Here is a 115,343-nt window from a genome sequence, read left to right as displayed (position 1 = left end):
CCATGCATAGCCGAGGTAATGCGCGAGATAGCTCAGTGGTTTAACGAACTCACTGCGGTTATTGACTAGCGCATACTGAATATCAAGCTCAGTGCCTTCAGGAATGCTCTTAGCAGCATAATTGGGGATCTCACCTTCATCATTTTCTGGATAACACCAGGTATCCGCTGGCGCCCCCGACTGCTGTTTGATTTCGCCATTGTACCCACTGCCCATGATGACCCAGTTATCTTCGAGTCCGGAGATCTGCCACTGTCCCATGCGATCGGTCAAATAGTCTCGATGGGTACTAGCTTCATTGGCAGTAAGGGGGCGATAGTTCGCTCGACATTGGTCATCAACTAAGTTATCAAGCACAATTTGATCAGGGTAAATATTGGCCTGCGCAAGCCCAGCATGAACCAGTAATGATACGCTGGACACCGTGAGCGCGGTTAAACGTGTTCTATTAGCCATTTGACGTATTCCTTATTGAGTCTTAAATAAGAGCCATTGCGCGACTGTCATGGTCGTCGCAGCTCTTACCCTTTCATAACGAATCAATAAAAAATAATGAAAAGCATTGAATTTAATTACCCTTAAACTTCATGAGCTTAGGAGGATGTATTCAAAAGCACACGGGATGTTCAATGTGATATTTATTCAATAAACGGAGGGATTTACAGCGAATGAAAATAGAGTATAGACTCTATCTTCAGGGTAATTAAAAGGCGTAAAGCCAAACATAAAATTTAATTTAGCTATCACTCATGCAAATAGGTTCGCTATTTTTCCTCTTTAAGAAATTCATTGATTTGTTGTGTTGCATGAACAATATTAAGTGGCGAGTAACGAATGAAAGTACTTCGATGTGTCTTCTTTGAAACAAAGATCAGAGTGGAATACTTATGTTCTTTTTCAATGTAAACAAGGCAGTTACACTGGCTATGGGTCAACAATTGTTCGATAGAAAAGCTAAGCTCAGCGTCAGGACGATAAAACACGTTAAGCGCGCCCACACGTTTTTGGCTTAACCCACCTCGTTGAACCAAATCGCTCCACCGCCATCCGTTTATTTTGCCAACCACAAACACACTCGTTGCGACACACAATAGTAGTGTCATCGCAATCAACAAACATTGGCGGTAAAACGGCACCTTAAGCTGTCTTTGACTAACAGCGTCAGTTTGGGCGGGTTGGGCTTCTTGGGGAGACTCCGAATGTTGCACTGGCTCATCATCTCTTTCCTCACTACACACCAGGTCAGCAGGAGGTTGAAAGATCATGCCCTCAGTTAATCGATAACCATACTTTGGAACTGTGATCACCAATGAGGCATCCGCACCGACTGCAAGTAATGCACGCCGCAATGCACTGATCGATTTTGCCAACGACGTCTGGCCGATGTACTCACTGCCCCAACCATAACAAATCAGCGTCTTCTTACTCACCGCCTGAGGGGCATGCTTTAGAAGGCATTCAAGCACAAGCGTCTCCCGGAACCCTATCCGCGTTGACTTATTATTGTGATGGAGTTTTCTAGCAACATTATCGAAATAAATCATAGATTTTTCTTTAAAAATAAAACAATCAATTATTTAGTGCGATAAACATCGTTTTATTTAGAAACAAGATCACATTTCAAGCAATGATGTGATTAACCCGTTTATTCATAAAAATATTAACCCCTAACAATGCATGGTTAACACTTGACCCAGCCGATGCCTTCTCACACAAAATACGGTCATTTACTAGACAAAACAAGGGTATGGATAGGCTGCTTTCTTCTTTTTTTCGTTTAAATTTTCTTTTGCTGACCCATTTATTACTATGGCAATGAGTTTATAATCAGCTATAAATACTGAGTGTTTACTCAAAACAAGTTGGCAACAATAATGAAATATATTTATAAAACACTCTTCATCCTCTCTGCATTGTTCTCTGCTGCAAGTTTTGCAGCCATAGGACCCTACAAAGTGGTTTTAATCCATGGCTTTCAGCCCGATCAGTTACAAAGCCGTCCAGACCGTGATCAAGTAGCCGTAGATGGTTCAGACTACTGGCAAAACTACTGGTTACAGCATGCTGATGCCCGTATCGATTGGCCCGCCCACGAGCGGATCGAAGGCAAGATTGCGTCAGACTATCTATGGCCTGCATTAAAAACGCTTTCCGAGCAAGAAACCTGTCTGTCCGGTTGCATTTTAGTGACCCACTCTACCGGCGACTTGGTGACACGCTACCTGTTAGATAACCAAGCAAACTGGCTGATCAATTCAGGGCTCGAGCCCCTCAATATTGTCGGCACCTTTGACTTTGCAGGCGCAGGCGGTGGCGTTGAGCTGGCCAACATCGCGGTGAATGTTGCTGAAGGTGGCGGTTGGCTAAATCATGCCATGAAAAAAGCCGTGTCACTGTGGATGGGGCAACTCCCCAATAAAGACAATATCGGCGTGCTGAATGACTTAAAAGTGGCCAATGCACGTCAATTGGCGATGTGGCCAGATAACCGTGTGCCGCGTATTCGCTTTGTGGGCAATGGTTCGGACTTTTTGGGTACTACGTCTCCCTTTATTCCGGGTAGTGATGATGGCGTGGTTGCCGCCCACTCGGCCTGCGGCGCCGCCGATGCCGATGCGTTTGATAGCTGCTCCACCACGATTGAGTTTGACGGTAAATTGGATTATGTCCACAAAGGGGTTCGACGCTTTATGCCCTCACACTACCCGCTATTGATGGGCGATAAGTATAGCCACCTGACTATCTTTAATCCTTGGCATAAAGGCAAAGTAACAGCCACCGATCCTGAGCTTAAACTCGGCGATCAGTCTCGTATCGCTGTCGAGACCATTGACGAAGATGGCTGGTTTGGTAAGAAATATCGTTTTGTGAGAGATTCAGACCGTGACACCTTGTCAGAGCTTGTCCATGCGCTCCCACAATAATTTCGAGTAAGCTGTGACTCAACTAACAAAGCTGCCCTTTCATCGGTATAAGGGCAGCTGGTTGAATGTATTCGCTTTTCTTTCCTGTGCTACCGTGGCTGTACCACATTAATTAGGGATTACTATGACTAGACTGCTGCTCGCAGTAACCTTGGTCGTATCAATTGGAACCACGGCTTATTTATGGTTCGATGTCGATGAGACACCAATGCCTCAACCCACCTCTGAGCGCGAACGTTTATCGTCGTTGCCTCGTACCAATGAAGAAAGCCTGTCACCGGAGGTTAACCTCACAAGCAACGAGACACAGCATCAACCCGTAGAGCCAGATGTTGAGCAAGTCTCAGTCGCACCAGCACTCAGCTATATAGCGGCCGACTATGCGGAGCAAATCCAGCACCCCTCCTATTCGATCCCTATTCCATCGAAGCAAAGCCCTTATCTACACTGGAATCGGTATGTTTCGACACCAATGCCGATTCTCGATGGCTCAGTGAAAGCGGCATTAAAGCTCAACCAATACCGCTACTTTTATCCGGAAAACATCCAAGCCTCATTGGTCACCCCAGCCTCTTTTAATCACGCGACCTTATCGGTCATTGATGTCGAGTCTAATCGGGAATTGACCCGGCTCGATGTCACAGATACACAGTGGAACATTGAGCCCGAAGCCGATTGGCCTATTGAACTTCGTCTCAAAGCGGCACTCAGTTTTGATGGTGGCGACGATGTACTCACCGCCGACTTCCGCCTCTACCAACCCATTGCGGAAGTGAAAGGGGTGAAGCCAGTTTTCGGCCGCGGGCCGGATATGGTCATTCCACTCGTTTTGGATATCGATAAAGGCGGTATTTATCGAGTGCGTGCCAATTTATTTACTGCTGACGATCAACCCGTTGCGGTGTTAACCACTAAGACACGCCTCAGTGAGGGAGAACAATCTCTGGAGCTGCGTGCGTTTAGAGCCTCAATGAGCGGCTATGGCAATGAGTGGCAACTGAAAGATGTGGTCATTGAGCGCATGTCTGGCTATCCCGGTGAGCGAGCACAATTTGGCATTAGCCCACAAGATCATTACTCGCTAGGCACGTTCGATGCTGGGCAATTATCGGACGAGCCCTATCAAATGAGCGAGCAAGAGCGGATGCAATTGGAGTTTCTGCAACGTGCAGCTCAGCAATCTTAGTCGCCCGCGAAGGCCTCTGATGCTAACCGTTCACTTTGTTCACGTGCGGTATGAATACACCGACGCACGCCCTGAGCGGTATTGGTGCGCTGCCACGCTAATACCACATGACTCACTAAGGGCATGTCTTCAACCGCGACGACAGCGACATGGTCGCTCAGTTGCGTAGTCAATGATTCAGGCACTAGAGCAATCCCAAACCCCGCTGACACCATCGCCGTTGCCGAATGCAATTGTGGCGCTAGCGAGGCATTCGATGGCGCCAGTCCTGCCCCTTTTAAGGCATCTACTAAAGCATCATGCAACCCTGGGCCAATATCACGCGGAAAAAGAATAATCGGGTCATCGCCTAGTTGTGACAACGTCACACTTTGCTGTTTAGCAAAAGCATGATTAGCAGGCACCACCAACTTAAACGGATCAGGAAACAACGGCGTGTGCGCCACGTGTTCACTGGCGTAACATGGTAAGCGAAGAAAAGCGAGATCGACATCCTGTTGGCGCAAGGTTTCCACCAACGCTGGCATGGGTAACTCTATGGGTTGAAAATCAATCTCTGGATGGGCTTGCTGTAACCGTCGAACAAGTTCTAACACGGCTTGGCTCACCACCGTCGAGCTGGCAAATCCAAGCCGCAGTTGATTCCGCTCTCCTCGCGCCACTTGTTTGACCCGCTGTACCGCATGATCTAACTGCGCCAAGATTTTCACCGCATCATCATAAAGCACTTGACCGGCGGGTGTTAACGCCACCCCGCGAGATAAGCGTTCAAATAAAGGCACCCCCACCTCTTGCTCTAGCTTTTTAATTTGCTGGCTCAGTGGTGGTTGCGCAATGCCCAACTTTTCGGCTGCGCGGGTGAAGTGTCGGCACTCTGCCACCGTCACAAAATACCGTAAATACCTTAGCTCCATGACTCTACCTCTGAGAAGTCGCTGATATTCAGTATTTTACCACGTTTTTTATGTGCCATATCTTTTCGATATCAAAGCCAACCTTTTTTGTATTGGATGCTATCCACGTCAGCTCGCATCATATCTATAGATTTCATACAACAAACCGTTTGGTTATCAGAACGGTTGTTAAACACGGTTAACGAGGACGCTTTATGAGCACCCAAACCTGCCACTGTGCCGAGCACATTGCGGCCGCCTACGTTGAGCATCACCAACACACTGGAGAGGGTGAAATCTATCAAACCTCCCTGATGAGTGCCTTGATTGATGGCGTCTACGAAGGCGACACCACCATGGCCGATCTCCTCAAACATGGCGACTTCGGCCTCGGCACATTTAACCAACTAGACGGTGAACTCATCGCCTTTGATAAAACCATATTTCAGCTGCGCGGTGATGGCTCGGCGCGTCATGCCGACCCGGACCAAAAGACCCCCTTTGCGGTCATGACCTTCTTCAAGCCAGAGATCAGCCAATCTTTTGATCACCCCATGTCGCGCCAAGAGCTGCATGATGTCATCGATAGCTTGGTGCCAAGCGACAACATTTTTTGTGCGGTTCGTATCGATGGTGCCTTTGAGCATGTACGCACTCGCACTGTGCCCAAACAAACCCCACCGTACAAACCCATGCTTGAGGCCATCGCTGCACAACCTGAGTTTCGCTTTGACCATGTTAATGGCGTGATTGCTGGCTTCCGCAGCCCACAATATACCCAAGGGATCAATGTCGCTGGCTATCACGAGCACTTTATCACTGACACACGCCAAGGCGGTGGCCATGTCCAAGACTACGAATTGGCGTGTGGCACCTTGCAAATTGGACGGGTTTCTAAACTGGTGATTGATCTTCCGACCAATGCCAGCTTCCTCGGCGCGAACTTAACGCCGGAAAACATACACGCCGCTATCGAACAAGCAGAAAAATAATATCACCTCCCATTGGGAGGCAACCTCACGAGGAGCCCAACATGACTAAAAAAACACAGTGGGACAATGGCGCACAACTGATCGCAAATCACCTAGAACGCCAAGGCGTGGAATACATTTTTGGTATTCCTGGCGCCAAAATTGACCGTCTCTTTGACGCGGTTGAAGACACCAACATTAAGATGATCCCCGTTCGTCACGAGGCGAATGGTGCCTTTATGGCAGGCGTCGTCGGCCGTCTAACCGGCAAGGCGGGTGTGACCATGGTGACCTCTGGCCCTGGCTGTGCCAACTTGGTTACCGGTCTGGCAACCGCAACCTCAGAAGGCGATCCCTTGGTCGCATTAGGGGGTGCAGTGAAACGGGCCGATCAACAAAAACAAACCCACCAAAGCCTTGATACCGTGAGCGTATTCCGCTCCGTCACCAAATACAGCGCCGAGGTTCAAGCCAGCACTGCTGCGTCTGAGATCCTTGCCAATGCCTTCCGCTCAGCAGAAAGCGGCCGCCCCGGCGCTGCCTTTGTCAGTCTGCCCATGGACATTCTCAACGAACCTGTGGAAAGCGATATTCTCGCGCCAACCTTCCCCGCCCAGCCCGGCATGGCAGATACGCGAGCCATCAGCGAGGCAGCCAGTAAAATCAAAGCGGCGAAAAATCCGGTGTTCCTCCTAGGCTTACAAGCCAGTCGCCCCGAGAATGCCGCCGCTATTCGTACTCTGCTTAATCGCACCCAATTACCCGTTCTCGGCACCTATCAGGCGGCAGGTACCGTTGATATTAGCTACTACCAGCGCTTTGCGGGTCGCGTGGGTTTGTTCAACAACCAGCCTGGTGATCTGTTGCTTGCAGATGCAGATCTTATCATCACCATTGGCTTTAGCCCGATTGAATACGACCCTGAACTTTGGAATACCCAGCACACAGACATCGTTCATATTGATGTCGAGCCTGCGGAAATCGAGCACTACTATCGCCCCAGCGTTGAGCTCGTGGGCCAAATTGAGCCTACCCTGAACGCTCTCACCGAGCAGCTCGATCACCACTGGCTGATGCCGTCTACCACCGTCGATGTGCTCGAAGAAGTCGCCCACCAACGTCAAGCGATTCGGGCTTATAGCCAGTCACACCAAGAGTTTGCTTTGCATCCGTTACACCTAATCAAAGTGATGCAGGATGTGATCACCCCAGACACAACCTTGTGCTTGGACATGGGCAGTTTCCACATTTGGATTGCCCGTTACCTCAACTGCTTCCGTTCCCGTCAATTGTTGGTCTCGAACGGCCAACAAACCATGGGCGTTGCGCTTCCTTGGGGGATCGGTGCTAGCCTGCTCAATCCTGATCGTAAAGTGGTGTCCGTTTCCGGTGACGGTGGGTTTATGCAATCGAGCATGGAGCTTGAGACCGCCGTGCGCCTCAAATGCAACTTGCTACACATTATTTGGGTAGACAACGCCTACAACATGGTTGAGATGCAAGAAGTCAAAAAATATCAGCGCTTTTCCGGTGTGAAATTCGGCCCGATTGACTTTAAGGCCTACGCCGAAGCGTTTGGCGCTAAAGGCTTTGCGGTCACTCGCCAAGAAGAGCTCGCTAGCCAATTGAAACAAGCCATGGACACCGAAGGACCCGCAGTGATCGCGATTCCTGTTGATTACAGTGACAACTACAAGCTGATGGCCCCTCGTGAGGCCGGCAGTATGGATCCGGTATTTGCTTAATTGAAACACTAAACGATGGAGAAAACGATGAAAGGTATTAATCAAAAAGTGGCATTGATTACTGGCGCAGCTAACGGTATTGGCGCAGCCATTACCGACCGCCTCTATCAAGAAGGCGCCAAAGTGGCCATTGCGGACTGGAACCAAGCGGCATTAAATGACACAGCCGCAAAATACGATGCTGACCGGGTGTTAAAGCTCTCTGTCGACGTATCAGACCCAAAAGCGGTAGAAGCGATGATTCAAGAAGTGGTATCCCACTTTGGGCGGCTAGATATGCTGATCAATAACGCAGGGGTGCATACGCCTGGTTCGGTCATTGACGGCACTCTGGCGGACTGGGAGAAAGTATCAGGAGTAGATATTGATGGTGTGGTTTTTTGCGCCAAATACGCCATGCCTGAGTTAATTAAAACCAAGGGCTCAATGGTAAACACGGCATCAGTATCAGGCCTAGGTGGTGATTGGGGCGCAGCTTTTTACTGTGCCGCAAAAGGGGCGGTTGCGAACCTAACGCGTGCCATGGCACTCGATCACGGCCTTCAAGGCGTGCGCATCAATGCCGTTTGTCCGAGCTTAGTGAAAACCAACATGACCAATGGCTGGCCTGAATCGGTGCGAGAAAAATTTAATGAACGTATCGCGCTTGGCCGTCCGGCAGAGCCTGAAGAAGTGGCTTCTGCGGTAGCATTTCTTGTCAGTGACGATGCGTCATTTATCTCCGGTGTTAACCTCCCCGTTGATGGCGGCGCCACCGCCTCAGATGGCCAACCTAAAATCGTCTGATAACCCACCAAACGTCACCAAGCGTCCGTTTTTCCCGGGCGCTTTTTTAGTGGCGCACTGCAATGAGACACGATATAAGCAAGCACACGCTGCGAACGTGCGAGCTGTTAAGCCAGATGAAAATTAATCACAAACAACGGCGGGCGTTCTGGGTAGATTTGCAAAATCAGCGCTTTCAGCTCAGTCAGCGACATTCCTTCTTGTTCAGCATGGCGGGCATTAATGTCCTCGATCGCTAACGGCGCAACGCTGTCGATCACAATGTCACACACATAATCATCGGTTTCTAGCTGATGCACCGCGACGCGCGAACCAGGTTGATAGTGACTTTCGGATTCATCGCGAATAGTGATGGTTTTAACACCGGCGGCCACCATGGGCGTTAAGGTGGAGAAAAAGGTGATTTTGGTCGGGGCAGTCATGTTGTTCTCTTCCAAAACTGTGTTGGCCTATAGTGCGATACGATTAAAAAAGCCCGCGAGCACTTGCACGCGGGCTTTCCATGCCTTGTGACGTTACGCCATCATCGGCACCAATACAAGCGTGCCAATAATCACGGTGATTAACCCACAGAGAACTGGCACCGAGGTGCGTTTAACCACCTCAAACGGGCTGAGTTTTGCCATCCCAGATGTCGCTACGATCACTCCCGATACAGGCGAAACCGTGCGGCCTAAATTAGACGCTTGCAACATGGGGATAATCAAAAAGGCTGGGTTAAGCCCCATCTTCGCGGCTAACGAGGGCGCGAGTTCAACAAACGCATAGAAAGGCGCATTGCCCGACCCGGTCGCAATCGCTGCCGCTACAGTTAGCAGGGTTAGCAACATCATCAGCGCGATACCGCCTGCGCCCGCACTTTCCGCCAAGCCCAATAAGTTGTCTATCGCACCAATCGACATTAAGCCTTGGGCAAATACGCCAGCAGCCACCAACAGCATCACGACGCCTTTAAAGGCGTCTGCCATGCCTTCATAGCAAGCATCGAGGTCTTCTAGCGTTCTTCTACCATCAAATTTCTTGGTCGCAAAGTCCACCAATGCCCCCAAAAAGATCGACAAGACTACGATGGTATAAATATCAAGATACAGCCCCTCGATGGTTTTCCCATTGAAGAGGAACACCCCGATAATGGGTAAAAACGGCAACACTGCGTAATAAGCAGGCGCGTGTGTTTCTATTTCAGAGACATCCACACGCTCCATCGGCGTGTTTTCTTTGTTATCCAGATATTTATTCCAAAAGTAAGCCGCGGCGGCCATCACGATGATCGCACAAATAGAGACCGGCAATACGGTTTCAACCGCGAACACATGGAGAGGCAACCCGGATTTTTCCGCCGCAATTACCACATCGCCCGACGTGGGTGACAAAATAATGGCAGCAGGTGACGCACACACCGCGGTGGCAGCAGGACGAGAAATGCCCATCGCGGTCATCATTGGGAACAAGGTCGCCATCAGAAGGACACCCAACCCAGTTGCAGAGCTGACTGCCAGCGACATTAAGCATGCCACGATATAAGCCGCTACGAGCAGCACATAGGGTGACTTGATCACCGATAGCGGCCTAGAGAACTGCTTCACCACGACGTTGTTGGCACCAATGTGCGACATATAGGCCGCAAAGCCACACAACAACATAATTTGCATCCCGAGGCCGCCACCGCGGTATTGCAGCATGTATTTCACGTATTCCAGCGAGTCGGTAAACAGGTTCCCCGTTGACGTCAATTTAGCCGGCAGCACACTGTGCCCGATTAACCCGGTGATAATCAGTAATAAAATCCCTGCGGTTAGCAAGGTGCTTGCAGCACGATAACCTTTGACAATGAAGTAGCCCACAGCCACGGTTACCACTAGCCCAATGAGAAGTTCTAGCATAATTCACTCCGCCAGATGGTAAAGGTAAAAGAATTGGATGGAATTTACTCAGCTCACTGTACTAAAACCCTGTCTGTAGCACGACAAAAACCAAGCCCTGACTTGATTTAAGACAAATAAAAAGCCGCCTCTCAATAAAAGGCGGCTTGGTGATCACAGTTTGTAGTGATTAAGTGCTTAATCAGTTATTTAGGTCAAAGCGGTCAGCATTCATCACTTTCACCCACGCCGCCACGAAATCGTGTACGAACTTGGCTTGGTTGTCATCTTGCGCGTAAAACTCAGCATAAGCGCGCAAAATTGAATTAGAGCCGAACACTAAATCAACGCGACTTGCCGTCCACTTCACCGCGCCAGAATCGCGTGCAATGATTTCATAGCGGTTGCGGCCGACGGGTTTCCATTGATACGCCATGTCTGTCAGGTTGACAAAAAAGTCATGACTTAGCTGCCCCACTCGGTCAGTCAGCACACCTTCCGGCGCACCGCCATAATTGGTACCCAGTACGCGCATACCTCCCAGTAGCACTGTCATTTCAGGGGCCGTGAGTCCCATCAATTGGGCACGGTCGAGCAGTAACTCTTCAGGCTGGACGGTGTAGTCTTTTTTCAGCCAGTTGCGGAATCCATCTGCAACCGGTTCTAACACCTCAAACGACGCCACATCAGTCTGCTCAAGCGTGGCATCACCACGTCCGGGTGCAAAGGGAACGTCGACGGGGAAGTCAGCCGCTTTTGCCGCTTCTTCAATGCCTTGATTGCCTGCCAGCACGATGGTGTCGGCCAAACTAATCTGATGCTTCTGGGCTATATTGCTCAGCACGTTGACTACCTTCGCCAAACGCTCCGGCTCGTTCCCTTGCCAATCTTTTTGCGGCGCAAGGCGGATCCGCGCGCCGTTCGCCCCACCTCGTTTATCGGATTGTCGATAAGTCCGCGCACTATCCCATGCGGTCGTCACTTTCTCAGCCAGTGTCAGGTCACTGTTGGCAATATCCGCTTTTACCGCCGCGACGTCATAATCAGTACGTCCTGCCGGTACAGGGTCTTGCCAAATCAAGTCTTCACTTGGCACATCTGGGCCGATGTAGCGCGATTTAGGCCCCATGTCGCGGTGCGTAAGTTTGAACCAGGCTTTAGCAAAGGCATCCGCTAACTGGTCGGGGTGTTGATAGAAACGCTCAGCAATGTTGCGATAGGTTGGGTCCATTTTGAGTGCCATGTCGGCATCCGTCATGATGGGATTACGACGAATGGAAGGGTCTTCCACATCAACAGGTTTATCTTCTTCTTTGATGTCGATGGGCTCCCACTGCCACGCACCTGCTGGGCTTTTCTTCAATTCCCACTCGTAGTTAAACAGCAGATAGAAGTAGCCGTTATCCCATTGCGTAGGATAGGTGGTCCACGCCCCTTCAATGCCACTGGTGACCGTATCGCGACCAATGCCACGCGCTTGATGGTTGTTCCAACCTAAGCCTTGCTCTTCAATCGCTGCGCCTTCCGGCTCGGGGCCGAGCTGTTCCGCATCGCCATTGCCGTGACACTTACCGACAGTATGGCCACCGGCGGTGAGTGCGACCGTTTCTTCATCGTTCATCGCCATACGTTCGAAGGTGACACGCATATCTTGTGCGGTTTTAAGCGGATCCGGATGGCCATCCACCCCTTCTGGGTTGACATAAATCAGCCCCATCATCACTGCCGCCAATGGGTTTTCCAGATCGCGTTCACCAGAGTAGCGGCTGTTTTCTGCATCACTTGGCGCCAGCCATTCTTTCTCGGCGCCCCAATAGGTATCTTTCTCAGGGTGCCAAATATCCTCGCGGCCAAATGCAAACCCATAGGGTTTTAAGCCCATCGATTCATACGCCATCGTCCCCGCCAGCAAGATCAAATCTGCCCAGCTTATTTTGTTGCCATATTTTTTCTTAATCGGCCACAACAGGCGGCGGGCCTTATCGAGGTTGGCGTTATCTGGCCATGAGTTTAAAGGCGCAAAACGTTGATTACCGGTGGCACCGCCACCGCGACCGTCAGCAATGCGATAGCTACCCGCGGAGTGCCATGCCATGCGGATCATCAAGCCGCCATAATGACCCCAATCGGCGGGCCACCAAGACTGACTCTCGGTCAGTAACGCTTTCACATCCTTTTTTAATGCATCGATATCGAGGGTTTTAAGCGCGGCGTGATAATCGAAATCATCATCAAAGGGGGAGGTTTTACTGTCATGTTGATGAAGAATGTCGAGGTTTAGCGCGTTTGGCCACCAGGTTTTGTGTGCCATCGCTTCCGAGGTTTTGCTGCCGTGCATGACAGGGCACTGGCCACCTGACGTTGAGCGTTGTTGAGACATTGCTTTCTCCTTGCTCTTATTGTTTGACAAGCTTTCTTCACAGCGAATCAGCTTGCGCATTGCGTTAATAGGCAATCAGGCGAAGTGCATGATTGTCCCGACTAATACAACGTTAATAGGCATGAGACATCCGCGCTAATCTGTTTTGCCAATGACTGTGATTGCTGACACTTACCTCCACGCCTGAACCAATTCGTCGCTTTGCTTTACCATGCCCACTTACGGTTTTGTAGTACCACTCGATAACCGTCTAGATCTTCAAAGGTACGCCCGTCTTTATCCCAGTAGCTATTGTAACTCGGTACAGGTTTAAACCCAGCGCCTTCAATTTGTTGACACGCAGTCTGCCACGCAGCGTGACCCGGCAAGTAAAAGACCAACAGGTTTTCCTGTGACGGTGCTGGACCGACATGGGTGCCGCGATGATGGGTGAATTCAAGGTGATAGTTATGATGTGGGTGACCAATAATGGCACCATCAAAATCATTATGCCCAGAAAACGTCGCCAATAGCTCAAACCCCAGCCCATCACAATACATGTTAGTAATGTCGGCTAAATTGTCAGTGGGTCGTGCCACCCGCATCACGGTGTCTTTATCAATCATTGTGCTGGCTCCTCCGGCTCGCAATTCAATGTTTGCATCATGGTGATAGAGTCTGGGGTAAACCCCAGCGCATGGTAAAACGCCTGCGCATCCTGATTAAACGTCATCACTTCTAGTTTAATCACAGTGGCATGATTGTCTTTCGCCCATTGGGTACACGCAGCCATTAACGCTTTGCCCGCGCCAGTTCCGCGCGCATCACGGTCAACCACAATGGTATTCACATGACACATGGGATCGTCGACCAGATGAGGAATGTGTACAAACGACTCCAGCCTTGCCGACAAAAAGCCAATCACTTTGTTTTGATGCTCTGCCACCCAAAAGTACTTATCCTCTTCTTGCAGCGCTTGCTGCAAAAACGCCCGACCGCTTGGGCCAGGCGTTGCAAACAGATGCGGCGCATGTTGATGGTGCATGTCACCAATTTGTACATTTAGAGCGAAGATGGCATCCAAGTCCTCAACCGAGGCACGTCTCACTTGCATCCTTGTGTCCTTTAAATCCTTTTGTGTATTAGGCGATAAAAATCTGCCCTAATACATAACCGAGCGCACAAGCGCTCACCACGCCAATTAAGCCGACCGCCATAAATGAATGGTTGAAATACCATTTACCAATTTTGGTGGTGCCGGATGCATCAAAATTCACGGTCGCAATATCTGAAGGATAGTTGGGAATAAAGAAGTACCCATACACGGCCGGCATAATACCGATAAGCAGCGCAGGTTCGAGCCCTAACCCAAGACCCACCGGCAACATCATCCGTGCGGTCGCGGCTTGCGAGTTAACAACTACTGACACGATAAACAAGGCAAGTGCAAAAGACCACGGATATTGAGTGACCATCTCCACAATTCCCGACTTAAATTGCGGCATCGCGTATTGGAAGTAAGTGTCTGACATCCAAGCAATCCCGAAGATAGCAATGGCCGCCACCATCCCAGATTTAAACACCACGCCATTCGGCACATTACGCGGATCCGTTTTAGTCGCCAGTAAGATGATCCCGCCAAAGCAGAGCATCATCATTTGAATGACCACCGACATGCTGATGGCCTTACTCGCCCCTGCTACCGTGCGAATTTCTGGCCACATCGCGATAATCACAATGGTAACGATGGCACTGATGAACAATAACACCGCATTGCGCGCGGAACGGGGTAATACCTCATCTAACGAGGTCGCGGTGGTATTTTCGATACGCTCGCGCCATTCTGGGTCTTGTAAGCGCGCTTGGTAATCCGGATCGTCATCCAGCTCTTTTCCGCGTCGCAAGCTGTACAGAGACATCAGCAAGGTACCAAACAAGGTGGCAGGGACAGTCACCAACAAAATCGAGACTAACGTAATGTCATGTTGAATATCGGCAAGCTGTGCAAGGTAATACACCACCGCAGCAGAAATCGGCGAGGCCGTAATCGCGATTTGAGAGGCAACCGACGCCGCCGCCATTGGGCGTTCCGGACGAATACCATTTTTCAGCGCGACATCACCGATAATCGGCATAATGGAATACACCGCGTGACCGGTACCAAGCATAAAGGTCATGGCATAAGTGACAAACGGTGCTATCAAGGTGACGCGTTTTGGATTTTTACGCAATAATCGCTCGGCCACTTGCAGCATATACTTGAGGCCACCAGCCGCTTCCAAGATAGAGGCGCAGGTGACGACCGCAAGAATAATCAGCATTACGGTCACGGGCGGTGACGTTGGCGGCATCTGGAAGATAAACACTTCGATGACCAAGCCAATCCCTGAAACCACGCCCAGACCAATACCCCCGTATCGGGAGCCGATGTACAGCATTAGCAGTAAGAACAAGAACTCTAAATACAACATACCCTCACCTCTCTACCCGACTACGCAGGCTGTTTTTGTTATGCGTTTAGCCTAGAACTTGTGTCATGCCTGCCAAGTGGTGCCAATAGCCGTTGCAATCGTGGTTGAGCGGTTGCGGGTTATTGCCTGCTTGGTTAGCACGGAATTTGTCTACCCAGTGCAAGGTGTCAAGCGACAGTGGACTTAACCGCACCACATCCACCAGCCCTTGCATCGACGGTAAATCGTTAATGAGATTCGTGCACTGCCCAGACTGGGTTTGAATGCCGTTCAGCACAAATACCGCTTGACCCTCTTGTGATTCCGTTAACCGTCCATTGGGGTAGTTGAGGCAGCACAGCTCGCAGTCATCTTTGGCACGATTTTCTGAGCGCGCAGTAAAACAGCGTGCCGAATAAGCCAGTGGTAAGTAACCATAGCCAGTTACCTCCACCTCAAACTGATCGCGAATACCCAGTGCATCGCAGCCGTTCAACATATTCACCAACCAATCGCGCGAAAGCTCCACCGGCATCACCCAGCGTGTCATACCCAGGTCGACAAATTGCTTTAATGTTTGTGGGTTATAGCAGTTGATAGCGGCCCCCACCACAAAGGGCTGCCGACGCTCACTTAAAAACTGCACCGCACTCACGTCATTCGCTTCAATGCGAATATCATCATTATCACAGTAGCGTTTTAGCATGCTCAGCTCTGAGGGCGCTTCAATCAGCGCCATGGTCGAGAGCACCACTTGTTTACCAGACTCAGCCAGCTCACGCGCGAGCCCGATCCAGTCTTTGGTCTTCAGCTCTCGTCGCTTGGCACAGACGGTTTCACCGAGATAAATCACATCGGCTTGGCTGTCTGCTGCCGCTTGATAAAAGGCTTCAACCTCAGCCTTGGGCCAGTAATACAAGATCGGCCCGAGAGAAAATTGCATCATAATTCCTTATTGCCACTTGCGATGGTAAGCACCCAAACTGGTTTGCACCCCTTCAGAAAGACTATCGAGCGAATACGCCCAATCCGGTGCAATATCAAACGCATCAGGGTTTGCAACACAGCGATCAATCGCTTGACGCCATACCCGTGCAACTTGCTCCACATACGCAGGACTGCGCTGACGACCTTCGATTTTGACCGATTTGATCCCGGCGCGATAAAGCTCAGGCAGGACACTTAAGGTGTTCAAACTGGTGGGCTCTTCCAGTGCGTGATAGCGGTTGCCATCGACACAGAAACGACCTTTGCACAGGGTGGGATATCCCGCTTTTTCATCGGCTTGGTACCGATCAATCAAGACACCGTTTAAGCGCGACTCCAGCCCTTGCTCAGTATCTTGCCAGCGCACGAATGCCGCCGGTGAGCAAGCGCCCACGGTATTGGGCGATTGGCCAGTAAGATAAGACGATAAATAGCAGCGCCCTTCAGCCATAATGCACAGACTGCCGAAGGCGAATACCTCTAAATCGACATCGGTATCGCGTGCCAGTTGTTTAACCTGATGAATAGACAGCACCCGCGGCAATACCACTCGCTTAACGCCATATTGCTGCTGATAGAAACGGATCGCCCCAGCGTTAGTGGCGGATGCTTGAACAGAAAGGTGTATATCCAAATCGGGATAGGTGTTGGCAGCATAGTCTAAACAGGCCATGTCAGCGAGGATCAGCGCATCTGCGCCATTTCCGGCGGCGCTATCAATCGCATATTGCCAACGGCGCCAACCATCAGGATGGGCAAAGGTATTAATGGCAACGTGCAAGTATTTGCCGTGGTCATGTACATACTGACTGGCACGCTGCAATTTGCTATCGGTGAAGTTCAGCCCCGCAAAATGACGCGCATTGGTATCGTCTTTTAAGCCGACATACACCGCATCGGCGCCATGTTCGATCGCTTTTTTAACCGCCGGAATATTGCCCGCCGGACAAAGGAGCTCCATAACATTGCATTCCATTTTATGATTGTCCGGCTAAGATAAGGGCGTTGCCAATGTGGGGGGTTGATGTGTATCAAGCTCACTTCTCCATGATGACAAAAATCGCGATAAATGACGCTGTTGGCACAAAAACTCCTCTCATTTTTGACTCGGATCCAATGGCGTAGCATTCAACCTCGCTACTCTAGTGGCATTCAACCATTGGCATCAAAGGAAAGCCAAATGCTCGTTAACCCAATCACCCAACAACCCCTTGCCCTGCCACTGCCTCAGCCAGCTCTGATTACACCAGGGCTAAAAGCCATCACTCAGTTACCACATGGGCTGCAAGCTCAGGTGCTGACCAAAGTCATGAATACCGCTTTTGCGGTGCCGCTGGCAGAGGACGAGTTCGACTTTCTTGCTGGCCGTACCATTCGCATTGGATTGCGCGATCTCAACGCGAATTGGTTCGTGTCGCTGAACGAAGACAACCAATTATTGGTCCGCTTGTCTGGGGAAGAAGACGCCAGTATCGAGGGAGATTGGTTAGCGTTTTTAAAAATGGCGACTCACTATTGCGATCCAGATACGCTGTTTTTCCAGCGTCAACTCAGCATCAGTGGTGATACCGAACTTGGGCTGCATGTGAAAAACCTGCTCGATAGCCTCGAAATCGACACCCTGCCCAAGCCGCTGGCACGCTCACTGACGTTAAGCCATCACTACCTCACTAAACTCGCGTTGTAGTGCACGAGCGGCTACAGGGCACGTAGCATTCATTAATTTATAATTCAAAGAAGATTCGTGCCCTACGTCGTACTTGTGTCAGAAGATCTGATATTACCTTTTTAGACTTGGATGTACAGAAGAAAGATTACGTCAAATTAACCTTGGTCTGTTTTGCCATTGTGAATGGAATAAGCTCTTTTGAGTCAACCATTGATTTGAATTGGCGACAGATATCAGCCGGAATACTTCCTCCTTCAATATTGATGCCCATTTCTATATTTCTATCAAGTGCAGCTTCGGTCAAGTTGGCACTAGTTATAAATGCCCTTTGCCTATCAGCAACAGCGCACTTTGCGTGTACTCGAGCAAATCCACTTTGATACTTTTCTCTGTTCTCACGTGGCCAAATATAAAACTGAATGTTTGGGATGTTTGTATAGAGCCTCTCAAGTGTCTTTGAAAAAGCGCTTGATGACTCCTTATCCTCAGACTCCAAAAGCATTCTTACTTGTACACCCCTAGCAACTACCTGCTTAAGTGCTTGCTCAACATTGGGGATGTTCACCAATACAAACGAAACAATAAATAACGTCTCTTTAGCAGAATTGATAATGTCTAATAGAACTTGTTCGGACCTTCGAACCGGAAATAAGTTTGAGTCAGGGCCTGTCCATACAAGCTCTGTCGACTCATGCTCTCTTTGTCTTGATGACGCATAAGAGGCGCCGAGTATCAGCGCCGCTAACTCTTCACTTGTAAAGGTGCTGTTCTTCCAAGCGTTTAAAAGTGAATCAAGTGCCTCATTGGACGCTTCCGCATTAAAAAAGCCCTTTAATACAGAAGAATCCATTGATTTAGTCACTTTAATCTTCTTTGAAAGAGACTTTATTTTATCAAAGTGCTGATCTTTGACAACATCATAGATACACCGAAGTAAGTCATCCATTAACAAACAGCCCCAAAAAATGCTGCTCCATCATTATCAAGCGTTGGTACTACCAATGCTCTGTCTAGATAACGGTTGTTTTTTTCACATGAAGTTTCTGCAGTAAAAGTACAAGCGTGGCAAGCCGCAGCATGTAAAGTTCGGTCTTTTTCTGGATTATGCTCTGAGCAAAGTGGATCCGATGAACAAACTCTCGCGCGATTTAATGCTTGATGGAGTAGCCTTTCCAGATTTTCAGCTTTACCTAACTCTACTAGCCCTCCAAGGGTACCATCAGAGTCAGCTACAGCAGTATAAATTAAGATACCAGCTTGGTTATTTTCACCACTTGTATCGCCATAAATTCTTTCACGAATACTCGCCGCGTTGTAACCACACTCAAGAGCGAGCTCTCTAATTAGCATATGAGCAATTGTATGTAACAGGACGTAACGAACCCCGGGGTACCCGCTATCTGGAGATACCCCCCTCGCTCGCCTCCAACCTTTATGCCCATTAAATAACATTTCATTGATGGCCTGAACAGCTGGAATCTTCTCCCATTGATTCAATTCGTCCTCATCGAAGCGAATAAAAATACCTTCACCATGTACTTGGCTAGCAGGTACCCAAGTCGGCTCATCATTACATAACGAAGCCATTGGTGGCTGCTCATCAGGATTATTACTTTCCTCTGGAGCTTCTACTCGAGTAAAACCAATTAAAGCGTTAACTTCCCTCAATCGTTTCAGTAATAAAACATTAGATATTTGCTTTTTGTATTTCGTCGGTACACTTGTCGCTTCACTCAGAAAATGCGGCCAGTCAGTTGGAGGGCTAGGCTCAATGAATACATCCCACTCGGGAACTTTAATATCTTCCTGAGTTACCGTACAACCCACTTCATCATTATTGATAGCTTCTATAACTGACCAAATCTCCTCAGCAGAATATTGGCCGATTCCAGGTAATATTGCATTTTTCACTAATACTTTAAGAATCGCTTTGACTTCAAAAACAGACTCAACATCTGAAAAGTTATCCCAGCCATCCTTAACCAGCTGAATAATAGGATCACGAGTTAGTGGGATAGCTAGGGCAGATAAAGTTATTGGGAACCAGCTATTCGTTGCCCCGAGCAGTACGCCTTTAGCATCTTCATCACAACTAGAATCAAATTTGTCTAAATGAGGGTGTCGTCCCCTACAAGCAGGGAGATTGTCCTTACCTGCTTTTCCAAAAGCCTGCGCTAAATTCCGTTTAGCGTCACATTCATCGCACTTAACCCACAGGTTTTCTGTCTGCAACGAAGCACCGCTTTCGAAGAAACGCAAACCTCCAGTACAAGTAGAATGCCCACCGTGCACATAGTAGCGCCATGGAAAGTCATCTAAATGGCCTTTTCTACATGCCAGAAGAAATCGAGCAGGTACTGCATCTGCATCTTTTGCTGGCTTGTCACCTTTAGAGCCCTGACACATCTTGTGGACAAATCGGGTATTTTCCGGTCTAAACCTACTTTCTTTGACTTCAAATAGATCAGCATCATATTCAGACAACATCCCACACTTCACGCAGCGCAACCATCTAGGAAAGGGTCTAACTGGAACTCCAACTCGTGCTTCCGCCGAAAATGGATCACTAGACTCTTTAATCGCAAAAGGAGGCATTCTCATGCTTTCAACTTGCTGCCCGAGCACTTTTTTTACAGCTGCCAATAACCTTGCTTCAGTGACAGGAGGGCACCTGTCTTTATCCCAACGGTCGATTCCCTGAGTAACAACCGATAGGCTTGGCATATCTATTAACGCTCCTGGTCCATAGGTCCAAAGAAGCTGACTCGGCCTTACATCACCAACAGGAGTAATGTTTGAAATCGTCTTTTTACCACCGCTCATTATGAATCACCTTCTGTTGCACTTTTCTTCTTCACTGGAGGCTTCCAAGAAGGACCATCCGGGAGCTTTTGAGTATTCATTTGTAATTTAACTCCAGGCTCAACTTCACGCATAGACATAGGAACAGTAAATCGCCCCCACTCACCTATACCTGGTTTATTAATCAAAGCGATCTTCGAGTCGACGTTTTCACCTTTTTTCTCATAGGCTACTGTTCGACCAGGAACCTGTGTTTCTTTTACCCACTCATCAACTCTCTGTTTAATAGCAGCGCTTGCTAATTTCCTTGACTCGGAGTTCTCTTCAACCAAGTGCACCCTGTCCGTAATTGAGCTAATCGTTGTTTGAACAATACTTGAGCTTGGCGATTTTAGTTTTGTTGCCCCATCATTAGGGTTCAACTCATCATCGCTTAAACGCATTAAACTCAGCATTGAGCCAGTTAGGCCTCTATCCATCGCTCGAGGTGAAAACGGAGTCACTGATTGAGCTTCAACATGTTTGTAGAATGTCGAATGATAGTGCTCAAAAGTTTCATAGTGGGATAAATCTCTCGGCCTTGACCATGTCAATACGGTACAAACCAGCCCCGGGAAACTACGCCCAACGCGACTTGTAGCCTGGATATATTCGGCAGTACTCTTTGGCTGACCATTGACTGCCATCACTCCAAGTCTGTTAACGTCAACCCCAACTGATAACATGTTGGTTGCTAGTACTACATCAATAGCGCGACTTTCTCCCTCATCCCACCTAGTAACATACTTACCTTCTACAGGATCGAAATCTGCCTTAAATTTAACCTCTAGCTGATCAAGATATTTAGGGATGTCTTGGCTTGATACACGAGAAGTCAACTCTCGTATATTGTTGACACTTCTCTGCTGCAATCCAGGTCGGTCAACCAAACTCATCTGCACTCGGTATGAACGGGTTTGAACATCATCCTCCGCCAGTCGTTTCATACCACCTAACTCACGCAATGAGTTAAAGTAGCCAACACTTGTCATGTACGGATCAGCTACTTCGCCAAAGCGTTCAAACAATGCTTGAGATGCTGTCAAAAATGCTGTGTATACTCGTATCAATACTGCAGGTCTTGCGCTACCTGGGGAACACACTCCGATATAACGGCGACCATAGTGATCTTTGATTGGTCGCTGGACAGAAAAGAAGTTGTCTTCAATATCTAAGCCATGCGGTGGAAACACCGCAACTTGACGATTAAAAACTCCACTAACTTGTTGTTTTGCTTTCCTCACCGTTGCTGTTGAAGCAATAACTTTTGGTCGAATAGACTTACCGCCAAGTGTCCATGAACACAACTCATCGATTGCCGTTTCATATAAGCCCACCATCGTCCCTAGTGGACCACTAATTAGGTGGAACTCATCTTGAATGATTAGATCCGGCGGGCGGATTTCAGAAATAGCTTTAACTTTTACTGTTGGGCCTGCTTTAGATTTTGGATGGTTACCATTACACGAATTCGAATCAAACCAGATCAAACCATGACGTTCACACTCAAGGCTTGCTTTACCAAACAAGTTTTTTATTTCACCTCGCCACGCCATCATCGCAAACTTATCTACCGTGGCAATCATCATTGAAGGTGGACGGTGGTATATCTCTTCATCAACGACTAGAGCTGGAATACCCGGATGTGCTGATTTGGCTGACTTACCTTTAGAAAATTCACAGCGTGCTTTTTTATCACCACAGTAGATTGCTGTTTGTAACTTATCCTTGTTAACCTCAATATGCTTACCAGAGTCTATCTCTTCACCACACCAAGGACAACTCGTTAACTGCGCTGGTGATGAACCTCCTGCATTATATTTATCAGGGTCTCGAATATCTTTTATCGCTTTTGCGCTATCATCAGTGCTACCGGGCGCCACCTTATTGCCAACCCATAAGCCGATAGTAAATGGTGTTTCGCCAAGACGCATATCACCATTTTTCACAGACTCTTGACGAATGACTTCCATTGCACAAATCAATGTAGTCGCACGTTGAAACTGCTGGAGCGTGAGCAGTCTTAGAGTATAACGCATTATTACCGCTAGACCTCGGCTGGCATCATACCCTCCCAAGTTGCCCTGAAAACGACGAATCGACATAGTGAATGCAGCCACACCAAGGTAAGCTTCTGTTTTACCACCACCAGTTGGGAACCATAACAAGTCGGCGAAAGACTCAGCCGACTCCGTTCTATCTTGGTGATCTGGCTGCGCTAGAGCAGGAATAGACAAAAGAAGAAATGCTAGCTGGAATGAACGCCAAGAGTAATTTTTTGGATCTTTATAAAGATCATCAACTTTTATGGTTTTGTCTGTTCTACGTTTATGAGCATAAATGCTCTGTACACGTTGCTTAGCCATGGCACGATTTGCAAAACGAAATGCTTCTAATGCGTTATCATTTTCGGCATTAGCTAACACGCTGATGCCTTCTTTAAGACGTTGATTGATCTCAAAACAACTAGCTATGGCTCGAAATGCAGCGTCGTCATGATTAACAACATCATCACCTATTCGGTGTTTCTGTTCATCTATCCATGCAGTATAGTCATCCGTCATTTGAGTTAACGCAACAACAAGCTCTTCTCTTGTCATTTCAGCTAACTTCAGCATATTCAAATAGCCTTCGGACACCATTGCCTTTAGCGCAGGCCTGTCCCCATCACGGAGGCCTGGAACTTCCGTTACTGGCACTTCATATTGTGGCATGACAACGGTTTTGACTTTCGACGCCCTCTCTACGTCCTTTGATGACACATCTGCATGAACGGCTATACCGTGACCAGAGGCAAATTCCACTTGGTTACGATAAACCATTTCCAATGATTCACGCTCCAAGTCCTCACCATCAGGCTTTAGTACCGGGCGCTTGCGGAAAACGTCTTTGTTTGAAGACTCACTAACCGCTGAAGCTGAAATCTCAGGTTGAAAAACCCAAGCAGTATCTCTGTTTGACTCTGGCTCTTCTTGTGTATTGACCAAGAACACTGAAACAAGTCGATCGCCATTTTCATTAGGCTTTCTCACCGTTCCCTGAATAACGACCGCAGGGTTTTCTTTGTCGATAGCAACAGGCTTGATCGACCCTGTTTCTAACGGTAAGTTTATGGAACCTCCACAAGGTATACGTTGCCAAACTTTAACTTTAGTACCTTGCGATTCTTCACCTGTTTCTGGATCGGTATAAGTCTTGTACATGTCATGCTCATAGAAACGTTCATAACGCCCCCAAGAAGCTTGCAGCTCAATACCTTTCTCCTCACCAGACACGCAGAATGTGAAGCCCATACTTGAAGGAATTAATGATTGGTTCCTCGCGGCATCAACCTCTTCGCTAGAGTCTGGTTCAGGCTTAACGCTGCTGAACGGTGAATCTGATTTAGTCGATGTAGCTTTGACGATTAAATTCTCTGGTTCTTCATCCTCATCTCCAGAACCATCAATACCAAAATCACCACCTTTTTCAGCAGCATCTAATGGCGCCAAACGACCAACTAAATAGCGGTCACGCACGCTCATATCAAGGATTTGCTCATGAGGTCCATTTGCAGGACCTAACAAATCATCCATCACTGCATATTGAAGCAATTCCCGAACGTAAACATCATCTTGAATAAGTGGAACTTCCGCTAGCGTTTTGCCGAAGAGTTTAGGGATCTCTTCAGCAAATACTGTCCATTCAATACGAGATATTTGGCCTGAACGTATAAACGGAACTATTACAGGTGAGTCAGATTTTAGATATTTATCAAAGAATAGCGTTGTTGAATTCAAGTCACTACGCTGACGATAAACTCGACCAACTCCCAGTAGTACATTAGAGCTATCTACAATTAGTAACCAACACCCAGCAATTAAACCTGAGAACACTTCTTTCTTTCCATTGAGTTTAAGACAGTATTCTTGGTGACAAATTGAGTCCTGCACATCCGCCCTATATACTACATAAGCACTATTAACATTTTTATTTACCATTTCAAATCTATTCATGGAAGTCGCCCTGTAAATTTTGATTTATTTTTACCAGTTTATTTATGGCGCTTTTTCTTGCCACATCTGACAATGTATATCTAATATTGTCATTATCTGGAAGGCCGGGTATAACATGAAAGTCAAAACCTAATTCAACATCGTCAAGCTCTAAGTACTTAAACACCATGCTATCTATATTTTTGGTCATCTCTCTTAGCTTAACTATCAACGAATAATCACATTCTGGGGAATGATAAAGGTTATAACATTTAGTAAGACCTATACTATATTCTTTACATGCGTTTCTTTTACACTCATCAAGTTCTTTTCCTATACTTGACAAACTATTTAAAAAGTCCTCTTCTGGTATAGGCAGTGTTTCAATACAGTCGATAGGCGTTACTCTCAGAGTTTGGCCAATGTAAGTACCATGCTTCATAACCCAGTACTGCACAACATTTGAGTTAATAAAGGAGTAAAAACCAAAATCATCATTTGTAAAAACAATCAAAGCTTCAGAATAAATATTATTATTCGGAACAAAAATAGGGTTAAAGTATTTTGTATGCCTTCCAACCACTATGACATTGTCTTTCATATCTCCACAAACTTTAGTTTTTTTCTTAGTAAAGTGATTTCCTCTACCAACTTTTTCATAAAGTTCCTGTCTAGATCGCCAATATAACCACCACATATCCATTATTTTTGAATAGGACTTATGCGAGGACTTTGCTAGCCGATCCGGATATACATTCTCTTTAATATATTCGTAAGGTTCTGAATAATTCTTTGAAGATTCCAAAGACCAATCCCAAAAACAAACAATCCATCGACTCGCTTCTTGTATTGTAGATGTATTTATGTCGTCAGAAGTCAAATAAGGAAAAACAACTTTTTTATTTTTAGGATCCTCCAGCATTTTAATTGCATCATTTTTCTTTAGAGTAAAACCATCGCCTAGCACTAAACTTCCTTGGTATGCTAACCCCTTATTTTCCTTCAGCCGATTCAAGCTATAGTCACTTTCATCACCTAGACTTGATGAAATGAAATCAACAATGTTTGATTTAATTAATTTAATCCCTTTCCAAGAGCCATTTGTGATAAATATCTTTGATACAAATACAGTCGCTTTACCAGGCCAAACTATGGATGGAGAAGCAGAGTAAATAGTACCGCCTTGATTCAAAATACTTTCTAGCCCTAGTTTTCTTGTTTCCCCTTCTGCGATAGTTTTTGAGGCTATTAGCCCCATACTGGAACCTTTCGATAAAAGCCTAAAGCTTTGCAAAAAGAAGTATACAACGAAGTCAGCAGTCCCTTTCTTTCCTTTTGAATAGTCCGATACAAGGTAACTTCTGTAACTTTCTCCAAAATTACTCGATATTTTTTTACCTCCGATAAAAGGGGGATTACCAACAATCGCATCAAAACCACATTTTTTTGAACTAAATACTTCCGGGAACTCTAAACACCAATGAAAGGCCGTTCTTGCTTTCTTCCTGTCTGTTAGGTCAGCAGACAATCCATCTAAAGCTGCAGACTTCAAGTCATGAGTACACTCTAAATCACCAGCTATGGATTGCGGTAACAAAGCTGCAAGAACAGAAGTGTCAGCTAACTTTCCACCAGACTTTAATGTCATACCGACCAAGGCATCTGCTACTAACTTTGGAAACGCTATTGCTTCTTTAACTCGATCAGCCGTAAGTTTCATTTCCGCTATATCAGACACTCTATTTATATCATGAACTGCAATTTGTTTTCTCAGTTCTGCAGCATCTGTTACCCGCTTTTTTACTTGCTCTGCAATAGGTAGCTCTACCAACTGTGATTTTTTAGTTTGTGACAGATTTAAGCTTAAGAAACATAGCTGATCTAGATTATGTATACCAAGCAAACTGTCCCCTGACTTTAGATTATGATCTAAATAGCCAAATGGACGATCCTTCGATAAAGTGACAAGCCAAATTGATAGCTTTGCTAGCTCAACGGCTAGCGGATTAATATCAACACCATACAAGCAACGTTCTGAGATTAATCGCTTTGCAACAATCAAACGCTCCTCAGCATCAATAGGCAACAACTCCATAGTTTCATCGTGAGTCGTTGCTCCCTTCACTGTGACAAAAACACCTGTTTGCTCGGCTAATAACCATGATTCACACACTCGTTCAGCCAGCCATCGACACACTTGAACAAGAAATGCACCAGAGCCCATTGCTGGGTCACAAATTTTTAGTTCAAATAGTTCTTCTGGTGACTTAAGCTGCCACTCTTCGCGAGATTTACCTTCAGCAGGCCCAGTGTATACAACGGGCTCAAGTGTTTCGGTCACTATGGATTCGGTTAGCGATTTAGGCGTATAGTGAGAACCTGTTTCTCGCCTATCAGTACCGGTTGTGAGCATGAAAGCGTTTTTAGGGTAGAGCAAAGGGTTGCCCCAAGCATCAAACCTTAGAAAATGGTAATAAGGCTTAATGCGCTGACAAAGTTCCATGTCGTTATAGCAAGCGACCAGAAGCTTATCGACATCTGCGTCGGTTACTTCTTTATTCAAATCATTCGTGATTCGAGATGGAGAACTTCCCGTACGTTCTTTAAGAAGTTTCTTCAGTGCAGGCAAACCATCAAGAGATGCAGAAGCCAACTCTCCTAACTGGGCCCAAGGCTTTTTGCAGCTTTTGCTACCAGATAACTCCAAAGTAACATCAGGAGCTCGTTTTACTGTCTGCTCTAATAGACCTTCATAGACATAACCAATTTGTTCTACGTCTAGCGCTCGATAAGACAGTGTTCTACCTTGATACAGTTGAATAGCATCAAGGAACAATAAGACAGTTCGATTATCAATCGGCAGAGGTTTTGCTTCATCCTCTAGCCAGCTACTACCTTTTTTCCTGCCTTCTAAGAAAGGGAACCTATCGGGATCAAAAAGCGAGCCGCCCAATGCGGGCATTCGCATATTTTCATGTTCAACACCAGAATAAACAGATCGGAAAATAGCGAGTAAACGCGCCCATGCATTTTTACGATAAGAGAGCACTTCATCACCATGTAGACTCGCATCTTCTCTTAACTTAGCTCGCAGTGTCGATATTGCATAATTAGCTTCATAAGCTTGATCACCTAAGAGCAACAGGCCACGTTCTTCCGCACAAAGTAAAAATACCAAGCGCATCATTAATGTTAATCCAGCCTCGTATAACTCTTCAGGCTCAACGCCTTCCAATAGCTCTCCATTGTGATCATGATTAATACGGTCAATCGACTGAATAAGCACTTCAACCGCTCGACTTACTTGAACACCAAGTGTTTGAGTGACATCATCTTGATGCTGCAATGATTCATCAATTAACTCTGGGAGAGTTTTAGCTTCATCAAAGCCGTTAAATACAACCCCTATGTTAAACAGGCTATAGAATGCTTTTAACGTTATAGGTTCAAGTCCCCATAGACGAGCATACCAGCTGGCATAGGTTGTTATTCCCCCAGCAGGAGCATCAATGAACATCCATTGTTCTCCATTTGTGATCAGCCCTAGTCGAGTTCCAACACCTCTACAGAGGTGCGCCATTCGTTCCGCTAGCGTTGTAGACCAACTATCCCCAGTTAATACTTCACTTAAAGCTGTACCTGCCGGATAGGTTTGTATCAACATATAAGGCTTAGTTTCATCACTGGCAACAACTGCATATTCAGGCTTTATCGTTACTTGATGTTCCGGAATAGTAACTTCAATGGAGGCATGCATCTTAGATTGATCTTTTAGTACATCCCCATCTTCATCCTCGTCTAGCTCCAATCCAAATTTTAAAACCCAGTTGGTCCATTGCTGATGAATCTTGTCTTTGATTTTTAGATCTTCTGGTGCATCACTATCAATGACTTCTCGCCATTCATCGTAGGTTTGACGAAACTGTCTCCTCTTTACTGAGTCTAGTTTTTCAAGTCCCTGTGGAAATGCTTGGTTTAGAATAGGCTCAGCCAGAAACGGGCCTGATACTTCAATGAGTGACAGCCAGTCAGCATGTTGATTTGTGGAAAATGCCATCAGTTCGCCTCACATAGGTTATCTGGTACCAGGAAAATTACTGCTACGGGGAATGTACGGTCGGTGTAGTTTGCGTAGCGTTTCTCGATTGCTTCGGTCTCTGCTTTTTTGTCCGACTCGATTCGCTGCTGCCTTGCTTCAATTGCAGCTCTGTCTTTTCTCACTTCAGTCCTCTCATCTTCTCCAAATAAGCTCAACTGTTCGTGAAGAACACCTTCGAGTGATAACTGTTCACCAATTGAGTGATCTAACTCATCAAGCACGGTAGTAATATCGTCTATCTCTTTCTGTTTGAGGCGATCTAGAGTACTTTTCAAATTGGTAAGGCGCTCTTTTGATCTTGCTTCTAAAGACTGATGAATCGATTGGGCTTGATTCGTAAACCTGGTTTTTAACGCATCTTTCGTTTGCTGAGAGACATATGCTGGTGTTGATAGCTCAAGCCATGTGTTTATTTGATTCACACCTCGCTCTCGACTATATCCACTGTCTTTGAGATAACCACCAGCATAGGTAATTTCTTCGTGTAGGCGGTTATGAATCCCACCAACTACAACTAACCTTGATGCAATAATCGCAACCACACTTTGCAGTTCTGTAGAAGGGACACTCCTTACTGTGACTCGATGGAGCTTATCGTCTTTCTCCCAAACTTTGCTTCGTAATAGCCGCAAACACATTTGCACTAAACGATGATTCAAGTGCACCAGCACTACATCATCTCTCCCTTTAGCTACATTATGATCAAATGTTATTGGTCTAATTTGTTTAGTAAAAGGATGGCGTAAACCTTTGTTACAAGGCGCCCAAGAGCCTGTAAACTCAGGCATTATGAACACACATCCCTCAGGTGCATTTGAGATAGTTGTTGGTTTTAGTGGCGGTTTCTGAGCAACTTCCAAGGCTGTCTGAACGGCAGCTAATACATGTTTAGGTGTTAGGTGAAAATCGTCTTGAGTCGAGATAAGTTGCTGGTGTAAACGTTTTATCTTTTCTTGTAAGTCTCGCTCGGCTCTAACCGCCTTTCTCGCTTTAGCCATTTTGGCTTCAGCTTGTAGTGTATTAAGCTCAGAGGCTCGACCTTCAATTAATCCCGCCATTTGAGGAGCGATGACCGGGTTTACACTCCCCATATCTTCACGCATCGACTCTAGCTTGATAAGCGCTCTGATGATGTCATCTTTATGACCACCAATAGTGTCACTATCGGTTGCTGATCCAGCATCAACAGGGTGCCAAATTAGAATTTCCTTTGCTTTTTGGCCGTGTCGGTCGATACGACCATTCCGCTGTTCCATTACATTTGGATTGTATGGAATTTCTAAGTGTATTAGACAATTACAATGATTCTGTAAATCAATACCTTCGGAAGCTGCATCTGTAGCTAGTAGGATTCTGACGTCAGACTGCTCTGGATGGGTTTGAAAAGCAGCCTTAACATCCTCACGCTCTTCATGATCCATACCGCCATTGATGATAGCCAAGCGTTTACCAGCCAACCCTTTCTCAGTAAGAATTTTTTCCACCCATTGTTGGGTAGTCCGATACTCCGTGAATAGAATTACGCGCTGGTTATTCCACTTTTTACCATCTTTTAAGTTCCGGTTTATCCAGCCACAAATAGCTTCAGCTTTTGAATCTGATTGGTGTTGTGCTACTTGAGCCCAACTCCTCAATTCATTTATTAAGATCCGCTCTTGCTGACTCGGTGGTACCGTTCGACGACTTGCCTCCTCGATCGCTTCTTCTTGCGCCATCTCAAAATCTTGATCATTTGCATAATCTTCGTCAGCTTTAAGCATCGCTTTGCGAAGGATACGCTCTTCAATAGCTGTCGTTTGTGTTGACTCAGATGCCTTGTTTAGAGTGTTGATATGTTTTTCTAGCGTTGATGCAAAAGACGCTGGTGAAGAGAAGAGTCTTTTCTTAAGTAAACCGTTAACAAACTTTGTTGCCATAGCATTTTTTGCATCAGCGTTTGATAACTCACGACTTTGCGCATACTGATCAAGCTTTTTATGCATGCTGCGCTCGAGCTCAGTGAAATTAACCTCCAAAGCTTGCAACTTTCTCTTCGGATAAAGAGCCTCTCCATTTTCATCGACAAGATCGGTTTTCAAACGCCTAATCATGACTTTCTGGAGTTGTTTCTCGTTCGGTAAGATATTGCGAGAGAAACGCTGGTCATCAAGGATTTCTAACAGCGATGTAAATGACTCTGTGTAGCCATTGTGGGGTGTCGCCGTTAAAAACAACTTGTGCTGAAAGTGTGGTGAGATTTCTCGAATAATTTTTGTGCGCTGACTTGCAACTGCGTAATTGGCTGAACCAGAAGGAGCGACATTATGCGCTTCATCAATGACCAACATATCAAACTTACGAGGGTACTCTGCTTTTGCAGGCATAATTTCTCGGAGTAGTCTTAAACCTTCACCACTTTTGATCCAGTCTTGCGAAGCAATAAGTCGAGGAAACGAAGTCCAAGGGTTTGCGTGAATCCCTCGCTCGCGGCGAAGTTGTTTCACATACTCGGTATTTACAACTTTGAACTCCAAACCGAACTTTTCTTGCATTTCATCTTGCCATTTCAATTGCAAAGAGGCCGGGCAAATGATGAGCACCGTTCGTGCGCGATGACGGATTAGCATCTCCTGAATGACTAAGCCGGCTTCAATGGTTTTACCTAAACCAACATCATCAGAAATAAGTAGATTAACGCGAGCCATATTGATAGCTCTCACTAGAGGATCAAGTTGGAAGTTCTCAATACTTACGCCACTACGAAATGGGGATTGTAAAAAACCTCTATCAGCATTTGTAGCAGCCCCCCAACGTACAGCATCTAGAAATGCATCCAGCTTGCTTGCGTCGTCAAAACCCGTGATTTCTGGCAAGCCTGATTTTTCGATAATGTGAGCGCCAGGCTCAATCTCCCAGATCACTTCAAGCTCTTCGCCTAAGCCATCTTCATCAATAGAGGATAACGTTACATAATTTTGCTTTTTATGAAATGAGGTTGAGAGTTGTGAGGTGTTCACGTCAGCGACAATCCATTGTCGCTTTCTGACTTCAACCAGTTGACCTGGTTCTGGAGTGACTGAGTATTCGATGGTTTGTGTCATAGCTGCTTATTGCTGATAGGAAAGACAGCCCACGACTTTAGCATTGAATACTCGGCTATGCGGAATTTCTTAAACACTGAAGTGCATCACACCAATAGGTTAGCTGTATTTTTTTCATTCTGACACATAAAACTCTACACTATCTAGCCTTAAAGTAAAAACTACTGATTGGGTTGCTGGGTGATATGATTCACTAGAGAAGTACCGACTATTTCACCAAGGCGCACAGGTACTGCGTTTCCGATCATTTTACCAAGGTTTTTCATCGCATATACACCTCCTGGCTCGACAAACTCATAATCATCAGGAAACGACTGTAAAATTGCAGCTTCCCTCAATGAAATTGCTCTATCTTGGGTTGGGTGTCCAAAACGACCATTCCCAAAGCCAAAGCACTGAGTAGTGATAGTTGGACTCGGCTCATCCCATGTCATACGACCATAAACGCTAGCATAGCTTTTTCCACTAGCTTTAGTATGGCATTTAGCTCGCAGCTCATCAGGCCAATCTCGCCACGTACCTCCCGGTTTTGAGGCTTTTATGCGCTTCAAATTCAACTCAGACAAGCCACTTGAGCGGTGCAACGGATCATGCTGGCTAACACTACCCGCCTTAATTCTAGGAAGATGACCTATAACATCTTTGACTGTTGTATATTTACTTTTATCGTGAGTTGGTTTTATTAATTCAATTTTTCCCAGACGGGAAGCCAACAAAACGAGTCTACTTCTAGTTTGTGCCATCCCATATTCCGGACAGAAAACAACTCTCTCATCAACAAAGTAGCCTTCTGATTTTAGGTCTTCTTTGAAGTCAGCGTAGACTTTATGCTTATTCAAATCAGAGACATTTTCCATTGTAATAAGGTCAGGTTGAGATTCTTTAACTAAGCGAGCGAAATGATAAAGTAAGCCCCACCTCTCATCTTGAGCGTTAAGCTTCGCCTGAGTGTACTTCGAGAAAGGTTGACAAGGTGCACAGCCAGCAAGTAACGAATACGCACTATCGTCAAATCTTGACTTAATATCTTCAGCTGTGACATCCACTACACTTTTTAGAACAAACTCAGCACTGTTGTTATACTCATACGGAAATTTACAGTTCACCTCTATATCAAACCCAGCTTTTACATCAATTCCTGCCTTTTGTAGGCCATGGGTCAGGCCACCAGCACCACAAAATAGGTCAACACCTACGATTTCCACTTTATCACCAAAACTAAATTCAACCCTACTAATAGCTTACCATTATATGGATGAAGCGCCGAATATACAGCAAATCTCTCACAGAAAAAACTAAACCTCAGGAACATAAGTCATTGTTATTGTATGTTTTATTAGCCACTGCTGATAGAAAGCCACGCCTTTTAAGCGGTGGCGAAAAGATGAAAGTGGCGATGTTAGCGGTAGCCCACCAGCACGCCCAGCCACTATTACTGTTGGATGAGCCGGACAATCATCTCGACATCTCAGCCAAACACGCACTGGTCGATGCGCTTAATCATTATCAAGGTGCCTATATATTGGTCAGCCATGACGATGCCTTTACTGATGCGCTGCATCTAACCCACCAATGGGAGCTTGGATATCATGCTGCCAACAGCTTGCCAAGTGATCGATAAAGTGGCGCACGACAGGCTGTTGATAACTACGCGATAAATAGACCGCCCACAGTGCACTGGGCGGTAAGCGATAATCGGTCAGCAAAGGTATTAATTCCCCTTGCTCCACATAGGGATTGGCTAAATCACATGGCACACGGACAATCCCTTTTCCCATTCGCGCCGCATTGACCAAGGTGCCTAAGTCGTTGGCGTGAATCGGCCCACTCACTCTTATCTCTTCTCGGCGACTGTCTTTAATAAACTGCCAATGATCACCGCTGACATGAATTAAGCACGGGTGATCAATCAGATCGCTCGGGTGATTAGGCTGCGACGCGTGGGCTATATATGCCGGTGACGCACACACGATAGAATCGATGGCCATGAGTTTGCGGGCAATTAAATGCTCATCCGGCTGAGGTGTGAAGCGTAATGCAATATCGACCCGCTCATCCACTAAGGGCGTAAATTGGTCGGAGGCAATCACTTCAATCACGACCTCTGGATGCGCATCGGTAAATTGCGTTACTGGCGCAACAAGGATCCCTTGTGCTAACCCGATTGGCGCAGCGACTCGAATACGACCGGTTAAGGCGCCGTGTAATCGTCCAGTCGTCAACGTTAACGCCGCCGCTTCGTCCAAAATACGCTGGCAATGACCATAGGCTTGCTCACCGGCATACGTTAAGCTGACTTTACGCGTTGTCCGATGCAACAGACGCTGCGAAAGCCATTGCTCGACTTCTTGCACATGCCTTGAAACCTGCAAACGCGTTAGCCCGAGTTGTTCGGCCGCCCGCGTAAAGCTTTTGCAATTGGCCACTTCTACAAAACTACGTATTGCCGTAAGCCTATCCATATTGTCTCTTTAATTGATACAAACTGTATCCATTATGATTGTTTATCCAATAAATGAAAGCTAATAAGCTACATCCATCCAAGCAATCACAGCATGAGGAAGACAATATGAAAATCGCAATTATTGGTGCAACAGGTTGGATCGGTAGCCAAATCGTCGAAGAAGCGCGTCATCGTGGGCATGAGGTTATCGCTCTTGTCCGTCAGCCAGAAAAAGTGACCCGCGACGATGTCGAGGTGCGTCAATTCGACTTGCTGAATAACCATCACTCTGTACAACAGGCCGTAGCTGACGCTGATGCAGTCATTGCCGCCGTGGGCGGGCGCGCTGCAGGCAACCATGAGATGGTGGCAAACAGCGCTAAGCGCTTAATTGACGAGTTACCCGCCGCTAACGTCAAACGTTTACTCTGGGTCGGCGGTGCTGGCTCACTAGAAGTTTCACCGGGAGTCGAGCTGGTCAGCCTGCCCGACTTCCCTGACGCTTATAAAGCAGAAGCGCTCGCTCAAGGCGACGCTTTGAAGGTATTCCGTGGGCACGCCCATACCCTAGATTGGACGTTCGTCAGCCCTGCCGCAGAGATTTTCCCGGGTGACAAAATAGGCCGCTATCGCGTTGGCGCGGATACCTTGCTTACCGATGACCATGGTGACAGCAAAATCAGCGTTGCTGACTATGCTATCGCGATGATCGACGAACTGGAAAGTGGCGCCCACCGTCGCCAACGTATCGGTGTGGCTTACTAATCCAAGCTCATTGCCCTGCGTGCTCACCCGCCAACCAAGGTTGCGTGAGTGAGACCGTCTGGGCATCAAAATCAATACAGGCTTGAGCCCCCAAAGGTATGGTTAACATCGGATGCGTATGGCAACTGTCAAAACCATCAACCACAGCGAGCGGTTTCCCATCGAGTATTTCTTCAAGAACGTCATAGGTTGAACTAATCGGTCACGTCCAGAAAATAATACTGGCTAACGTCGCAAATAAAACCAAAAGATTCAAAAAGATGATGAGCGGAGGACGAATCGCGAGCCAGCGCTATGGTTACTTTTCAGTGTAAGCGCCGTCGCGACGTTCTGCTGTCTACACCTCAACAGGCGAGCATAAAGAACAAAATGTATACCGTCACACTACGTTGAAATCGTTCACAGTATCTAGGTTGATATGAAAGCCAATCTAAAAAGTTATAGTGCATAAGGTGACATAAATAAGGCGGCTAAACGCCGCCTCAGTATCTATCGACCCCTGCACGGGTATAGGATCGTTTGGGTAGGTCCGTATTGCGTCATGTTCCGATTACGCCATTGAGCGGGTGCGATACCACTTTACTGTAACAGGCGCGAGCTCTTTTAACGCGTTACGCACCATGACAAATGGCACTTTGATGAAGTAGAACGACATCAACACCATCATCATAGGATCTGCATAAACCGCATAATCCGACCAAGGTGAATGCGCCACTAACCAAGCACCTAGAAAGCCCAAGGTGACCGCCAGACTTAATAAGGTGTCCATTTGCCACTGGCGCGATTCCGCCTCCACCAACTGGCTTTGCCCTGCTTGGTTTTTACGCGCAATCATCCACCATCCGTAACCGCAACCCACCACGTTGATAATACCAAATAGCACTGCCAATGACGGGTTAACCGCACGTCCGCCTTCGACCAAGGAGGAGACCGCTTCATACAGAGAATAACTCACCAACAACATAATCACAGCGCCTTTAATGGCGACAACAAGCGGAGTAAGCAGCGCACGTGTGATCGGCCGTGCGTAGCGCGAGTGGATATACCATGACGCTCCCAGTGACAACAAAGTTAACACTAGACTAATCAACGAGTAGATACCGTCGAACATAATCACTAAAGAGCCAGCAATCCATCCAACGGCAAGGCCGGCGATGGCAAACCCCAATGCGAGAAGGGCCGAAAACACTAATACTGACTTTTCATTGATCACGTTTTGAGGAGACATAAAACACCAAAAGTAGAAAACACGCACATATTCTTGGTGCTACTGCGCCGCTTTACAAACACGAACTTGCTGACATTTTCATCACTCTGTTAGACGTTAAATAAAAACCATATAATTTCAATTACTTACAAGCAAAAGTAACTGTCAATATTTCTGACAGTGAGTGTTCTAAACAAGTTTTAGTTATGAGATAGCGCTAAATCGCATTTTGCTTGCATATAACTTTTACGCATACTAAATCTAAATTTAGATTCTTTATGGACTAAGAAGATGAGAAAAGGCGTGTTACTCGCGGCAATTAGCTTGCAGCTTTTCCTCGCGATAACCAGCACAGGATGGTGGCAGTTTGGTGCGGCACTCAGTGCGTTTCTGTTGGTCGCGGTATTACGTTTACCTCAGGACACGCCGCATGAGTGAACCTGAGGCAACGATGGAGACTAGGCAGCGAGCAGCAGCCAAGCAAGCGATGTACAGGAGATAATCACCCACAGCGCAACACCAAACAGTAAAGGCTTAGGGCCTGCCGTGCGTAGCTGGGTGACAGAAATACTGCAGCCGATTAAGAATAAACACACCACTAATACTTGCTTTGAAATGGCGAAAATCACTTCATAGATAGGTTGCGCTTGGACAAAGACATCACTGATACCAATCGCCAGACAATAGAAAACGATAAAGTACGGAATCGTGATTTTTTTAGCGTGGCTGCGAAACATGAGTGCGCTGACAAACGCCACAGGCACAATCCATAATGCGCGCGCAAGTTTGAGGGTGGTCGCAGTCGTTAGTGCTTGCTCACCATAAGCGGACGCCGCGCCCACCACCGATGACGTATCATGAATCGCGATCGCCGCCCAGGTTCCAAACGTGTGCTGATCTAGCCCCAGCGCATGTCCTACCATAGGAAACACAAACAGCGCCAATGAATTCAACACAAACACCGTGCCTAACGCCAGACCAATTTGTTTATCATCCGCGTTGATAGCGGGCGAGACAGCTGCGATTGCACTGCCGCCACAAATCGCAGTGCCTGAGGCAATCAGGTGACCGGTCTTTTTATCCAGTCCCATAAGTTTGGCCAGTAATGTGCCAAAAACCAGCGTGCCTGCAATGGTGGCAATAATCAGCCCTACCCCATCGCCTGTCACGGCGAGCGCCTCTTGCAGTGGGATACCAAACCCTAGACCCACAATCGAATAAGCCAGCAATTTTTTGGTGATTTTGGTGAGGGGGATTGCGCTTGGTACCCAGCCCAAGGAGGTTAACAAAAAGCCCAGCACCAGAGCGATCGGCGAGCTTACCCAAGGGGTTAAACAGGCTAACACAGCCAATGAAAAAGGAAGATAACGCGTGTATGCGGTCATAATGATGCTCAGTAAAAATCAGTGACGGCATTGTAGCGCTCGGTAGGTGTTCAGAAAATCTTAAACTTTTTAACCTAGGTTAAGTTTTTCTTAACCTATATGGCAACCTATTGAAAAACCACTTATCGAGCCGTGTATTTAGAAATCAAACAAGTAGTTGGTAATGCTATCACTCAGCCATTGGATCCCCGGATGCTCGGCCATCCCTGAGGCGGTGAATAGACAATAGTCTTCTTGGGTCAAACCATAGGTATGTTTGATCACTGCTAAGCGCTGTTCTCGTAAGTATTGCCGGATCAGCGGCTCAGGCAACACGCCCCACGCTTCTTCTTGTAAGATGGTATTGAGCATATATTCAAAGCTCGAAAAGCCAATGTAGCGGCGTGAGAAAGGTTGAAGCTCGGGATTGTCTTTTTCATTGAGATAGACCATTACCGCTTGCATGGCATTACGCAATTGATCATCACTGACTCGACGCAATCGACTCAACGGGTGCTCACTGTTGCACACCGACATCATGCGAATTTTACCCAGCGGTTGATAGTTGATGCGCGGATCGTCAATCCGCTCGTAGTCTACTCCAAAGGCAAAATCGACTTGTTGCGTTTCAACCAAATTGGCCAGATCACCACTCGAGGCTAACACGAGGTTGAAGGACGTCGCGGTAAAGCGCTTGTTTAGCTGGTGCGCCCAGTCCTGCCAAAGTTGATCGGGGATCGCATCATCACGTGCGATCCACACTTCGGCATTAAAGCCCGCGTTCGCTTGCTCGCACGTACGACGAATACGTGCCGCCGTGACCGATATGCTCTCGAAATCTTTGTACACAGCTTTGCCGATTTCCGACAGGGTTAGACGGTTACCGGTGCGATAAAACAATTCGGCGTTAAGTGATTGTTCTAGCGCTTTAATCGCCATGCTCAATCGTGAACGATTCACATCCAGCTGACGTGCAGCTTCAGACACTGAGCCGGTCTCTGCGACTGCACAAAACGCATCAATTTGGGTTAGATTCATGCCGCCCTCCTCACGCTATCCTACCGGAGTGCGGCAAAGACACAAAGCGCTATTACCGCTTGTCAGCGCTCATGGACGCGCGGCGATTATATATAAATATCATCGACTTGTTGCGTAGCAGAAAGTGCCAAGCACCCTGTGCTTGAAATTCGACAAAATGAAGGGTTTTTATTCGTAATGGAGGATAGATAAGAGTAAACAGAGTGCTATGGTGCCCCGGGCCGGACTTGAACCGGCACAGCGCGAACGCCGAGGGATTTTAAATCCCTTGTGTCTACCAATTCCACCACCAGGGCAACGCAGTTATGCGTGGTAGCACCACAGTCCGCAGGCTGCGCTGCGGATGAGGGTGTACTTTAATGAAATTTAACCTGAGGTCAATAGCCTTTTATTCTTTTTGATTCAGATGGTTGAAAAGCAGACAGACTCAAAAACCTAACATCGCGTTTAACGACTCACGTCGGTTTATAGGCAAATTGGTGTTTCGCCACTTTTTTGAGGAACCCTAATTCCACCATGGTCGACATGTAGCTATGTGGTTTGCGCGTGACTTGATCTTGGATGAGCTGGATCATTCCGGCCTGACATCCTTGATCGTGATAGGCTTCAAGCACTTCGTGCAGCGTCTTTTTATGGATGTCTTCGATCCAAAGCCCCGCCACATCTGCGCCCGCACCAAAGTGTAGCAATGCAATTTCTGGGTCACATTGATGCGCCACACCCACCGAATTATGTAATGCCACCATTTCATGAATGAGATCGGCCTGTTCCGCCGACAAACCCTTCGCCATTGCAAACGCTTGTGCAGCGATGGCGCCTTCGATTTCAAAGGTGTCTTGTTGAGCAACATAATCGGTTAAGCCAATATCATGCAAGATTGCGCCAACAAAGAAGACTTCTTTATCAACGTCTTGCTTCACTTTGTGGCTCATCGCCAAGCCAAACGCGTAGCTACGTAAGGAGTGATTGACTAAAAATTCAGGGCTAAATTGTTTAACCAGCGCTAACGCCTGCTGACAGGCTTGGCTATCGGGGACTGTATAATCCGCCGGTGAAACATAAGGCACGGATGTACGTGTCATGGTCCGCTTGACTCTTTGCACTGCACGGCTCATATCACTTTTGACAAATTGGCACACCATACAAGGTTTGGAGGGTCGAGGTTTCGTCTGTGTTAGCTCACGTTGCATGACGTTTCCTGTCTCGGGTGATACTCCTGCTCGACCAACGGCACTGGGCTGAACATACTATGTTTATGATTGCCGGACACTTTTTATGGCAGCAATCACAGTGACATCCAAGTTATCACCATAATCATGTTTTTTGAAGCCAATAACGACAGGGATCTTAGCCTCACTCAATTCGTTAGCAAGACGTTCAACCATCACGGCCATTTGCTCCTCGGTTTTATTGGCACACAGCATGGTGTAAATATCTTCCCCCAATCGAGCGATATAGCCACCGTCATGTAAGGCACCATTGAGAATCGACACAAACAGGGTGATCATTGCCGTATCCTTTAAGTGCGCTGACTGATTGTGCTGAGAAACATCAATAGCCACCACATGCACGGGTGTACCCACCGAGCGGATATTGCTTTCTTCTTTTTCTAAATATAAAGACCAACCTAATCGATTAAGAAAACCCGTTTCATGGTCTTTTAATTGAGAGGGTAAAAAACTCATTTGTTTTCGCGACAAATCGATATTTTGCAGCTCAAGCTGTAATAGCGTTGAAAGTAATTTTGAGACAAGTTCGATGGTTTCTAAGCCATCAGGCGGAATACGATCGACTGGTTCTGTATCTATCGCACACAAGGTGCCAAATAAGTTACCATCCGAATAGCAAACGGGGATCCCTATGTACGACTTAATAGTCTCGGCGTGGTAAATTGGCGCATTCACATATGCGGGAACACTGTCAACGTCAGGCGCCCAACGCGGCCCTTCGCCCTGCACCATACGGCTGCACATTGAATCGCTCCACCTGAGTGTGGTCAATTCATCAATACCGTATTTGTTACCTTCTACTTGTAAGATGACCCATTGATTTTCATGCTTGCGAGTCATCATCCACGTACCGTAACCAAACTTTTTATTTAAGTATTTGAGTGTATCGCGACTCGCTTTTTCAAAGTGTTCAAAAGGAATTTGGTCTTGCGTGTTGATATGTATCACATCGCGCCTCTTACATTCATTGAATGATTTTTTCTTCCCGCAGATCGGTTTCAATTGCGGTCATCATTGCACTTATTTCGGTAAACACAGCTCTTACTTGTTCAAGGTCGTGACTGCTGTTTTCGATGACTCGGAATAGCTCGCTCAAACGCATCGCCCCACTTGATGCAGATGCACCCTTTGCTCCATGTGCAATCGCTCTTACTTTGTCATCGTCGGCCCCTACAATAGCCTGTTCAAGCGCATTGACATCCGCCGACACACCCTCCCAGAACATGGACAATATGGCGCGCTTCATTTCCTGATCTGAGCTGCCAATGACTTTCTCAAGCTGACTATCATCGATGAGCGGCTCCGTATGAGAGACATCTTCACTGGTCTCAGCCACTGCGGGTTCGCCCTTTCTCAACGCTCGCCCTCTAAGGCGTAATGCCAGTACGCGTTTAAGCGTCTGAAGCTCAACAGGTTTGGAAATATAGTCATCCATCCCCGATTGCAAGCAGTGATCCGCTTCTCCCACAAGTGCATTAGCGGTGATGGCAATAATTAACGTACGCTCGCGATTTTCTTCAGCTTCTAGTCGTCTTATCTCAGCCGCTAATTCAAAGCCATCCATTTCGGGCATATGGCAGTCCGTTAAGAGCATTGCGTACTCTCCTTGGTGCCATTTCTCAAGTGCCTCTTTGCCATCCGATGTCATTTCAAATTGGTAACCAAGCTGTTTTAGCTGCTTGGCGAGAACGAGCTGGTTGGTTGGCTGATCTTCTGCGCATAAAATAGTGCCACACATTTGTGCATCTAATTGACTGCTATAGGCCAAGACATCGCCATTTACCGCTTCATTCCAATCAACATCCGGACTCTCAAGCCCGCACATCACTGCAGCCCCCAGAACAAATTCACTGGGTTTAAGGGGATATCGGTTTAACCGATAAGGTCCTGGATATTTATAGGTGTCATGTCCAGCTAAATCATCTCCAAGCAACAGGCAACGCATGCCTTGATGTCTTTCCAAAATACTTTCATCTGTTGTAACCGCAATCATGGTATCCGGGTTCCAGTTAGCTGGCACCGTGACGTTTGCATCCAGAATCTCACGGGGGTGTAAGCTTTCAAGCAATGCTATACAGGTATTCTCAAGCGGTTCATGGTCGATAAATAAAACAAAAGAAAACGCAGAAAACGGATAACGTCGATTGGTTTCATGGGTTTTGGCGCTACTGGGCGCAGGTACTTGGACTATAAACTCACTGCCTTTACCAAACTCACTCTCGACCCGAATTTCCCCACCCATCATATCGACAAATGACTTGGAGATACTCAGTCCTAGGCCCGTCCCTCCGTATCGCCGCGTGGTGGAACTATCCGCCTGCGTAAAGGGTTTGAACAGTTTATCCATCTGTTCGTGCGTCATGCCAACGCCGGTATCTCGGATACTTAACGTGAGCATCTGACTGTCATGGCTATATGTTGTTTTGACAAAGACATGCCCTCCCTCTGTTTCTTTGCTGGTGAACTTAATGGCGTTACCCAGCAAATTAAGAAGAATTTGGCGCACTCGCACCGGGTCTACCCATATAAAGTCAGGGGTGGCGTAGTCATGTGAGAAAAAGAGTTCGACGCCTTTTTGATCAGCACTCACCCATAGTGCGTCCAAGGTTTTCTCAATTAAGTCGAGCAAATTAACGTCAGTCGGGTCCAACTCCATTTGTCCTGATTCGATTTTGGAAAAATCAAGAATATCGTTGATTATCTCAAGCAATGAGAAAGAAGAGTCTCGAATCGTCGAGACCATTTTAGATTGCTCTGGCTCCAGAGGCGTTTCTTTTAATAAATCCACCATGCCAATGACACCATTCATGGGTGTTCTAATTTCATGGCTCATGGTGGCTAAGAAGCGAGACTTTGCCTCATTGGCATTTCTCGCCATCACTGATTCCTTCTCTAGCTTGGCTTGTGTCTGTCGATCATGCGTAATGTCTAGGTTGATGCCAAATAGAACTTCCCTGCCCACTTGCTCATCTTTCACAACATTGGCTGCCGCTTTTATCCATCGGACTTTGTGAGTCTCAGGGTGAAGTATCCGAAACTCCGAGTTGAAGACATTGCTTTCATTCAATGCCGCTTCCACTTCTTCAATCGCTTTTTGGCGATCGTCGGGATGAATACACGACTTCCAGACCTCATAATTAACCGGCGATTCAGGCGACAGTCCGTAAAGACGATACATATTTTCGTCCCACTTAAGCTCCCCTGTCTTTACGTCCATAGACCAATTGCAGATACCTCCTGCATCAGAGGCTAACTGCATGCCTCTAAGCAGCTCATCTCGCGCCCTTTTTGCTGAGAGCAGCTCGCCTTCTATCGCTTTGCGCTGGCTAATATCTTCCAACGCTGCAATAAAATACCGTGGCGAGCCGTCTTCATCCATCACAGTAGACACCGATACCGTAGCCCATAAGGCTTCACCGCCCTGGGTGATATATTGCTTGTCCATAGAAAACGAGCGGCTTTCCCCTATGGTGAGTTGCGCGACTTGTGCATGACTGGCTGCAAGGTGGTCTGGGTGGGTAATGTCCTGGTAACTAAGCTGTAGCAGCGCCTCTTGGCTATAGCCCAGTATTTCACTCATTCTGTCATTGACCTCAATAAAGTTTCCCTCTAGGTCAACACGACATATCCCCACTGCTGCCTGATCAAAAGCAGTTCGATAAATCACTTCTCTTTCTTTTAACGCATCTTGAAGCCGTCGCTCTCGCTGCTTAACATCTTCTTCAACTGTGATATCTTTAATCACACCGACAAACCCCTGGGTATCCCCAAACCAGGTTTCGCCAACGGATACCTCAATGGGGAATTCACGCCCAGATTTATGCATACCCTGCAGTTTTCGTGGTGTACCAATTAGCTTTTTACTCCCTGTTAACTGATATTGACTTATAAACCCATCGTGATCGGCTTTATACTTGTCTGGCATCAAGATCGAAACATTTTCTCCCACCAGCTCTTCGCGAATGCGCCCAAAGATAAGCTCCAACGAACGGTTAACTTCGAGAATATTACCTTGCGTGTCGATCACCACCATGCCATCAAGTGCGGTGTCAAACACCGTCCTCAAACGCCCTTCGGATTCTTGTAAGTCTTGGGTTCGGCGTTGTATTTCTTGTTCGAGTTTAAATTTAGCCTCATCGTCTACCTGCTTAAACTCCGTAATATCCGACTGCATCCCGATGTAATGGGTCAACGCACCCGCATCATCAAAAATAGGATCGAGGCGTAGATTATTATAAAAAAGCGTGCCGTCTTTTTTATAATTGCGCACCACTACAGAACAAGATAAGGCGTTTTTAAGGGCATACCGGAGGCGTTCAAACTCTGGCTGATCACGATCATCGGCTTGTAAAAATCGGCAGTTTTTTCCTACCACTTCTTTCGAGCTGTAGCCTGTTAAGGTCTCAAACGCTTTATTGGCATAAATAATGGGATAGTCTGCAAGCCTAACATCAGAGACAATGATGCCTGTTGCCGTCGCTTCGATAGCACGACTTTGAATATCCAACTGGAAGCGCTGCTCTTCAGTTTCTCTGATTAAGCTTTCTCGCTCGCTCACAATATCTCGCAGTTTGAGCAGTTCACTGGCCATGATCCCAACTTCATCGCCTCGGTCTCGCTGCGGTAGGGAAAAGTTATGCTCGCCCCGCGCCAATTTTCGCACCGCGGTGCTTAGCTGCCCTAAAGGTTTGAAAACTTGCCGTGATACATAAAAAGCAAGCAGTACAATCAACGACAGCAGCGTGGCAGTCATGATAAAAGAATTTTTATACAGGGTATTGGGCGCAAGCAGCGCCTCTCCAACTTCGACGCGGATCATCGCTGACCAACCCAATCCTGGATAATCATACGCCCCTTCGGTGTGGGCAAATCCTGTGACCTGATCCACTTGTTTTCGATAGTGTGTTGAGATGTTTGATCCCGTTAATCCTGCTACGGCTAATCTCGCCCCTTCGACACCATTCGTCGCCAAGTTTAATTTACCCAGAACTTGAAAGTCCCTTTGATACGTTGCCTCATTTTGCCCTACGGGATCATAATCAACGATAATACGACCGTGGCGGTCTAATAGGGTTAATTCCGCACTGACTAGCCCGCGCTTAGCGAGTAAGTCGTAGCTTTCGGCCACAATGGACTCGACGGTAGAAAAATCGACCACATTGACCCATATACCGACAGCGCGGTTAGCGGTATTACGGATCACAGACGCAAAAATCATGTCGTAGGAGGTAGCATTGGAGCCGAAAATAAAGCGCTCTGGCCCAGTAACATACGTACTATTCGGTTGCTCAGGGTCTAGCGTTTGGCCGTTAAGGATCTCATTAAACCAAACACTGTTCATAATTTGTGCTTGGGAAAGGTCAAGAGGCGCGAGCGATTTACCATGCTTATTTTGATTATTTATCGCCAGTAATTCGCCCTCCATACTGACTATCGCAATGCGACGATAGACTTTGTAATTAGCGATTAACTCGTTAAGATTTCTTACCGTATTGTCATTTACTTGGCGGTTACTCAGACTATCTGATTCAATACTCCCTAGAGACAAAGGAAACGCGCGTGCATCGTGATACCTTTCAAAAAGATTCCTTTCAATCAATCGAATCAGTAGCGCCGCGTCACGCTCGATATTGGTCAGTATACTTTCTTGAAGAAGATCACGGCCTTTCCAAGAGACCACAGTAACAGATGCCAACATTAAACCGCCCAGCATCAGCAAAATAATAGGTAATTTCACAGAGAACTTCATTCACGATTCCCACGCTGAATACTGACTGAACGCCAATCAAATACACTCAATGGTTCTGGTTTGGCGTAGAAGTAGCCTTGCCCAATGTCACATCCCAGTGCTTTAACAAAGTCACACACCTCTTGATTCTCAATCCCCTCCGCCACCACGTTTACCCCCATTGCTTTTGCGAGTTGGATACTTTGCTCCACCACAGCCGCAGATTTAGTATTCGATAAACAATCGAGCACAAAGCGCTTGTCCACTTTCAGCTCATCAAAAGGAATCGAATGCAGCTGGGCAATAGACGAATAGCCTGTGCCAAAATCATCGATAGATAATTTAAACTTCATCATTTTTAAACGCAGCATTTGGGTATCGATGGTCGCTTGATCAGTGGTAAAAGCTGTCTCTGTTAGCTCACAGATAACCTGTTCTGGACGCAATTGATACTTGGCGGTCGTCGCTTGTAACCACTGTGGAAAATTCGGCACCTCCAAGACTTTGGCTGATATATTAAAGGCAAATGATAAAGTGGCGATATCTTGCCCATGTTGATTGATATCTTGGTACGCGCACTCAATAACACGCTTGGTCAGATCGGTTATGCTCTCGATATGCTTTTCTGCGGTGGGGATAAACAGGTCAGGAAAAACCATGCTTTCATCAGGCTTGAACAACCGTGCCAACACCTCAAACCCTTTGAGGCGGCCTGATGACAAAGAAATTTGCGGCTGGAAAAAAGCCCTTAACCCGCCTTTGTCTATGTATCCTTTTAATAACTTGGCGGTGAGCGGTGGTAGTGCATGCGGCGCATGGTTAGCCTCTATGTCTAGTACCCGTTCACTGGCGGCCAGCAGTCGTTTCACTGTTGCAAATGAAAGCGGCTTAGCCACACATTCGATAATATTCAGTTGATAAAGACGCGCCAAATTGGCGGTTGAGGCCAGCACTTCCTCTTCCTCACCACTCATTAATACGATGGCGCCTTGATAGGCTTGTGTATCTAGAAACTTAAGCACCTCAAACCCATCTTCAATGGGCATATTGAGATCGCAAAATACGCATTGAATCGAGTGAGTGTTTAGGAGTTTTTTCGCTTCGCGTCCGTTCTCAGCCTGATAAACATTTGTAAAACCAAGGTTTTGAAGACATAAAAATAGGGTATGCCGAACCACTTTCTGATCATCAACAACCAGTATTCCCTGTTGGAAGTCACTCACTCACGGACCCTCTTCGCCCTCTGGAAAAGCAAATGCCTCAAGGTTCACCACCTCGTGCCTACTTTAGTACTATAGACTAACCATAGCGTATGCACTTGAGTGACATCCCTTTATACGACTAAAGTCGAGTGACGTGTGGAAAAGGGTAAGAGAAGAACGTTGAGCGTAAATTCACTCGCCGATGTCGTTGAGAATCGCTTTCACAAACGGCGCTTTATGTTTTACGTAGCTGTCTTGCTCGTTAACGCCTGCTTTTAAAATAGTGCGCTTTTTTTCTTCGTACTCAGCGCGCACATCAGGGTTATCGAGTAGATACTGTTTGTACGCAATTTGGCGATGATGCTCATCACTATCTTTTTCAATCACGTGGGCGTGCACCAGAAAACGCTCACCTTGATAAATTACAGAGGCATCTTTACGAGGGCGGTGTGCCGGAAATGGCTGCTTGCTGTGCTGATCTTGGAAGCCTAGTGCATAGAGGTGAGTGACAGCATCATCGCGCTCGCCAGGACGATAGAGAATGGATAAATCAATAATCCCCTTGCCTCCTACTTTCGCTGACGTGGAGCCAAAATGCAGTACCTCAATATGAGGTGTGGAGATATGATCAGACAGGGCTTGGGCAACGTCTAAGTAAATGGGACGCCAAGGAGAAAAGCTGGCATCGACTAAGTGGTAGGGCTCGAGCGTGATCATGTCGCACCTTAGTTGGAAAGAGGAATGCTGGTAAATACGAGTGACTAGCCAGGCGCAGCCTATTAACCCGTCACCAAATTAGGTGTTTATCGTACCAGCAGTTCCTATCCAAACAAATCACATCACTGCGCTAAACACCTTCCGCGAATTGAGGGTTCGAGCCGTATTGGTTGCTATTTTGATCCCCTTCTAGCGCACAAAGTACCAGCAGTACAATCATTCCGATAATAGGGATAAGTGAAATCAGCAGCCACCATGCGGAACGTCCCGTATCATGCAAACGTCTTGATGTGACAGCCAAGGTTGGCAGCAGTACCGCCAACGAATAGATGATGCTCAACAAGACCAATCCCGTTGCCTCAGCCACAATATTCAATGCCACTGAAATACAAAAGTTAATCAAGAAAAACATCCAATATTCTCGACGATGGGCGCGCCCTGAAAAAGTGACATAATTGCGAAGTACTTTTAAATACCATTCCATACGTAAACCTATTTTTTGAGAGAAGTGTTCGCACATATCATAGAACGGACTATCGCGTCAGTACTATTTCAGTGATAAGACATCCGACCGCTTTATCATCAGCTTGGGAGCCTTATCACTGATTTCTTACACAATAGAGGGCAGTTAGCTTTGCAAACCCGCAGCGTGCATCAAAAGCCTAAACAACCAAGAGACACTCCCCAGTGCCGCCACACTGGCTATCCAGATAACAATTAACCAGAGCCAGCGCTGGCAAGCAGGTTTTGTGGTGCCAGCCATTAGTGGTACGCCTCATCCGGATTTACCTTGCCACTAAAGACGCGGTAGCTCCAATAGGTGTACATCAAAATAACCGGGATGATAAACACCGCGCCAATCAGCATAAATTGCATGCTTTGTTGTGGTGAGGCCGCCTGCCATATTGTGATGCTGGGCGGAATGATATGCGGCCAAATACTAATGCCGAGGCCAATAAACCCGAGTAAGGTGACACACAACGCCATGATAAATGGACGCTGGTGAGGGTGATCAGGGCGGGTACGCCAGAGGCGGAGCAAACAAAAAGCCGTCAATAAAGGAATCGGAGAGAGCATTAGCAGATTTGGCAGACTAAACCAACGGTCGGCAATCCCCGGATACGCGAATGGCGTCCAGACACTGACTATCGAAATACTTACCGCCATCAGCACAACCAGTCGACGACTCAAGTGGTACATACGCATTTGCAATGTATGCTCCGTTTTCATGATCAGCCAAGTGGCCCCCAATAAACCGTACGCAATGATCAGTCCTATGCCGCAAAAGAGAGGAAACGGTGCCAACCAATCGAGGCCGCCACCAGCAAAAGCACGTCCTTCAACTGGAAATCCTTCAATCACCGCACCCACTGTCACCCCTTGGAAAAAAGTGGCAAAAATCGACCCCGCCATAAAAGCGGTATCCCAAAAGCCATGATGCCCGGGCAACGCTTTGAACCGGAACTCAAACGCCACACCACGAAAAATAAGCGCCACCAACATCAAAGTGAGCGGGATTGTCAACGCATCAACAATCACGGCATACGCCAAGGGAAAAGCACCAAATAATGCCGCTCCACCCAGGACTAACCAGGTTTCATTGCCATCCCATACCGGCGCGACACTGTTGACCATCAAGTCGCGCTCTTCGCGCTCAGTAATAAACGGCATCAGGATTCCGATCCCCAAGTCAAACCCGTCCATCACGATGTACATTAAAGTGGCAAACACGATGATGCCAAACCAAATCATTGCTAAATCCATGTTTCCCCCTTACACACGGCCAGAGACAGTTAACGGTTCATGCAGCGTCTCATCATGCTGATCCGGACCTAGTTTAATTTGATGGATCATATAGATGTACCCCAACCCAAAGACCAAGCCGTACACCACAAAGAAACTGAGCAAGCTAATACTCATGTGCAAGTCACCGTGGGCAGACACCGCGTCTTGGGTACGTAAAAGGCCATGCACTACCCAAGGCTGGCGCCCTACCTCAGTGGTTACCCAGCCAGCTAGAATCGCGACCAACCCCGCCGGCCCCATATAGAAAGCAAAACGGAGCAGCCCTTGGTGTTCAAACAGGCGTCCTTTATAGCGCTGCCACGCCGCCACTAGTCCAAGTGTGATCATCAATAGCCCTAAGCCCACCATCAGACGAAACGCCCAGAAGACCACGGGCGAATTGGGTCTGTCTTCCGCAGGGAATTCCTTTAGCGCTGGGATTTGCTCGGTCAAACTGTGTTTTAAGATCAGACTCCCCAAATAGGGAATTTCTACTTTGTAGCGGGTGGTTTCCGCTTCCATATCCGGTAAACCAAACAAAATAAGCGGCGTGGGCTCGCCATGGCTGTTGTCCCAATGCCCTTCCATCGCTGCTATTTTGGCAGGTTGATATTCCAAGGTGTTCAGGCCATGTAAATCACCAATAAACGCTTGAATAGGCGCGGTGAATAACAGCATCCACATCGACATCGAAAACATCCGCTTCACGGCTGGGCTGCGCTGTCCTTTGAGCAGGTGCCACGCCGCCGACGCACCAACGAATAAGGCACTGGATAAAAACGCCGCGACTACCATGTGCGCTAAGCGATAAGGGAAAGAGGGATTAAACACCACCGCGAACCAATCTACAGGTACCACTTGACCATTGACCACTTCATGCCCTTGTGGCGTATGCATCCAACTGTTGGAGGCTAAAATCCAAAAGGCAGAGATCACGGTGCCCAGCGCGACCATGGACGTGGCGAAAAAGTGCAAGCGATCACCGACACGTTGCCAACCAAACAGCATCACACCAAGAAATCCGGCTTCTAAAAAGAACGCCGTAAGTACCTCATAAGTCAGCAGCGGGCCGGTAATACTGCCCGCAAACTCGGAAAAACCACTCCAGTTGGTGCCGAATTGGTATGCCATTACCAACCCAGACACCACGCCCATCCCGAAGTTGACCGCAAAAATTTTCGACCAGAAAAGGTAGAGGGTTTTGTACTCCTGCTCACGGGTTTTAAGCCATAGCCCCTCAAGCACCGCAAGATAACAGGCAAGACCAATAGTAATCGCAGGAAAAATAATGTGAAAAGAAACCGTAAACGCGAATTGAATACGGGCCAACATAAAGGCATCAAGACCGAACATACGTGAAGTCCACTTTAGTGATTAGACCAACGCGCATGGTAGAAGCCCATTATTGATGTGCCCATATACAGACGGGCGAGATTAATCTATAACAGTTTGATATTTTCAGTGTTATAGTCTGGTTCACTTAGCAGCGATTATGGTAGGAAGATGTCTAAGTATCAGCAGCTTAGCGAGCAGATCAAACAACAAATTCAAGCCGGCATTTGGCATGTGGGAGAAAAGCTTCCCTCGCTGAGAAAACAGGCCGCCTATTCAGGGTTGAGTGTCATGACGGTACTCCAAGCCTACCAACTGCTAGAAAGCCAAGGGTGGATTGTTTCTCAGTCTCGCTCAGGTTACCGCGTCGCTCCCCATGCCGAACTCGACGATAACAAGCCAGACAGTGCGATTCATCCTGCAGAATCTGTCGATATCAATGACTATATTTTCGATGTCTTGCAAGCCAGTCGCTCGCCCGGCATGGCAAGCTATGGGCATGCCTATGTCGATCCCCTGCTCGCCCCTCGCCATCAAGTAAACCGCTCGCTCACTACCGCCGTTCGCTTTATGTCAATTCATAGCGTGGTCGACAACCTTCCCCCGGGTAATGCCCAACTGCGTCACCTGATTGCCCAACGCTATGCGGCCCAAGGTATGCAGGTTTCTCCCGATGAAATCGTAATCACCGCGGGTGGTTTGGATGCGCTTAACCTGAGCTTACGCGCAGTCACGAAACCTGGCGATTGGGTCGCTGTTGAAAGCCCCGCGTTTTACGGTGCGCTACAAGCCCTTGAAAACCGGGGACTCAAAGCGATGGCGATCCGAACACATCCGACGGAAGGGATTGACCTCGATGCGCTCGAACGCGCCTTGCAAACCCATCCAGTCCGCGCTTGTTGGCTGATGAGCAATCATCAAAATCCGTTGGGATATTCGCTGTCAGACGAGAAAAAAGCACGCCTTGCCGAGTTAATTCATCGTTATCAGGTGTACTTAATCGAGGACGATGTCTATGGCGAGCTCTATGATGGCGAACACAAACCGCACCCTACTAAAGCGTTCGATAACAGCGGTCATGTTTTGCACTGCTCGTCTTTTTCAAAAACCTTGGTCGATGCCTTTCGCCTTGGTTGGGTGGCAGCCGGTGATCAAGCCCAGAAACTACAAAAGCTGCAGCTAATGAGCACAGTGACCACCAGCGTCCCCATTCAGCTTGCCGTCGCGCATTATCTTCATAACCGCAACTATGAACATCACTTAAAGCAACTGCGCCACACGCTTGCCGAGCGAAAGCGAGTGACATATCAATTCCTTGTCGATCATTTACCCCAAGGTGTGGATGTCGTTAACAGCCCAGGCGGATACTTTTTATGGATCACCTTGCCCAAGGGCTGTGATACTACTGCGCTGTACCACCTTGCGCTCAAACACCATATCAGTATCGCGCCAGGCAATATGTTTGCGACGCACGCACAGTTTGCCCATTGCTTTCGGTTGAATGCCTCTTACCCGCTCGATCATGCACATAAAAATGCACTGGCAACCTTATGTGATTTGATTGCACAGCACATTCAAAGCTTGGTAATGCGCTAGGACTGGTTTAGTAACCAAGTAAGGATGGCTTTCCGCGAGGTAGCAGTCGCCTGCTGATACCAATATCCCATCATCTGCAAAGGCTGACTCTGGGTGGTAGGCATCACTCCGCTACCGTCACGATGCGCAAACGCCCAATCCGCAAAAGCTCGTCGGTCGGCGTCACTCGCTTTCTGATACCAGTAGTCCACCATTTCTTCTGGTTTCTCTTTCGTGTCTTTCACTGGGGCTGTCTGACTAGAGGATACAGTGGACTGGCTTTGCCCCAATACTCGCGAAGCCTCATCGTTGACCGCAATAAAGTAAGCATTGGGAATCGATAATTGCACCCGGTTCCCTCCTCCGGCACTACTCAAGGTATAGGTAACTTGTGATTCCGGCCAAGTGGTGGCAGTGTCTGGCGATAGCGGGAATGATACATATTGCGTCGTCACACAGTGTTCTGTACACGTCTCCGACGTCACTTGGGTGTTTTCAAGAGGGAACGTCTCACCTTTAATGGTGACGGTTTCATATTCTTGATAATTCTTAAAATATGAGACCTCAGTCATTAGTTTGGAGGGAGCTACGTCTGGCCCTGCTGACTTATCAACCGGGTAATTCGCCACATAATTAGCATTTGCTTTAACGACATTCGCCCCAGACAAGACCTGAATGTCTGGCGTGATCGATTTCGTCACCACCTGCACATAGTGGCGACGTTCTTTCACTGAACTCGCGACATCATCAAACTGGCTCGACGAATCAAAGCTAGTACAACCGACAATGAGTAGACAACTAGATGCGGTCACAAGACGGAAAGATGCTTTCATACAGCCCCCTCACAGGAAGTTAAAAAAACCGGCCATCCTGGCCGGCAAAAAAGAATAGAAAGGCAAAGTGCTACAGTTAAAAGTTATATTCAATACCCAGACGAGCAAACGCTTTTTCGTCTTCTAGGTTACCAGCATCGTGCTGACCAATACGAAGATAAGGCAAGAAACCATTTTTCGAGTACATGATCTGACCCGCAATGACTGAATCACTATCATCGACATCGGCATTGTTATCTAAGTCAGAATCGCCATTCGCGGCATAACCTAAGCGGTAACCCCACGGACCATTCCAGTACTCACCGACCACTGATACTTGATCTTGCTCCGCCTCAGTCCCCTTGTTAACGCCCGCGGTGTTGTACACGCCATCGTTATATTTATACGCGGCAGACACCTTAAATCCACCTGGGAGAGGAATTTCAACCCCTGCTAAGTAGGCCTTGGTATCAATATCACCCTCATAATTTGAGTTATATTCGTATCCACCATGAAGAGTAAATGCGTCCGCTAACGTATAGTGCGCAGCGGCCCCAAAGTGGTTTGAGCCTTTGACATCTTTATCGCCGCGCCCCACTGACACGTCAAAACTAAAACCATTTAAATCGGGTGAGTCATAACGCGCGATATCACCTTTACGATCATAATGCGACTTCGTATCCGCCCCCCAGTCAAAAACGCGGCCTAACCCAGGGTTCGAATAGGGCCAATCCACCACTTCATACATTGGCGTCAACATACGACCAAAACGCACTTGCCCCCAATCCCCTTTCATACCAATGAAAGTATCACGATTACCTAATGTTGCGCCTGTTCCATCTTCACCGACATACCCTGACTCGATTTGCATGAAGATATAGACATCGTCATTAAACGCCTTACCGGCTCGAACCCCGACGCGAGATTCATTCTCATAGTCGTAGCCGTTACCATCTTCTTGGTTGAAGGCTGAAATAGCCGCAACACCATAAAGGTCGACATTGTAGTCAGTCAAAACACCAACCACACCTTCGTGGTCGGCGGCCATTGCGCCAGTTGATCCTAATGCAACCACTGCACTAATAAGCGAACGCTTAAAAATCTTATTCATGAAAAACTCCTGCTACCTGCAAGATACGGGTTTTGCCTCGTTGATTTATTAAGTTTTATCGAGTGCAAAACCGATTTGAAAGCTGAGAAACAGATTTCAGCTTTCCCCCGCTGCTTACACATTTCGTGTAACCACACCTTCAGACTAATTACGCAAAGAAAAATATCAATCAAGACTTAATTTTTAATACAAATAATATGAACTAGAGCATGTTTTTGACCGTTTTATGACATAGATCTTATTCATTAAAAACAAAAACTAAGTATAAACAGTATCTTATGCGAAAAACAAAAACCACAGCGGACATCGACACGTGTTTTTATGTAAAAATCATGAAATAAATATCGTAGTTATCGGGGAGAAAATCACGTCAAAAACGACAAAAATCGCCAATCTTATTTTTCTTACGAAATTAACGAGAAAGAAACGGATAAAGGAAGGTCTTTTTTTACGTCAAACAGATTTCATTATCGTCAAAAACGGCAAAAAAACGCATAATATCGAGTCAGTATGTAATTTTATTATGAAAAATAACTACGATGACTACTGGCTTTACGTCATCGGTATTCATCCGTGGCAAAGTCTCGTCTCGGTACTTAGACGTTGATGCGCCGTCGTCCAACGATCGCTGTTGCATATCAAGCCGTACTGACCCTTGTAGAAAAACTGATGCGCATCAAAAGTTGGGTTGACCTGTCATTCAATCAACAGATTCGCGTGATAGATTAGTCAATGAAGCGTTAAGCTCACCCCATAGTGCGACATACCACCACGCGATGGCGAAGAAGGATCCCAGCATCAATGAAAGGACTACGTTGGTTTTTACCTCTGATTATTCTCGGTCTTGGCTATCTTGGCTATACCGCCATTGCGGCAACGGAGCCAGCACCCCAAGAAAATGATGCGCCCCCACCACCACCGATTGTTGAAACGCGCGTGGCTCATCCTACCCAGCATCAAGTGGTTTTACGGGCTCACGGTGAGATCACCCCTTTAGAAACCACACAGCTTTCTGCCCAAGTGTCTGGTGAAGTCGTCGCTTGGCATCCAAATTTTGTTGCTGGCGGCATTGTTAAAAGTGGCGATGTGCTATTTTCGATCGAGCCTGATAACTATCAAGCAGCGGTACTGAATGCCGAAGCCGACCTTGCCAGTGCAAAAGCGGCCTTGATAGAAGAACAAGCCCAGGCAGCGGTGGCAAAACGTCAGGCAAAAAGCCTTCCGCCCTCACAAGTCACCGATCTCTACTTACGCAAGCCACAAGTACTCAGTGCAAAAGCCCGAGTAAAATCAGCGCAAGCAGCGTTAAAACGTGCACAACGCGACTTAGACAACTGCCAAGTGACTGCCCCTTATGATGCGCTCGTTGTATCGCGAGACGTCGGGGTTGGGCAGTACATCAACGCAGGGAGCCCGGTGGGCGTACTCAATAGCATCGAGGCTGCGGAAGTGCATTTACCTATTGCTGGCTTCGATACACTCTTTCTCCCCCGACCATTAGCGGGGATCGAGGTTCAGCTTACCCGTAGCGGCCGCGAGCCGATTCAACGCCAAGCGCGACTCGTACGCGATCTCGGCATCGTGGAACAAAGTACGCGAATGATGCGGGTTGTGGTGCGCCTTGATGATCCTTACGGCATCCAGTCGGCTAAACCCGCCCTACCTTTTGGCAGTTATATCGAGGCGACGTTCAAAGGGACAACATTGGAGAACGTCTTTAAGCTTCCGCAGTCCTTAATGAACAATCGCCAAGTTTGGGTAGTCAACCAAGCGGGCAAGCTCACTCCGCGTACACTTCGCGTGGTGAGAACAGAAGGACAGTATATCTACGCTGACAAAGGCTTAAGCGATGATGACCAAGTCGTCACCACGCTGCCTGAATTCCCCGAGCCTGGCATGACGGTTCGCGTCGCATCGCAGGTATCGCCGGAGGGTAAAAATGAATAATGCTGACACGCCATCGCGTGGGCTCATTGCCTATTTTGCCCACAATCCGGTTGCGGCAAATCTGATCATGGTGTTTGTACTCATCATGGGGGTTGCCAGTTATTTTTTCATTCAACGCCAGATGTTCCCTAACATCGAAATCAACTATATCCATATCACAGCAGACTATCCTGGGGCGTCGCCACAAGAGGTCGAAGAAAGTATTCTGGTTAAAGTCGAAGAGGCGATTAAAGATGTGACGGGCATTGAATCTGTGGTTTCAACCGCGCGGCGCGGATTTGGTCAAGTAGAAATAGAAGTGGATGTTGGGGAAGATCTCAATCTCGTCCTGGACCGCGTAAAGCAAGAGGTCGACGCCCTCTCTAATCTCCCCGCGTCGATGGAGCCGCTTAATGTCGCGCAAGTGGAGTTTCGCCAAACCGTCATTCAAATGGCAGTGGTAGGCAACAAGCCACTCACTGAGCTTAAACGCGTGGCACAGGACATTGAAGACGAACTCCTCCAACTCAAGGACGTCACCTTGGTGGAGCTCAGTGCCCCGACCTACGAGATTGCCATCGAAGTGGCACCCCGTATTCTGCGCAAGTATAACCTCACGCTTAACCAGGTGAGTGACGCCATTGCCCGCTATTCCGCCAACTTCTCTGCCGGTGAAGTCCGCACCGACAGCGGAATGATTGCGATTCGTGTCGAGAATCAACGCTACCGCGGTGATGAGTTTCGCCAGATCCCAATCAAAATTGGCCCTAATGGCAGTCAGCTGTTGTTACAAGATATCGCGACCATTAAAGATGGGTTTACGGAAGGCGAACGCTATTTTAAATACTCAGGACAAAACGCGATTTTTCTCTCGGTGAACGCCACCGCTAGCCAAAACATGGTCACTGTCGCTGATGCAGTCAAAGATTACATCAGTGAAAAAAACGCTTCATTACCCGCCGGGCTCGCACTCAAATCGGTGGTAGACATGACACACTACCTCAATGCCCGCCTTGATATGATGCTAAAAAACTTATTACAAGGGGCGGTATTAGTAGCGTTACTGCTGACATTGTTTTTGCGCTTTAAACTTGCACTCTGGGTGCTTATCGGCTTGCCGGTCTGTTTTCTTGGTGCCGTCATGCTAATGCCAGTAATTGGGGTTAGCATCAATATCGTCTCACTGTTTGCGTTTATTATGGTGCTAGGTATCGTCGTCGATGACGCTATCGTCATCGGTGAAAGTGTTTACACCGAAGTGGAGCACAAAGGCGGTGGCGTCAATAACGTTGTCGCAGGCGCGCAGCGTGTTGCCACCCCTGCCACTTTTGGCGTACTCACCACCATTGCCGTCTTTGCACCTTTTATTATGTCGAGCGGCCCTGAACGCGCCTTTTTCTTTGGCATCGCGTCAATCGTCATCTTGTGCCTGCTCTTTAGCTTGGTGGAGTCGAAGCTTATTTTGCCCGCTCACTTAGCGCACACCCACTTTTCTACCCCCAAATCAAATAGCTTCCGTCAGCGCTTTAATCGGCAATTTCATCGGTTTGTGAATGGCCCATACCGCCAGGCCGTCACTTTTGCGGTACATTGGCGCTGGTCGGTTTTCGCGTTATTTGTTGCCCTATTAGCCACCAGTATTTCGTTGGTGATCGCCAGCCATGTACGCATGGTCCCCACGCCCAAAGTCCCACATGATTTTCCCAATATTCGGCTGGAGATGAACAACAATGCGTCCAGTGAGCAAACCATTGCTGCACTTAAAGCCATTGAAGACATGGTTTATCGCGTCGATGCAAAGACAGAGGAAGCAACAGGGCAAGCCATGGTGCAAGACACCCTAGTGTTTAATGAAGGACGAACATCCGGACAGCTGGTGATCCCCTTGGTAGACGATACGTTGCGCCCCTTTACCACCTTCGAGCTATCTCGGCGTTGGCGCGAGGCGATGCCAGAAATACCGGGCGTTAAAAAACTCACCATTCAAGACGATGTGAATGGCGGAGAGCAAGGTGACGAGTTTGGCTTTCTCCTTTTTGGCCCCAACATCGATACACTCAACACAGCCGGACGTGCTTTAATGTCGCGCCTTAACCAGCAAGCGGGCCTTTTCGATGTGTCTTCGTCCATTGATTCAGGCAGTCAGGAAGTGCTCATTTCCCTCACGCCCGTGGCTCATGATCTGGGATTGGATCTCACCACCATTGCCCAGCAAGTGGGAGGGAGTTTCTACGGAGGCGAAGCGCAACGCCTAATCCGTGACGGTGAAGAAATAAAAGTCATGGTGCGCTACCCCAAATTAACGCGGGAGGCGTTTTCATCACTACGTTACGCGGTGATCACTACCCCAACTGGTCAACAAGTTATGTTGGGCGATGTGGTTGAACTTAAACAACAACCCGGGGTGAGTAGCCTGCGCCGCGAAGCAGGATTTAGAACGGTTTATGTCTATGGGGCGATTGATGAAGAGTTAGTCGAACCCAATCAAGTGGTTGGGACGATTCAACAATCGGTGATCCCGGAGGTATTGGCCGATTATCCGGATGTTACCAGTGAACTCAGTGGCTCAATTGAAGAGCAGCAGGCACAGCAAGATGAACAAAAGCTGTTCTTTGTCGCTGGGATGATTGTGGTCTACGCGTTGTTAGCCGTGCCCTTAAAAAGCTATACGCAACCACTGATTATCATGTCGGTGATCCCGTTTAGCTTAACGGGTGCCATTTGGGGACATTATTGGTTTGATATTGATTTAAGTATGATGTCGACCTTTGGTTTGATTGCCGCAGCGGGCGTGGTAGTCAACGATGCGCTGGTGATGACGGATTATATTAATCGAGCCCGTGGCGCGGGGATTGCGATAAAAAAAGCAGTGATCGACGCAGGCTGTGCCCGTTTTCGGGCGATCACACTGACGTCGATCACCACCTTTGCAGGCGTGTTACCCATCATGTTTGAAACCAGCCTGCAAGCGCGGTTTGTTATCCCAATGGCGGTCGCACTTGGCTTTGCGGTGATGTTTGCCACCTTGCTGACGCTGTTCTTGGTACCGTGTTTATATCTGATGTTGCAAGATATTGGACAACGGCTGCGCCGACTGACCCCCGGCGTTTCCTCATCACAGTCCGAGCCTAACGCGCAATAAAAGCAGTGCCGAGCGCAGCGCCTTGTGCTCCGTGTTTGTCCAGTTGGTTAGCAATGGCCGTCATCGCTAACCAGCGATTCTCGCACCATGAAGGGGCCAGTAACGTCGGTGGACGTGCGCTCGCAGACACTCGATGATACACCACCTCAGGCGGTGTTCGCTGGATCATCATCGTGGCGCTGTCAACGTAGGCGTCTAACGTGATGTCGCTTTGACGTCCCGCCCGCCACGCTTTCGCCATGGTACTGCCCTCAACAATATGCAAAGGGTGCAGTTTGATGCCATCGGTGCCAGCGCTCACGACACGGTCAATCGTGGTTTGATGGTCGGTGATGCCCTCACCAGGCAGGCCAACAATCAAATGCGTGCACACTTTGATGCCGAGCGCACGTGCTTGTTGGGTGATTCGCTCGTACACCGCCACATCATGGCCACGGTTGATGCGTTTCAACGTTTTATCATGGCCCGTTTGCAAACCAAGCTCTAACCAGACTTCAAACCCTTGTTGACGATAGTCCGCCAGCAGCGTTAACACCTGGTCAGGCACACAATCCGGCCTTGTACCGACACACAGCCCGACCATGTTTTCACGCGCTAATGCTTGCTCGTACAAGGCCTTTAACCGCTCTACCTCATCATAAGTACTGGTATAGGCTTGAAAATACGCCAGATAACGACGTGCTCGGTCTACCTCTTTGGCGCGCAGGCTCAATTGTTCGCTAACGGATTGGTGCTGCGCGGTTTCATCGGAAAACGACGCGACATTGCAAAAAGTACAGCCCCCTCGTCCGAGCGTGCCATCACGGTTTGGGCAGCTAAAGCCACCATGCAGGGTGAGTTTATGGACACGTTCGCCATAACGGTGTTTCAAATCTTGGCCAAGTGTATTGACGAGTTGGTGCAGCTCCATGACGCCTCAGCGATAAAAGACAAAGGCGAGATTTTAACAACTAGTGTCGAAAGGATATTGGTGCGGATCAAGCAAGGGCAAGCTTGTCCTAAAATAACAAACCCGCCTTGGTGGCGGGTTTAATCGTTGGCGGGTATACCGATTAGGCTTTGGCTTTCTTCTTGCGCTTATCAGTGACTTCCCACTGACCATCAACAAAGAAGGCTGACCAGCCTGTTGGTTTACCGTCTTCCTCGCTACGCACGTAATTCTCTTTGGTTTTACGTGCAAAACGAACCACGGTAGGACGCCCATCGGGATCTTCCTGCGGGGCATCGGCAAGGTATTTAAACTTGTCCGAAATGCGATCTTTGAAGCGATGAAGCTCTTCCACCAGCGGTGCACGGGTTTCGCGAGATTTCGGGAAATTGCTCGCGGCCATGAACAGGCCTGAAGCACCATCACGTAACACGAAGTAAGCATCCGAGTTTTCACATGGCAGTTCTGGGAAGTGCACCGGATCCTCTTTCGGTGGCGCCACGTCACCATTTTTGAGGATCTTACGCGTGTTCTTACACTCGTCATTGGTGCAACCCATGTATTTACCGAACCGGCCATTTTTCAGCACCATGTCGCTACCACATTTGTCGCACTCCACCACTGGGCCGTCATAGCCTTTCGGCTTAAATTCACCTTTTTCGACCACGTAGCCTTCACAGCTCGGGTTATTACCACACACATGCAGCTTGCGATGCTGATCAATGAGGTAAGAGTCCATTGCCGTTTCACAAATCGGACAACGCTTCATAGCCCGAAGATCAGCGGTTTCAACGTCCTCTTCGAGCACATTGACGATGCCATCTTCGTCCATCAAATTGATGGTGGTTTTGCATCGCTCTTTCGGCGGTAATGCGTAGCCCGAACACCCAAGAAACACCCCAGTCGATGCGGTGCGAATACCCATTTTACGCCCACAGGTTGGACAGTCGATATCTGTCATCACCATGTTGTTGGGCTTCATGCCACCGTCGTCTTCATCCTGCTCGGCTTGCTCTAGCTCAGCAGTAAAGTCTGCAAAGAAATCGTCAAGCACGGCTTTCCAGTCAGCTTGACCTTCAGCGATTTTATCGAGCGACGCTTCCATACGAGCGGTAAAGTCATAGTCCATCAAATCGGCAAAGCTTTGGTTGAGACGGTCTGTGACAATCTCGCCCATTTTCTCCGCATAGAAGCGACGGTTTTCGACCCGCACATAGCCACGGTCTTGAATGGTGGAAATGATAGAGGCATAGGTAGACGGACGACCAATCCCCGCTTTCTCCAACTCTTTGACCAAGGCCGCTTCGGTATAACGAGCGGGTGGCTTAGTAAAGTGCTGTTTCGGATCAAGCTTGTCGAGTGTCAGTGATTCACCCACCTCAACCGCTGGCAACGTTTGATCTTCGTTTTTCCCGGAAGGACGCTGTACCCGAGTCCAACCGTCAAAACGCAACGTGCGCCCTTTCGCTTTCAAGGTGTAATCGCTCGCATCGACCGTCAAGGTAGTCGAGTCGTATTTTGCCGGTACCATTTGGCAGGCCACAAACTGGCGCCAGATCAAGTCGTAGAGACGATGCGCGTCCGGATCCATGCCTTGCAGATCACTCGCGCTCACACCCACGTCAGAGGGACGAATCGCTTCGTGCGCTTCTTGCGCGTTGGCTTTTGCCCCATAGACATTCGCCGACTCAGGCAAATATTTCTCACCGTATTCGCTGGCAATGTGGCCACGCGCTGCCTCGACTGCCTCTTTACTGAGGTTGGTCGAGTCGGTACGCATATAGGTGATATAGCCGGCTTCATAAAGACGCTGGGCCAGCATCATGGTTTTCTTCACCCCAAAGCCCAGGCGCGTACTTGCCGCCTGCTGCAAAGTTGAGGTGATATAAGGCGCTGATGGCTTGCTGGTTGAGGGGCGATCTTCGCGATCACGCACCACAAAGCTGGCGTGCTCAAGCGCCGACACCGCCGCCATTGCCTCATCTTTGTTCTTCGGCTTAAAAGCCTTACCGTTTTGCTGCGCCACCAGCAAACGCAGTGCTTGCTCTTTTGGCGTGAGCGTATCAGCGTGCACATCCCAAAACTCTTCAGGAATAAACGCTTTTATCTGATGCTCTCGCTCAACAAGCAGCTTAACCGCGACCGACTGCACACGACCAGCCGATAGGCCTCGCGCCACTTTTTTCCACAGCAGCGGCGAGACCATAAAGCCCACCACACGGTCGAGGAAACGACGGGCTTGCTGCGCATTAACACCGTCGATATTGACGTCACCTGGCGCTTCAAACGCCTGCGTAATCGCATTTTTGGTGATCTCATTAAAGACCACGCGCTTAAAGCGATCGTTGTCACCACCGATGAGTTCGCGCAAGTGCCAAGCAATGGCCTCCCCTTCGCGGTCCAAATCCGTTGCGAGATAAACGTGATCCGCTTTTTCCGCTAGCTGCTTGAGTTCGGCGACCACTTTCTCCTTACCCGGCAGGACTTGGTATTTCGCTTGCCAGCCATTGTAAGGATCAACGCCCATCTTATTGATGAGCGCCTTCTGTTCTTTTTCTTTTTTGATTCGCGCTTTTTCTTCGGCGCTGAGCCCTTTCGTGGACACAGGTGCGGCCTTTTTACCGCCTTGCGTCGCTCCAGTTGGCAAGTCACGAACATGCCCGACACTCGACTTCACCACGAAGTCTTTGCCGAGATATTTGTTGATCGTTTTCGCCTTTGCTGGGGACTCCACGATGACGAGAGATTTGCCCATAATGACCTAATTGACGCCCTTTGCGCTAAAACTGTCGAAAATTCGTTGCGTTGCACTTCCATGCTGGAGTGCCGCTATCTGTTTACAATATTGAGCGAGTCTAGCCGAATATCAACTAAATTCGCAGCAAAACACGCTGATTGCTCGTCCCTTCCACAATTGTTAAGCAATTGTGATGGTAATGTCCCGGTTGATCTTCATGCCGGTTTCCGGAAAAAACGCGCTAATCATTACCATTGCCGCACGCAAAATAGCTAAATGGATGCGGTAATCTTTGGCTTGGCTCACATTATTATGGCTATTTCGCTCATTATCGTGCGCCTGTTACCGCTATTTTACTTCCGTTGTCTATCGCCCAACGCTAACAGGCAGCACACGGGGATGAGTTAAACCAGCGGACGCTGGCCACGACTGATCCATTTTAGCAGCACACGATCAGCGACGTCTGCCGATGCCCCCGCGAGTTTCTCAGCAATGTTTTTGCGCTGCTGGTAACACACCGACAGCACTTTTCGCTCGTTATTCGCCGCCTGGAACAAATACTCATCGCTGGTACAGACCTCATCAATCAGCCCTAAATCTAATGCTTGGTTACCAAACCAGTGCTCACCGGTGGCAACCTTATCGACATTGAGAGACGGGCGATATTCGCTGATAAACGCTTTGAACAGGCCATGGGTTTCTTCCAGTTCCGTTTTGAATTTCTCGCGTGCTTTGTCAGTGTTTTCACCAAACATGGTTAGCGTGCGCTTAAATTCACCGGCGGTCAGCTGCTCAAATTCAATATCGTTTTTCTTAAGCAACTTGTTAAAGTTGGGTAGCTGGGCAATCACTCCAATCGAGCCAATGATCGCAAACGGCGCTGCAATCAACTTATCCGCAACGCATGCCATCATGTACCCGCCGCTTGCCGCCACTTTATCGACCGCCACGGTTAAGGGCACGCCTGCTTGACGGAAGCGTGCCAACTGAGACGCTGCTAGGCCGTAGCCATGCACCATACCGCCACCACTCTCGACGTTGACCAAGACTTCGTCCTGATCGGTTGCTACCGACAAAATCGCCGTGACTTCTTCTCGCAACGCCTCCACTTCGCGAGCATCGATGCTGCCTTTAAAGTGGATCACAAACAATTGTGGATCCCGTTGACCCGTTGGCTCGTTTTGCTTTTTGGCTGCGGCTTTTTGCGCCTTTTCTTCTTTCTTCTTGGCTTTTTTCTCGTCTTTCTCTCGCGCTTTTAACGACGATTCATTGTACAAATGCTGCTCTAACGATTGACGATAATTTTTAAACCGCTCAGTTAAGTCAGTGAGCTTCAGGCTGCCCTTTTGACCCCCTTTGTCACTCACGGCGCGCACTAAAGCGACCAATACAAATGCCGCTAATAAGAAAGTGACGACTTTTGCCAGAAAAAGCCCATAATCCGCAATGAAATCCAATGTTGTATCCTCTTTTTTGTCGCTATGTTGGCAATGCCGTTAACCGTACATCACGCACTTGGTTGTCACACCTTACCCGCAACCTTACAATAATCTACGTTTAACAATAAATAAGGATTTATATCGTGGACTACCAAGTAAGCTCAAACGCGCTTGAAGGGCGTGTGATTTTGGTGACCGGTGCGGGAGCTGGCATTGGCCGCCAAGCCGCACTTAGCTATGCAGAGAAAGGCGCCACCGTCATCCTTCTCGGCCGCACCGTGAAAAAACTTGAAGCAGTATACGATGAAATTGATGCCATGGGCGCGCCACAGCCAGCCATTATCCCACTGGATATGCTGGGTGCCACGCGTCAGCATTATTTGGATATGGCAGATACGATTGAGCAGCAATTTGGACGCTTGGACGGTGTGTTGCACAACGCTGGCCTTCTCGGAGTGCTGAGCCCATTCGATCAAATTGATGAAAAGTCTCATGACGATGTGATGCAAGTGAATGTCAAAGCCACCATGCTGATGACGCAAGCGCTGCTGCCATTGTTGAAAAAGTCTGATGATGCCCGCGTGGTGTTTACCACCTCCACCGTCGGCCACCAAGGGCGTGCTTATTGGGGCAGCTATGCAATTTCTAAATTTGCGACCGAAGGCATGATGCAAGTGCTGGCGGATGAAATGTCTGATACCAAGGTACGTGTCAACGCGATCAACCCAGGCGGTACACGCACCAGTATGCGCGCGAGCGCCTTCCCGGGGGAAGATCCAGAAACACTAAAAACACCATTGGATATTATGCCGCTCTACCTGTACCTCATGGCGCCAGAGGGTATTAAAGAGCACGGCCAATGTATCGATGCACAACCTAAGCGTTAAGCACAGCGCCCCCATGACTGGGGGCGCTCGTTTTAGCTAACCGATTTAAAAATCGATGCTGAGTTTGGCTTTGATGTTGCGTTCGTCCCCATACCAACAGTTCAAGTCATCAAAACAGCTGTAAGTGGTTTTATCGAACAAGTTTGTCGCAGATAGGGACACTTTTGCTCCCGATAGCGACGATGATGCTTGCGAGAGATCGTAACTCACCGCTGTATCAAACACGGTATAGTCGGGCACTGTAAAGGTATTGGTTGCGTTACCCTGTGACTCACCCACATAGCGGGCGCCTACACTCACGCGTGTCCCCGCACTGACTTGATGATTCAACCAAGCACTGGCCGTTTGCTCTGGCACCCAAACCGGGGTTTTCCCTTCTAGGTTAGGGTCATCCGTGATCTCCATATCAATATAGCCATAAGTTAAGGCCACATCCGTCTCTAAACTAAGCGCATGATTAAATTCGACCTCTATTCCACGAGAGCGGATTTCACCGGTTTGAATTTTTGCATATGAGTCGTTGGGATCATTCACCAGCGCGTCTTGCTTTTTAAGCTCGAACAACGCCACGTTGACGCCCGTGCTACCGTCTAGTGACAGGTACTTGAGGCCGGTTTCCCATTGTTTACCAGTGGAAGGGTCAAACACATTACCCCGATTATCCATATCGGTTGGTTCAAAGCTTTCTGAGTAACTCAGATAAGGGGAAATACCGTTGTCAAACTGGTACATCGCACCGGCACGGAATGCCAGATTATAGTGACGAATGTTTTTCTCTGAGGCACTGGAGGCGCCGCCACTCAAGGTTTGCTTGTCATCGTTTAACTCGTACTCGTCGTAACGCGCCCCAGCGAGCAACACCCATTGGTTCCAGAGGATCTGATCTTGGGCATAGAGGCCGGTCTGTGTCACTTCAATATCATGGTCTTCTTGGTAAGCAAAACTGAGTGAGTCGGGGTTAAACTGGTTATTATCGGGGTCGAATATATCAATATCCGGCACCACATTCGCCAACGTATCGTCGTAGCCAACGTCGGAAGACATATTTTGATAATCAATACCGAATAAGGTGTAGTGCTGTGCCGCCCCCCAGCTCAAATCACCAGAAAGCTGTGTATCGACCACCCAAGCTGCCATAGTCTCATCGGTTAGATAAGCGTTTCGCGGATAGTGGCGATCGTCATCGCTTTTTTGGTGATACATGTTTTTTTGCAGCAAATCGGCATCTGTGTAGCGTGCCGAGTGCAACAACGACCAATTTGATGAGAGCTGGTGCTGCACTTTATAACCCAGCATTAGAAACTCACGATCATAGGTGTTCCAGTTGTTGTCCCCGGAAAAACTGTCGCTAGAAAGGCTGCCTTGGTCACTGTGCAATACCGAGCCTTTGGCCGGCAATGAGGTATAAATGCCCGCCGCCGGATCCGCTTGGTAATAAAGATTAACGTTGACCAAGGTATCTGGCGACACCCGCCAATCTAATGAAGGGGCGATGATATAGCGCTCTTCTTCTGAATCGCCCGCTTGGCCATCTTTTTGTCGTGCCAGCGCCACCATCCGGTACGCCAATGGGGTGTCAGAAATGGCACCGGTACTGTCAACAGACACTTCACGCAGCGCATCAGAGTCGGTGCTCATCGTCACACGGTGCGCCGCCTCTTGTTGCGGCGTTTTGGCGATCATATTCACCATCCCACCCGGCGGAATATTCCCGTATAACACCGACGTCGGTCCTTTAAAGACTTCCACTTGTTCAATCGCAATCGGATCGATTTGTGGCTGTAAATTCCAGGTGTTGTAAGGGACCGCGAGACCATCAAAAAAGTTTTGATAGTTAATGAAACCACGGATATTAAAGAGATCGAGTCGCGTGACGGCCCCACCCCGCAGCTCAGTATTTACACCCGGCGTATAGCGCACCACTTCACTCAATGAACTGGCTTGGCGCTGTTCGATGGCCTCTCGGTCGATGACAGTGACCGCTTGAGGCGTTTCTTCTGGCGCCAGTACTGTTTTAGTGGCGGTATTGCGGTAGGTGTCGCCTAAGACTTGTATAGTTTCCATCTTAGTGTGTTGCGACTCGGCATAAGCTGATGGCAGCATCAAGCTCCCCATGACCGCCATCGCTAACGGGGACAGTCGCCACCGAGCAACCTGCTGCACGCGTGCACAACCCATATCCATAATGATTTTCCTCTCAATGCAAATTATACGTAAAACGGAATCATTCGCATTTTAAGGGTATGCATGATGAATACTGTTCATTTTGGTGCATGATGGCGACACTCGAGCGGGATCCAATACGTCATTTCTGCATTATCACGCTGTGGTTGATAGCCCGACGGATAAACTTCAAGCTCAATCCCGTCAGTGCATCGATAGCCTGAGGCTGGCAACCAATGATAAATAAAGGTATGCAAAGTATTAGGTAGCTCAGTCACTGGCCCTAAATGCGTAATCACCGCATAGGTCGACTCTGGCACCGTCCATTGAGTAAAGGACGTCGCCGGTAAGGTATCGCCTTGTTGACCCGCTAAATACGGTAACGGCGTTTGAAGCGTATCAGCACTGGCTACATCAATCGCGCCAATACTTGGTTGGCTGGCGTCAATAAACCCAGCCTCGTGCGCGTCACGCCACAGCTTAGGCACCACGTCCATAAAATTGGGTTGAGGTGCAAACAAGCCTAATATCGGCGATGTCTGCCCCACCAGGGTAATCGATGATCGCGTTTGAATATGCACTGACAGCCACGAGGGTTTTGGGGTTGCCAGTGTGGTGATATGCAGTGGCGTTCGGATGCCATCCATCACCCCTCGGCGACGATAGGTCCGAGGGCTCACCCCAAACTGCTGACGAAATGCACGGGAAAAATTTGCCTCTGAGGTAAACCCAAACGACAGCGCGATATCAATCACTCTATCGGGGCGAGTGAGCAACTGTTTAGCGGCATAACTAAGCCTGAGTTCACGCACATAGTGCGCCACACTCACGCCAGTTTGCTCCGAGAACACGCGCTGTAACTGCCAGCGAGACCAACAGCTATGGGCGGCCAACTCACTGACAGACAAAGGTTGGTGAAGGTTAGAGTGAATAAAATCTAAAACCCGCTCTATGCGATCAAAGCGTGCGGTTTGCTCTGGTGCTAATGCCGTTGTCATCACATCCGTTTATCGACAAATCTATAAATAAGCTTAAAATAACACAAACAATAATCATTATCACTAAAAGCTTAAGCTCAGCAAACCAATTAGAAGAGTGAGATGGCTTCTATCAATAATAAATAAAGAGCGCGACAACATAGGCCGTCACACAAAAACAAAAACCCGGCACATGGCCGGGCTTTAAGCGAACATCACGCAGGTTTACTTACGCGTTCTGGGTTTGCCTTTACCACGTGGCGCGCCAGAGCGCTGGTTGCCCTTTTTAGGGCCTCCGCCTTTTGGCCCTGCTGCAGGTGCGTTACCCCGACGAGCCTGGCGTGTTTTCTTCGGCTTATCATTACTGTCGATACGCTCCTCGTAGCGACGTACTGCACGGCGGATCTTCTGGCGCGATTTTTTACGCTTTTGATCTTCTGGCGTGATCACCGTTTGCGATTCTGGCTTCATCTCTACCATTTCGCGCAGATAATTGACCTCTTTAAGATCCATTTCGCGCCAGCCGCCACGCGGCAGATCTTTTTCAAGATAGATATCGCCGTAACGCACACGCTTCAAACGGCTTACCGTCACACCTTGGGTTTCCCACAAACGACGCACTTCACGGTTACGCCCTTCGGTAATTACCACATAGAAGGTGTGATTCATGCCTTCGCCGCCCGCATAAACGACATCTTCAAAGCGAGCCACACCATCCTCTAGCTCGACACCGTGAACGAGGTTTTTCACCATATCTTCGTTCACGTCGCCAAATACTCGTACCATGTACTCACGTTGCACTTGGCGGCTTGGGTGCATCAAGCGATTCGCTAATTCACCGTCGGTAGTGAACAGCATTAAACCTGAAGTGTTGGCATCCAGGCGACCGACCGCAACCCAACGCGCATCTTTCAATTTAGGTAAGCGATCAAATACCGTACGACGCCCTTCTGGGTCGCTTCGCGTACACAACTCACCCTCTGGTTTATTGTATGCAAGAACGCGACACACAGACTCAGAAGGCGCATTAAGCTGCACCGCGTGACCATCAACACGTACCAACGCACTGGGATCGTCAAGGCGGTCACCCAGTTTGGCAACAGCACCATTGACACTCACCCGACCGGCTTGGATGTAGCTTTCCATCTCGCGGCGTGAACCTACGCCAGCACGCGCTAGCACCTTCTGTAATTTTTCGCTCATGTTTTCTTACCTTACTGTCGCCTTCACAGGCGTCATCACTGTCTCGGTTGGCATAAGAGCTAACGATAATAAGTTAGCCAGCCGTGCATGATACCAATAAGCGTAGAGATAGAGAAACAGTTTCACGCGTTCACGCCATATCAGCTGTTGTGGCTGAGTCAATAGCAAAACACCTGGACAAAAAAACGCCCAGCAAGGCGGCTGGGCGGGAATGGAAGGTCAACCACAGGTTGACGCAACATCAGAACAAGAACATTGCATGGGTAATTACGCGCGACGCTATGCGTTGGTTCACCCGCGGTCAGGTATTAATCAAACGGGGCGGGATCACCGCTGCCATGACGGCGAATTTCAGGCAAGCCTTCGCTGAAGTCGACCACTGTGGTGGGGTGCTCACCCAATACACCACCGTGCATAATCAAATCCACACTGTGCTCTAAATGATCGCGAATTGCTTCGGGATCGGATTCGGTAAAGTCGTTACCCGGTAAAATCAGTGAGGTCGACATCAAAGGCTCGCCCAGCGCTTCCAGCAAATCCAGGGCGATTTGGTTATCAGGAACACGAATGCCAATGGTTTTCCGTTTTGGATTCATCAACCGTTTTGGCACTTCTTTGGTCGCTTTGAAAATAAACGTATACGCGCCAGGTGTGTTGTTGCGGATCAAGCGAAATGCAACGTTATCAACCCGTGCGTACAGTGATAACTCAGACAGATCACGGCACAGTAAGGTGAAGTTATGATCTTTATCGAGATCACGAATCCGACAAATACGCTCTAACGCTTGTTTGTTCTCAAGCTGACAGCCAAGCGCATAACCCGAGTCGGTCGGATAAATGATCACCCCACCGTTTCGGACAATTTCCACCGCTTGTTTGATCAGCCGCGCTTGCGGGTTCTCTGGGTGGACATAAAAAAACTGACTCATGGTTCCTCCTGCTGTAGCTTGCCCCCATCGGGATGCGCACCGCAAATCCAGCGTGAATGGTCTGCGCGCCGGATAATCCTTATCGCTATCAATATAACGTATTTGTTTATTGTAACGCGTCTGGCTTGTCGCTATCTAGTTGATTTACTGATTGCCATTTTTGTTCAGCCGCGTCTAACCATGTCCAATCATGCCAAACCGGCTGACTGTCTTTGGGTAGCCATAAATTGCGGCCCAGCTCTGTCCACGGAGAAGGATAATGAAAATCCGATCCCAGCGAGGCCAACAATCCATAATCTCGCGCGTAATCGGCCAGCAAACGACGCTCTTGTTGCGACTGCTGAGGAAGAGCAACTTCGATAGCATCGCCATTGGCGTCAGAAAATGCAGCCAGTAATCGTTTCAACCACTTCGCTTTGAGCTTGTATCGGCCTGGGTGAGCAAGCACCGCCTGCCCACCGGCCTCATGGATCGCCGCAACCGCATCTGCAATCGAACACCAATTAGGCGGTGCATAGCCGGTATTTCCTCGGGTTAAAAAGCGCTTGAAACAGGCCTGCATGGTTTTCGCGTGACCTTGTTCGACTAACCAACGTGCAAAATGGGCGCGGGTCAGCGGTGCATCGCCAGCCAGTTCACGCGCACCTGCAAGGGCCCCTGTGTAATGCGAGCGCTCTAACCGCTCAGCAATCAGCTCAGCACGTTGTTGGCGTCGCTCAGCTTGTTCGGCAATCAATGCGGTTAATGCCGGATGCTGGGGGTCGACATTTAATCCCACAATGTGGATATCAAAATTATGCCACAAGGTCGAAATTTCGATGCCGTTGACCAGCGTCAGGGGCAAGTTTTGATGGTCGATTTCTGCTTGCGCCTCCACCAGCCCAGCGGTGGTGTCGTGGTCGGTAATCGCCAACACGCCCACGCGACGCTCGACAGCGCGCTGCACCAAATCTTTTGGTGATAGACGGCCGTCGGAGGCAGTGGTATGGCTATGTAAGTCAATGATCATGGTGTATCGGGTTTCCTTAATGCGCTCGCGCCTTAGCACTGTCAGTTGGTGTCTTATCAGCCTGAGGCTGAGTACGCGCCATGCGGGCTAAGTCGATGCGAATGCGCCAAGTTAATCAACGCTCGGCGGGCACGGTGAATATCTTTGTTGTTTATTATCGTGTGCTTATTCCGCACTTTTTCTGCATTCTTTTCGATTTCCCCGTTGACACAGAAGCAAAATATCAGTTTACTAGTACACAAGTTAACGCGCACCACTTCTCCGTCTCGGGGAGCAATATGGCGCTAAGGGTAACAGTCACGACGGAGTCTCGCAGCATGTATTTCAACGCCGCGTCTAGATCACATTCGATTCACACTGCACCCACTGCCGCACAGGCCGTGAGTGTGTTGGCGACATCCATGACCTCTGTTGCGCTTATTTGGTGGCACGGCTCCTTACGGGCGGTGTGACGCGCTGTATAAACAGCAACCTTATTCACAACGCCCGCCACTGATGCGGGCGTTTTTGTCTCTCAGTTTTGCCATCACGCGTTATCGTGCCACTACGCATTTAGCTACTAAACATTCAGTCACGGTAACCCGCAACATAGTTGATAAGGATATTTGATGATTATTGTACTTAAACCCCAAGCCACCGAGCAGGATGCCAACGTCCTCCTCAATCAAATCGAACAATGCGGGTTAAAACCACTTTATATGCCGGGTGTGGAACGCATTGTATTGGGCGCACTGGGTGATGAACGTGTGTTGCAACAGTGTCATTTTGAGGCCAACCCGCTGGTTGAGGAAGTCAAACCAATTTTAACCAAGTACAAACGCGTGAGCCGTGATGTGCAGCCGCACGACAGCGTGGTGCATATCGGCAATGTACCTGTAGGCGGTCAACACTTCGTGGTCATGGCAGGCCCCTGCTCGGTGGAGTCGGAGTCTCAATTGCTATCCGTGGCGGAGCGCGTTAAAACCCATGGTGCACGTGTATTACGGGGCGGCGCCTTTAAACCTCGCACCAGCCCTTATGATTTCCAAGGCATGGGGGTTGAGGGGCTAAAGCTACTCAAACAAGCCAGTGAGCTGACTGGCATGCCAACCGTGTCAGAAGTGATGGAAATTAGCCAAGTCGACGCCGTGTGCGAGTACATTGATTGCTTGCAAATTGGCGCACGTAACATGCAAAACTATGGCTTACTCAAAGCGGTAGGCGAAACTGGCAAACCTGTCTTGTTAAAACGTGGGCTTTCCGCCACTATCGAAGAGTGTTTGCTAGCAGCGGAATATATTGTCGATGCGGGTAACCCCAATGTGATTTTATGTGAACGCGGCATTCGCACTTACGAAACCGCCACACGTAACACCTTGGACTTGAATGCCGTTGCCTTGATGAAGCAGCGCAGCCATTTGCCAGTGTTGGTCGACCCAAGCCATGGGACGGGTGTGCGAGAGCTGGTGACGCCACTATCACGCGCTGCGGCGGCCGTGGGTGCGGATGGCATCATTGTGGAGAGCCACTTAAACCCAAGCGAAGCACTGTCAGACGGTCACCAAGCCTTAACTGGCGATATGTTCGCTCAGCTGATGCAAGAACTCACCCCCTTTGTGCAAGCGGCAGGGAGAAAGCTGTGAACACTCATGATCCCCAACATGGCGAGCTTGATACGCTCCAACTCTCGGTGCCTTATGTGGCCGACCCGACTGAGTTATATGCCGCCGTGTGCCAAGATAAGCCTTATAGCATGCTGTTGGAGTCGGCAGAGATTGACTCCAAACGCAACCTTAAAAGCCTGATGCTGATCGATGCGGCCGTGCGCATTGAATGCCGCGGGCAGCGCGTCACCTTACAAGCGCTCACTCATAATGGCAGTCATTTGCTGGAGAGCATCGCCCAGAGCGCAGCGCTGCAAGCCCTCGCCTGTGAGGTAGCGCAGGCCGACGATGGAGACTTCCCCGCCCTGACGTTGACGTTCCGCCATCCCAACGACAATGGTGCGCTGTTGGATGAAGACGCCCGTCTGCGCCAAGCGTCGGTGTTTGATGCCCTGCGTGTTATCAAACAAAGTGTTGCGTTGAATAACCAACCTGACGATGCGCTCTTTGTCGGTGGCCTTTTTGCCTATGATTTGGTGGCCAGCACTGAAACGCTGCCAGCGGTGGAGGGCACCGAGCACTGCCCCGACTACCTTTTTTATGTTGCAGAAAGCTTGCTGGTGATTGACCACCAGCACCGCCAAGCGCGCTTACAAGGCACCTTATTTGGCGGTGATAACGCCCGCGCCCACTATGTAGATTTATCGCGTCGTTTGCAAAGCATCAAAGAAGCCTGCTTATCGCCTGCGCCGCTTCCAGAAGCGCCCGTGGTCACCGATCACAGCGTCGCGGTTTCTGTCTCTGATTCAGACTTTTGTCAGCAAGTCGACGCGCTGAAAAAGCACGTGATTGCCGGTGATGTGTTTCAAGTGGTGCCATCGCGCCGCTTTACCCTCGCGTGTCCCTCGCCGCTCAATGCTTATCGGGCGTTGAAGCGTGGCAACCCTAGCCCCTATATGTTTTATCTGCGCGATAGCCAATTTAGCTTGTTTGGCGCCTCGCCAGAAAGCGCCCTTAAATATACTCAAGCAACCAATCAGGTTGAGATTTATCCCATCGCGGGTACGCGCCGACGCGGGAAAACTGCCCAAGGCGACATTGATTACGACTTGGATAGCCGCATCGAGCTTGAACTGCGCAATGATGAAAAAGAAAACGCCGAGCACATGATGCTGGTCGATTTGGCCCGCAACGATGTGGCGAGAATTAGCACACCCGGCAGCCGCCATGTCGCCGACTTGCTCAAAGTCGACCGCTACAGCCACGTCATGCATTTAGTTTCTCGGGTAGTGGGTCAGCTGAAACCCGATCTAGACGCGCTGCATGCATACCAAGCCTGTATGAATATGGGTACGCTCACCGGTGCGCCCAAGCTTCGCGCGATGCAGCTCATCCGTGACACCGAACAGTGCCGTCGTGGCAGTTATGGCGGCGCCGTGGGCTATTTTACTGGATCAGGCGAGATGGATACCTGCATTGTGATCCGCTCTGCCTACGTTGAAAACGGCCTTGCCACCGTGCAAGCCGGCGCGGGCGTGGTGTTTGATTCTGACCCACAAGCCGAAGCGGACGAAACCCGCGGCAAAGCTCAAGCGGTGATCCATGCGATTCAAACCGCCCACCAAGGAGGCCAATCATGAGTACCCCGTCAATGGACATCGTGCTGCTCGATAACATGGACTCCTTTACCTACAACTTGGTGGATCAATTTCGCGCACTGGGTTACCCGGTCACGGTGTTTCGCAATCATTTAGAGGCCGAGGCGATTGTTCGTCATATCCGCTCCCTGCCCCAGCCGCTACTAGTGCTCTCCCCTGGCCCAGGTGCGCCTTCCGATGCCGGCTGTATGCCCGCGTTGATTGAAAGGCTGCGCGGCCAAGTGCCGATGCTGGGGATTTGCCTGGGTCAGCAAGCGATCGTCGAAGCCTACGGCGGCAAAGTAGCGGGTGCTGGCACCATCATGCACGGCAAAGCCTCAGCCATGTACCACCAGCAACATGCGGTATTTGGCCCATTGGCATCCCCACTCACCGTGGCCCGTTACCACTCGCTGGTGGCCACTGAGGTACCTGCAAGCTTGGATGTCATCGCCACGACCTTGGATGGCGACGATCAGAAAGTAATGGCCGTGGTGAGCAATACCGACTACGTGGTCGGTTATCAATTCCACCCAGAATCTATTTTGACCGCACAAGGTGCTGCCCTGCTCACCCACACCATCGATTGGGCCAGTGGCTATTATCAGCGCTAACAACATTAGCGATTACAACAACACGTGCCAGATAAGCACGGAGCTCGAACAGACAAATACCGAGGTTAAGTACAGTGATGGATCAACTACTAGAGACGCTCTACCAACAACAGTCACTCAGCCAAGCGCAAAGCGAGCAGCTGTTTAGTGCGATCATTCAGGGCGAACTCGAGCCAGCACGATTAGCGGCCGCATTAACCGCATTAAAGATTAAAGGGGAAACGCCTGAAGAAATCGCGGGCGCGGCAAAAGCACTGACTGACAACGCCGAACCTTTCCCCCGCCCCAGTTATCCGTTTGCCGATATCGTTGGCACGGGAGGCGATGGCGCGAACACCATTAATATTTCAACCACGGCCGCCTTTGTCGCCGCCGCCTGTGGCGTGAAAGTGGCCAAACACGGTAACCGCGGGGTGTCGAGCAAATCGGGCTCATCGGATTTACTCGCCGCCTTTGGAATTGATTTGGCGATGCCTGCCGACCACGCCCGCGAGGCCTTGGATAATCTGGGCGTTTGCTTTTTATTCGCGCCGCAATACCACACCGGCGTACGACACGCGATGCCCGTGCGCCAAGCAATGAAAACACGCACCATCTTTAATCTACTTGGGCCGCTAATTAACCCAGCGAAACCTAGCATTGAGCTGATGGGCGTGTACGACCAAGCCCTAGTTGCGCCGATTGCACAAACCATGCAAAACCTCAACATGACGCGCGCAGCCGTGGTTCATGGTGACGGTCTGGATGAAGTGGCTATCCACGGCCCCACAACGGTGGCAGAAATCACCCCGACCCAAATTGAGCATTACACCTTAACCCCCAGCGACTTTGGTGTATCCGAATACCCGCTGGACAGCATTGCTGGAGGCACACCGGAGCAAAACCGCGCGATGATCAGCGCGATTTTGCAAGGTAAAGGCACAGACGCCCAGCAAGCGGCAGTGGCTGTCAATGTGGCACTATTGCTACGCTTATTCGGACAAGAAGACTTGAAAGCAAACACACAACAGGCCTTGGACGTGATGGCGTCGGGCAAGCCTTACACCATCATGCAAGCGTTAGCACAAAGGAGCGCAGTATGACCACCTCAGCCCTCAACGACACCATTTTAGGCCGCATTGTCGATGACAAAAAACGCTGGGTAGCCGCGCGCAAAAGTGCTCAGCCGCTGGATAGCTTTATCGACCAACTGACGCTCAGTGATCGCGATTTTCGTGCTGCACTGGCCGCGCCGGGGTCACAGTTTATCTTGGAGTGCAAAAAAGCCTCACCTTCAAAAGGCCTGATCCGAGAAGACTTCGATCCAGCCAGTATCGCCCGTGCTTACCAACCCTTTGCCGCGGCTATTTCGGTTTTGACGGACGAGGACCACTTTCAGGGCAGTTTTGACTTCTTACCGATCGTGCGCGCACAAGTCGATGCGCCTGTGCTTTGTAAAGATTTTATTATCGACCCGTATCAGGTTTACCTCGCACGTCATTATCAAGCCGATGCGATCTTATTGATGCTGTCGGTACTCGACGACGCCGAATACCGCGAGCTGGCCGATTTAGCCGAGTCGCTAAAGCTGGGCGTGCTTACCGAAGTGAGCACCGAAGACGAGCTCGCGCGTGCCAATGCCTTAGGGGCGGTGGTGATTGGGATTAACAACCGGAATTTGCGCGATTTAAGCATCGATCGCGATCGCACCAAACGCTTAGCACCACAAGTGGGCGAAAAAGCGATCGTGATTTCCGAAAGTGGCATTCATAGTCATCGTCATGTGCGCGATCTTGCCGACCATGCGGATGGCTTTTTGATTGGCAGTGCATTAATGGCAGAGCCCGATCTTACCCTCGCGCTACGTAAAGTGATCTTAGGAGAGAATAAAGTCTGCGGGCTCACCACCGCCGACGATGCCCTCGCCGCCTATAGCGCTGGCGCAGTCTACGGTGGACTCATTTTTGTTGAGCACTCGCCGCGTGCTGTCACACCCGCCGTGGCCGAGCGCGTCCAGCAAGGTGCGCCACTTCGCTATGTGGGCGTGTTCCAAAATCATGCGCTAGACACCGTGGCTGAGTACGCACAACAGCTCGGCCTTCACGCGGTGCAACTGCATGGGGATGAAGACGCAGCGTATCTACAAGCATTGCGTGAGAAGCTCCCTGAGCACTGTGAAATTTGGAAAGCGCACGGTGTCTCTGATGTCGCACCGGCTTTAGACGGCGTGAATGCGGACCGCCACCTTATCGACAGCCGAGTCGGCCAACAATCTGGCGGCACGGGTAAAACCTTTGATTGGCACCTGATCCCTAAAACCGCCAAAGACAAAGTCATGATTGCCGGCGGGCTCACCCCCGAGAATGCGGCCAAAGCGGCCGAACAAGGGTGCCTTGGGCTGGATTTTAACTCCGGTGTCGAGCATGCGCCCGGGGTTAAAGATGCCAACAAGTTAAACGCGGCGTTCCGCGCCCTTCGCCGCTATTGATTTTTCGAGATAGTTGATTTCCCGAGATGGTTGATTTCCCAAGATAATTTAGCTGAGAGGATAGATGTCGCCAAGACAGGCAACGTATCTCGGCCCCAGTTAAAGACGTAAAAGGATAATTATGAGCAAGCTTAACCCGTATTTTGGCGAATTTGGTGGTCAGTACGTGCCCCAAATTCTGGTGCCTGCGCTCGATCAGCTCGAACAGGCGTTTATTGATGCCCAAGACGACCCGAACTTTAAAGACGATTTTATCCGCCTGCTGCAAGAGTATGCCGGACGACCCACCGCGTTGACGCTTTGTCGTAACCTCACCAAGGGGACGAACACCAAGCTGTATCTCAAGCGCGAGGACTTGCTACACGGCGGGGCGCACAAAACCAACCAAGTACTGGGCCAAGCGATGCTTGCCCAGCGTATGGGCAAATCAGAGATCATTGCCGAAACCGGAGCCGGCCAACACGGTGTGGCGACCGCACTGGCGTGTGCGCTATTGGGGCTAAAGTGTCGCATCTACATGGGGGCCAAAGACGTTGAGCGTCAAAGCCCTAATGTGTTTCGAATGAAGCTGATGGGTGCCACTGTGATCCCAGTACATGCGGGCTCTGCGACGTTAAAAGATGCATGTAACGAAGCGATGCGCGACTGGTCAGCCAACTATGATACCGCCCACTATTTGCTCGGCACTGCGGCGGGCCCGCACCCCTTCCCGACCATTGTGCGCGAGTTTCAACGCATTATTGGTGAGGAAACCCGCGCGCAAATTCAGCAAGTAGAAGGTCGCTTGCCGGATGCGGTAATCGCCTGTGTGGGTGGCGGCTCAAACGCGATTGGCATGTTTGCTGACTTTATCGATGACAAAGCTGTGCGTTTAATTGGCGTTGAGCCCGCGGGCAAAGGACTCGATACCGATCAACACGGCGCGCCCCTAAAGCACGGCAAACCCGGTATTTTCTTTGGTATGAAATCCCCATTGATGCAAGACGAATATGGTCAAGTCGAAGAGTCGTATTCTGTATCAGCCGGACTGGACTTCCCGTCGGTAGGGCCACAGCATGCGCACCTTAACGCCATTGGTCGTGCCGAATACCCGGCAGTCACTGACGATGAGGCCTTAGAAGCGTTTCAATCGCTTGCGCGCAACGAAGGCATTATTCCCGCGCTAGAATCTGCCCATGCACTGGCTCAGGCGCAAAAAATGATTGCCGCTGATCCTGAAAAAGAGCAGCTTTTGGTGGTCAACCTATCCGGACGTGGTGATAAAGATATCTTCACTGTATATGACATTCTAGAAGGCAAAGGAGAGCTGTAATGACGGCACCATCAACTCGATATCAAGCGATGTTCGCAAACCTGGATGCCAAGCAGCAAGGTGCCTTTGTTCCTTTTGTCACCTTGGGGGATCCAAACCCAGAACAGTCACTCGCCGTGGTCGATGCCTTGGTTGAAGGCGGCGCCGACGCGCTGGAACTCGGTATGCCGTTTTCCGACCCATTGGCCGATGGCCCTACCATTCAAGATGCCACCATTAGAGCAAGGTCGGCAGGCACCACCCCCGATACCTGCTTCGACATGTTGGCAGCGATACGCGAAAGGCACCCTACCGTGCCGATTGGGCTGCTGATGTACGCTAACCTAGTCTACGCACGAGGTGTTGACGTTTTTTATACCCGCTGCGCGGAAGTGGGCGTCGATTCGGTGCTGGTAGCAGATGTGCCGATTGCTGAATCTGCGCCGTTTCGTGAACAAGCCTTGGCGCATGGCATTGATCCGATTTTTATTGCTCCACCCAACGCAGACGATGCAACCTTAGCTCAAGTGGCGGAGCTGGGCCGTGGCTATACCTATCTGGTATCGCGCGCCGGCGTCACAGGGGCAGAGGCTAAGGCTGGCGCACCGGTTGAACACCTGCTCGGCACCTTACATCATCATGAGGCACCGCGCCCGCTGCTTGGCTTTGGCATCTCAACCCCTGAGCAAGTCAAAGCAGCGATCAGCGCCGGGGCGGCAGGCGCGATTTCTGGCTCGGCGGTGGTGAAAATCATCGAGCAGCATCAAAATGATGTGCCCACAATGCTTCATGCGCTCACTCAGTTTGTGAGAGAAATGAAAGCCGCAACGCAATCATAAAACGACGTCAACCACTAAAACGGGCAGGATTGACTGCCCGTTTAACATCACACACCTACCATCCCTCGCGACAGCGTCATTCACGCGCATCAGGTTTACTGATGTGGCGTATCGTCGCGAGCGAAACCTTAAAAGCATCACCTTGATCAGACTGACTGTCGCGGCTGTCATCACTTTCTAGCGGTGGCCGAGACGCGCCGCGGCTGTGTAGTCGATGGGTCGATGCTTGCATCGAGTCGTGGTAAACACGATATTGGTTTTTACCGCCATGTTTTGCCGCATACATCGCCGTATCGGCATACCTGAGTAGCCTTTCACCACAGATATTATTGTGCCCGAATGCGACGCCAATACTGGCTGACACTTTACATCGATAGCCAAGCAGTACCGACTGTTGCTGAGCAATATTAACCAGTTTCGTCGCAACCTCAACAGGCGTATTTTTCGCTTGATAGGGAATTATCGCCGCAAATTCATCGCCGCCTAATCGCGCGATGACGGCATCACTAGGCAGTTCATCGGAAAAGTGCTTTGCCAGTGTGCGCAAAAACACATCGCCTACATTATGGCCATGCGTATCATTTATCGCCTTAAAACCATCCAAATCGATCACTAAAATAGCCACCCCTTCTGTCGAGGTTGCAAAGCGGTGGTTCAAGGTATCAAACAGCCAATGCCGATTATTCAAGCCGGTCAGTTGATCTTCTCGGGCGAGTTTATAGTAGCGTTTCGCGTCATGCGCAATGAGTAGCATAACCGTTGCCCCAACCGCCATCATCACTAATGTCATCATGGTGGTCAGTTGCCCAAGTTGATTAAGCAGCCGCGTGTGCTCTCGATAACCATTGCCTGGCAATGACAGAGTCTGCCCAAAGTATTCTTCCAGCTGTTGCCGCTGTTGGCGATAGCGCGCCATCACGTCACCAATATTGTGGGTGGAGAAACGTAGGGCATAGAAGCTCGCTTCGCTCGCCTGAAGATCGCGATATATCGTGTTAAGCAACACGCTAGGGTTTGGCTGTGATGCGGTTTGTTCGCTCGCCATTTTGATCGCGACAGGAAAGCGGCTCCACAAGATCTCATGCTGCACCGCCACACTATCAAAGCTGCTCTTTCCGCCTTGGTAGCGAGCCAGCAACGTCATCAGTGCATCGTACTCTTTGGACAAACTCAGCATGTACCACACAAGTTTGCTTTGGCTGCTGGTCAACCGATCCGATAAGCTCGTGATCTTGTGCGTCGTCAACACCACGCCGACTGCCATTAAAGCGATACAGCCGACCAAGATCACGCGCTTAGCAGGCATGATTTTTAGTTGCTTATTTCTCATCATTCCTGCCTCCTCAAGGCTCAACCTCAATGTCTGTTAACTGCCAAACCATCGTCTCGTAAAAGCGATCGGATTGCAGGCGCGGGTAATCATCCAAAGGGTAAACCAACCAAAGTGGCCCTAACGTCCGAATGGTCATCGGTTTACCATTGCGCTCAAACGCAATAATAGGCTGATAGCGTGTCACTACGTCCCGCGTTAAACGTGCCTGATAGCGGTTCATCGCATGAAGCGTCAATGCTTGATAGTGCGATACATTGGCGGCTTCAAGCAGTATTGAAAGTTTGACCCCCCCGAAAGGTTTGCAATCCGGAAGTAAAAGGCGTGTGTGTAGTGATATCGATTTGAGGCAATCTGTTTAATTGTTGACGATCAAAACTGATGCGCTCCCCATCGCCTACCGTGAGAGTCAGTGACACAGGAACACGAAGTGACGCTTGTGCGCTGCCTAGTGCGATCACACAGACAAATAGCACCACGAGATAGGGAACGAATGCGCGCGCCGACGCGCAAAATACCGTTATACAGGTTGGGCATGATTGTACGTTCATCGCTCACCATTTACGTCCTTACGGTTGTCTTTTCTGCTGTCGCTCAACCGTTACTACTCAATAAAAACAGGTTTAGGTTACGTGCCAGACGCAGCCTACCCAAGCGTATTGCGCGCTCAGAATGAGCCACCTATCAGCATCTCACCACGTGTGTGGCGGACTTGCGACTAGTGTGCGTCAAGATGATGCATATTGAACAGCCCTAACAAGCGGGTTTATTGATAATTCGCACAATTGAGACAAAAGGAAGTCAGCGCGATCAGAGCGCACGTCATGAAGGCAAAAAAAGACCCACCAATAAACCACTGGTGGGTCAGAGAGTTAGCTTAGTTCGCGTATTCGCCACGTACCCGCATTAGCCTCGATCGCACTAACTCAGGTCACGCATTAATATCTCGAACTCTTCTTGAGCTTGGTCAATCAATGTCGCGAGCTCGTTGGCATCACGATGGTTCAAAGGTAACGCCCAATTATCATGTTTGCCGGGCTCAATGTGTTCAGCCAACAACTGGGTGATTTTGCCTTTACGCTGAAACGACACTTCATCAAATTCAGCGAGGTGGGGGCTCTCCTCGTCGGCAATGTGCACCGTCACATTGCCATTGGGGATCACCCGCACATGCGCTTGACGCGCGGGGGTGGTGTTTAAGGTGTAACTACGTGAATGGATAGACATGTTAGCCTCCTATCACTCGACTTGGGGCACTGATTAGTATAGTGCGTTGCCAGGAGGGACGGCTGACTATCCGGCTGTGTATTGCTTAAGATCATAGATGGTTACATTCTTGTTGCCTCATCACAAGCAAATACAAATACTTATGCAGTAATACTGCATACGGTAAATGGATTAGCCTGCACGTGTCATCGTGTCTTATCCGACAACTCAGCTTCCTTACAGCAGCGGGCTAAACATGTAAAAGAACTGCTCGATCGGCTTATGATAAAACGGTCTTTGTTGCCAATCGTCGGCACTAATACGGGTCGATTGCGCCAAATAATGACGGTGCAACGTATTAATGCTCGCGCAAAATTCAGGATCGTCGATGGTCAGCGTGAGCTCAAAATTCAGCCACAGACTGCGCATATCGAGGTTGACCGTGCCCACAAGACAGTATTGCTCATCCACCAGCACGGATTTGGTATGCAATAAACCGCCACCAAACCGGTAGATTTCTATCCCTGCTGACATTAAGTCTTCAAAAAACGAGCGGCTCGCCCACTCCACCATCAAGGAGTCATTTTTCTCGGGAATAATCAGCGTGACTGACACTCCGCGCTGCGCGGCCGTTTGTAAGCTCACCATCAGCCCTTCACTTGGTACCAAATAAGGAGTGGTGATCACAATGCTTTTTTCCGCTTGATGGATAGCAAGGGTCAATACCTGTTGAATCATGCCTTCTGGCAAGCCAGGTCCAGACGGGATGGCCTGCACCGCGTGATTGGCGTGCTGGTGATCTTCAATCAGCAAACACTCTGGCGATGATGGCAAGTCGCGGAGTCCAGTCTCTACCTCCCAATCCCATGCAAACACGCTACTTAATACCGGCACCGTGGGGCCAGAGACCCGCACCATCACATCCACCCATTGGCCCACGCCTGCGTCTTGCTTAAAAAAGCGCGGATCCACGAGGTTCATAGAGCCCGTATACGCAATATGATTATCAATGATCGCCACCTTACGGTGCTGGCGAATATCAAGGCGGCGGAAAAACATCCGAAACGGATTCACGGCAAGGGCTTCAATCAGCTCAACCCCGGCTTCACGCATGGCATGTGGCCATTTACTACGGAAAAAAACTTTACTCCCGGCAGAGTCCAACATGATACGCACCGGGATCCCACGCTTGGCAGTGTCACACGCTGCTTGCGCCACTTCATCAGCATGGCCACCTGGGTGCCAAATATAAAACACCATATCGACGCTTTTCTGCGCCTGACGAATATCAAGTGCCACGGACTTCAGAATATCAGCGGGCTCGGTCTGTAAGGCTAGCTGATTACCAGTGAGCTCCGGCACACCAATTCGGGCATGGCAGAGACGGTTGACATGGTGAGATTGTTCATTGATGTGCTGAGGACGATGGGCTGGACACGCTTGCAAGCTCAGTAACCATTGCCGGTAGGGTTCAAACATCGCTTTCGCTCGCATTGCACGCGTTTTGCCGAGGTTGAGCTCACCAAATAGCAGGTAGGCAATGACACCCACAATAGGCAGAATATAAATGATCATTAACCAAGCAATAGAGACTCCCAGTGCGCGGCGCTTGAACACCACTCGCACAGTTACCCCAGCAATGGTTAGCCAGTACACTAATAGCAGCAGTAAGGTTACGATCTCGTAGACTTTTTCCATGCCTAATTGCACACCCTATTAATAACGAACGAAAGCGTGTTCTCTCGCTGTCTCTATTCTGCCTAGCTTGGCACGCGGTGCAAGCCATCATTTGTCTCTATAAAACGACAAGTGGCGGAAAAATCGTGACAAAAACCACAATAAGTCACTAACAAGTACTTTAACGCGTACACCAAAACGTGACTCAGGGCAGCAATGTTAATAATGTGTTAAATCAGTAATTGCGATAGAGAAAGCCACTGTGATACTCACTATAGGTAGCGAATTACCCTTACTAATGACCAAGAAGTAATCACGCGGAGAGAGAATATGGGGAAATACAGCCATATGATGGCATTACGTACGGCATGATCTTCAAATTCTACGCATAAACTGGTTTACTTACGAGTCTTTACAGAGGGAAGCACTTACTTAAGCGTGTAATGATTAGTTTACACCTTAGATGAGTACCTGATGGGCGTCACTGACTATGCGTCCATAAAAATCAATTAATTATCGAATACGATATCGAGTAGGTATGGCAAACACACAACGCGCACAATTTTCATCCCGATTAGGGTTTATTTTGGCGGCAGCCGGCTCTGCGATTGGGCTCGGCAACATTTGGGGCTTCCCCACGCAAACAGCATCAAACGGCGGCGCCGTTTTTCTGTTCATTTATTTAATCATGATTTTTGTCCTCGCGTACCCCCTTTTGGTAGCAGAACTCACTATTGGACGCTATGGCAATGCTAACCCAGTTCGCTCATTATCCTCAGTCGCGGGTGGGCAAAAATGGTTGGGCCGTTTGCTCGGCTTGGTCGGTATGCTCGGGGCAACCGGTATCCTTAGCTTCTATGCCATCGTCGCCGGTTGGCTGGTCGGATTTATGGTGTCACCACTGCTCACCGCGCTGGGCTTTGTCGATGCCGCGAACTGGTTAGAGTCATTCAGCGAAACCCGTAACCTCGCCCTGATGCTGTGCTTTATGGTACCGACCATTTTGGTGGTTCGTAACGGCATTGCTAACGGGATCGAGCGTTGGTCGTCTCGCTTAATGCCAGTGCTATTTTTACTCTTCGTGGTGATGGTGGTGTACATTCTGTTCCAGCCTGGCGCGATTGATGGCTTGAAAATGTACCTGATCCCCGATCCATCACACCTCTCGCCGAGCCTGGTAGTGAGTGCGATGGGACAAGCGTTCTTCTCGCTCTCACTCGGTGTGTGCGTAATGATGGTCTATGGCTCATACCTATCCAAGTCAGCCAGTATCCCTAAAACCGCGGCTCAAGTGGCACTGCTTGATACCGGCATCGCCTTTATTGCCGGGCTATTGATTATGCCGGCGATGTTTGTCGCCCAGCACAACGGGGTGGCGATTTACAGTGAAACCGGTGATCTACTCAGTAGCGATACCCTCGTATTCAGCGTGCTACCTGCCATGTTCGATACCATGGGCAATGCTGGCTTGTTTATCGGCTTCGCTTTCTTCTTGCTGATGGTTATTGCGGCTCTCACATCGGCTATTTCAATGCTTGAAGTGCCCGTGGCTTGTGCAACCGAAGAACTACGCCAATCTCGCGAAAAAGCTGTTTGGTGGATTGGTGGTTTGATCACCCTTGCCTCAGCCACCATTGTATATAACTTTGGCGATCTGTTTGGTCTAGTGGTCACCGTTACCACCGAATACGCGCAGCCTATTCTCGGCCTGCTGTTTGCCTTGGTGGCGGGTTGGCTATGGCACCGCAACGAAATCTTGAAAGAGCTGGTTCAAGGCAGCCCTGAGCTCGGTGAAACCTGGTTTTGGAAAATCTGGCCAGGCTACGTTCGTGTTATCTGCCCAATACTGATGCTATTGGTGTTCGGCTGGGATTGGATTTAATCTTCAACGCGCCTTGGCAGCACCTTTGCCAAGGCGCCTCCGCTTAACCCTTATCCGCTTTAAAATTGTCGTTTCCCCCCTCTCACCCATTTGGTTACACTGCTTACACATTTAGCTTTAAAGCAGCATAGGCACACGATGGCGTTATGAAACAACTGATTGATTTTATTCCACTCATTATCTTCTTCGCGCTGTACAAGTTTTACGATATTTATATGGCAACCGGCGCACTGATTATCGCTACCCTGGTGCAAGTTGCACTGGTATGGGTGTTGTATAAACGCGTCGAAAAGATGCAAATCGTCACTGCCATTTTGGTCGCTATATTTGGCGGCATGACGCTATTTTTTCACGATGACAACTTCATCAAGTGGAAGGTGACTATTGTGTATGCCCTGTTTGCCATTGGCTTGGCGGTGTCCGAGGCGATGGGCAAACCGCTGATTAAAAACATGCTCAGCAAAGAGATCACACTCCCGGAGCGTGTATGGCGCACCATTAATTGGGCCTGGATCGGATTCTTTTCGCTATTAGCGGGCGTGAACATTTATGTTGCTTACAGCATGCCACTTGATGCCTGGGTGAACTTTAAGGTCTTCGGCACCTTGATCCTGACCTTCCTATTTATGATTGCAACTGGGGTGTATATCTACCGCCATATGCCCAAAGAGAGCAACTCAGACCAATAAAAACTTGCCCAAATGCTGTGTTAGCGGTCACAATTCTTACCTTGTTCTATAAAAAAGGGGTCTACCCCCTTTTGCGATAAGATGTGAAGAGAGCCATGCCTGACAATAAAAACAACTGCCCCCGCGGCCAACTGCTGCTTCGTACATTAGCCATGCCCGCCGACACTAACGCCAATGGGGATATTTTTGGCGGCTGGATCATGTCCCAGCTCGATTTAGCTGGCGCGATCCTCGCCAAAGAAATATCGGGGGGACGCGTTGTCACTGTGTCAGTCAATGACATTACGTTTAAATCGCCCGTCAGTGTTGGCGATGTGGTCTGCTGCTACGGGACGTGCCAACGCATCGGCAATACCTCGATTACCATTGAACTTGAGGTCTGGGTTAAGCCCGTCAGTCATGATGAGATTGGCGATCGCAACAAGGTGAGTCATGCAACCTTTAATTATGTTGCGATTGATGAAAACGGCCGCCCCCGCGCGATCAAAAAATAGCACGCTCAACAACTAAAAAGGGCCTGTTACATCACAGGCCCTTGTATATCCGCTCTATCCACAACGCCATCGGCATCGCTACGAGACTAACAACCGCTTTAATTGCGCGACGTGCTGGTCAAAAAGCAATTTATCCGTTTTCTTTCCACTTTTGGCGATGGTCAGCCACTGCACGCCGGTGTCGTCTTGGTGGTTATACTCAATGCGTAACACGTATTTTGCGCTGGTCAACAAAGCTAACAACGCGCCTGCAGCAAAGCCCACGGCAGGCAAATACTCCGCGTAAGGCAACTCACCCACTAACATAAAAAATAAAATGCTCGCGGTTAGCATCCCTAGCCCTAACATCCTCAGCAAGTGATCTTTCCACGTGAGTTCTTCAACGCTAGCATCAACAATATTGCGCATCGCATAACAATCATTATTTACACATAAATGGGTTGGGGTTTGGTTTATTACCACTGACTTTCTCATTTTTATTTCCATATTAAGGTGTGTTATTGAGTCACACTTTCACTGGGCTCACCCCACTGCGGCGCTTATTATGTCTATTTTTACTAACAGAGCGAGTGCGACTAAATGCAAACGTGACCCACAACACTGAACATTTAATGCGTTCCGTGTTAACTGTTTACACACGCGCCTGCTACGCTCAACAAAGCGGTGACTTTGTAGATAACGGACTATCGCATGACCATCCTAACTGGGATCCAACCTGAACTTGATCGACACCAGCTCTCTGAGCTGAATGTCGACCTACTGTCGGCGGTGTTACGCGGCGCAGACATGCTGGTCAGTGGTGATGACAGGCTTGCTAACATCAATCACTTGCTCGCTGAAATTGGGGCCGTAACGCAAGTCAGTCGTGTGTGGGTGTTTCAAGTATTAGCGATCAGCGATACCGATATTTTGCAGGATTATGTCTTCGAATGGGCTAACGAGAAAAAGTACGCGCAAATTCGACTCCCCCATTTTAATCATTTTAGCTCTAGCCTCGCTCACCCCGAATACCGCAAGCTAATTGAAAGCCGACAGCGGGGCGAATACCAATCAGTGATTACTGATCAATTGCCCTCATCCTGGCTCAAACGCTATTTAACACAACAGCGCATTTTATCGATGCTGACTATCCCCATCATTGTCGATAACAAATGGTGGGGAACGCTGGGGTTCGATGATTGCGATCGTGAGCAACGCTGGTCAGAAAGTGATGTGACCTTGCTGCGAGCAACAGGGCATCTGATCGCTAGCACAGTACTAAAAAACGAGCTGTTTTCTAAACAACGACAAATAGAGATCATTAAAGACAATACCCACTGCAGCACTTGGCAAGTAGATGTCCAACGCGGTATCTGCTGGTGCTCATCAGAGATCATCGGCGACAGTGCTACCAGCAGCATTCGTGACTCCCGTACTTATACCAGCCGGCACTGGCTGCGCCGCATTCATCCTCAGTACCGTCGAGAGTTCTTCTCACGTGTACGCCACTTTTTATCTCCTGCTGGCAATGAGCTAAAAATGGACATGCAGGTTCAACGCGATAATGGCGAATATACATGGGTAGAAATCACCACCAATAACGATCCGAAAAATAAGCCTCAAGGTGTGGTCGCCGGTGTGATGTGGGATATCAGTCAGCGTAAGGCGGAAGAGCAAGCATTAATGCGCCAAGCCGCGACCGATCCGCTCACACAGTTATACAACCGCCGCCAGTTTGCCAGCGACCTTGCCCGCGTTAGCGAAAAAGCTCGGTACCGACATCAACCTTTGTCTCTGCTTATTATTGATATCGACCATTTTAAACGCATTAACGACAACTACGGCCATATCGTTGGCGACCAAGTCCTCGAAGCCTTCGCGTCTTTACTCGAAACGCATATTCCTCTGAACAGCAACATTTATCGTATTGGCGGAGAAGAATTTGCTTGTCTGCTAGAAAATACCGATAAAAAGACCGCGCAACGCTATGCCAACCAGCTTTGCGAAGCAATTTATGACCAACACTCGATTCTCGACTACTCCCCCGCTATCCGCGTGTCCGTGTCAATTGGCTGTGCGGAGTTCGACGCCGCCATGCTCGATGCTAAGCACCTCTACCAGCATGCCGACGACGCTTTATATAACGCCAAACTCTCTGGACGCAATCGGGTTGTCAGTTACGCTTAATCTTGCAGGGGCTTTTTCGGTCAGTACACTGACCTCGCCCATCGCCGTTATTCAGTGACGACGGTGATTTGCTAAACTACAAGTAACACATTGAGTTTCATGTCCCCACCAAGGAGCTTCTATGTCAGCTCGTCCCGACTTTCTCGACAACCTCTCTCCCCATCATGGCAAAGTCGTCCCTGGTGTACTCAGCCAAGAGGCACGAACGGCCCTCGCCGCCAAACTCGACGCCATGCCCAATGGCCAAACGTGGTATGCCGACATTTACAAAAAAGCGATCTATGGGCCCATGGTATTCCGCGACCCAGATCTCAACATCGCCGACACCATTGAGGCACTGCTGCCAGACTATCGCATTTTGGCCGATTTATATTTGGAGAAAACGCCTGAGGATCAAGGCTTTCCTTTCCATACTGATTTTGACTCGATTGGTTTCATGGAGCGGCCGGAAGATATGCTCACGGTATGGATCCCGCTGACGCCAGTGAAAGAAGCCGGCTCAGGGCAGTTATCTATCGTGATGGAAGAAGGGGCGGTGCGCCTATCGCTGATCCGTGAAGCTAATCAATTGCACTCGCTGGTGCGCATTGCCGATCCGTCAGTGCCCGAGCACCCGCCGTTTCAAATCACCCAGCAAGAGTATGATTACATGGAGAAAGGTAAGGTGACCCCTGCGTTAGATGCAGGTGATGCGCTGCTGTTTTGTAACGCTTTTTTCCATAAATCAGAGGATGTCTACCAAGGCAAACGCGCGGCCTACATCATGCGCTTGGTACCCAAAGACGCTAAATTTAGCAAAACACGCTTGCTGGCACTGAGAAAGCTCGGACAGAACCTGGCGGTGGTCGAAGAGTTACTGAAAACGCACTATCCAGAGGCGTTGTGAAAACTTAGCGATCCGCCGGATGGTGGATCCCATCCATCACAGGAATATTCTCCAACTCAAACGGATTGACACCATCTAAGCAGGCGATATTGAATCCAAACTCACTCGGATTGGAGCGACGTTGGTGATGGGTGTAAATGCCATTGGGTAACGCGAGGGCTAACACAACCGCCCCGCAGTGGCAGCGGGCCAAGTGTTCGGGTTGGATGGATGTTTGACCGACTTGTTTTATCATGCGCTTCTCTGCTCAGTTTCATGATTATCAAGCGGATAGACTTTCTTAAAACGCTCTAACACCAAAGGGGATTGAGTTGTAAACGGCACGCCGAGGGCCTGCCCCTCTTGCTCAAAAAATGCCAGATGCGCCTGCCGCCACCACGCATAACTCTTGTCGCCTTCACCTTCCGCCGCGGCGAATTCAGCAGTCACTTGATCAAACGGGCACTCGCTCACCTCAGTCACCTTAATAATACAAACCGGCTGCTGCGCCCAGTTAAGCACCACGGTTAAACGCCCCACTTGCGGGTAAGGTTCGTTTTCTATCTCGTAGCATGCTTTTAAGCTGCACGATGCTCGTTTTATGCCTTGATCAATCAAACGGGCGCATTCGTTAGCATTGTATTCATCCGCACAAAAGTACTCGGCAATCGTTTCAGGCACGGCCTGACGCTCGGCGTCACTTAGAGTGGCAAGATAGGCGTTTAAAAATGCCTGTTGTTCTATATTCATAAGCATCCTTGTTTATTCAATCATCCAATTCGCAGCGCCAGCTCCCGCCTCCTGAAAGCGAAGTTTTATTGGATAGGTGTCATCACAGCCTTCGACAATCCATAGCTCCCGCCAAACCCTTGTGCCTACCTCGCCTGACGGCATTTCCCGCACATAAGGCACAAATTCCTCTGGCTTCTCACAGCCTTGAGATGCCACCGTAACCAGCACCCCTGCCATCGCATCTTGGATCAATTTTTGATTAGCTAGCGATCCTTCTTGGATCGCTCCTTCTGGCAGCGACTGCGCCATCGATGACCAAGAAAGCATCAAGGCAAAGGTGGCAAGTAAGGCGCGTGAACGGTCATTCATGATGATTAACTCCAATATCAACTTGTATAGATAAACAAAACTTCTGATGACGCTATTATCTCAACAACCCTATGCTTTTAATGTCACACTCATCTCCGCGTTAACCGAGTGACCCTTACGCCTGACTGTGTCTAATAGGCTTATGGTGGCCTTTTACACACAATAAATAGGCCCAAGCAATGAGTATCACCTGCAGAGGGCCGCGTATTAAAAGATAGCTCGGCCCCCATTGATGCCCACCAAGGCCTATCCCATTGACTGCGGCATAAACATTCGCTGGAAAGAAAGCGATAAACACAACAATAGCAAGTTTTGCAGCGAGAGGCTGATACTGTGGAAAAAAAAGCGCGATGCCAATTAATAGCTCAATCAACCCCGTGAAATAGACTAACTCCAAACGAAGTGGCACCCATGTAGGCAGCATTTCTACCATGCCCTCAGCTTTAACAAGGTGTCCAATAAAAAAGAATATAAAAGCGACTCCCAGCCCCCAACACGCATACTTGCTCACGTTCAAAAACGTGCCATTCAATTTTGAATAAATGAAGGCAATGGCCAACGGGCTGGATAAAAGCACTAAAATAATGATTGGTGTTATCATGTTTCCTCCTTGAGTCATGAATTTTTTGAATCTGCTTAAATTTTTATTTCGCGTGATGTTGATCCACTTTAACGGACACGTCTTTCGTTAAGTACATTGTTTTTCAAAGGTTGCTATTAAGTCTTTTATTAAGCTCCCATAAGGCTATTCTGTTTGAGTCATATTTCAAAAGTTCACTCGCCTCTTGAAAACCACACCAACGAAATTTTGTATGCTCATTTGATAGCTGAGGCTCAGTAGACACCCGAACCGAAAAAGAATATTCAGGCACAACAAACTGATGATTAGTCCAATTTTCATGACCAGCATAGTACACTTTTGGGAGCATACACATTGAGTCCAATTGCTGCCAAGCACAGCCAATTAAACTAGTTTCTTCTTTAAGTTCACGCTTTGCTGCCTCGAGAATGGATTCACTATCTTCACCACCGCCTGAAATAGCTTGCCATACACCATTATCACTTCGTTTTCCGATTAAATAACGAGGTTGTTCATTGAGTATTTGATACGGAAATACTAATACTTGAAATGGTGCTCTCATTGATTTTTCCTCTACTCGTATAACGCTGAGCACAGTTGCAAAAATACATGGCGCTACATTTTGGGCACCAAAATTCGTGACATGTATTTTTGTTAATTGATGCGATTTGTTATGCCCGCCGTTCAGAGAGCACTTCTTTGAATGCAAATATACCATTTAGTGCTGCTGGAAAACCGGCATAGACTGACATTTGTATAATTACTTCTTTCAGCTCTGTCTCTGAACAACCAACATTAAGAGCTGCATGTAAATGAACTTTTAATTGCGGTATGCAATTACCCATTGCAGTTAAGGCTGAAACAGTAGCTAATTCTCTTGATCTCAAATCTAACCCTGAACGAGAATAAATATCTCCAAATGGGTATTCGATTGTGTATTTACCCAAATCAGGACAAATATCTTCTAGGCTATCGATAACTTTTTGCCCAGCTTCACCATCAATTTCTGATAATAGCGCTAAACCTTTGTTGAAACGTGAATTTTCCATTTTGTGTGCTCCTGTTTTATGAATACCAGCACACTTTACTAGTTAGAGTTAACTCTAAGTCAACTCACTTCTCCACTTTTATATAAATTAATTTTTTCATCCAATGCTTTCAGGTGCTCATTTTGCTGCATGATATGCTTTACTAGATTTTCTTGATGATTTTCTAGCAGCGCTTGCCGCTCTTTTACTGTTTGAGCTCCTAACTCCCTTAAAGAGGCATATGTCTGAATCTCTTCAAGAGGCATGCCCGTGTCTTTAAGACGTTTAATAAAATTTACCCAATCAATATCTCTATTTGAATAAACCCGATGACCACTAGTATTTCTTTGGACATGTTTGAGTAAACCAATTTTTTCGTAATAACGAAGGGTATAAGCCGACAATTCGACTTTATCCGAAAATTCTCTCATGTTCATGATATCTACCTAGGGCATAACGCCCGCCTAAGGGGCTGGCAACACACTACAACTAAACTCAATCACAACAGCCGAAACCACCGCGGCTCAATGGGACTGGAAACGCTACGCGTTGACAGTCCCTCTTGAGGCGCTTGATACTCATTGAGCCTTCTCCTCCAGCTTAACCAGCAGGCTAAGCTGGAAGGCGACAAATCCAAAAAGGAGAAGACTCAATGAGATTTTATAACCAACAGCACGATTATTACTGCGGCATCGATCTGCATGCGCGCATTCTTTACGTCTGTATCATTGATTCTGCGGGTAACACCGTGGTTCATAAGAAAGTTGACGCCAACCCCGACGCACTCTTAGACATTCTTGCGCCCTTTCAAGACCACATTGTTGTCGGCGTCGAGTGTATGCATTGCTGGTATTGGGTGAGTGACTTTTGTCTCGATTACGCCTTTGACTTTGTGCTCGGCCATGCCTTGTACATGAAAGCCATTCACGGCGGCAAAACCAAAAACGACCGCATTGATTCCTATAAGATTGCTTCTCTTCTCAGGGGCGGTAACTTTCCGCTGGCTTATGTCTATCCAAAAGCGATGAGGGCCACTCGCGATTTGCTTCGCCGCCGAACCAAAATCATGCGTCACGGCGCTGATTTGAAAGCCCATGTCTCCAACACCTTTAGTCAGTACAATCATCCTGCACCTAACCTCCAACTGCGCTATCCCTATGCCAGAGAGGAGGTTCGCAACCGCTTCAACGAACCAGCAATAAACCGCAATCTCGATATCGATTTGAACGTGATTGCCTTCTACACCAAAGAGCTGGCAAGCGTTGAACACTTCATCGAGCAAAATGCCAAACAACATAACCCGCAAGATTACCAACTGCTACAAACCATCCCTGGCATTGGCCGAATTTTGGCACTGACTATCTTGTATGAAATTGTCAACATCCAACGTTTTCCAACTGTCCAACAGTTCGCGTCTTATTCTCGACTGATTAAATTTCTCGACTGATTAAATGCAAAGCCGAATCTGCGGGAAAACAATACGGGACCAATGGAAACAAAATCGGTAACGCACACCTTAAATGGGCGTTCTCTGAAGCGGCGGTGCTTTATCTTCGCGGCAATGAAAAGGCCAGGAAATACCTAAACCGATTACAAAAGCGAATGAGTAAAGCCAAAGCACTCTCTGCACTCGCCCACAAGCTGGGTCGCTGCGTTTACTTCATGTTGAGGAACAAAACCGTGTTTGACGAACACAAGTTCTTACCCGAGTAAGTCGCACAATGGGGTGAGCTGAACGTCGAACTGGTGCTGAGAAGGAGCACGCTGCTGACTGAGTTCATTGGGCATTAAGCCCCAATGGTCTGCTATGCCAATGGTTGTCCAAGCCCCTTTGCTTTGATTAGCCGCCCCATTGTTGCGCACCCAAGCGAACAACAAAATTGCTTACACCCAAACTGAGCCTGAAGATAACTGGAAAACAAACGTTTAGCCTTCTTTTTGAATAGCGCCTGTTTGGGTTAACCGAATAATGTCTAATGGCCCTGTCACATGATTGGCAGGCAGCGGTGAGACCGCAGTAAGAGACCTTCTATATGTGTTTGCCGTAAGCAATGACTTAATGGCGGAAATGACAGAACGAAGTAGACGACTTTGTTGTTCGAGAGCATTGGCTGCTGCGCAGCCAAAAAAATGCTATTGCCTATTGACTGGAGAAGGGCTCATATGTGTTATGTGCGTGCCAAATCTTCTTGTAATTTATTAACTAACTCTAATCTTTGGCTATAGATCTCATGGTATATTTTTTCGGCTTTATCCTTATCTTCAAGGGCATTAGAGTCTGTAAAACGGTTTACTTGTTCTAACTTATGTAAAAAGCTAGAAAGTTCATCAATCAAGTCTTTGTTTTCAGTAAGCAATGCACACTCAGAAAGTAACGCAAAATAGTCGAAAGCAGAATGAACCTCACCACCATCTAAGCTAAAGGACATGATACAACGCGATAGCTTCTTATATGCGTCGTGCTTGTTCTCCCTTAGCCAATTCTGCTTATCCTTTTTAGCATCTTCACGATTTTTATACCTCGCTACAAAGTACGTTGTGAAGCCACTAATTGCCGCCCCCAAACCGATTTTTATAGTAGTATCCAGCAAGGCATACAAACTTGAATCCATAACATGCTCCTAAGCATATAACGCCAGCCATAAACGGCGGCCCGACCGGGACGTCCGGTGGAGGCCACGTCTTTTGTGGCCGTAACGAATTTGATGGCCTTGTTATATGTTGAATTTCTCATTCATGCGCTCGATTAAACTACGGCACTTTTCCGAATCAATGGAAACAGAAGTGCTAACCGGATGGTAGATGCCAAACTGCTGACGGACGGTCTCAGGTGAAATCCCCTCGTTTAAAGCCTTAGCGGTAGCCTTCCACTTTACCTGAAGCCTATGCCTGCAATTACCATCCAAACGGTCTCCCTTATCCCCAACTGCTATCAACCGATATTTAGCAGGGTCTGTTACGACTCCCCACCCAACTGCTCCAAACCCTTTCGCGTATGCAACGACGACGTCACCCGGAATGTACCTTGTCAGGATCTTCTCACCTTGATCACCAGGCGAATTCTCGAAACAAGCCGGAATTTGCCGATTGTCTACCAGGAATGTCCACCAATCTTGGTCAGCTCTGGCAATATTGTGCCAATAGTAGCCGGGCTCCCGAACACTTGACGCAAAACTGACTGGATACAGCGCCTCGTTTGCTCTATCAAACACCACGGAAAATGAGAGTAATTTCTTGCCTTCTATTTCTACCGGGGAATAAGTTATACAGCGGAATGATATTCCTTTGGAGCTCAACCACTCCCCCATAGAGAACAGAGTTGAATCAAAGGATCTCGCCATCAAAATTACACGGGAGTTGCGGTTCAAATCTTCGATCTCGGCATTGTCCCCGACAAATCCGAGGATCACATCCTCGGAAAGCGTGTCCTTTTGTCCAAATTTCTTAACGAAATTCTTTCCTGAATAAGCTGAAAAATCCGCCAGATACTGAAGTGCTTGCGTTTCGACACCAAGATGCCCTTGGTCCCGCTTGAGCTCGATTACTACGCCGTTACCCGCTCGATCCATTGCGAGGATGTCGGCTCTTTTCTTGTTGCGAGTTCGTACTTGGTTGCTCAAAAGCAACAACGGCTCACCAAAAACAGCTTCAGAAAGAATCGGCGGGCCATCATCTTCTCTAGTGATGAGATATTTCTCTATATCGAGCTCACGCGGCATCCACGAAGATTTTACCGATCGTAGTACACCTGACTTCTCATCTACCTCGTAAAGCATCAATTACCCTCTGAGTGGATACATATAACGCTCGGCTAAACGGCGCGAACGCAGTGAGCGTCCGGCGGAGTGAAACGGAGCGAATTTAAGCCGCTTGTTAGCACTTTTCTACCACAACTATTTCAGATGCAGGAACGTCTCGAAAAATTGCAATTCCCGAATTATGTGCATCATTTTCAAAAACCGCGTCTACGATATATGTAACTTCTGCTGGATCAAGTGACTTCCAGGCTACCTGAAGCCCCACCAGATAAGAAGAACCGTATTCAATTAACTCTTCACGACCCACACCGTATCCCGAATTTGAGAGAACCCTCATTAGATACTGCCAATACTCTGACCCGTACTCTGCGTAGTGATCGATTCCCATAAATGACAAATCAGACTTTAGCAACACCGCATATACTGCGGGAGGTTCGCCTCGGTTAAGCTCTTGTTTTTTTACAACACAATCGACTTCTTTCGTATACCAACTCTTATTGCACTTTATCCAATCAATAAGCTTTGCATCTAGATTAGTTTTGTTCGGCAGCTTTAATCCGATTCTAGTCAAGGACTCTTTTTCGGAGTCTAGCATCCTCGTTGCATGCCACATACGAATACCGGTGAAACTAAGGGCCCATTCCATAGCATCATCTTTAGATGGGAATTCTGGAATATCAATTTGACTGAAATCTAGGTACATGAAATTTAATTTGAGACTCAATAGTGCTAACGCCCGCAATCACGCGCTTGTCGCGTGAATTGCTTTGTTAGCTGCTTAGCATATCTGGGTATACGGATACGCCATTACCGTTAAAGCGAAAGTTATTAAGGGTCATAAAACCACTTCCATCGCTGAAAGCATATGACATTGCAAACTTATCCAAAATTGCTTTTAACTCTTCGATTTCGTTTGGCATATTTGGTTGTACTACCCACAAACCAGCTATTTTATACGCTGGGTGTTCAGTCATACTCGTGCAGCAATACTGATACGAACCAAGCTCTTTGAGTAAAGGTTCTAATCCACCAATGCGCCTACCATTACGAGCTAAAGTCGCCTCCATAGCAATAACCATCACCATTTTTGAATAATCAATAGATACATCAGACTTCTTATCCTCAGACTTTTCAAAGCTGACCAAGTATGGTTGGTCAGGGAACTCACTTGGACGCTCATAAATAAGTTGAGACAACATCTTCGGGTGAGTCGTATTAATCACCAGTTTGTCTATATCATTAACCAATACAATGGTTGAAATCATCACACCACTGACGGTGGCTAGCCATTTACGTAAGGAATCTCGACCAGAAAATTGTTTATTCATACCACCTCTGTTGTGATGAGAGCAGCTAACGCCGCCAACATGGGTAGCGCTGGCTGGCGGAAAATTTGTTTCAAATTTTATGACAGCTTGCGCTATCCCCTATGCTTGGCCTTGTTATATTCTTTGTTGTTGAGGTTACTCATATTTCAGCTCACCAAACAAACCGATCATTAAATCATCTTCGAGCATTTCGAATGAAAGCTCAACATATTCATCTTTATGCCTTGGCAGAGCTTTTCCATCGTGTGGTGAATTTTTCGTATGGCCGAGTACTTTGTCACCATTTTCTTTAATATATGGGAGTACGACTATTCTACCATGATTCTTTGAGAGAATTTTTCCTTCTAGCCAAATAGTCCGGCCCGTATCGCTAGATGATGATTCACTAAGTTCCTTTACACACCAACCTACGTTATTCTTGCTTTCGAACCAGAAAACAAAGCCACCTAAAACTACAACTTTCAAACCGCGAGAACTAGCTTCATCCAATATTCTCTTTACACTTGCCAACTGCAATAGCTGGTTTGCCCTTGGCAGGAGCATTGATCTAATGGCCGCTTTGGTTTTACCCCAATGCTCACAACCCGAAAAACCAAACCCCCTAGCTATACGCTCTCTATAAAAATAGGTTGCGGTCTTCTTGGTGTGCTTTGCATACACCCACTTTCCATTCTCTTTCAATAAAGTTGTACCCCACCTTGCAAGCCTAGCTAGCTGTACGTACGGGGTTTCCTTCAATATCTCAATGAGTGCCAATCTTAGGTTTTCGTTATTATCAGGAACTATAACGCTTTTCGGTTCGATAATGTTGGTTTCGGAATTTCTCTTTAATGCCTCGGAAAGCATTAAATGCTCCTCCATAAGCCTTCTTTTTCTAACTGTTACAGCTTTCTCTACTTTTAGAATTAGTGAAGACTTCGAATCACTAGCGCTTCGATCAGACATCAAGTTGCTTATCAAAGAAGCATTTGCCTTCTCTGCAGCTTGAACAGCTTCATCAAGCGTATTATAAAAATCAGCCTTAAAGCTTTCACCTTTTTTTAGATAACGTTTAAACCACCCTAAGCTACCATCCTTTTTAAGTTTGCACTCACACATCAGATACCCGCTCCCCGCCTCAAACCATGGCTCAGGAAATAAAGCAAGTGTAGGCAAACCATATCCAGGTAGTTGTGATTCTTTAATCATCGAGAATATTACCTAATATAAAGTGGCCAGATAGCCGAAAAAATATAACATTGTATTAGTGCGCGCGCTCGATTTTCCCAAACCGTTATACGCGCCTTTTTTCATCTAACTACTTATGATTAAACACATTTTTAACGCTTGAAGCAATCACCTTGACTGCGAAAGTGTGCATGCCGCCTATCCCGGACAAGGCGTTCACACTATCCTCAAAGGATAATTTGTAACCCTCTGATTATATTTCACTAATAATTTCTCTTTCAGCGATAATGTGAATGTGTCTCGAAAAAGTGTGCACACTATTTGGCTTTCCTTACCAATAAACTGTATGAATATACAGTCTTGGGTGGAGGGAAAAGATCATGACCAAAAGTCCTTTTATGGCAAGCCTTCAGCATGAGATTAGGCGACGAGGCTATGCGATCAAAACCGAGAAAAATTACTTGTACTGGGTACGTCGATTTATCCTTTTCCATCATAAGCAGCATCCTACAGAGCTCAGTGATGAAGATGTAAAAACGTTTCTGTCTTATTTGGCGAATGCGCAGCAAGTTTCACCGAACACACAAAAGGTAGCTCTCAATGCACTGGCCTTCCTTTACAACCAGTTTTTAAACCAGCCGCTAGGTAAGATTGCGTTTAGTCCGTCCAAAAAATCGCCGCGAATTCCAATTGTGCTCAGTAAAGAAGAAGTTGCCAGAATTTTTACCTACCTTGGCGCAAGAGATAAGCTGATTTGTGGGCTTATGTACGGCAGTGGCCTACGCATCAATGAGTGCTTGAGGTTACGCATCAAGGATTTGGATTTTAATCATAACGCGATCACTGTTCATAATGGCAAAGGTGGAAAATCACGCACCACCTTGCTGCCTAATCAATTAGCCGGTGAGTTACATACATTATGTGAAAGAGCTGTCGACATTCAGCAAGGCGACAATCAAAAAGGTATCGGACCCTCGATGCCTTACGCGCTAGATAGAAAATATCCCAATGCATACCGCAAGGCAGGATGGATGTTTATTTTTCCCTCTTACAATTATTGCCATCATCCAGTGTCTAATAAGCTCTGCCGACATCATCTGCATGATTCCAATGTACGTAAAGCCTTAAATCGTGCGGTGCTAAAGGCCGGCATCACCCATAAGCACGTTACCTGTCATACGTTTCGCCATAGCTTTGCCACACAGATGCTTTTGGCGGGTTACGATATTCGCACCATTCAAACCTTATTGGGCCATACCGATCTCTCCACCACGCAGATCTATACCCATGTGATTGGGCAACAATTTGCGGGCACAACAAGCCCAATGGATTTGCTTTAACGCCCACGCTACCGCCGTTGGTTAGCGGCGTCCAAAAGGCCTTGCGGGGCGATATGTTGATGGTTAGGTTATCAAACGCTAGGCAGTGTGTTTAGGCAAAGGGGTCTAAAATGTTGGCGCGGTCAGGGTTTGGGAATTTGTGGGGGAATAAACGCAAAAAGCCGCTGAATCATCAGCGGCTTTTCGATATATGGCGGAGAGATAGGGATTTGAACCCTAGAAGGGCTATTAACCCTTGCCGGTTTTCAAGACCGGTGCTTTCAACCACTCAGCCATCTCTCCGGAACGCGGCGTATATTATTGGGTTGGGGTTGGCTTGTAAAGCAAAAAACCATGATTTGGGGTGCGTTTGGTTAGCTTTCAGCCAATAAAAAAGAGGCCAGCGTTTGGCTGACCTCTTTTGGGTGTTTGCTAGGCGGTTTTAGATGTTTTCGACATCAAATTCCACTACCGGGCTCACGTCTGCGTCGTAGTCTACGCCTTCAACACCAAAGCCAAATAGTTTCAAGAACTCGGCTTTGTATTCGTTGTAGTCGGTCAGCTCGGTGAGGTTCTCTGTGGTGATCTGTGGCCACAGGTCGCGACAGTGCTGCTGAATGTCTTCGCGCAGCTCTAGGTCGTCTAAACGCAGGCGACGCTCGCTATCTACCTCTGGCTCGCTGCCATCAGCTTGATACAGGCGCTGAGTAAACATGCGATAGATTTGCTCCATGCAGCCCTCATGCACGCCTTCTTCGCGCATTTTCTTGAACACCATGGCGATATAAAGCGGCATCACCGGGATCGCTGAGCTGGCTTGGGTGACCACGCTTTTCAGTACCGCCACGTTGGCGCTACCGCCTTTGGCGGCAAGTGTTTGGTTTAGCGCGTTGGCGGCACGGTCTAAGTCCATTTTCGCTTTACCTAGCGCGCCTTCCCAGTAGATTGGCCAGGTAAGCTCTGTACCAATGTAGCTGTAAGCGACAGTTTTGCAGCCTTCGGCGAGGACACCGGCGTCATTAAGGGCGTTGATCCAAAGCTCCCAGTCTTCGCCGCCCATCACGGTAACGGTATCTTGGATTTCTTGCTCGGTGGCCGGTTCAACACTGGCTTCGATAAGTTGGTCTTTGTTGGTATCGACGGCGGTTGAGGTGTAGGTCTCACCGATAGGTTTGAGTGACGAGCGCACCAGCTCACCGCTGTCAGGTAGCTTACGCACTGGCGAAGCTAGCGAGTACACCACCATGTCGATTTGACCCAAGTCTTGCTTGATCAAATCAATCGTTTTTTGCTTGGCCTCATGCGAGAAGGCATCGCCGTTCAGGCTTTTTGAATACAGGCCTTCTTGCTTGGCAAATTTGTCGAACGCGGCTGAGTTATACCAACCTGCGGTGCCAGGCTTTTTCTCGGTGCCTGGTTTTTCAAAGAACACGCCAATGGTTGCAGCGCCGCCGCCAAAAGCTGCCGCAATGCGTGAGGACAAGCCATAGCCGCTGGAGGCACCCACAACCAGTACACGCTTAGGCGCATTCGCAATCGAGCCTTGCGCTTTGGTGTAGTCAATTTGCTCTTTTACGTTGGCTTCACAACCAACGGGATGTGTCGTCGTACAGATAAATCCACGAATTTTAGGTTTGATGATCATATTCAACGTCCCTCACAAAATTGAGGCTAAGGATAAATACTAACGCCTGCCTATGCATCCCCTTTTACGGAAAAAGGGCAAAAATACCCAGTGGTTGGAGGTGTTGCAGGCAAGAATAGTGGGCAAGATCTCAGCATTGTGGCCCAATTGTCAGCGCCAATAAAAAAAGCGCCTGCGAGATGCAGACGCTTTTTCGCGCAAGTTATCGACCTTTAAGCCGCTTTGCTTGGATTGGGCTTGGCAATGGCACCGCCTTCTAGCTGGCTGGAGGTAAACCATTCGGCTTTAAAGTCATCCACTTGTACCGCATAAGCACGCAGCGCATCAGCCTCTAGCAGTTTGTCACGCGCTTCGGCAGTAATGAGGTTTTGCTCAACCGCTTGTTGCGAGCGATCCGCCAAGCTGGCTTTGCCATCAATCTGCTTGGCTTTCACCGCTTTGATCAGGGCTTTTTCGGTGTCACGACACGCCCACATCGCAGTAAACGCACGCTCCATCACCGCCACCGGATCGTCGGCTTTATCGCCCACATAGCATAAGTGCGTCCAACGGTCACGCTCTACGCTCGGTGTCATTAACTGCTCGGCAATCTGATTAAGCAGTTTGTCAGAGGGCATTTTGTAGTGCATGCCGAGCGGGAACAAGAGCACCCGTAGGCTGCGGCCCACCCCTTTGGCAGGGAAGTTATTAAAGGCGCCATCAAACGCTTTGGCACACTGGGCTAGGCAATATTGCAGCGCATAGTGCACCATCGGCAGATCTTGGCTCGGGCGGCCTTCATCTTCGTAGCGCTTCAACGTTGCCGACGCCATATAAAGGTGGCTGAGAACATCCCCCAGACGCGCGGATAGCATTTCTCGGCGTTTCAGCTCACCGCCAAGAGACAACATCGCGACATCGGTGGTCACCGCCAGTGCACGACTCATGCGGGTAAGGTGACGATAGTATTTGGCCGTCTCGCCACTCACCGGCGCGCGGTTGGTCAGCGATCCGGTCAGCGCGTTAACCAGCCCCATCACGCTGTTTTTGGTGGCATGGCCAATATGTTTAAACAGCAATTTATCAAACGCTTGGGCACCGGCCTCTTGGTCTGGGTTCGCCGCCGCTTCCATCTCTTTAAGCACGTAAGGATGGCAACGGGTCGCCCCCTGACCAAAGATCATTAGGTTGCGGGTAAGAATGTTCGCGCCTTCCACGGTGATTGCCACCGGAATACCAAAGTAATGATGGCCAATGTAGTTTAGGGGCCCTAACTGAATCGCACGACCCGCGTGTACGTCCATCGAATCATTCAAGATGGTGCGCGCAATTTCGGTCATGTGGTATTTGGAAATCGCGGTGATGATCGCCGGTTTTTCTCCCTGATCAAGCGCGGTGGTAGTCAGGGTGCGAGTCGATTCAATTAAGTAATTCAACCCGCCCATGCGGCCTAGGGCTTCTGCTACCCCTTCAAAGCGGCCAATGTGCATACCAAACTGTTTGCGCACATAACTGTAAGCGCCTGTGGTACGGGTGGCGAGATGCCCTACTGCCGTCCCCAGTGCGGGCAACGAAATCCCGCGCCCCGCTGACAGACACTCCACCAGCATGCGCCAACCGCGGCCAACGTAGTCTTTACCCCCGATAACCCAATCAATCGGAATAAAGACGTCTTCACCCTTGGTGGTGCCGTTCATAAATGCCATGTTGAGCGGATTGTGGCGATCGCCAATTTCAACGCCAGGGTGTTCTGCGGGAACCAGGGCACAGGTGATGCCAAGCTCTTTTTTGTCCCCCAGCAGACCGTCTGGATCGCCCAGTTTAAACGCCAAGCCCACCACGGTCGCCACAGGTGCCAGTGTAATATAACGTTTGTTCCAGCTTAGGCGGATCCCCAGCACTTGTTCACCATTGTGCTCACCCATGCACACCACGCCACGGTCTGGAATACTGCCAGCATCGGAGCCGGCTTCTGGGCCGGTTAAGCCAAAGCACGGCACTTCACGGCCATCGGCCAAGCGTGGCAGCCAATAATCGCGCTGGTCTTGAGTACCATAATGGGTCAGCAGTTCACCCGGCCCTAATGAATTAGGTACCATCACCGTCACCGCGGCACTTAAGCTACGGGTGGCAATGCGCGATACGATGGTAGAGTTGGCCAGCGCCGAGAACGCGAGGCCACCGTATTCTTTGGGAATGATCAGCGAGAAAAAGCGCTCTTTTTTCAGGTAATCCCAGACTTCTTCCGGCAGATCTTTCTGCTCTTGGACAATTTTAAAATCGTCCAACATCGCCAGGAGGGTTTCTAGCTGGTTGTCGATAAACGATTGCTCTTCCGCTGTGAGTGTTGGCTTACCATACTGGTGCAACGTCTTCCAGTTTGGCGATCCGGAAAACAGTTCACCGTCCCACCACACACTGCCGGCTTCCATCGCTTCACGCTCAGTGGCGGACAACGGTGGCAGCACTTTTTTGAAGAAAGTAAACGCTTTATCACTAACCAGTGAACGACGTAATGAAGTTTGAGAGCTCATGATTCAGGTCCTTTTGTTGATCATGGTTGCACTCTTTTTACTGTTATTGTGCGACCAGAACGGGTTTTTACATTGCACCTCACGCACCGTGATACACCTGTCGCTGCGCTGAGTGGTTCAAATAAGCGGGACGCACCGCATCCTCGCTTGATGTGTTTTGATTGCCCTACTCCGCTTGTGACTCCGTCGCGAAGGCGAGCACTTGCCCCTGCTGTGCCATTGCTGCTGGCTTGGCGTTCATCCCTGCTGCTAGATACGGAATTAAGCGGTCAACGATCGCTTCGGTATCGAGGGTGCGACCAAAATCGTTTTCGGCAATATCACGCAACGCTTCGCTAGACGCCATGGTGAAAATCGCCGCCCCGAGGGTGAAGTGTAAATGCCAAAACACCGCCTCAGACGTCAGTGCGGGGCTGGCTTTGCGCACCGCTTGGTTAAACAGCGACAGTACGTGTTCGTAACGGGTGGTGATAAACCAACGTAAATGGCCTTGTACATCGGTATAACCGCGGCCAATCAGCTGCATAAAGGTGGCTGCGCCATGTGGCCGATACGCGTCAAGCGCAAGTACTGGCTGTTTTGCGCATGAGAATACTTGCTCCATCGTGCAATCTGGTCGTACTAAGAGCGCTTGTAGCTGCTCACCGAGCGCTGGCATAAACGCTTCGAGGTAGCGTCCGAGCACCGCCCGCACCAGTGACTTTTTGTCGCCAAAGTGATAGTTCACTGAGGCAAGGTTGACGCCAGCCTTGCTGGTAATCGTGCGTAATGACGTTTCTTTAAACCCGTGCTCGGCGAAGAGCTGCTCCGCGGCATCCAGAATTTTTGCTTTGGTGTCGCCTCGTCCTGCCATTGTTCATTCACCTGTATTAAACGCTTGTTTAACTTTATACCCAGACATGAATTTTAACAAGCCTGAAACACACACGCATCGCATGAGTAACATCACATTATTGAGTGATTTCACCGAGACAGACATCGGGTGGCTTTACACCAGCGTTTGCAGAGTGACCGTATATTGTTTGGTAAATAATGATGACGTTTTGCACGCTTGGCTGACTATGTAACGCGTTGAATAAAAATGGCTAAGCAACCCGCTCAGGCACTGCCCCAGCCATGGCTGCGCTTTTTTTGAACAAAAGTGGGAACCCATTCGCATTTCTGGTAGTCACACCTTGTGCCACTGCTTTTTCTAGAAGACTTTTCTTCTATGCCCACTCGCCACTTGCTTGTGGGCTTTTTTATGCACTTGCTCCCAAGTTTTGACTTTTCTTGTCGCCATTACGCCAATTCATTCTGCCTCGCTGTACAGTGTGCACGCATTTAGTGACAACGGGCTTGATTACGCGATATGGAATCCTTACTCCTCTTGGTGTTTGTCGCCAGTTTGGTGATGCTCATTGGTGGCATTTGTGGCCTCTCGGCCCTATTCAAAGTTAACGCACTCAACCGAGAGCTCTCGGAGGTGCGCCATACCCTTTCCCAGTTACAATCGCAAATGGCCGCGCACGCTGACGCGATGCCGACGTCTACTCATGCCAACCACACGGCTGAAGCTGATACGGAGCCGGCTGAGTCTGGCCGCGATACAGACGCTGCTATGCTATCGAGTGATAGCCACCCATTAACGCAGGAAGCGCTCACCACATCGACCCGGCATGCGCCATCTAACACAGAGCCCAGTGATGCAGAGCCGGTCGCCATCAACGCTGCCCATACTGCCTCTGACGCGCAACCATCAGGCGATAACCGTCATCGTCTCGCTTGGCTTGAACGCGCGAAACAACAGTGGCTGGTTTGGAGTGGCGCCGGTATTTTTACCCTCGGCGGACTTTTCTTAGTTTCCTATCTGATCAGCGAAGGTTATTTTCCTCCTCTGGCCCGTCTTGGCTTGGGAGCGCTGTTTGGCGTCGGCTTAATTATTGGCAGTGAATGGCTGCACGATAAGTTGCGCCGTTATACGCAAATTGATTGGCCGAGCTATGTCCCCGCGGCCATTGCGAGTGCGGGCTTTATCAGCTTGTTTGGCCTGACCTTGATGGCAGCGACGCCCTATCAGTTTATTTCCGAGCCAGTGGCCGTTGTGATGCTGGCGCTGATCTCACTCGCTGCGACCTTCTACGGGCTTAGATTTGGTCCGTTACTGACCGTGGTCGGGCTCATCGGTGCGTATGGCGCGCCATTGTTCTCTACCAGTGCCACCCCCAGCTACGAGTTGCTCGCCTGTTATTTCTTACTCGTCGCTGCCGCCATCACCTATGTGGCTCAGCGCGTCGAGCGCCGATGGCTATGGTATAGCTTGTGGGGGATGCACCTTGCTTGGCTGTTTGCTTTTGCCCATTTTTCGGTGCCATTGCTTATCGTCACCGGGTTTGCTGTCGGCTCGGTCTACGTGCTGATTGCCGTACCCAAATTAGGTTGGTTGCTTAAACCAACATCTGATGCGCCACTGTCTTGGCGTACCCTTGTCGATATTCGAACTTGGCACCATCACGCACTCGACACTTGGCTGATGCTGGCGATTATGTTTATTGCCTCCACCGCAGCGTTTTCTTTACCGCTCACGGTCGGGGTGCCATTGGTGGCCGCGTTGGTGGCATGGCTTTATCTCGCGCCGCTTTTCTCCGCTCGCTGGGATGCGTGGCCGGTGCTGGGCTTAGCTTGGGTCGCTCTCTGGTTATGGTTCGGTGATCTTGCCCGCGACCCGCTTGCCCAACAGGTTGGCTTGGGGATGGGTGTCATTACCCTGCTCTATGGCTTAGCCCTAGGTAAACGGTCACCACAACGTATCCATTTTATCTGGCTAGCGTGCCTGGCCACGCCCTTTATGGTGAGCCTCAACGCAATGGTCACAGGCGCGTTTTGGGGGGGAACGCTTGCGTACGCCTCTAGCGCATCGTTATGGGCAGCTTGCCTCGCCGGTGGTGGCGCGGTGTTAGCGGCCTATACGCGTCATTTTAAAGGTAACGATCAGGCCCATGTTCTGGCACGATTGAGCCTGTGGTGTGGCGTCAATGCCCACCTGGCGCTCGCGTTAACGTTGCTGCTGAGCGATTACGCCCTAACCTTGGCGTTGACCGCGCAAGCCGTGATGATGCTTTGGCTTACCCATCAATACCGGATAGCGCTCGCCAATTGGGTGATCAAAGCACTGATCAGCGTGGTGCTCGCACGCGCGACCTTGTTATTGCTCGCCACCCATCATATGACATCACTGCCAGACACGTTATGGCTTTATCCGTCGCTTGGGCTGTTGATTTATGTTGGTCAGCGCTGGGTACAAAACCACACACTGCCCGCTTGGCTCACTGGCGCGCAACTGCAACTCGCTGCGCTGTGGCTAACCAGTGCATCACTGTGGCTCTGTGATCTTCAAGGACTGACCAGCGTGATGCACTCGGTTTCGGGCGCAGTGGTCATGAGCATGAACTGGTTATTATTGGCGTGTGTGTATCTTTATCGTGCTCGCGCCGCGCAGACGTTCGCGTTTTTGTACCGTATCGGAGGGATCGCCCTCTTAACCTTAAGTACACTCATCCAGTTTGTTCTCTTTTTCGAGCATAATCCTTACATTGAGACGGTCTCGATTGGAGACTCGCCACTTACCAGTTTGCTCTGGCCTTGGTGGGGTGTTCCCTTACTGGCTTGCGTGTGGTTGGCGAAATGGGGGTATCCATCGCTCCCCGTGCCAAAAGCCCGAGTGCAAACAGCGGCCAGCACCTGTGCCGCGGTGTTTGGTTTTTTGCTGGTTAACGGTTTGATCCGTCAGGCTTGGCAAGGCGATACCATTGCCCTGGCACAACTAACCTCACATGCAGAGCTGTATACCTACTCATTAGTATGGTTGGCAATAGGGAGTTTGAGCTTGCTCGGTGGCTACTGGCAGCAATCGGTACGCATGCAGCAGGGCGCAATGGCGGTGTTGGCGCTAGTGATCCTGAAAGTGTTCCTGGTTGATATGGCAAGCTTAGAGGGACTGATGCGAGCATTGTCCTTTATTGGCCTTGGGCTTTGCTTGGTGGCGTTGGGTGGATTGTTCCAATGGCTCAAGCAACGGCAATGGGCCGCCTAGTCCGACGTCGGTGACACGCCAGGCCACCAACCTGTGTTGCAATAGAGTGAGATGGCGGCATAAATTGCCGCCATTTATGAGACAAACATCACACCTGTGTCGCCTATTGAATAAAAATCGCGACTTTTTTTAATTTGTAGGAACTTCTTTAAATTCGCCCAGTCCTAATGGGTGCATCGGTAAGAAATGCCTTATCCCCCTCAGAACGTGAGGGAGCATGATTCATCTTTCTTTCCGACCTGCTGCTGCTTTTTCTACTTACTTTAGAGTTTGTTTGTCTCTACCTTTATTTTTGCCCACCTTGTGTGGGCTTTTTTTATTTTGGGGCCGGGTCGTCCGAAGTCACCTGACCGTCGGCGATCATTTGATACGGTGAGGCATAGCGTAAGTTCAGCCCTAGTTGCGCCAGCGTCTGCGAGGCATCAATCCATTTACCATCGCCAGCACTTGGCTGATACTCAGGCGGTGTCAAACCCATTTCACGCGCTGCCCAGCCGTAGTACACACTTTTCGCTGGGTGTAGTTCCGCGCACAGATGAAAGGTATGACCCCATTGACGCTGATGAATAATCGCACTGATCGCCGCCATCACGTCACTGCGGTGGATCAAGTTTACCGGCTCATTGCCGCCTGATAAGCCTTGTCGACCCGCGAGCATGGTTGAAGGATGACGCGTACCGCCAATCAACCCCGCGAGCCGCATGATTGTTCCTTTCTCTCCATACGTTTCGCGCAGATGCGCTTCGATATGTTCGTGTGCTTTGCCTGACGCCGTGGTGGCGGCGGTCGCAGTGTGCTCGGTCACCTGCCCTTGAAGCTCCCCGTATACAGAGGTGGTGCTGATAAAGAGCACATGCTCAACACCTGCTTGGGCCAGGCGGTCGATAAACGCGCACATGGCATCGCGGTATAAATCAAAATCGGCGTGGCGACGCCCCGCCGCGATATTGATCACCACGATGTCAGCCTCAAGCAATGGGGCAGCCTGATGGTAATCTGGCGACATCACATCAAACGGCACCACGGTGGTCGCCAGCGTCTCGCTCAAAGCTTGCGCCGAGGCTGGCTCACGTTTGGTCCCCACCACGTGGTGTCCAGCGCCAAGTAGGTGTGACGCCAGCGGTTGACCCAACCAACCACATCCACAAATTCCGACTTTCAATCCTGACACACGCGCTCCTTATGATTACGTAATTATTTTTCAATGTAATGGTTAACACTTCCCATTTCGGCTGATTTTTGACCATTTATTTATTTCGCGCTGTAAATATATTCCTTAATTATGTAAGGAAATAACTAAAAGCGTGAATGGTGACAAAGTTTTTATGCTCAGATAGTCATAATAATGTCATTACAATCCGCGAGACGATAGACTATCTGTTACTAAACGGCAGTCAAAAGCCGTGGTGAATGACGCACTTAACACTTCATTGATGCTCGCTCCCATCGAGCGACAGTTTTTTAACTTCGGTCTTGAACGTAAGCGGTAACTCAGATGAATACTCTGGAAAAAATACAAAAAAATCTTGAAAACTTCAGCAAATCTGAAAGAAAAGTTGCTGAAATCATTGTCGCCTCTCCTCAAACCGCTATTCACTCGAGTATTGCGACTTTGGCAAAGATGGCTGATGTGAGTGAGCCAACGGTTAACCGTTTTTGTCGTCGCCTAGACACCAAAGGCTTCCCGGACTTTAAACTTCACTTGGCACAAAGCTTGGCCAACGGCACCCCGTATGTGAACCGCAACGTTGAAGAGAACGATGGTGCGGATGCTTACACGGCAAAGATTTTTGAGTCAACCATGGCCTGTTTGGATGTGGCGAAAAACAGCATCGACACGCACCAAATTAACCGCGCAGTCGACATGCTAACCCAAGCGAAAAAAATCGCCTTTTTCGGGCTGGGCGCCTCGGCATCGGTGGCGCATGACGCGCAAAACAAGTTCTTCCGGTTTAACATTCCAGTGGTGTGCTTTAACGACATCGTGATGCAACGGATGAGCTGTATTAACTGTAATGACGGTGATGTGGTGGTGATGATTTCACACACAGGGCGTACCAAAAGTTTGGTTGATGTCGCTAACTTAGCGCGCGAAAACGGTGCCACTGTTATTGGCATCACCCAGCGCGACTCGCCGCTAGATAAAGTGTGTTCACATACCATTCAGCTCGACGTGCCAGAAGATACCGATGAATACATGCCAATGGCCAGCCGTGTCGTGCAAATGACGGTGATCGATGTGCTGGCGACAGGTTTCACGCTTCGCCGTGGGCCTGGATTTAGAGATAACTTGAAGCGTGTCAAAGAAGCGATTCGTGATTCACGCTTTCATAAAGAATCCCTGACCTAACTAAAAGGAGTGCGTTGGCACTCCTTTTTTGTGTCATCTTTTCGACGTTTTTGATGCGCTACACTGGTGTCAGCACCTCGTCGAATCCACGACTTGGCGGTGATGTTGCCCTCTCTGCTTTATCCCTTAAAACATCACCCTGTATATAGGAGTTAATCATGTCTGCAAAACTGAGAAGAACGAAGATTGTTACCACCCTAGGGCCTGCCACCGACAAAGACAGTGTATTGGAATCGATTATTGCCGCCGGTGCTAACGTCGTTCGCCTTAACTTCTCTCACGGCAGTGCGGAAGACCACATTAAACGCGCCGAACAAGTGCGCGCAATTGCAGCGAAACTTGGCCGTCACGTGGGTATTTTGGGTGATTTACAAGGCCCTAAAATCCGTGTTTCTACCTTTAAAGATGGCGCAATTACCTTGGCGGTGGGTGATAAATTCACGTTAGATGGCGAGCTCTCGCCTGGCATGGGCGACCAAGACGCAGTCGGCCTTGATTATAAGGCCCTGCCTCAAGACGTCACCAATGGCGATATTCTGCTGCTCGATGATGGCCGCGTACAGCTCAAGGTACTGGCGGTTGAAGGGGCCAAAGTGCATACCGAAGTCACGGTAGGCGGTAAGCTCTCCAACAATAAAGGGATCAACAAAAAAGGCGGTGGCCTGTCTGCCCCTGCGCTGACCGAAAAAGACAAGCAAGACATTCTGACTGCCGCCAAAATTGGCGTCGACTTCTTAGCGATTTCCTTCCCGCGCAACGGCCAAGATATGCACTATGCCCGCTCTTTAGCGCGCGACGCTGGCTTGGATGCGCGTTTGGTGGCCAAAGTCGAACGCGCCGAAACCGTGGTCAGTGATGAAAGTATTGATGACATTATTGAAGCGTCTGACGTGGTGATGGTCGCGCGCGGTGATCTTGGCGTAGAGATTGGCGACCCAGAGTTGGTTGGGGTACAAAAGCAACTCATTCGCCGCGCCCGCAGCATGAACCGTTTGGTGATCACTGCCACCCAGATGATGGAATCAATGATAACCGCACCAATGCCCACCCGTGCAGAGGTCATGGACGTGGCCAATGCCGTGCTCGATGGTACCGATGCGGTGATGCTATCAGCAGAAACAGCCGCGGGTCAGTATCCACTGGAGACGGTACGCTCAATGGCCGAAGTCTGTATCGGTGCTGAGAAGATGCCGTCGGTCAATATCTCAAACCACCGTCTCGACCGTCAGTTTGATAGCCAAGAAGAAACAGTCTCTATGGCCACCATGTATGCGGCGAACCATATGCAAGGGGTGAAAGCCATGGTGTCACTGACCGAATCTGGCCGTACGGCCTTGATGATGTCACGCATCTCATCCGGTAAGCCCATTTTTGCGTTATCTCGTCATGAACACACGCTTAACCGCGCCGCCCTCTATCGTGGTGTTACGCCGGTGTATTTTGACAGTGACAGCGGTGCCGGCCTGCAAGTGGCAGAGCGCGCCCTACAAACCTTAAAAGAAGGTGGCTTTTTGGCCGAGGGAGACCAGGTGATCATGACCCAAGGCGATCAGATGGAAGTGATTGGCTCTACCAACACCATGCGTGTGCTGACAGTGAAATAATCGTGCTCTCACGTCTGCAATGTAAATAACGCGCGGACAAAGCGCACACTAGAAAGCAAAAGGCGACCTAACTGGGTCGCCTTTTGTATTTGTCGTTGAGGGCTACTACTGCCACAGTGAGACGCTCGCAGGTCAGGCTGGTTTAGGTTGCCAGTGCGGGTTGATATGCGCCATTAAGAGGTGATCCTCCCATTGGCCATTGATCAACAAATAATCGCGCGCTCGCCCCTCATGTTCAAAGCCGACCGCCTCCAACACCTTGGCACTACGCTGATTACATGGCATGTAGGAAGCGCACACACGATGGATGTGAACGTTATCGAAAAGCCACTGATTAGTCGCGGCAAGCGCCCGACGCATGATCCCTTGTCCTTGCGCCGCTTCATCAAGCGAATAGCCCACGGTGCACGAATGAGACGGATATTGCATGATGCTGGTATATGAGATCACCCCTAGCACCTGAGGTGAGTCTTGCTTGGCAATCAAAAAGTAATACGCCAGCTGATGCTTTTGTAGCTCCATCAGTTGCAATACCCGCCGTTTCCACCCTTGTTCGGTGTAAAAGCCCGCCGCACGTTCAGGCTCCCAAGGAGCGAGAAAATCGCGATTGCGCTGAAAGTACTGCACCACCCGGGTTACGTCTTCGTGGCTGATGGCATCAATGCGCAGCTCATCAACGGACAAACACGGGAAGTGGCTTACTGACGGCTGGTACATACTGGCTTCCTGCATCGGTTTACTTTTTACCAATCCCATAGTCGCGCAGTTTGTTAGCTATTGCGGTGTGCGAGACATCCAATCGCTTGGCCAGCTTGCGCGTTGAAGGATAGCTTCGATACAGGTTGTGTAAAATCCCCGATTCATAACGCTTCATGATTTCATCCAATGAGCCATCCATCGACTCTTCACTCATAAACTGGGTGTTTTCGATCTCGGGCAGTTGAACGTCATCGATGGTCATCACTTCTGCATCGATTTGCGTCATCGCATGAAGCAACACATTGCGTAACTGGCGAATATTACCCGGCCACGCGTAATGCGTCAGATAATCAGCCAATGCTTCGTCGATACGCGGCTTGGATTGCCCTAAGTCGGCGGCAAATTGTTTGATAAACAACTCCGCCAGTGGCATCACATCGGCCGTTCGCTCTCTAAGTGGTGGCACTGTTAGCGATAACACATTAAGACGATAGAAGAGATCTTCACGGAACTGATGCGCGGCCACCAGCTCGGGCAAGTTTTTCTGGGTCGAACAAATGACACGCACATCCACCTGCATCTCGCGTTCTTCGCCGACACGACGGAAGGTTCCGTCTTGCATAAAGCGCAACAGCTTCACTTGTAAGTGGCGACTCATTTCGCCCACTTCGTATAAAAACACGGTGCCGCCATCCGCTTGCTCTAAGATTCCTTTTTTGGCGCTACCGCCCTCTTCAGCTGCCGCCATGCCGAACAATTCGGTCTCGGCAGCGTTATCTGGCATAGACACGCAGTTAACAAGTAGGAAGGGCTTATCCGCGCGCAAGGAGTGACGGTGGCAGGCACGCGCTATCATTTCTTTGCCCGTGCCTGTTTCGCCTTGCACTAACAGCGGCGCATCCAACATCGCCAACTTTTTCGCCTGGCTAATGAGCTGTTTAAACTTGTTGGACTGGCCAACAAGGTGATCAAAGCCATGATCGCTCGGGGTACGGAACACGGTTTGTGGCGTGTTATTCATCGCCACCTGCTTGAGCTGTACCACCGCGCTCACCAACACGGGTTGCTCACTTTCATCATTAATATGCACAGGCATCACTTCCATCAGGAAGTCGAGCCCGGCCATCACCACCATACGGCAGCTTTGGCTGGCCTCTTCTTTTTCTAGCCAATGAGCAAACTGAAAGTCAGGAAACACGCTGTTGGCATGTTCATCGATAAGTTGGTGTTCGCTCGAGCCAATCAAGTCTTGCGCCGCTTTATTGGCCATATCGATGTAACCATCGAGGTTAATCGACACCACTGGATCGGTGAGGCTTTCGACCAAGGCGCGCAACTCTTTATGTTCACGCTCAGCCGGCAAGAACTGTACTTTGCGTACGTCGGTGACCCCAGAAATCAGTCGGATTTCTGACATCAACTGGCTAAAGGCGTCGAATTCAATTTCCGGACAGTTGAGGTATATGATCCCGACCTGGTCGATTTCAATACCCCGTAAGTCGATGTCGCGGCGCACCAGAATATCGAGGAGTTCGCGGGTAAGCCCGATCCTATCTTCACAACAGACTTTCAGTCTCATAATGGATTCCTGTAACTTGACAGTGATACCCAATACCGGCAGCAAGCCTTTTTGCGATGAGTACCCTAAAACTCTGCCCGCTTCAACGGGTTACTGAAGCATTCATCGTCGCGGCTGCATGCGCTGCATTAGCTGTCAGGATAAGTTGACACTGAAGCGGAGTTTGAGCGGGTTGGGGGGAACAGTCAAGCCCTGATGCGATTTTTGCCTTACGCCGTCACGTTTGTAGCACAGAGAACACGCAATTAACTTACTGATTATTCAATGAATATGAGCGTGACTGGTGGACTTACCTCCCAGCCACGCTGCTGGCGTGGATTATGACGCGTCTTGTTGGCGCTTGCCCGCCAGGCGTTTGATTAGCTCACGGCGAAGCTGCGACAGGC

Annotated in this window: 92 protein-coding genes, 2 tRNA genes, 2 pseudogenes and 1 other annotated feature (2 of these 97 cut by a window edge); of the genes and pseudogenes, 30 read left to right on the top strand and 66 right to left on the bottom strand. The window is 48.8% G+C overall.

Features of this window, described 5'->3' with window-relative positions:
• Positions 1 to 456, bottom strand: partial view of an aerolysin family beta-barrel pore-forming toxin gene (locus tag N8M53_RS05505; RefSeq protein WP_269579774.1) — the beginning only. It extends 1,035 nt beyond the left edge of the window; only the first 456 of its 1,491 coding nucleotides appear in the window; its start codon is at positions 454 to 456; its stop codon lies beyond the left edge, outside the window.
• Between the two features lie 308 nt (positions 457 to 764).
• Positions 765 to 1,544 carry a winged helix-turn-helix domain-containing protein gene (locus N8M53_RS05500; protein WP_269579773.1) on the bottom strand — a complete coding sequence of 260 codons (780 nt, stop codon included), beginning with the start codon at positions 1,542 to 1,544 and terminating at the stop codon, positions 765 to 767.
• Positions 1,545 to 1,874: 330 nt separating this feature from the next.
• Here N8M53_RS05500 and N8M53_RS05495 point away from each other — a divergent pair, with 330 nt between their 5' ends.
• Together N8M53_RS05495 and N8M53_RS05490 are read left to right on the top strand one after the other, a co-directional pair.
• Positions 1,875 to 2,924 carry a hypothetical protein gene (locus N8M53_RS05495; RefSeq protein WP_269579772.1) on the top strand — a complete coding sequence of 350 codons (1,050 nt, stop codon included), beginning with the start codon at positions 1,875 to 1,877 and terminating at the stop codon, positions 2,922 to 2,924.
• A 124-nt stretch (positions 2,925 to 3,048) separates the two neighbouring features.
• Positions 3,049 to 4,110 (top strand): hypothetical protein, encoded by a 1,062-nt coding sequence (locus N8M53_RS05490; RefSeq protein ID WP_269579771.1) that lies wholly within the window; start codon positions 3,049 to 3,051, stop codon positions 4,108 to 4,110.
• Here N8M53_RS05490 and N8M53_RS05485 read toward each other — a convergent pair.
• The gene (locus tag N8M53_RS05485; protein ID WP_269579770.1) at positions 4,107 to 5,024 is read right to left on the bottom strand and encodes a LysR family transcriptional regulator; all 918 of its coding nucleotides are present in this window, start codon (positions 5,022 to 5,024) and stop codon (positions 4,107 to 4,109) included. The two genes, N8M53_RS05490 and N8M53_RS05485, sit on opposite strands and share 4 nt — an antisense overlap.
• Before the next feature lie 194 nt (positions 5,025 to 5,218).
• Here N8M53_RS05485 and budA point away from each other — a divergent pair, with 194 nt between their 5' ends.
• Genes budA through N8M53_RS05470 form a run of 3 tightly spaced genes read left to right on the top strand, consistent with a single transcriptional unit; the run spans position 5,219 to position 8,505 of the window.
• Positions 5,219 to 5,995: an acetolactate decarboxylase gene (gene budA, locus N8M53_RS05480; protein ID WP_077606312.1), complete on the top strand. Its 777-nt coding sequence runs from the start codon at positions 5,219 to 5,221 to the stop codon at positions 5,993 to 5,995.
• A gap of 41 nt (positions 5,996 to 6,036) precedes the next feature.
• A complete protein-coding gene (alsS, locus tag N8M53_RS05475; protein WP_269579769.1) occupies positions 6,037 to 7,719 on the top strand; it encodes an acetolactate synthase AlsS in 1,683 nt (560 codons plus the stop codon).
• A 27-nt stretch (positions 7,720 to 7,746) separates the two neighbouring features.
• A complete protein-coding gene (locus N8M53_RS05470) occupies positions 7,747 to 8,505 on the top strand; it encodes an SDR family NAD(P)-dependent oxidoreductase (protein ID WP_077606314.1) in 759 nt (252 codons plus the stop codon).
• Between the two features lie 107 nt (positions 8,506 to 8,612).
• On the opposite strand, the gene yqfB is transcribed toward N8M53_RS05470, so the two are convergent.
• From yqfB to ubiU, 8 genes are all read right to left on the bottom strand, one after another.
• Positions 8,613 to 8,927, bottom strand: coding sequence for a N(4)-acetylcytidine aminohydrolase (gene yqfB / locus N8M53_RS05465; RefSeq protein WP_077606315.1), 315 nt, complete (start codon positions 8,925 to 8,927; stop codon positions 8,613 to 8,615).
• 93 nt (positions 8,928 to 9,020) lie between these two features.
• Positions 9,021 to 10,388, bottom strand: a complete 1,368-nt coding sequence (gene dcuC, locus N8M53_RS05460; protein WP_077606316.1) for an anaerobic C4-dicarboxylate transporter DcuC — start codon at positions 10,386 to 10,388, stop codon at positions 9,021 to 9,023.
• A 181-nt stretch (positions 10,389 to 10,569) separates the two neighbouring features.
• The gene (katG, locus tag N8M53_RS05455; protein WP_269579768.1) at positions 10,570 to 12,747 is read right to left on the bottom strand and encodes a catalase/peroxidase HPI; all 2,178 of its coding nucleotides are present in this window, start codon (positions 12,745 to 12,747) and stop codon (positions 10,570 to 10,572) included.
• Between the two features lie 206 nt (positions 12,748 to 12,953).
• Positions 12,954 to 13,352: a VOC family protein gene (locus N8M53_RS05450; protein WP_269579767.1), complete on the bottom strand. Its 399-nt coding sequence runs from the start codon at positions 13,350 to 13,352 to the stop codon at positions 12,954 to 12,956.
• Positions 13,349 to 13,840 carry a GNAT family N-acetyltransferase gene (locus N8M53_RS05445; RefSeq protein WP_069362578.1) on the bottom strand — a complete coding sequence of 164 codons (492 nt, stop codon included), beginning with the start codon at positions 13,838 to 13,840 and terminating at the stop codon, positions 13,349 to 13,351. The genes N8M53_RS05450 and N8M53_RS05445 overlap by 4 nt, the downstream gene beginning before the upstream one ends.
• A gap of 28 nt (positions 13,841 to 13,868) precedes the next feature.
• Entirely contained in the window at positions 13,869 to 15,197 is a 1,329-nt protein-coding gene (locus N8M53_RS05440) for an anaerobic C4-dicarboxylate transporter (protein ID WP_167314256.1), read from the bottom strand.
• 46 nt (positions 15,198 to 15,243) lie between these two features.
• Positions 15,244 to 16,119 (bottom strand): U32 family peptidase, encoded by an 876-nt coding sequence (locus N8M53_RS05435; protein ID WP_069590186.1) that lies wholly within the window; start codon positions 16,117 to 16,119, stop codon positions 15,244 to 15,246.
• A 9-nt stretch (positions 16,120 to 16,128) separates the two neighbouring features.
• Entirely contained in the window at positions 16,129 to 17,124 is a 996-nt protein-coding gene (gene ubiU / locus N8M53_RS05430; RefSeq protein ID WP_269579766.1) for a ubiquinone anaerobic biosynthesis protein UbiU, read from the bottom strand.
• Between the two features lie 219 nt (positions 17,125 to 17,343).
• Between ubiU and ubiT the strand changes: the two genes are divergently transcribed.
• Positions 17,344 to 17,850 (top strand): ubiquinone anaerobic biosynthesis accessory factor UbiT, encoded by a 507-nt coding sequence (gene ubiT / locus N8M53_RS05425; RefSeq protein ID WP_172970042.1) that lies wholly within the window; start codon positions 17,344 to 17,346, stop codon positions 17,848 to 17,850.
• Positions 17,851 to 17,977: 127 nt separating this feature from the next.
• On the opposite strand, the gene drmC is transcribed toward ubiT, so the two are convergent.
• From drmC to N8M53_RS05395, 6 genes are all read right to left on the bottom strand, one after another.
• Positions 17,978 to 18,778, bottom strand: coding sequence for a DISARM system phospholipase D-like protein DrmC (drmC, locus tag N8M53_RS05420; protein WP_269579765.1), 801 nt, complete (start codon positions 18,776 to 18,778; stop codon positions 17,978 to 17,980).
• On the bottom strand, positions 18,778 to 20,655 hold the full coding sequence (drmB, locus tag N8M53_RS05415; protein ID WP_269579764.1) for a DUF1998 domain-containing protein: 1,878 nt from the start codon (positions 20,653 to 20,655) through the stop codon (positions 18,778 to 18,780). The genes drmC and drmB overlap by 1 nt, the downstream gene beginning before the upstream one ends.
• Positions 20,655 to 24,668: a DISARM system helicase DrmA gene (gene drmA, locus N8M53_RS05410; protein ID WP_269579763.1), complete on the bottom strand. Its 4,014-nt coding sequence runs from the start codon at positions 24,666 to 24,668 to the stop codon at positions 20,655 to 20,657. The genes drmB and drmA overlap by 1 nt, the downstream gene beginning before the upstream one ends.
• Positions 24,661 to 28,704 (bottom strand): Eco57I restriction-modification methylase domain-containing protein, encoded by a 4,044-nt coding sequence (locus N8M53_RS05405; RefSeq protein ID WP_269579762.1) that lies wholly within the window; start codon positions 28,702 to 28,704, stop codon positions 24,661 to 24,663. The genes drmA and N8M53_RS05405 overlap by 8 nt, the downstream gene beginning before the upstream one ends.
• A complete protein-coding gene (gene drmD / locus N8M53_RS05400; RefSeq protein ID WP_269579761.1) occupies positions 28,704 to 31,826 on the bottom strand; it encodes a DISARM system SNF2-like helicase DrmD in 3,123 nt (1,040 codons plus the stop codon). The genes N8M53_RS05405 and drmD overlap by 1 nt, the downstream gene beginning before the upstream one ends.
• Positions 31,827 to 31,987: 161 nt before the next feature.
• Positions 31,988 to 33,031, bottom strand: a complete 1,044-nt coding sequence (locus tag N8M53_RS05395) for a DNA cytosine methyltransferase (RefSeq protein ID WP_269579760.1) — start codon at positions 33,029 to 33,031, stop codon at positions 31,988 to 31,990.
• Between the two features lie 113 nt (positions 33,032 to 33,144).
• Between N8M53_RS05395 and N8M53_RS05390 the strand changes: the two genes are divergently transcribed.
• Positions 33,145 to 33,447, top strand: a complete 303-nt coding sequence (locus N8M53_RS05390; protein ID WP_420066598.1) for an AAA family ATPase — start codon at positions 33,145 to 33,147, stop codon at positions 33,445 to 33,447.
• On the opposite strand, the gene N8M53_RS05385 is transcribed toward N8M53_RS05390, so the two are convergent.
• Positions 33,371 to 34,288 carry a LysR family transcriptional regulator gene (locus N8M53_RS05385; RefSeq protein ID WP_269579759.1) on the bottom strand — a complete coding sequence of 306 codons (918 nt, stop codon included), beginning with the start codon at positions 34,286 to 34,288 and terminating at the stop codon, positions 33,371 to 33,373. The genes N8M53_RS05390 and N8M53_RS05385 overlap by 77 nt on opposite strands.
• A 107-nt stretch (positions 34,289 to 34,395) precedes the next feature.
• Here N8M53_RS05385 and N8M53_RS05380 point away from each other — a divergent pair, with 107 nt between their 5' ends.
• A complete protein-coding gene (locus N8M53_RS05380; RefSeq protein WP_269579758.1) occupies positions 34,396 to 35,034 on the top strand; it encodes an NAD(P)-dependent oxidoreductase in 639 nt (212 codons plus the stop codon).
• A 595-nt stretch (positions 35,035 to 35,629) separates the two neighbouring features.
• On the opposite strand, the pseudogene N8M53_RS05375 reads toward N8M53_RS05380, so the two are convergent.
• Positions 35,630 to 36,262 (bottom strand): annotated as a pseudogene (locus N8M53_RS05375) (cation transporter); the annotation flags it as partial.
• 270 nt (positions 36,263 to 36,532) lie between these two features.
• Between N8M53_RS05375 and N8M53_RS05370 the strand changes: the two are divergent.
• On the top strand, positions 36,533 to 36,679 hold the full coding sequence (locus N8M53_RS05370; protein WP_155522538.1) for a hypothetical protein: 147 nt from the start codon (positions 36,533 to 36,535) through the stop codon (positions 36,677 to 36,679).
• A gap of 20 nt (positions 36,680 to 36,699) precedes the next feature.
• Here N8M53_RS05370 and N8M53_RS05365 read toward each other — a convergent pair whose 3' ends face one another.
• The 12 genes from N8M53_RS05365 to N8M53_RS05310 all read right to left on the bottom strand — a co-directional run bounded on the left by N8M53_RS05365 (position 36,700) and on the right by N8M53_RS05310 (position 50,657).
• A complete protein-coding gene (locus N8M53_RS05365; protein ID WP_269579757.1) occupies positions 36,700 to 37,626 on the bottom strand; it encodes a YeiH family protein in 927 nt (308 codons plus the stop codon).
• Positions 37,627 to 37,764: 138 nt separating this feature from the next.
• Positions 37,765 to 38,643, bottom strand: coding sequence for a LysR family transcriptional regulator (locus N8M53_RS05360; RefSeq protein WP_069590163.1), 879 nt, complete (start codon positions 38,641 to 38,643; stop codon positions 37,765 to 37,767).
• A gap of 209 nt (positions 38,644 to 38,852) precedes the next feature.
• Positions 38,853 to 38,939 (bottom strand) — tRNA-Leu (locus N8M53_RS05355).
• Positions 38,940 to 39,098: 159 nt separating this feature from the next.
• A complete protein-coding gene (locus tag N8M53_RS05350) occupies positions 39,099 to 39,725 on the bottom strand; it encodes an HD domain-containing protein (protein ID WP_269579756.1) in 627 nt (208 codons plus the stop codon).
• 171 nt (positions 39,726 to 39,896) lie between these two features.
• Positions 39,897 to 40,820, bottom strand: coding sequence for a GAF domain-containing protein (locus tag N8M53_RS05345; protein WP_269579755.1), 924 nt, complete (start codon positions 40,818 to 40,820; stop codon positions 39,897 to 39,899).
• A gap of 16 nt (positions 40,821 to 40,836) precedes the next feature.
• Positions 40,837 to 45,621, bottom strand: a complete 4,785-nt coding sequence (locus N8M53_RS05340; RefSeq protein ID WP_269579754.1) for a PAS domain S-box protein — start codon at positions 45,619 to 45,621, stop codon at positions 40,837 to 40,839.
• Positions 45,618 to 46,823, bottom strand: a complete 1,206-nt coding sequence (locus N8M53_RS05335) for an EAL domain-containing protein (RefSeq protein WP_269579753.1) — start codon at positions 46,821 to 46,823, stop codon at positions 45,618 to 45,620. The genes N8M53_RS05340 and N8M53_RS05335 overlap by 4 nt, the downstream gene beginning before the upstream one ends.
• 171 nt (positions 46,824 to 46,994) lie before the next feature.
• A complete protein-coding gene (locus N8M53_RS05330; protein WP_269579752.1) occupies positions 46,995 to 47,519 on the bottom strand; it encodes a GrpB family protein in 525 nt (174 codons plus the stop codon).
• A 130-nt stretch (positions 47,520 to 47,649) separates the two neighbouring features.
• A complete protein-coding gene (locus N8M53_RS05325; RefSeq protein ID WP_269579751.1) occupies positions 47,650 to 48,003 on the bottom strand; it encodes a DUF805 domain-containing protein in 354 nt (117 codons plus the stop codon).
• 144 nt (positions 48,004 to 48,147) lie between these two features.
• A complete protein-coding gene (locus tag N8M53_RS05320) occupies positions 48,148 to 48,282 on the bottom strand; it encodes a DUF2474 domain-containing protein (protein ID WP_269579750.1) in 135 nt (44 codons plus the stop codon).
• Positions 48,282 to 49,283 (bottom strand): cytochrome d ubiquinol oxidase subunit II, encoded by a 1,002-nt coding sequence (gene cydB / locus N8M53_RS05315; RefSeq protein ID WP_269579749.1) that lies wholly within the window; start codon positions 49,281 to 49,283, stop codon positions 48,282 to 48,284. Before cydB ends, N8M53_RS05320 begins: the two co-directional genes overlap by 1 nt.
• Before the next feature lie 9 nt (positions 49,284 to 49,292).
• Positions 49,293 to 50,657: a cytochrome ubiquinol oxidase subunit I gene (locus N8M53_RS05310; protein ID WP_269579748.1), complete on the bottom strand. Its 1,365-nt coding sequence runs from the start codon at positions 50,655 to 50,657 to the stop codon at positions 49,293 to 49,295.
• A 150-nt stretch (positions 50,658 to 50,807) separates the two neighbouring features.
• Here N8M53_RS05310 and N8M53_RS05305 point away from each other — a divergent pair, with 150 nt between their 5' ends.
• Positions 50,808 to 52,232: a PLP-dependent aminotransferase family protein gene (locus tag N8M53_RS05305; RefSeq protein WP_269579747.1), complete on the top strand. Its 1,425-nt coding sequence runs from the start codon at positions 50,808 to 50,810 to the stop codon at positions 52,230 to 52,232.
• Here N8M53_RS05305 and N8M53_RS05300 read toward each other — a convergent pair.
• Together N8M53_RS05300 and N8M53_RS05295 are read right to left on the bottom strand one after the other, a co-directional pair.
• Entirely contained in the window at positions 52,229 to 53,044 is an 816-nt protein-coding gene (locus tag N8M53_RS05300; RefSeq protein WP_269579746.1) for a DUF2057 family protein, read from the bottom strand. The two genes, N8M53_RS05305 and N8M53_RS05300, sit on opposite strands and share 4 nt — an antisense overlap.
• 76 nt (positions 53,045 to 53,120) lie before the next feature.
• On the bottom strand, positions 53,121 to 54,134 hold the full coding sequence (locus tag N8M53_RS05295; RefSeq protein WP_269579745.1) for a porin: 1,014 nt from the start codon (positions 54,132 to 54,134) through the stop codon (positions 53,121 to 53,123).
• An 801-nt stretch (positions 54,135 to 54,935) separates the two neighbouring features.
• Between N8M53_RS05295 and N8M53_RS05290 the strand changes: the two genes are divergently transcribed.
• Positions 54,936 to 56,081 (top strand): efflux RND transporter periplasmic adaptor subunit, encoded by a 1,146-nt coding sequence (locus N8M53_RS05290; RefSeq protein WP_269579744.1) that lies wholly within the window; start codon positions 54,936 to 54,938, stop codon positions 56,079 to 56,081.
• Entirely contained in the window at positions 56,074 to 59,202 is a 3,129-nt protein-coding gene (locus N8M53_RS05285) for an efflux RND transporter permease subunit (protein ID WP_269579743.1), read from the top strand. Before N8M53_RS05290 ends, N8M53_RS05285 begins: the two co-directional genes overlap by 8 nt.
• On the opposite strand, the gene N8M53_RS05280 is transcribed toward N8M53_RS05285, so the two are convergent.
• The 3 genes from N8M53_RS05280 to sohB form a co-directional block, all read right to left on the bottom strand.
• Positions 59,189 to 60,112, bottom strand: coding sequence for a TIGR01212 family radical SAM protein (locus N8M53_RS05280; RefSeq protein ID WP_269579742.1), 924 nt, complete (start codon positions 60,110 to 60,112; stop codon positions 59,189 to 59,191). The two genes, N8M53_RS05285 and N8M53_RS05280, sit on opposite strands and share 14 nt — an antisense overlap.
• Before the next feature lie 142 nt (positions 60,113 to 60,254).
• Positions 60,255 to 62,885, bottom strand: a complete 2,631-nt coding sequence (gene topA / locus N8M53_RS05275; RefSeq protein WP_269579741.1) for a type I DNA topoisomerase — start codon at positions 62,883 to 62,885, stop codon at positions 60,255 to 60,257.
• A 386-nt stretch (positions 62,886 to 63,271) separates the two neighbouring features.
• Positions 63,272 to 64,324, bottom strand: coding sequence for a protease SohB (gene sohB / locus N8M53_RS05270; protein ID WP_269579740.1), 1,053 nt, complete (start codon positions 64,322 to 64,324; stop codon positions 63,272 to 63,274).
• 125 nt (positions 64,325 to 64,449) lie between these two features.
• Between sohB and N8M53_RS05265 the strand changes: the two genes are divergently transcribed.
• Positions 64,450 to 65,193 (top strand): YciK family oxidoreductase, encoded by a 744-nt coding sequence (locus N8M53_RS05265; protein ID WP_269579739.1) that lies wholly within the window; start codon positions 64,450 to 64,452, stop codon positions 65,191 to 65,193.
• Positions 65,194 to 65,238: 45 nt separating this feature from the next.
• Here the strand turns inward: N8M53_RS05265 and N8M53_RS05260 are convergent, their stop codons facing one another.
• The 5 genes from N8M53_RS05260 to rnm form a co-directional block, all read right to left on the bottom strand.
• Positions 65,239 to 67,377 carry a TonB-dependent siderophore receptor gene (locus tag N8M53_RS05260; protein ID WP_269579738.1) on the bottom strand — a complete coding sequence of 713 codons (2,139 nt, stop codon included), beginning with the start codon at positions 67,375 to 67,377 and terminating at the stop codon, positions 65,239 to 65,241.
• 77 nt (positions 67,378 to 67,454) lie between these two features.
• Entirely contained in the window at positions 67,455 to 68,354 is a 900-nt protein-coding gene (locus N8M53_RS05255) for an AraC family transcriptional regulator (RefSeq protein WP_269579737.1), read from the bottom strand.
• Between the two features lie 204 nt (positions 68,355 to 68,558).
• A complete protein-coding gene (gene rluB, locus N8M53_RS05250) occupies positions 68,559 to 69,536 on the bottom strand; it encodes a 23S rRNA pseudouridine(2605) synthase RluB (RefSeq protein WP_269579736.1) in 978 nt (325 codons plus the stop codon).
• A 308-nt stretch (positions 69,537 to 69,844) separates the two neighbouring features.
• A complete protein-coding gene (locus tag N8M53_RS05245; protein ID WP_269579735.1) occupies positions 69,845 to 70,465 on the bottom strand; it encodes an L-threonylcarbamoyladenylate synthase in 621 nt (206 codons plus the stop codon).
• Positions 70,466 to 70,571: 106 nt separating this feature from the next.
• On the bottom strand, positions 70,572 to 71,474 hold the full coding sequence (gene rnm, locus N8M53_RS05240) for an RNase RNM (RefSeq protein WP_269579734.1): 903 nt from the start codon (positions 71,472 to 71,474) through the stop codon (positions 70,572 to 70,574).
• Positions 71,475 to 71,890: 416 nt separating this feature from the next.
• Positions 71,891 to 71,985, top strand: a sequence feature (Trp leader region).
• A 97-nt stretch (positions 71,986 to 72,082) separates the two neighbouring features.
• Between rnm and aroF the strand changes: the two genes are divergently transcribed.
• From aroF to trpA, 7 genes are all read left to right on the top strand, one after another.
• Positions 72,083 to 73,096 carry a 3-deoxy-7-phosphoheptulonate synthase gene (gene aroF / locus N8M53_RS05235; protein WP_069590121.1) on the top strand — a complete coding sequence of 338 codons (1,014 nt, stop codon included), beginning with the start codon at positions 72,083 to 72,085 and terminating at the stop codon, positions 73,094 to 73,096.
• A complete protein-coding gene (locus tag N8M53_RS05230) occupies positions 73,093 to 74,697 on the top strand; it encodes an anthranilate synthase component 1 (protein WP_269579733.1) in 1,605 nt (534 codons plus the stop codon). Before aroF ends, N8M53_RS05230 begins: the two co-directional genes overlap by 4 nt.
• Positions 74,694 to 75,308 carry an aminodeoxychorismate/anthranilate synthase component II gene (locus N8M53_RS05225; RefSeq protein ID WP_269579732.1) on the top strand — a complete coding sequence of 205 codons (615 nt, stop codon included), beginning with the start codon at positions 74,694 to 74,696 and terminating at the stop codon, positions 75,306 to 75,308. Before N8M53_RS05230 ends, N8M53_RS05225 begins: the two co-directional genes overlap by 4 nt.
• Positions 75,309 to 75,385: 77 nt before the next feature.
• Entirely contained in the window at positions 75,386 to 76,390 is a 1,005-nt protein-coding gene (gene trpD / locus N8M53_RS05220) for an anthranilate phosphoribosyltransferase (RefSeq protein WP_077480177.1), read from the top strand.
• On the top strand, positions 76,387 to 77,775 hold the full coding sequence (trpCF, locus tag N8M53_RS05215; RefSeq protein WP_269579731.1) for a bifunctional indole-3-glycerol-phosphate synthase TrpC/phosphoribosylanthranilate isomerase TrpF: 1,389 nt from the start codon (positions 76,387 to 76,389) through the stop codon (positions 77,773 to 77,775). Before trpD ends, trpCF begins: the two co-directional genes overlap by 4 nt.
• 121 nt (positions 77,776 to 77,896) lie before the next feature.
• Entirely contained in the window at positions 77,897 to 79,087 is a 1,191-nt protein-coding gene (gene trpB / locus N8M53_RS05210) for a tryptophan synthase subunit beta (RefSeq protein WP_269579730.1), read from the top strand.
• On the top strand, positions 79,087 to 79,905 hold the full coding sequence (trpA, locus tag N8M53_RS05205; RefSeq protein WP_269579729.1) for a tryptophan synthase subunit alpha: 819 nt from the start codon (positions 79,087 to 79,089) through the stop codon (positions 79,903 to 79,905). The genes trpB and trpA overlap by 1 nt, the downstream gene beginning before the upstream one ends.
• 76 nt (positions 79,906 to 79,981) lie before the next feature.
• On the opposite strand, the gene N8M53_RS05200 is transcribed toward trpA, so the two are convergent.
• From N8M53_RS05200 to cls, 4 genes are all read right to left on the bottom strand, one after another.
• Positions 79,982 to 81,238 carry a GGDEF domain-containing protein gene (locus tag N8M53_RS05200; protein WP_269579728.1) on the bottom strand — a complete coding sequence of 419 codons (1,257 nt, stop codon included), beginning with the start codon at positions 81,236 to 81,238 and terminating at the stop codon, positions 79,982 to 79,984.
• Between the two features lie 10 nt (positions 81,239 to 81,248).
• Positions 81,249 to 81,458, bottom strand: a complete 210-nt coding sequence (locus tag N8M53_RS05195) for a hypothetical protein (RefSeq protein ID WP_269579727.1) — start codon at positions 81,456 to 81,458, stop codon at positions 81,249 to 81,251.
• A gap of 698 nt (positions 81,459 to 82,156) precedes the next feature.
• On the bottom strand, positions 82,157 to 82,462 hold the full coding sequence (locus tag N8M53_RS05190; protein WP_077668568.1) for a hypothetical protein: 306 nt from the start codon (positions 82,460 to 82,462) through the stop codon (positions 82,157 to 82,159).
• 216 nt (positions 82,463 to 82,678) lie between these two features.
• Positions 82,679 to 84,139: a cardiolipin synthase gene (gene cls / locus N8M53_RS05185; protein ID WP_077668569.1), complete on the bottom strand. Its 1,461-nt coding sequence runs from the start codon at positions 84,137 to 84,139 to the stop codon at positions 82,679 to 82,681.
• A 517-nt stretch (positions 84,140 to 84,656) separates the two neighbouring features.
• On the opposite strand from cls, the gene N8M53_RS05180 reads away from it, so the two are divergent.
• The 3 genes from N8M53_RS05180 to yciA all read left to right on the top strand — a co-directional run bounded on the left by N8M53_RS05180 (position 84,657) and on the right by yciA (position 87,183).
• Entirely contained in the window at positions 84,657 to 86,000 is a 1,344-nt protein-coding gene (locus N8M53_RS05180) for a sodium-dependent transporter (RefSeq protein ID WP_077668570.1), read from the top strand.
• Between the two features lie 146 nt (positions 86,001 to 86,146).
• A complete protein-coding gene (locus tag N8M53_RS05175; protein ID WP_077668571.1) occupies positions 86,147 to 86,689 on the top strand; it encodes a septation protein A in 543 nt (180 codons plus the stop codon).
• 95 nt (positions 86,690 to 86,784) lie between these two features.
• Positions 86,785 to 87,183, top strand: a complete 399-nt coding sequence (gene yciA / locus N8M53_RS05170) for an acyl-CoA thioester hydrolase YciA (RefSeq protein ID WP_025674456.1) — start codon at positions 86,785 to 86,787, stop codon at positions 87,181 to 87,183.
• Positions 87,184 to 87,261: 78 nt separating this feature from the next.
• Here yciA and N8M53_RS05165 read toward each other — a convergent pair whose 3' ends face one another.
• On the bottom strand, positions 87,262 to 87,657 hold the full coding sequence (locus tag N8M53_RS05165) for a DUF6232 family protein (RefSeq protein ID WP_269579726.1): 396 nt from the start codon (positions 87,655 to 87,657) through the stop codon (positions 87,262 to 87,264).
• A gap of 216 nt (positions 87,658 to 87,873) precedes the next feature.
• On the opposite strand from N8M53_RS05165, the gene N8M53_RS05160 reads away from it, so the two are divergent.
• Both N8M53_RS05160 and N8M53_RS05155 read left to right on the top strand, forming a co-directional pair.
• Positions 87,874 to 89,349 (top strand): sensor domain-containing diguanylate cyclase, encoded by a 1,476-nt coding sequence (locus tag N8M53_RS05160; RefSeq protein WP_269579725.1) that lies wholly within the window; start codon positions 87,874 to 87,876, stop codon positions 89,347 to 89,349.
• 121 nt (positions 89,350 to 89,470) lie between these two features.
• A complete protein-coding gene (locus tag N8M53_RS05155) occupies positions 89,471 to 90,235 on the top strand; it encodes a hypothetical protein (protein ID WP_269579724.1) in 765 nt (254 codons plus the stop codon).
• Positions 90,236 to 90,239: 4 nt separating this feature from the next.
• On the opposite strand, the gene N8M53_RS05150 is transcribed toward N8M53_RS05155, so the two are convergent.
• The 7 genes from N8M53_RS05150 to N8M53_RS05120 form a co-directional block, all read right to left on the bottom strand.
• On the bottom strand, positions 90,240 to 90,470 hold the full coding sequence (locus tag N8M53_RS05150; RefSeq protein ID WP_269579723.1) for a hypothetical protein: 231 nt from the start codon (positions 90,468 to 90,470) through the stop codon (positions 90,240 to 90,242).
• Positions 90,467 to 90,964, bottom strand: coding sequence for an ASCH domain-containing protein (locus N8M53_RS05145; RefSeq protein WP_269579722.1), 498 nt, complete (start codon positions 90,962 to 90,964; stop codon positions 90,467 to 90,469). The genes N8M53_RS05150 and N8M53_RS05145 overlap by 4 nt, the downstream gene beginning before the upstream one ends.
• A 12-nt stretch (positions 90,965 to 90,976) precedes the next feature.
• Positions 90,977 to 91,315, bottom strand: coding sequence for a hypothetical protein (locus N8M53_RS05140; RefSeq protein WP_269579721.1), 339 nt, complete (start codon positions 91,313 to 91,315; stop codon positions 90,977 to 90,979).
• A 115-nt stretch (positions 91,316 to 91,430) separates the two neighbouring features.
• Entirely contained in the window at positions 91,431 to 91,916 is a 486-nt protein-coding gene (locus N8M53_RS05135; protein ID WP_269579720.1) for a hypothetical protein, read from the bottom strand.
• A gap of 103 nt (positions 91,917 to 92,019) precedes the next feature.
• Positions 92,020 to 92,457: an NUDIX hydrolase gene (locus N8M53_RS05130; protein ID WP_269579719.1), complete on the bottom strand. Its 438-nt coding sequence runs from the start codon at positions 92,455 to 92,457 to the stop codon at positions 92,020 to 92,022.
• A 109-nt stretch (positions 92,458 to 92,566) separates the two neighbouring features.
• Positions 92,567 to 92,944, bottom strand: coding sequence for a carboxymuconolactone decarboxylase family protein (locus tag N8M53_RS05125; RefSeq protein WP_269579718.1), 378 nt, complete (start codon positions 92,942 to 92,944; stop codon positions 92,567 to 92,569).
• 59 nt (positions 92,945 to 93,003) lie between these two features.
• Complete coding sequence (locus N8M53_RS05120) at positions 93,004 to 93,360, bottom strand: MerR family transcriptional regulator (protein WP_077663543.1); 357 nt, start codon at positions 93,358 to 93,360, stop codon at positions 93,004 to 93,006.
• 215 nt (positions 93,361 to 93,575) lie between these two features.
• On the opposite strand from N8M53_RS05120, the pseudogene N8M53_RS05115 reads away from it, so the two are divergent.
• Positions 93,576 to 94,636, top strand: a pseudogene (locus N8M53_RS05115) (IS110 family transposase).
• Positions 94,637 to 95,091: 455 nt separating this feature from the next.
• On the opposite strand, the gene N8M53_RS05110 reads toward N8M53_RS05115, so the two are convergent.
• The 5 genes from N8M53_RS05110 to N8M53_RS05090 all read right to left on the bottom strand — a co-directional run bounded on the left by N8M53_RS05110 (position 95,092) and on the right by N8M53_RS05090 (position 99,197).
• On the bottom strand, positions 95,092 to 95,535 hold the full coding sequence (locus N8M53_RS05110) for a hypothetical protein (protein WP_269579717.1): 444 nt from the start codon (positions 95,533 to 95,535) through the stop codon (positions 95,092 to 95,094).
• Positions 95,536 to 95,637: 102 nt separating this feature from the next.
• Positions 95,638 to 96,699: a hypothetical protein gene (locus tag N8M53_RS05105; protein WP_269579716.1), complete on the bottom strand. Its 1,062-nt coding sequence runs from the start codon at positions 96,697 to 96,699 to the stop codon at positions 95,638 to 95,640.
• A 97-nt stretch (positions 96,700 to 96,796) separates the two neighbouring features.
• Positions 96,797 to 97,384 carry a hypothetical protein gene (locus N8M53_RS05100; RefSeq protein WP_269579715.1) on the bottom strand — a complete coding sequence of 196 codons (588 nt, stop codon included), beginning with the start codon at positions 97,382 to 97,384 and terminating at the stop codon, positions 96,797 to 96,799.
• A gap of 67 nt (positions 97,385 to 97,451) precedes the next feature.
• Positions 97,452 to 98,009, bottom strand: a complete 558-nt coding sequence (locus N8M53_RS05095; protein WP_269579714.1) for a hypothetical protein — start codon at positions 98,007 to 98,009, stop codon at positions 97,452 to 97,454.
• 135 nt (positions 98,010 to 98,144) lie between these two features.
• Positions 98,145 to 99,197: a hypothetical protein gene (locus N8M53_RS05090; RefSeq protein ID WP_241836377.1), complete on the bottom strand. Its 1,053-nt coding sequence runs from the start codon at positions 99,195 to 99,197 to the stop codon at positions 98,145 to 98,147.
• 359 nt (positions 99,198 to 99,556) lie between these two features.
• Between N8M53_RS05090 and N8M53_RS05085 the strand changes: the two genes are divergently transcribed.
• Positions 99,557 to 100,516 (top strand): integron integrase, encoded by a 960-nt coding sequence (locus tag N8M53_RS05085; protein ID WP_269579713.1) that lies wholly within the window; start codon positions 99,557 to 99,559, stop codon positions 100,514 to 100,516.
• Positions 100,517 to 100,707: 191 nt separating this feature from the next.
• Here N8M53_RS05085 and N8M53_RS05080 read toward each other — a convergent pair.
• The 4 genes from N8M53_RS05080 to N8M53_RS05065 form a co-directional block, all read right to left on the bottom strand.
• Positions 100,708 to 100,798, bottom strand: a tRNA-Ser gene (locus N8M53_RS05080).
• Positions 100,799 to 100,937: 139 nt separating this feature from the next.
• A complete protein-coding gene (gene fabV / locus N8M53_RS05075) occupies positions 100,938 to 102,140 on the bottom strand; it encodes an enoyl-ACP reductase FabV (protein WP_269579712.1) in 1,203 nt (400 codons plus the stop codon).
• Positions 102,141 to 102,352: 212 nt separating this feature from the next.
• Positions 102,353 to 104,653, bottom strand: a complete 2,301-nt coding sequence (locus N8M53_RS05070) for an acyl-CoA dehydrogenase (protein WP_269579711.1) — start codon at positions 104,651 to 104,653, stop codon at positions 102,353 to 102,355.
• Between the two features lie 166 nt (positions 104,654 to 104,819).
• On the bottom strand, positions 104,820 to 105,506 hold the full coding sequence (locus N8M53_RS05065) for a TetR/AcrR family transcriptional regulator (RefSeq protein ID WP_269579710.1): 687 nt from the start codon (positions 105,504 to 105,506) through the stop codon (positions 104,820 to 104,822).
• A 498-nt stretch (positions 105,507 to 106,004) separates the two neighbouring features.
• Here N8M53_RS05065 and N8M53_RS05060 point away from each other — a divergent pair, with 498 nt between their 5' ends.
• Positions 106,005 to 108,725 carry a DUF2339 domain-containing protein gene (locus N8M53_RS05060; protein WP_269579709.1) on the top strand — a complete coding sequence of 907 codons (2,721 nt, stop codon included), beginning with the start codon at positions 106,005 to 106,007 and terminating at the stop codon, positions 108,723 to 108,725.
• Between the two features lie 316 nt (positions 108,726 to 109,041).
• Here the strand turns inward: N8M53_RS05060 and N8M53_RS05055 are convergent, their stop codons facing one another.
• Positions 109,042 to 109,896 (bottom strand): NAD(P)H-binding protein, encoded by an 855-nt coding sequence (locus N8M53_RS05055; RefSeq protein WP_269579708.1) that lies wholly within the window; start codon positions 109,894 to 109,896, stop codon positions 109,042 to 109,044.
• Positions 109,897 to 110,220: 324 nt separating this feature from the next.
• Here N8M53_RS05055 and N8M53_RS05050 point away from each other — a divergent pair, with 324 nt between their 5' ends.
• A complete protein-coding gene (locus tag N8M53_RS05050; RefSeq protein ID WP_046073477.1) occupies positions 110,221 to 111,075 on the top strand; it encodes a MurR/RpiR family transcriptional regulator in 855 nt (284 codons plus the stop codon).
• A gap of 158 nt (positions 111,076 to 111,233) precedes the next feature.
• On the top strand, positions 111,234 to 112,679 hold the full coding sequence (gene pyk / locus N8M53_RS05045; RefSeq protein WP_269579707.1) for a pyruvate kinase: 1,446 nt from the start codon (positions 111,234 to 111,236) through the stop codon (positions 112,677 to 112,679).
• A 132-nt stretch (positions 112,680 to 112,811) separates the two neighbouring features.
• Here the strand turns inward: pyk and N8M53_RS05040 are convergent, their stop codons facing one another.
• From N8M53_RS05040 to N8M53_RS05030, 3 genes are all read right to left on the bottom strand, one after another.
• On the bottom strand, positions 112,812 to 113,435 hold the full coding sequence (locus tag N8M53_RS05040; RefSeq protein WP_269579706.1) for a GNAT family N-acetyltransferase: 624 nt from the start codon (positions 113,433 to 113,435) through the stop codon (positions 112,812 to 112,814).
• Complete coding sequence (gene tyrR / locus N8M53_RS05035; protein ID WP_269579705.1) at positions 113,416 to 114,957, bottom strand: transcriptional regulator TyrR; 1,542 nt, start codon at positions 114,955 to 114,957, stop codon at positions 113,416 to 113,418. The genes N8M53_RS05040 and tyrR overlap by 20 nt, the downstream gene beginning before the upstream one ends.
• Positions 114,958 to 115,275: 318 nt before the next feature.
• A protein-coding gene (locus N8M53_RS05030) for a YcjF family protein (protein ID WP_269579704.1) crosses the window boundary here: on the bottom strand, positions 115,276 to 115,343 show its 3' portion. Its footprint extends 955 nt past the window's final position; the window shows 68 of its 1,023 coding nt (coding positions 956-1,023); its start codon lies beyond the right edge, outside the window — the gene reads right to left on this strand; the stop codon is at positions 115,276 to 115,278.

Source organism: Salinivibrio kushneri (assembly GCF_027286325.1).
GTDB lineage: Bacteria > Pseudomonadota > Gammaproteobacteria > Enterobacterales > Vibrionaceae > Salinivibrio > Salinivibrio kushneri_A.
Note: the sequence above shows the minus strand (reverse complement) of the source record. Positions and strands in the feature narration are given on the sequence as shown.

What these genes read in the sequence shown, in the direction of transcription:
- dcuC (WP_077606316.1), bottom strand. Translation starts at nt 10,388, where the DNA reads ATGCTAGAACTTCTCATTGGGCTAGTGGTAACCGTGGCTGTGGGCTAC.
- N8M53_RS05150 (WP_269579723.1), bottom strand. Translation starts at nt 90,470, where the DNA reads ATGATAAAACAAGTCGGTCAAACATCCATCCAACCCGAACACTTGGCC.
- N8M53_RS05060 (WP_269579709.1), top strand. Translation starts at nt 106,005, where the DNA reads ATGGAATCCTTACTCCTCTTGGTGTTTGTCGCCAGTTTGGTGATGCTC.
- budA (WP_077606312.1), top strand. Translation starts at nt 5,219, where the DNA reads ATGAGCACCCAAACCTGCCACTGTGCCGAGCACATTGCGGCCGCCTAC.
- N8M53_RS05145 (WP_269579722.1), bottom strand. Translation starts at nt 90,964, where the DNA reads ATGAATATAGAACAACAGGCATTTTTAAACGCCTATCTTGCCACTCTA.
- N8M53_RS05190 (WP_077668568.1), bottom strand. Translation starts at nt 82,462, where the DNA reads ATGTCTATCCATTCACGTAGTTACACCTTAAACACCACCCCCGCGCGT.
- N8M53_RS05120 (WP_077663543.1), bottom strand. Translation starts at nt 93,360, where the DNA reads ATGAACATGAGAGAATTTTCGGATAAAGTCGAATTGTCGGCTTATACC.
- N8M53_RS05310 (WP_269579748.1), bottom strand. Translation starts at nt 50,657, where the DNA reads ATGTTCGGTCTTGATGCCTTTATGTTGGCCCGTATTCAATTCGCGTTT.
- drmB (WP_269579764.1), bottom strand. Translation starts at nt 20,655, where the DNA reads ATGAGCGGTGGTAAAAAGACGATTTCAAACATTACTCCTGTTGGTGAT.
- N8M53_RS05255 (WP_269579737.1), bottom strand. Translation starts at nt 68,354, where the DNA reads ATGACAACGGCATTAGCACCAGAGCAAACCGCACGCTTTGATCGCATA.
- drmC (WP_269579765.1), bottom strand. Translation starts at nt 18,778, where the DNA reads ATGGATGACTTACTTCGGTGTATCTATGATGTTGTCAAAGATCAGCAC.
- N8M53_RS05095 (WP_269579714.1), bottom strand. Translation starts at nt 98,009, where the DNA reads ATGAATAAACAATTTTCTGGTCGAGATTCCTTACGTAAATGGCTAGCC.
- N8M53_RS05445 (WP_069362578.1), bottom strand. Translation starts at nt 13,840, where the DNA reads ATGCAAGTGAGACGTGCCTCGGTTGAGGACTTGGATGCCATCTTCGCT.
- N8M53_RS05300 (WP_269579746.1), bottom strand. Translation starts at nt 53,044, where the DNA reads ATGAAAGCATCTTTCCGTCTTGTGACCGCATCTAGTTGTCTACTCATT.
- drmA (WP_269579763.1), bottom strand. Translation starts at nt 24,668, where the DNA reads ATGAATAGATTTGAAATGGTAAATAAAAATGTTAATAGTGCTTATGTA.
- katG (WP_269579768.1), bottom strand. Translation starts at nt 12,747, where the DNA reads ATGTCTCAACAACGCTCAACGTCAGGTGGCCAGTGCCCTGTCATGCAC.
- N8M53_RS05485 (WP_269579770.1), bottom strand. Translation starts at nt 5,024, where the DNA reads ATGGAGCTAAGGTATTTACGGTATTTTGTGACGGTGGCAGAGTGCCGA.
- N8M53_RS05200 (WP_269579728.1), bottom strand. Translation starts at nt 81,238, where the DNA reads ATGATGAGAAATAAGCAACTAAAAATCATGCCTGCTAAGCGCGTGATC.
- drmD (WP_269579761.1), bottom strand. Translation starts at nt 31,826, where the DNA reads ATGACACAAACCATCGAATACTCAGTCACTCCAGAACCAGGTCAACTG.
- N8M53_RS05140 (WP_269579721.1), bottom strand. Translation starts at nt 91,315, where the DNA reads ATGAATGACCGTTCACGCGCCTTACTTGCCACCTTTGCCTTGATGCTT.
- N8M53_RS05330 (WP_269579752.1), bottom strand. Translation starts at nt 47,519, where the DNA reads ATGATCACGCTCGAGCCCTACCACTTAGTCGATGCCAGCTTTTCTCCT.
- tyrR (WP_269579705.1), bottom strand. Translation starts at nt 114,957, where the DNA reads ATGAGACTGAAAGTCTGTTGTGAAGATAGGATCGGGCTTACCCGCGAA.
- rnm (WP_269579734.1), bottom strand. Translation starts at nt 71,474, where the DNA reads ATGATCATTGACTTACATAGCCATACCACTGCCTCCGACGGCCGTCTA.
- N8M53_RS05295 (WP_269579745.1), bottom strand. Translation starts at nt 54,134, where the DNA reads ATGAATAAGATTTTTAAGCGTTCGCTTATTAGTGCAGTGGTTGCATTA.
- N8M53_RS05175 (WP_077668571.1), top strand. Translation starts at nt 86,147, where the DNA reads ATGAAACAACTGATTGATTTTATTCCACTCATTATCTTCTTCGCGCTG.
- N8M53_RS05385 (WP_269579759.1), bottom strand. Translation starts at nt 34,288, where the DNA reads ATGGATAGGCTTACGGCAATACGTAGTTTTGTAGAAGTGGCCAATTGC.
- trpB (WP_269579730.1), top strand. Translation starts at nt 77,897, where the DNA reads ATGAGCAAGCTTAACCCGTATTTTGGCGAATTTGGTGGTCAGTACGTG.
- N8M53_RS05125 (WP_269579718.1), bottom strand. Translation starts at nt 92,944, where the DNA reads ATGGAAAATTCACGTTTCAACAAAGGTTTAGCGCTATTATCAGAAATT.
- yciA (WP_025674456.1), top strand. Translation starts at nt 86,785, where the DNA reads ATGCCTGACAATAAAAACAACTGCCCCCGCGGCCAACTGCTGCTTCGT.
- N8M53_RS05195 (WP_269579727.1), bottom strand. Translation starts at nt 81,458, where the DNA reads ATGAACCGCTATCAGGCACGTTTAACGCGGGACGTAGTGACACGCTAT.
- N8M53_RS05325 (WP_269579751.1), bottom strand. Translation starts at nt 48,003, where the DNA reads ATGGAATGGTATTTAAAAGTACTTCGCAATTATGTCACTTTTTCAGGG.
- N8M53_RS05280 (WP_269579742.1), bottom strand. Translation starts at nt 60,112, where the DNA reads ATGGAGCTGCACCAACTCGTCAATACACTTGGCCAAGATTTGAAACAC.
- N8M53_RS05500 (WP_269579773.1), bottom strand. Translation starts at nt 1,544, where the DNA reads ATGATTTATTTCGATAATGTTGCTAGAAAACTCCATCACAATAATAAG.
- N8M53_RS05260 (WP_269579738.1), bottom strand. Translation starts at nt 67,377, where the DNA reads ATGGATATGGGTTGTGCACGCGTGCAGCAGGTTGCTCGGTGGCGACTG.
- N8M53_RS05085 (WP_269579713.1), top strand. Translation starts at nt 99,557, where the DNA reads ATGACCAAAAGTCCTTTTATGGCAAGCCTTCAGCATGAGATTAGGCGA.
- N8M53_RS05165 (WP_269579726.1), bottom strand. Translation starts at nt 87,657, where the DNA reads ATGAGAAAGTCAGTGGTAATAAACCAAACCCCAACCCATTTATGTGTA.
- N8M53_RS05285 (WP_269579743.1), top strand. Translation starts at nt 56,074, where the DNA reads ATGAATAATGCTGACACGCCATCGCGTGGGCTCATTGCCTATTTTGCC.
- N8M53_RS05435 (WP_069590186.1), bottom strand. Translation starts at nt 16,119, where the DNA reads ATGCAATTTTCTCTCGGGCCGATCTTGTATTACTGGCCCAAGGCTGAG.
- N8M53_RS05070 (WP_269579711.1), bottom strand. Translation starts at nt 104,653, where the DNA reads ATGAGCTCTCAAACTTCATTACGTCGTTCACTGGTTAGTGATAAAGCG.
- trpCF (WP_269579731.1), top strand. Translation starts at nt 76,387, where the DNA reads ATGACCACCTCAGCCCTCAACGACACCATTTTAGGCCGCATTGTCGAT.
- N8M53_RS05320 (WP_269579750.1), bottom strand. Translation starts at nt 48,282, where the DNA reads ATGGCTGGCACCACAAAACCTGCTTGCCAGCGCTGGCTCTGGTTAATT.
- N8M53_RS05495 (WP_269579772.1), top strand. Translation starts at nt 1,875, where the DNA reads ATGAAATATATTTATAAAACACTCTTCATCCTCTCTGCATTGTTCTCT.
- N8M53_RS05245 (WP_269579735.1), bottom strand. Translation starts at nt 70,465, where the DNA reads ATGAGTCAGTTTTTTTATGTCCACCCAGAGAACCCGCAAGCGCGGCTG.
- N8M53_RS05470 (WP_077606314.1), top strand. Translation starts at nt 7,747, where the DNA reads ATGAAAGGTATTAATCAAAAAGTGGCATTGATTACTGGCGCAGCTAAC.
- N8M53_RS05110 (WP_269579717.1), bottom strand. Translation starts at nt 95,535, where the DNA reads ATGGATTCAAGTTTGTATGCCTTGCTGGATACTACTATAAAAATCGGT.
- N8M53_RS05160 (WP_269579725.1), top strand. Translation starts at nt 87,874, where the DNA reads ATGACCATCCTAACTGGGATCCAACCTGAACTTGATCGACACCAGCTC.
- alsS (WP_269579769.1), top strand. Translation starts at nt 6,037, where the DNA reads ATGACTAAAAAAACACAGTGGGACAATGGCGCACAACTGATCGCAAAT.
- N8M53_RS05440 (WP_167314256.1), bottom strand. Translation starts at nt 15,197, where the DNA reads ATGTTGTATTTAGAGTTCTTGTTCTTACTGCTAATGCTGTACATCGGC.
- cls (WP_077668569.1), bottom strand. Translation starts at nt 84,139, where the DNA reads ATGGAAAAAGTCTACGAGATCGTAACCTTACTGCTGCTATTAGTGTAC.
- ubiT (WP_172970042.1), top strand. Translation starts at nt 17,344, where the DNA reads ATGCTCGTTAACCCAATCACCCAACAACCCCTTGCCCTGCCACTGCCT.
- yqfB (WP_077606315.1), bottom strand. Translation starts at nt 8,927, where the DNA reads ATGACTGCCCCGACCAAAATCACCTTTTTCTCCACCTTAACGCCCATG.
- N8M53_RS05450 (WP_269579767.1), bottom strand. Translation starts at nt 13,352, where the DNA reads ATGATTGATAAAGACACCGTGATGCGGGTGGCACGACCCACTGACAAT.
- N8M53_RS05225 (WP_269579732.1), top strand. Translation starts at nt 74,694, where the DNA reads ATGAGTACCCCGTCAATGGACATCGTGCTGCTCGATAACATGGACTCC.
- N8M53_RS05040 (WP_269579706.1), bottom strand. Translation starts at nt 113,435, where the DNA reads ATGGGATTGGTAAAAAGTAAACCGATGCAGGAAGCCAGTATGTACCAG.
- trpD (WP_077480177.1), top strand. Translation starts at nt 75,386, where the DNA reads ATGGATCAACTACTAGAGACGCTCTACCAACAACAGTCACTCAGCCAA.
- N8M53_RS05380 (WP_269579758.1), top strand. Translation starts at nt 34,396, where the DNA reads ATGAAAATCGCAATTATTGGTGCAACAGGTTGGATCGGTAGCCAAATC.
- N8M53_RS05305 (WP_269579747.1), top strand. Translation starts at nt 50,808, where the DNA reads ATGTCTAAGTATCAGCAGCTTAGCGAGCAGATCAAACAACAAATTCAA.
- N8M53_RS05050 (WP_046073477.1), top strand. Translation starts at nt 110,221, where the DNA reads ATGAATACTCTGGAAAAAATACAAAAAAATCTTGAAAACTTCAGCAAA.
- fabV (WP_269579712.1), bottom strand. Translation starts at nt 102,140, where the DNA reads ATGATCATCAAACCTAAAATTCGTGGATTTATCTGTACGACGACACAT.
- N8M53_RS05130 (WP_269579719.1), bottom strand. Translation starts at nt 92,457, where the DNA reads ATGAGAGCACCATTTCAAGTATTAGTATTTCCGTATCAAATACTCAAT.
- N8M53_RS05365 (WP_269579757.1), bottom strand. Translation starts at nt 37,626, where the DNA reads ATGACCGCATACACGCGTTATCTTCCTTTTTCATTGGCTGTGTTAGCC.
- N8M53_RS05405 (WP_269579762.1), bottom strand. Translation starts at nt 28,704, where the DNA reads ATGGCATTTTCCACAAATCAACATGCTGACTGGCTGTCACTCATTGAA.
- N8M53_RS05090 (WP_241836377.1), bottom strand. Translation starts at nt 99,197, where the DNA reads ATGATTAAAGAATCACAACTACCTGGATATGGTTTGCCTACACTTGCT.
- N8M53_RS05360 (WP_069590163.1), bottom strand. Translation starts at nt 38,643, where the DNA reads ATGAATCTAACCCAAATTGATGCGTTTTGTGCAGTCGCAGAGACCGGC.
- N8M53_RS05340 (WP_269579754.1), bottom strand. Translation starts at nt 45,621, where the DNA reads ATGAAGTTCTCTGTGAAATTACCTATTATTTTGCTGATGCTGGGCGGT.
- trpA (WP_269579729.1), top strand. Translation starts at nt 79,087, where the DNA reads ATGACGGCACCATCAACTCGATATCAAGCGATGTTCGCAAACCTGGAT.
- topA (WP_269579741.1), bottom strand. Translation starts at nt 62,885, where the DNA reads ATGGGCAAATCTCTCGTCATCGTGGAGTCCCCAGCAAAGGCGAAAACG.
- ubiU (WP_269579766.1), bottom strand. Translation starts at nt 17,124, where the DNA reads ATGGAGCTCCTTTGTCCGGCGGGCAATATTCCGGCGGTTAAAAAAGCG.
- cydB (WP_269579749.1), bottom strand. Translation starts at nt 49,283, where the DNA reads ATGGATTTAGCAATGATTTGGTTTGGCATCATCGTGTTTGCCACTTTA.
- N8M53_RS05105 (WP_269579716.1), bottom strand. Translation starts at nt 96,699, where the DNA reads ATGCTTTACGAGGTAGATGAGAAGTCAGGTGTACTACGATCGGTAAAA.
- rluB (WP_269579736.1), bottom strand. Translation starts at nt 69,536, where the DNA reads ATGAGCGAAAAATTACAGAAGGTGCTAGCGCGTGCTGGCGTAGGTTCA.
- N8M53_RS05290 (WP_269579744.1), top strand. Translation starts at nt 54,936, where the DNA reads ATGAAAGGACTACGTTGGTTTTTACCTCTGATTATTCTCGGTCTTGGC.
- N8M53_RS05490 (WP_269579771.1), top strand. Translation starts at nt 3,049, where the DNA reads ATGACTAGACTGCTGCTCGCAGTAACCTTGGTCGTATCAATTGGAACC.
- N8M53_RS05155 (WP_269579724.1), top strand. Translation starts at nt 89,471, where the DNA reads ATGTCAGCTCGTCCCGACTTTCTCGACAACCTCTCTCCCCATCATGGC.
- N8M53_RS05135 (WP_269579720.1), bottom strand. Translation starts at nt 91,916, where the DNA reads ATGATAACACCAATCATTATTTTAGTGCTTTTATCCAGCCCGTTGGCC.
- aroF (WP_069590121.1), top strand. Translation starts at nt 72,083, where the DNA reads ATGATTATTGTACTTAAACCCCAAGCCACCGAGCAGGATGCCAACGTC.
- N8M53_RS05065 (WP_269579710.1), bottom strand. Translation starts at nt 105,506, where the DNA reads ATGGCAGGACGAGGCGACACCAAAGCAAAAATTCTGGATGCCGCGGAG.
- pyk (WP_269579707.1), top strand. Translation starts at nt 111,234, where the DNA reads ATGTCTGCAAAACTGAGAAGAACGAAGATTGTTACCACCCTAGGGCCT.
- N8M53_RS05350 (WP_269579756.1), bottom strand. Translation starts at nt 39,725, where the DNA reads ATGACACGTACATCCGTGCCTTATGTTTCACCGGCGGATTATACAGTC.
- N8M53_RS05180 (WP_077668570.1), top strand. Translation starts at nt 84,657, where the DNA reads ATGGCAAACACACAACGCGCACAATTTTCATCCCGATTAGGGTTTATT.
- N8M53_RS05370 (WP_155522538.1), top strand. Translation starts at nt 36,533, where the DNA reads ATGAGAAAAGGCGTGTTACTCGCGGCAATTAGCTTGCAGCTTTTCCTC.
- N8M53_RS05100 (WP_269579715.1), bottom strand. Translation starts at nt 97,384, where the DNA reads ATGTACCTAGATTTCAGTCAAATTGATATTCCAGAATTCCCATCTAAA.